A 91,003-nucleotide genomic window follows, 5' to 3' on the forward strand; every position below is an offset into this window, starting at 1 on the left:
AGGCCCGCGGAGCGGGGCACCACGAACGGCATGGTCACCGCGGCCTGCACCAGCAGGCGACGCCGATGTCGGCGGCCCACGCCTCACGGGACAGCCGGCGGGCCCCCTGTTCCCGGAGCGGAGGCCACCGCATCAGGGCTTCCGGCCGACCGCGCCGAACTGGGCGACCTCCGGGTTCTGACGGACGGGCGCCGCCCGCCAGCGGGAGCAGGACACGATGCCCGGCTCCAGGATCTCCAGGCCGTCGAGGAACGCGGCGAACTCGGAGCGGCTGCGGGCCGTGATCGGCGGGGTGGCGTTCTCGTTCCAGAAGCGCATCGCGGCCTCGTTGCCCTCGCCGCCCAGCTCCAGCGTGGGATGGGTGAGCACCAGATGGCTGCCCGAAGGCAGGGCGTCCATCAGCGTCGACACGATTCCCCGCGCCTCGTCCGTGTCCAGGACGAAGTTGAGGATGCCCAGCATCATCACCGCGACCGGGCGCCGCAGGTCGAGGGTCCGGCCGGCCGACCGCAGGATCCGCTCAGGATCCCGGGCGTCCGCGTCGACGTACTCGGTGGCGCCCTCGGGCGAGCTGGTCAGCAGGGAACGCGCGTGCGCCAGGACGATCGGGTCGTTGTCGACATAGACGACCCGTGCGTCGGGCGCGGTGTGCTGGGCGACCTCGTGGGTGTTGTCCGCGGTCGGCAGCCCGGTGCCGATGTCCAGGAACTGGCCGATTCCCACGTCACCGGCCAGATGACGCACCGTCCGGCCCAGGAACGCCCGGTCGGCACGGGCCACCTCGCCGATGCTCGGGTACATGCCGGTGACGCGGTCGCCCACCATGCGGTCGACGGGATAGTTGTCGCCGCCGCCCAGCCAGTAGTTCCACACCCGCGCGTTGTGGGCGATGTCGGCACGGACACGGGAGGGTGCGGTACGGGGACCGGACTCGGTCACGTCGGCTCCTGGGGTCACGGACGGTACGGACCGCCCATGATGCCGGACCGATCAAGAGGCGTCGTACGGAGCCCAGTTGGCCAACTGGGCGCGGAGCGCGTCGATCCGGTTGGTGGTGATCGAGTCGACGCCGTACGCGAGGAGCCGTCGCATCGTGCGGCGGGTGTCCACCGTCCAGGCGGAGACCAGCAGCCCGTCGGCGTGGACACGGTCGGCCAGCCCGCGGCTGAGCAGGCCGAAGCGGTAGTTCAGCCAGCGCGGCCGGACGGCTTCGAGCAGTACGGCGCGCGGCGGCGCGAGCGTCGTCCAGGTCAGCGCGATCTCGGCGGACGGATCGGCCGCGCGCACCTTCAGCATCGCGTGCGTGTCCGCGCAGTAGTACACGCGCTCCTGCGCGCCGCACTCCCGCACGACCCCGACGATCTCCCGTACGGACGCGTCGGTGGCGCCGGGCAGGTCGAGCATGATCCGGCGGTCACCGACGGCGGACAGCGCCTCGCGAAGGGTGGGCACCCCGCCGCCGGTGAGCTCATTCAGCCGATGATGGTCCAGCCGGTCGAGGCGGCTGTCGTGGCCCCACAGGCGTTCCAGCGTGGAGTCGTGGAGGAGCACGGGCACCCGGTCGCGGGTGACACGGACATCGATCTCGACCGCGTCCGCCCCCCGGTCCACGGCGGAGTGGACCGAGGGGAGCGTGTTCTCGCGGGCGCGGTAGGGATCGCCGCGGTGGGCCACGGCGGTGACGGTGGTGGTCATGGGGCCATTGTGACCGGAGTGGTCACCGGCCCGGCGCCGCCAGCCAGTTCGCCGTGTACGTGTCGATCTCGGCGGCCAGCGTCCGCTTGCCGGCCGCGTCGAGGTACGAGGCCTCCACCGCGTTCTTGGCGAGACCGGCCAGACCGCGCTCGTCCAGGCCGAGCAGCCGGGCCGCCACCCCGTACTCGTTGTTGAGATCGGTGCCGAACATGGGCGGGTCGTCGCTGTTCACCGTGACGAGGACGCCCGCCGCGACCATCTCCTTGATCGGGTGCCGGTCGAGGTCCGCGACCGCGCGGGTGGCGATGTTCGACGTCGGGCAGACCTCCAGGGCGATGCGGTGCTCGGCGAGATGCGCCAGCAGCCTCGGATCCTGGGTGGAGCTGGTGCCGTGCCCGATGCGCTCCGCGCGCAGCGCGGTGAGCGCGTCCCAGACCGTCTGCGGGCCCGTGGTCTCCCCGGCGTGCGGGACGGAGTGCAGTCCCTCGGCGATCGCACGGTCGAAGTAGGGCTTGAACTGCGGGCGGTCCACCCCGACCTCGGGCCCGCCCAGGCCGAAGGAGACCAGCCCCTCGGGGCGCAGGTCGACGGCGAGCCGGGTCGTCTCCTCGGCGGCTTCGAGGCCGGCCTCTCCCGGAATGTCGAAGCACCAGCGCAGGACCACGCCGAGCTCGGCCTCGGCCGCCTTGCGGGCGTCCTCGATCGCCTCCATGAAGCCCTGCTCCGGGATACCCCGGCGGGTCGAGCTGAACGGTGTGACGGTCAGCTCCGCGTACCGGATGTTCTGCCGCGCCATGTCCCTGGCGATCTCGAAGGTCAGCAGCCTGACGTCCTCCGGGGTGCGGACCAGGTCCACGACCGACAGGTAGACGTCGATGAAGTGCCCGAAGTCGGTGAAGGTGAAGAAGTCCGCGATCGCCTCCGGGTCCGTGGGGACCTTGGAGTCGGGGTGGTGGGCGGCGAGTTCCGCCACGATGCGGGGGGAAGCCGATCCGACGTGGTGGACGTGGAGCTCGGCTTTGGGCAGCCCCGCGATGAAGGGGTGCAGATCGTGCATCGGATACTCCCGGGTCTCGTTTCTCGGCCGGGTGCACCGGCTGCGGTCGTTCATCGTAGGCGGGGCCCTGCGCCCGTGAGCCGGGCCGTAGCATGGCGGGACCACGATGGGGGAGGCCCATGTCAGACAACACACAGCAGCCAGGAGGCGGAGGCGCGGCGCGCGATCCGTGGGCTCCGCCGGACAACAGGGTCGATCTCGGCAAGCAGCCCGCGGACGCGGTCCCGCCGGCCGTGCACGACCAGCCGACGATGACCTCGATGCCGGGTGCCGACGGGGGCAGCGGTCCCATACCCGGACCGGCCGGATCCTTCGGCCCGCAGCAGCCCCCGGTGCCCGCGCCGCCGGTCGGGCCGAACGGACCCGGACAGCCCGGCCAGTACGGCTATCCGGCGGCTCCCGCCGCACCCTCGGCGTCCTACGGCTACCCGGCCGCTCCGGCCGAGCCCTCGGCGTCGTACGGCTACCCGGGGTACCCCGGGTACGGAGGCCAGCAGCCCTGGGGCCCGGCGCCCTCGAACGGGCTGGGGATCGCGGCGATGGTCCTGGGGATCATCGCGGTGGTCGGCTTCTGCATGTGGGGGATCGGCATCATCCTGGGCATCCTCGCCCTGATCTTCGGCATCATCGGCCGGGGCCGGGCCAAGCGGGGCGAGGCCACCAACGGAGGCATGGCGCTCGCCGGGATCATCCTGGGATCGATCTCGATCGTCATCAGCGCGGTCTTCCTCGGGTTCCTGATCTGGGCCGTCGCCAATGACGACTCGGGCAGCGGCTACGACTACGACCCGTACGCGACGTCACTGGTCGTCGGCACCTCGCGCTGACCCGTGGCCCGCTCGAACGACCGTCCGGGCCCGGGGCACGCTCTCCCGGGCCCGGACGCGCGCGGTGTCACTCCCCGCGCAGACGCTCCCGCGCCTCCATGAGCGCGAAGCCCAGCAGATTCAGCCCGCGCCAGGACTCCGGGTCCGCGGTGCGCGGGTCGTCCTTGGTGAGCCCGATGCCCCATATGCGGTCCATCGGGCTGGCCTCGACGAGGACGCGCTCGCCCGTGCCCAGCAAGTACGCCCTCAGCGCGGGGTCCTGACCGAACTTGTGGACGCTGCCGGCGACGACCAGCGCGAACCGCTCCCGCGCCCATATGCCGTCGTCGAAGCCCTTGACCAGCCGGCCCACCTTCTTCGCCGCGGCGGGGCTGCCCGCCGCGACGGCCAGCGCCTCGGCCTCCGAGTCCCCGAAGAGCCTCGCCTTGCCGGCCATCATCCAGTGCTCGGCCGACGCGTAGGTCACCGAGTCGACCGTGAACGGAGCCGGCCACCACTGACTGAGGCAGCTCTCCCCGAGGCTGCCGTCCTGGCGGGGCCTGTGTCCCCAGAACGGCAGGTACTTCACACGCTCGCCGCGTGCCGTACGCGCCAGCAGGCCGTCCATGTGTTCCTGTCCCATGACAGCCGAGTCTGGCATCCGCCACTGACAGCGGGTATGGGGATTTCCTTGTTCACGCGACACAACGTCGACAGATTCCGTCGCGTAACCAAAAGGAAACAACGGAATCACTTGTTGGTGGAGGGTCCCTCTGTCAGGATCGGCACTCAATTCGCTAAGAAGCTACGCCGCCCCTGGTCAGGGGGACGGCGGAGGAGAGCGTCATGGGCAACGGATTCCAGGTGCAGGAACGCTTCGCCGAGGGTGCGCAGTACATCGGCGGACGTCTGCGCCGCGGCACGTCAGGACACGACCAGGAGGTGGTGGACCCTTCGACGGGCACGACGGTGCTCCGCTACGAACTGGCGGGCACCGACGACGTCGACGCCGCCGTGGCCGCCGCGCGGGAGGCGTTCCCCGGCTGGTCGGGACTCACCCCGGGCGAACGCTCCGACGCGCTGCACCGCTTCGCCGCCGTACTCGCGGAGCAGGCGGACGACTTCGCGTACGCCGAGTCCCTGCAGTGCGGCAAGCCCCTCAAGCTCTCCACCGAGTTCGACGTCCCCGGCACGGTCGACAACGCCTCCTTCTTCGCCGGCGCCGCGCGCCACCTGGAGGGGAGGTCGGCCGGAGAGTACAGCGGCGACCACACCTCCTACGTGCGCAGGGAGCCCATCGGGGTCGTCGGGTCGATCGCACCCTGGAACTACCCGCTCCAGATGGCGGCCTGGAAGATTCTCCCGGCCGTCGCGGCGGGCAACACCATCGTGCTCAAGCCCGCCGAGATCACCCCGCTGACCTCGCTGATGTTCGCGCAGGCCGCCACGGAGGCGGGCATCCCCGACGGTGTCATCAACATCGTCTCCGGCGCCGGCAGGGACGCGGGGGAGCACCTCGTGGGCCACCCCGACGTCGTGATGACCTCCTTCACCGGCTCCACCGCCGTCGGCAAGCGGGTCGCCGAGATCGCCACCTCCACCGTCAAGCGCCTGCACCTGGAACTCGGCGGCAAGGCGCCCTTCCTCGTCTTCGACGACGCCGATCTCGACGCGGCGGTGAACGGCGCGGTCGCCGCCTCCCTCATCAACACCGGCCAGGACTGCACGGCCGCCACCCGTGCCTACGTCCAGCGCCCGCTGTACGACGCGTTCGTGGAGGGCGTCGCCGCGCTCATGGAGAGCGTGCGGCTCGGTGCCCCCTTCGACCCGTCCACCGACCTCGGACCGCTGATCACCCACCAGCAGCGCGACCGTGTGGCGGGCTTCGTCGAGCGGGCCCGCGCCTACGCCACCGTCGTCACCGGCGGCGAGGCCCCCGGCGGTGAGCTCGCCGCGGGCGCCTACTACCGGCCGACCCTCATCGCGGACGCGGCCCAGGACAGTGAGGTCGTCACCGCGGAGATCTTCGGCCCGGTCCTCGTGGTGCTGCCCTTCGACACCGACGACGAGGGGATCGCCCTCGCCAACGACACCCCGTACGGCCTCGCGGCCTCCGCCTGGAGCCGCGACCTGTACCGGGCCAACCGCGCCACCCGTGAGATCGCGGCGGGCTGTGTGTGGATCAACGACCACATCCCGATCATCAGTGAGATGCCGCACGGCGGATACAAGGCCAGCGGCTTCGGCAAGGACATGTCGTCGTACTCCTTCGAGGAGTACACACAGGTCAAGCACGTCATGTACGACAACACCGCGGTGGTCCGCAAGGACTGGCACCGCACCGTCTTCGGGGACCGATAGAAAGCGGCCGCCACCCGGCGGCCCCACCCACCCGGAAGGGCAACGCGTATGGAGCAGTACGAGCCCGAGCGCCTCTCCGCGCCCCAGCTTGCCGCCATGAGGCGCAGCCTCACCGACGGCAGGGGCTCCCTCACCCGCCGTTCGCTCCTCAGGGCGTCGGGCATGGGCGCCCTCACGCTCGGCGGCCTCGGCGCCCTGAGCGCGTGCGGCATCCCTCCCGCGAAACGCGAGGGGGACGCGGCGGTCTCCGACGACCACTCCGCGGCGGAGAAGCAGATCAACTTCTCCAACTGGACCGAGTACATGGACGTCAGCGAGGACGAGAAGAGCCGTCCGACGCTGGAGGCGTTCACGAAACGCACCGGGATCAAGGTCAAGTACACCGAGGACATCAACGACAACGTCGAGTTCTTCGGGAAGATAAAGCCGCAGCTCGCGGCGGGCCAGGACACCGGGCGCGACCTCGTCATCGTGACGGACTGGCTGGCCGCCCGCATCATCCGGCTCGGCTGGGCGCAGAAGCTCGACCACGCGAACCTCCCGCACGCGTTCGCGAACCTGTCGCCCCAGTTCCGTACCCCCGACTGGGACCCCGGACGCGCCTACTCCTACCCCTGGACCGGCATCCCGACCGTCATCGCCTACAACGAGAAGGCGACCGGCGGCCGCAAGGTCGACTCCATCACCCAACTGCTGGACGACCCGAAGCTGAAGGGCAAGGTCTCCTTCCTCTCCGAGATGCGCGACTCGGTCGGCATGACGCTCCTGGACATGGGCAAGGACCCGGGCTCGTTCACCGACGCGGACTACGACGCCGCCATCGGCCGTCTCCAGAAGGGCGTCGACAGGAAGCAGATACGCCGCTTCACCGGCAACGACTACACCGCCGACCTCAGCAAGGGCGACATCGCGGCCTGCGTGGCCTGGGCCGGCGACATCATCCAGCTCCAGTCCGACAACCCGGACATCAAGTTCACGATACCGGCGGCCGGTTACATCACATCGAGCGACAACATGCTGGTCCCGGCCAAGGCGCGGCACAAGACCAACGCCGAGAAGCTCATGGACTACTACTACGAGCTCCCGGTCGCCGCCCAGCTCGCCGCCTACATCAACTACGTCTGTCCCGTGGACGGGGTCGCCACGGAACTCGCGAAGATCGACGCGTCCATGGCGTCCAACACGCTGATCCTCCCGGACAGGGCGATGGCCGCGAAGTCACGGGCCTTCCGCTCCCTCAGCTCCGAGGAAGAGACGGCGTACGAAGAGAAGTTCGCCAAGCTCATCGGCGCCTGACCCGCCCGCCTCCCCGTCCGTTCTCCCTCCGACACCACTGGGACCGCGACCCATGACACAGCAGCAGACCGCGGGCGGCGACGTCCGACTCACCGGGATCAGCAAGACCTACGGCTCCTTCACCGCGGTGCACCCGCTCGACCTCACCGTCCCGCAGGGTTCCTTCTTCGCCCTGCTCGGCGCTTCCGGCTGCGGCAAGACCACCACCCTGCGCATGATCGCGGGACTGGAGGAGGCGACCACCGGCACGGTGTCGCTGGGCGGCCGCGACATCACCGGCCTGCCCCCGTACAAGAGGCCGGTCAACACCGTCTTCCAGAGCTACGCGCTCTTCCCGCACCTCGACGTCAGCGAGAACGTCGCCTTCGGGCTGCGGCGGCGCGGCATCAAGTCCGTGAAGAAGCAGGTCGACGACATGCTGGAGCTCGTCCAGCTCGGCGACTTCGCCCGCCGCAAGCCCCACCAGCTCTCCGGCGGCCAGCAGCAGCGCGTCGCCGTGGCACGCGCGCTCATCAACCACCCCCAGGTGCTCCTCCTCGACGAGCCCCTGGGCGCCCTCGACCTCAAGCTGCGCCGCCAGATGCAGCTGGAGCTCAAGCGCATCCAGACCGAGGTCGGCATCACCTTCGTCCACGTCACGCACGACCAGGAGGAGGCCATGACCATGGCCGACACCGTCGCGGTGATGAACGGCGGCCGGGTCGAGCAGCTCGGCGCCCCCGCCGACCTCTACGAGACCCCGCGCACCACGTTCGTCGCCAACTTCCTCGGCACCTCCAACCTCATCGGGGGTGAGATCGTCTCCACCGGCAGCGAGGTCGTCGTCGCGGCCGGCGGCGGGAAACTCACCCTGCCGGTCGAGCGCTGCCAGGCACCCACCACCACCGGCGGGCGCATCCTGCTCGGCATCCGGCCCGAGAAGATATCGCTCGCCCACGCGGACGACGCGGACGCGATAGCCGTCGGCCGCAACCGTGTCACCGGCCGCGTCGTCGACTCCAGCTTCATCGGCGTCTCGACCCAGTACGTGGTGGAGAGCCCGGCCGGAAAGACCCTCCAGGTGTACGAGCAGAACGTCGACAGGCGCGGGGGGCTCCTCCCCGGCTCCGAGGTCGTCCTGCACTGGAACCCCGCCCACACCTTCGGACTCGACGCGGACCAGGACATCGACGCGGGCGCGGCGAGCGTGGAGGACGCGGCGTGAGCCTCACCGAGGCGCCGCCCGCGCCGCCCACCGGACCCGGGGAGCCGAAGCTCCGCAAGCCCTCCACCCGCAAACGGCTCGTCCCCTACTGGCTGCTGCTCCCCGGCATCCTCTGGCTGGTCGTCTTCTTCGCTCTGCCGCTCGTCTACCAGGCCTCCACCTCGGTGCAGACCGGCTCGCTGGAGAAGGGCTTCGAGGTCACCTGGCACTTCCAGACCTACCTGGACGCACTGCGCGACTACTACCCGCAGTTCATCCGGTCCCTGCTGTACGCGGGCACCGCCACGATCCTCTGCCTGCTGCTCGGGTACCCGCTGGCCTATCTGATCGCCTTCAAGGCCGGCCGCTGGCGCAACCTGGTGCTCGTGCTGGTCATCGCGCCCTTCTTCACCAGCTTCCTGATCCGCACGCTCGCATGGAAGACGATCCTCGCCGACGGCGGTGCCGTCGTGGACGTGCTCGGCACCCTGCACGTCCTGGACGTCACCAGCTGGCTCGGCTGGACCGAGAACAACCGCGTCCTCGCCACCCCGATGGCCGTCGTCTGCGGTCTCACGTACAACTTCCTGCCGTTCATGATCCTTCCGCTCTACACCTCCCTGGAGCGCGTCGACGGCCGGCTGCACGAGGCGGCGGGCGACCTCTACGCCACCCCCGCCACCACGTTCCGCAAGGTGACGTTCCCGCTCTCCATGCCCGGCGTCGTCTCCGGCACGCTGCTGACCTTCATCCCGGCCAGCGGCGACTACGTCAACGCGGAGCTCCTCGGCTCCACCGACACCAAGATGGTCGGCAGCGTCATCCAGAGCCAGTTCCTGCGAGTCCTGGACTATCCGACGGCCGCGGCCCTCTCGTTCATCCTCATGGCGATCGTCCTGCTGATGGTCACCGTCTACATCCGCCGCTCCGGTACGGAGGACCTGGTCTGATGCCCGTACTCCGATGGATACGCCGGAACCTGGTCGTGCTCGCGGGTCTGCTGACCCTGGCGTACATGATCCTGCCGAACGCCGTCGTGATGGTGTTCTCCTTCAACAAGCCGAAGGGGCGCTTCAACTACGCCTGGCGGGACTTCTCCCTGGACGCGTGGAAGGACCCCTGCGGGGTCGCCGACATGTGCGGCTCGCTCTCCCTCTCGCTCCAGATCGCCTTCTGGGCGACGCTGGGGGCCACGGCGCTCGGCACCATGATCGCGTTCGCGCTGGTCCGCTACCGGTTCCGGGCGCGCGGCACGATCAACTCGCTGATCTTCCTGCCGATGGCCATGCCCGAGGTCGTCATGGCCGCCTCGCTGCTCACGCTCTTCCTCAACATGGGCGCCCAGCTCGGCTTCTGGACCATCCTGATCGCCCACATCATGTTCTGCCTGAGCTTCGTGGTGACGGCGGTCAAGGCGCGGGTGATGTCGATGGACCCGCGACTGGAGGAGGCCGCCCGTGATCTCTACGCGGGACCCGTGCAGACCTTCGTCCGGGTGACCCTTCCCATCGCCGCGCCCGGAATCGCCGCGGGAGCACTGCTCGCCTTCGCGCTCTCCTTCGACGATTTCATCATCACCAATTTCAACGCGGGATCCACGGTCACCTTTCCCATGTTCGTCTGGGGATCGGCGCAACGCGGCACACCCGTGCAGATCAACGTCATCGGGACCGCGATGTTCATCATTGCGGTACTGGTGGTTCTCGCCGGCCAGCTCGTCGCGAACCGGCGAAAGAACAACGCTCGGACCTGAAAGTCCTGAAGGAGTTGGAAAACATGGCCCCCGTCGCCATGCGTACCGCGGCAGAATCGATCGCCGGCGCCAGGCCGGTCGCCTACTGGCTCGACGACCCGGCGAAGCCCGAGGCACTCGACGCCCTCACGGGGGACGAGCACTGCGACCTCCTGGTTGTCGGAGGCGGGTACAGCGGACTGTGGACCGCGCTGCTCGCCAAGGAGCGGGACCCCGGGCGCGACGTCGTCCTGATCGAGGGCAACGAGGTGGGATGGGCGGCCTCGGGCCGCAACGGCGGATTCTGCGCGGCGTCCCTGACCCACGGTCTGGCCAACGGGCTGGAGCGCTGGCCGGAGGAGATCGGCACGCTGGAGGAGCTCGGCGCGCGCAATCTCGATGCCATCGAGGAGGCGGTCGCCCGCTACCGCATCGACTGCGCGTTCGAGCGAACCGGTGAGATCGACGTCGCGACCCAGCCCCATCAGCTCGAGGAGCTGCGGGAATGGCACGCGGAGATCCAGCGGCTCGGCATCACCGGGGTGGATTTCCTGGACCGCGACGCCGTACGCGCCGAGGTCGACTCGCCCACCTTCCTCGGCGGTCTCTGGGACCGGCGCGGCGTCGCGATGCTGAACCCGGCCAAGCTCGCCTGGGGTCTCAAGCGGGCCTGCCTCGACCTCGGCGTACGGATCCACGAGCACACCCGGGGCCTGGACCTCGTCCGCTCCGGGGGCGGGATGGCCGTCCGTACCCCCTACGGCCGCGTGTTCGCGCGCCGGGTCGCCCTCGGCACCAACGTCTTCCCCTCACTGGTCAGGCGCGTGCGGCCGTACACCGTGCCGGTCTACGACTACGCGCTGATGACCGAGCCGCTCACCCCCGGACAGCTCGACTCCATCGGCTGGAAGCACCGGCAGGGACTGGGCGACAGCGCCAACCAGTTCCATTACTTCCGAATTTCCCCGGACAACCGGATCCTGTGGGGCGGATACGACGCGATCTATCCGTACGGGGGCCGGCTCAGCGCCGATCTGGACCAGCGGCCGGAGACGTTCCTCAAACTCGCCGGGCAGTTCTTCGAGTGTTTCCCGCAGCTCTCCGGACTGAATTTCTCGCACGCGTGGGGCGGTGCGATCGACACCTGTTCGCGTTTCACCTCGTTCTTCGGGACGGCCCATCAAGGACGTGTCGCGTACGCCGCCGGATATACGGGACTCGGTGTCGGCTCCACCCGCTTCGGCGCGGATGTGATGCTCGACCTGCTGGCCGGCGAGGAGACCGAACGGACCCGACTGGAGATGGTCCGCTCCAAGCCGATGCCGTTCCCGCCGGAGCCCCTCGCCTGGGCGGGGATCGAGATCACCAAGCGGTCCCTCGCCCGTGCCGACAGCAACGGCGGGCGCCGCAACCTGTGGCTGAAGGCCATGGACCGGCTGGGGCTGGGTTTCGACAGTTGAGCCCTGGTGACACAGGTCACCGGAGACGGGTGCCCGAACCCGCGTCATGATCCGCTGTCCGCGCCCTCTCTCCCCTGAACGCACCGGCACCAGCCGCCGGTGCCCACGGGAAGGGAAGGTGGCTCATGGCCGGCACGGGGGCGAAAGCCGCGGTCGCGTGGCTCGCATCGGTGGCACCGGATCCGGATGCCTGCCGGAGGGCGTGGGAGCGCGATCCGCACGGGATGGCGTTGCTTCCCGCCGGCAAGCGCTGGGACGTGCTGATCGTCCCGGGGGAGCTCGGCTATCCGACGCTCGACGTGCTCACGCGCCTCGTCAGCCGGCCCGGCCCCGTCCTCGCCGACTTCGGTGACTCCAGGATGGGCTTCTTCGTGCCCCCGGGGACGGCGGCCCGCTGGATCGGGACGGGCATCCGCGGGGTCGGCGCGGGGACCTGGATCGTCGTCCCCCGGCCGGGCGGCACCGTGGGCGGGGTGCGATGGCTGATCCCGCCGGACGGTTCGGGCACGCTCACCGACACCACCCTTCTGGAGCTGGCTCTGCACGAGGCCGCCGCGGCGCGAGGCGCGAGGGGAGGCGGGGGCTGAACAACCGCCAGAGGTCTTGACAACATGATTGGTCTGGACCATGTTGTGCGCGGACGGCTCAATCCCCCCTTGCACGGAGGCTGTTGTGGAACGTAGTGGACCACCCCTGAGACCTTCCGGACTTCTCGCCGTGTGCTCGGCGGTGGTTCTCGCCGCCGGCACCCTTCTCGCCACCGCCCCGGCGGCCGGGGCGGCCGACGCCGATCTCGCCCGCAACGGCGGCTTCGAGGCGGGCCTGGACGGCTGGAGCTGCTCCGGTGGCAGCGGCGCGGCCGTCAGCACGCCCGTCCACGGCGGGAGTTCGGCGCTGAAGGCGACCCCGGCGGGAAGCGACAACGCCCGGTGCTCGCAGACGGTGACCGTGAAGCCGGACTCCTCCTACTCGCTCAGCGCCTGGGTGCAGGGAAGTTACGTCTATCTGGGGGCGTCCGGCACCGGGACCACCGACGTCTCCACCTGGACCCAGTCCGCCGGTGCGTACAAGCAGCTCACCACCACGTTCAGGACCGGCCCCTCGACGACCTCGGTGACCGTCTACACCCACGGCTGGTACGGCACCCCCGCCTACTACGCCGACGACCTCTCCCTGACCGGCCCCGGCGGCGGTCCCGTCGCGGTGCCCGCCGCACCCACCGGGCTCAAGGCCGGCACGGCCACCGCCTCCTCCGTCCCGCTGTCCTGGACGGCGTCCACCGGTGCCACCGGCTACCGCGTCTACCGGTCCGGCACGAAGGTCCTCGACACCACCGGAACCTCCGCGACCGTGACGGGGCTGGCGGCGTCGTCCGCGCACACCTTCCAGGTCTCGGCCGTCAACGCCGCCGGCGAGTCGCCCAGGTCGGCGGCCGTGAGCGCCACCACGGCCGCGGGCGGCGGGGGAGGGGGCGACGCCGGCCTCCCGGCCCACGCACTCGTCGGCTACCTCCACTCCAGCTTCGCCAACGGCTCCGGCTACACCCGGATGGCCGACGTGCCCGACTCGTGGGACGTCATCAACCTGGCCTTCGGCGAGCCCACCTCCGTCACCTCCGGGGACATCCGCTTCTCGCTCTGCCCCGTCGCCGAGTGCCCGGGTGTGGAGAGCGAGGCGGAGTTCAAGGCCGCCATCAAGGCCAAGCAGGCCGCGGGCAAGAAGGTGCTGATCTCGATCGGCGGCCAGAACGGCCAGGTGCAGCTCGCCTCGACCGCGGCCCGCGACACCTTCGTCACCTCCGTCAGCAAGATCATCGACACCTACGGCCTCGACGGCCTGGACATCGACTTCGAGGGCCACTCGCTCTCGCTCGCCACCGGTGACACCGACTTCCGCAGTCCGACGACCCCCGTCATCGTCAACCTGATCTCCGCGGTCAAGTCCCTCAAGGCCAAGTACGGCGACGACTTCGTCCTCACCATGGCCCCCGAGACCTTCTTCGTGCAGCTCGGTTACCAGTACTACGGTTCCGGACCCTGGGGCGGCCAGGACCCGCGCGCCGGCGCCTACCTGCCCGTCATCCACGCCCTGCGCGACGACCTCACCCTGCTCCACGTCCAGGACTACAACTCCGGCTCCATCATGGGCCTGGACAACCAGTACCACTCGATGGGCGGCGCGGACTTCCACATCGCCATGACCGACATGCTGCTCACCGGCTTCCCCGTCGCGGGCGACCAGAGCCGGGTCTTCCCGGCGCTGCGCCCCGAGCAGGTCGCCTTCGGCCTCCCGGCCTCCACCCAGGCGGGCAACGGACACACCTCGCCCGCGGAGGTCACCAAGGCGCTGAACTGCCTGACGAAGAAGACCGACTGCGGCACCTACCGGACGCACGGCACCTGGAGCGGGCTGCGTGGGCTGATGACCTGGTCCATCAACTGGGACCGCTTCAACAACTGGGAGTTCTCGAAGAACTTCGACGCCTACTTCGGAGGCTGACCGCTCCCGGCGCCCATCCGCAAGGCGATCAGCAGCACCCCGCTGAGGCACCAGCCGGCCACCACGTCCAGCGGCCAGTGGTAGCCGCGCAGCACCAGACCGACGCTCGTCGCCGCCGTCAGCAGGACGGCGGCGACGAGCGTCATCCATGTCCGCCGCAGGTACGGGGCCAGCAGCAGGGCCGCGGCCCCGTACGCCACCATCGCCGTGGTCGTGTGGCCCGAAGGGTAGTAGCCGGTCGCCTCCGTCAGCGGTCCCTGACGGTCCGTCCACAGCTTGAGCGGGACGACGAGCACCGGCACGGCGGCCATGGCCAGGACGGCGCACAGGGCGGCACGCCGTGCACGGCGGAGCCACGCCACGACGACCGCGCACGCCAGCACGGGAACGGCGACCTGCATGTTGCCGAGGTCGGCGAAGAGGTCCGCGAGCGGAGCGGGGCCGCGCCCCGCCAGCTCCAGGCCGAGGCGCTCGTCGGGATCGAGCAGAGGGCCGTCGGCCAGCACCTGCCAGGTGATCACGGTGAAGAGCGCCGTCAGCGCCACGACCGCCCCGACGAGAAGAACCGGCCACCGGGGAACAGGGGGGATTGTTCCGAGGTGGCCGGTCGGATCGGTTTGCCGCGCGCCCCGGGGGGTGTGGGGCGAGCGGCCATCCGATCGGTGAGGAGTCCCGGAGCCCGAGGCTCCAGCGGTGTGCGCGATGGCACGGCCGGAACGGCGCTGGGGGAGCCCCGGCCCGGCATCACCCGCAGTCCCCTGCGGGCGGGGTGTTTCTCTCATCTGGGAAAACCGTACGTCAGAGGAAGGAGCGGCCGGAAGGGCCAACGGTAACCCGCCATGGCCCCCGCACACCTTCTTCACACGCCCTCACGCCGACGCCGGCCACCGCTCCCCGGAGCGGTGGCCGGCGTCTGCGTGACTCGCACGGATCAGAGGCGTGCGAACGCCTGCTCGATGACGTCCAGGCCCTCGTTCAGCAGGTCCTCGCCGATGACGAGCGGCGGCAGGAAGCGCAGGACGTTGCCGTACGTGCCACAGGTCAGCACCAGCACGCCCTCCGCGTGGCAGGACTTGGCCAGGGCGCCGGCGGCGGCCGCGTCGGGCTCCTTCGTGCCCGGCTTCACCAGCTCGATCGCGATCATGGCGCCGCGGCCGCGGATGTCGCCGATGACGTCCCCGTTCGGGAGCTTCGACCGCATCTCGGCGAGGCGGCCCTTCATGACCTCCTCGATGCGCTTGGCCTTCCCGTTCAGGTCCAGCTCGCGCATCGTCTCGATGGCGCCGAGCGCACCGGCGCAGGCCACCGGGTTGCCGCCGTAGGTCCCGCCGAGGCCGCCCGCGTGGGCGGCGTCCATGATCTCGGCGCGGCCGGTCACGGCGGAGAGGGGAAGCCCGCCCGCGATGCCCTTGGCCGTGGTGATCAGGTCGGGCACGATGCCCTCGTCCTCACACGCGAACCACTGGCCGGTGCGGCAGAAGCCCGACTGGATCTCGTCGGCGACGAAGACGATGCCGTTGTCCTTCGCGAACCGCGCGATCGCCGGGAGGAAGCCCTTGGCCGGCTCGATGAACCCGCCCTCGCCGAGCACCGGCTCGATGATGATCGCGGCGACGTTGTCCGCGCCGATCTGCTTGGTGATCTCGTCGATGGCCTGCGCGGACGCCTCGGCGCCGGCGTTCTCGGCACCGGTCGGCCAGCGGTAGCCGTACGCCACCGGCACGCGGTAGACCTCGGGGGCGAACGGGCCGAAGCCCTGCTTGTACGGCATGTTCTTCGCCGTCATGCCCATGGTGAGGTTCGTGCGGCCGTGGTAGCCGTGGTCGAAGACGACGACCGCGGTGCGCTTCGTGTACGCACGGGCGATCTTCACCGCGTTCTCGACCGCCTCGGCGCCCGAGTTGAACAGCGCCGACTTCTTGGCGTGGTCGCCCGGCGTGAGCTCGGCGAGCTGCTCGCAGACCTCGACGTACCCCTCGTACGGCGTGACCATGAAGCAGGTGTGGGTGAAGTCGGCGAGCTGCGCCGAGGCGCGGCGCACGACCGCTTCGGCGGACGCGCCGACCGAGGTCACGGCGATACCGGAGCCGAAGTCGATCAGCCGGTTGCCGTCCACGTCCTCGATGATCCCGCCGCCCGCCCGGGCGGTGAAGACCGGCAGGGTGGAACCCACGCCTGCGGCCACGGCCGCGACACGGCGGGCCTGCAGCTCGGCCGACTTCGGGCCGGGGATGGCGGTGAGGACGCGGCGCTCCTGCGGGATGTCGGACATGCGGGGCTCCTGGGGGTGTTTCGGACGCTTCTGTTTCTGCAGGCTAGGGGCGGGTGCGGGCAGCGGTCATGCTCCGATCGGGAGTGGTGGGGGCGTGTCCTTGTCCGCGGCGGACAGATACCCCATCAGGGCCCTCCGGCGGCGTCCCGACATGGCCCTCCGGCGGCGTCCCGGCCGGGCCGTACGGCCGCATGGCTGAACTCCCGGTGCCCGGGCACTAGATTGGCCGGTGCAGAAGGCGGACCTGGCTGGTCAGGGGGCAGCGGTTCATGGACACCGAAGGCACGTACGACGCACGGGGCACGGGCGCGGACCGGGTGCCCCGCCCTGCCGGGCCACCACCCGCTGCGCCACCGCCCCCCACCTACGCCCCGCACCCACGGCGCCCGCCGACGGGGACGGGGGAGGACGCCGTCGGGGAGTGGCTGCGCACCCCGCGCCCCGTGCGTGAGCCGGGGGTGTGGCGCTACGGGCACACTCCGCGCCCGCCCGAGAAGCCCGAGGGCGTGTCCGACCGCTCGCTCCTGGTCGGCGTGCTCATCTCCGTGCTCAGCGGGCTGCTCCTGTGGTCCCTCTGGCGCAACGGCTACATCCCCTACCGGCTCGTCCCGCTGAAGCTGTTCACCCCCGGGGACTGGTGGTACGCCGGTACGTTCGGCGGACCCCGCACCATCGAGGGTGCCGACGCCCTCACGGTCTACGAGGCGGTCCTCTTCGGCCTCCTGGTCTACGGCTGCGGACGCCTGGGCAACTGGACGGAACTCTTCCGGCGTCACGTCGCCGGCCGGGGGCAGCCCTTCCTCGCCCTGGCCACCGCCGCCGGCGGGGCTCTCGCCGAACTCCTCGTGTGGAAGGACGGCGTACCGGTCGTCCGGCCCGTCCTGATCCTCGTGGCCTCGGTCGCGGGCGGCGAGATCTACCAGAGCCAGGCCGTCGTCAACGTGATCTACACGCTGATCGCCCTCGCGGTGCTCTGGCCGTTCGCCCGGCTCGGCCGGTGGCGCCGACTGCTCGCCGACCGGTTCGGCCGGGGCGCGGCCACAGCGCCCCGGGTACCGGACGCGCCCCCCGACGCCCCCACGCCCGACCAGTGGCCGGAGTTGCGCGCGGCGGGCCGGACGGACGCCGCCGAGGCGCTCACCGCCGCTGTGCGCGCCGGCCGTATGAACGACGTCGACGTCGCGCGCGTGCGCCACGCCTGGACCGTGGGCCGGGCGCGTCCGGAGCGCCTCGACGCCCTCGACGAGGCCGTCCTGCGCGCCGGCGGTGCCGCCGCCCTCCACCCCTCCGGTGCCCGGGACCTCCCGTTCCGCACCGCCCGGCACGACCTGCTCACCGGCCAGGTCCGGCTCGGCAGCTGTGCCGAGGACCCGCGCAACCCCTACGCCCGCCGGGGCTCGGGCATCGCCCTGGAACCCGCGCTCCTGGGCACCTCGCTGCTGGCCGTGGGTCCCCCCGGGGCCGGTAAGTCCGCGCGGCTGGTGCGACCGGTCGTCGAGTCGCTCGCCCTGCAGGCGCTCGCCGGACGGGCGGCGGTCCTCGCCGTCCAGGGCGCGGGAGGAGAGCTCGGCCCGGACGACGCGTTCGACGTCGTGGTGCGGATCGGCGACCCGGCCTCGGTGCACGACTTCGACCTGTACGGCGGGACGACCGACCCCGACGAGGCGGCGAGCGTGCTCGCGGAGGGACTCGTCGGTGACGTCACCCACCTGGACAGCCGCCGCGCCGCCACCGTCCTCGCCCAGCTGCTCGGTCCCTACCGCGCCGTCCACGGGCACTTCCCCGGCGTGTCCGCGCTCCGCGAGCTCCTGGACGGGGACCTCACAGCCGTCGGGACCCTGCGGGAGGCGCTCGCGGCGGGCGGCCACCAGGCCATGCTGCGCGAGCTGGAGGCCCGCACGCGGCAGAAGGGCGGGGCCGGGGACCCCGGACCGGTGCTCGCCGACCGGATCGCGCTGCTCGACAGGCCGGCCTTCGCGCCGTTCTTCACGACAGGGGAGGAGGCCCGGCCCTTCTCGCTGCGCTCCCTGGAGCACCTGCCGCTGAGGGTCAGGATCGACCTGCCGGAACGGGCCCACGCCGAGGCGTCGCGACTGCTCACCCGGCTCGTCCTGGCCCAGTTCACGACCGTCGCCGCGGCCCGCGCCGACCGGTCGCTCTTCCTCTGCCTGGTCCTGGACGACGCCACGCACACGGTGACCGCGGAGACGGTACGGGGCGTCCGGCGGCTGCGCTCGGTCAACGCGGGAGCGGTCCTCACCCTGCGCACTGTCGACGACGTCCCCGAGGGGCTGCACACCGCGCTGCTCGGTGCGGTCGGCTGCTGCATGGCGTTCAGCGGCGTCACCACCTGGGACGGCAAGCGCTTCGCCGAGGTGTGGGGCAAGGAGTGGGTGGAGACCCGCGAGGTCGCCCAGCACGCGGTCTTCGCGGACCAGCCGTTCACCCGCGCCCTGCACGGACTGCGCAAGCTCGTCACCGGCAAGGCCGTGACCAGGGACGCCGTGACCGTACGGAGGGTCGAGCGGGAACGCTGGTCCGCGTCGGAGCTCGCCTACCAGCTGCCCGCCGGTCACGCGGTCCTGTCGCTGACGACGGTGGACGGCGAGCACGCGCCACCGCTCCTGGTCGAGCTGGGCGGCTGAGCGGGAGGTTTCGGGGACTCTGCCGCCCTGGCAGAATCGAGTGCGGCCGTCTGTACGGGGCGGCGCATTCGAGCCGTCCAAGCGGGGCGGCCCCATCGAGCCGTCCGCACGGACGGCGCCATCGACTCCCAGAGGTCCGGCGGTCCCATGCCTCCCACTCTCGCCTCGCTCGTCCAGCACTCGGCGCTCAAGCTCACCGTCCGGGCGGGCGCCGACCGGCTCTCCACGCCCGTGCGCTGGGCGCACGCCAGTGAGCTCGCCGACCCTGTGCCGTACATGGACGGTGGTGAGCTGCTCCTCGTCACCGCGACCAACCTCGACGCCCGGGACCCGGGGACGATGCTCCGCTACGTGCAGAGGCTGGCCGGCGCTGGGGTCGCGGGCATCGGCTTCGGTGTGGGCGTCACCTACGAGGAGATTCCGGCGGCGCTCGTGGACGCCGCGGAGGAGGCGGGGCTGCCGCTGCTGGAGGTGCCCAGACGCACCCCGTTCCTCGCCATCAGCAAGGCGGTTTCCGCGGCGATCGCCGCCGACCAGTACAGGTCCGTCACGGCCGGCTTCGAGGCCCAGCGCGAGCTGACCCGGGCCGCGGTCGCGGGGGACGGCCCCGCCGAGCTGCTCACCCGCCTCGCCGCGCACGTCGACGGCTGGGCCGCCCTGTACGACTCCTCGGGCGCGGTCGTCGCCGCCGCGCCCGACTGGGCGGCCCGACGGGCCGCCCGGCTCACCCCCGAGGTGGAGCGGCTGCGGGACCGTCCTGCCCCGGCCAGCGCCGTCGTCGGCGACAGCGAGGGAGACGACCGGGTCGAACTCCAGTCCCTCGGCGCCGGCCGCCGGAGCAGGGGGGCGCTGGCCGTGGGCACGGGGGCGGCGCTCGGCACGGCCGAAAGGTACGCGGTGCACTCCGCGGTCGCCCTGCTGACGCTGACCACGGCCCGTTCCCGCGCCCTCCAGGGCGCCGAGCAGCGCCTCGGCGCCGCCGTCCTGCGGATGCTGCTCGCGGGAGAGTCCGACCACGCCCGGGCCGTCGCCGGAGACCTGTACGGAGGGCTGCTCGACGCCCCCTTCCGCCTCCTGATCGCCGAGGCCCCGGCCGCCTCCGGGACGGAGCTGCTCGCCGAGACGATGGAGGCCGCCGCCTCCCGGTCCGGCGAGACCCTCCTGATGGTGCCCGAGGGGGAACGCCTCGTGGTGCTGGCGGTGGACGGCGGAGCGGCGGTCGCGGCCGGCGCGGCCCACGCTCGGGCCGCGGACGACCGGCCGGTGCGCGAGTCCGGTGCCGACGACGCCGACGTGGTCGTCGGCATGTCCGCGCCCTCCGGGCCGATCGCCGTGTCCGCCGCCTACAAGCAGGCCGAGCAGGCCCTCTCGGTCGCCCGCCGCCGGGGCAGGGCCCTGGTCGAGCACGAGGAGCTCGCCGCGGGCTCGGTCCTGCCACTCCTGGCCGACGACGCCGTACGGGCCTTCGCCGACGGGATGCTGCGCCCGCTGCGGGACCACGACGCGAAGGGCCGCGGCGACCTGGTGGCCTCCCTGCGCGCCTGGCTCTCCCGGCACGGCCAGTGGGACGCCGCCGCCGCCGACCTGGGGGTGCACCGCCACACCCTGCGCTACCGGATGCGCCGGGTCGAGGAGATCCTGGGCCGCTCCCTTGACGACCCGGACGTCCGGATGGAGCTGTGGCTGGCGCTGAAGGCGACGGCCGCCTCGTCGGGGGCGCAGTAGCACCCGCCCGCTACGACAAACCGGAGCACCGGGCCTCCGTTCCACTCCACACAGGACAAACCTCATCCGTGCCGGCTCACCCTACGGTGGGGCCGACGGGTGCCCTCGCGGCGCCCGGCGATCGTGTTCACCACCCCCGAAGGGCCGGAACCGCCATGACTTCCACCCATGCCTTCTGGCTGGCCGGCCGCCAGGCCACCGGCGAGGACAGCTTCGACGTCACCAACCCGTACGACGGCCGCCTCGTCGGCACCGTCGCCGTGCCGACCGACGCCCAGGTCGAGGAGGCCGTCGCCGCCGCGTACGCGGTGCGCGAGGAGTTCGCCGCGACGCCCGCGCACGTGAGGGTCGCCGCGCTCGACCACGTCGTACGCCGTCTCACCGAGCGCACCGAGGAGATCGCCCAGCTGATCTCCGCCGAGAACGGCAAGCCCGTCAAGTGGGCCCGCGGCGAGGTCGGCCGCGCCGTCTCCGTCTTCCGGTTCGCCGCCGAGGAGGCCCGCCGCTTCAACGGCGGCGACGCCCAGCGGCTCGACACCGACGCGGGTGGCACCGGCCGCCTCGGACTGACCCGGCGCTTCCCGCGCGGCCCGGTCCTCGGCATCGCGCCCTTCAACTTCCCGCTGAACCTGAGCGCCCACAAGGTCGCCCCGGCCATCGCCGTCGGTGCGCCGATCATCCTCAAGCCGGCGCCGGCCACTCCGATCTCGTCCCTGGTCCTGGGCGAGCTGCTCGCCGAGACCGACCTCCCGGCCGGCTCCTGGTCCGTGCTGACCGTGCCCAACGACAAGATGCCGGCCCTGGTCCAGGACGAGCGGCTGCCGGTGATCTCCTTCACCGGATCCGGCCCGGTCGGCTACGCGATCATGGAGTCGGTGCCGCGCAAGCACTGCACCCTGGAGCTCGGCGGCAACGGCGCGGCCGTCGTCCTCGGCGACTACGCCTCCGAGAAGGACCTGGACTGGGCCGCGACGCGCATCGCGACCTTCTCCAACTACCAGGGCGGCCAGTCCTGCATCTCCGTGCAGCGCGTGATCGCCGACACCGCCGTATACGACCGGCTCGTCCCGAAGATCGTCGCGGCCGTCGAGGCCCTCGTCACCGGTGATCCCTCCGACGCGGCCACCGACGTCGGCCCGCTGGTCAGCGAGGACGCCGCCCGCCGCGTCGAGTCCTGGGTCGACGAGGCCGTCACCGCCGGTGCCACGCTGCTGACCGGAGGCAGGCGCGACGGCGCCACCTACGCCCCGACGGTCCTCACCGGCGTGCCGGACACCGCGACCCTCGCCGACGAGGAGGTCTTCGGCCCGGTCCTGCACATCCAGAGGACCGACGGTGAGGCCGAGGCCTTCGCCGCCGTCAACGCCTCGAAGTACGGACTGCAGGCGGGCGTCTTCACCCACGACCTGCAGACCGCCTTCCGGGCCCATCGCGCCCTGGAGGTGGGCGGCGTGATCATCGGCGACGTTCCCTCCTACCGCGCCGACCAGATGCCGTACGGCGGCGCCAAGCAGTCCGGAGTGGGCCGCGAGGGCGTGCGTTACGCCATGGACGACTACACCTACGAGCGGGTGCTGGTCCTCACCGGCCTGGCGCTGTAACCGGAACATCCGCGGCGGACCGGCCGGAGCCCACTGTGCGGGGGCTCCGGCCGTTTCTGTCCGCCCCGGCCGGTCCGTGGGAATCCGGCGATGCCGGCCAGGCCCCGGCTCGCCCGCCACCCTCGCACAGGCCCCCGGCACGTCCGGCGCCCAGGCACAGACCGCCGGAGCCCGCCGCCACGGGCAGTCCGTGCGGCCGGCTGCCGCCGCGAATCGTTCCTGCGGTGAACGTCCACGCCCGTGCGGGTGAGAGGCGGCTGCCGCGCACCCGAGGGGACCGGAGCGGCCGGTAGAACGCGGGAGTGATCAAGAACCTGCTGCGCGGCTCCGGCGCGCTTTCCCTCGCCCTCGTCCCGGTCCTCGCCTCCGCTCCGGCACCGGCCGCCCCGGGGCCGGGGGCCGCCGTGGTGACCACGCTCGCCGACGCCGTCGGCCTGGTCAAGGTCGTCGAGGAGAACCGGACCGGCTACGCCCCCTCGCACTTCAGGCACTGGAACGCGGGCGATCTCCCCTCCGACGGCTGCGACACCCGCAACGAGGTGCTCCTCGCCGAGGCGGTGAAGGCCCCGGCCGTCACGGCCGGGTGCAAACTGACCGGCGGAACGTGGCGGTCGTACTACGACGGCCAGGAGGTGACCGGCCCCGACGCCCTGGACCTGGCCCACACCGTGCCCCTGGCGGAGGCGTGGGACTCCGGCGCCTCCGCCTGGAGCGCGGCCAGGCGCGAGGCGTACGCGAACGACCAGGGCGCACAGGCCTCGCTGGCCGTGGTGACGGTACGCGTGAACCAGCGGAGGGCCGACCAGGACCCGGCCGAGTGGATCCCGCCGGTGCCGGAAGCGCACTGCCGGTACGCGGGGGAGTGGGTCTCGACGAAGCTCCGCTGGCAGCTGACCGCCGACAACACGGAGATGGAGGCGCTGAAGGTGTTCGCCGAAGGCCCCTGTGAGGACACCGTCGTCCAGTACGCCCCTGCCCCGTAGCCGCCCGCCCGGGCACCCCGGCTCCCGCACGGATGATCTTGCGTGACCTCGGGCGGATCCAGCGGTTGAAACGATGAACGGGTGGACACATCCGATGAAGAGAAGACGAGGTCACCACGTGAAGGCACACCGGACACGGTCACTGCTCCGAGGATCCATCGGCTGCGGCGCGGCCCTGATGACCGTCGGACTGTCCGCCGGGTCGGCGCACGCCGACGAGACGCACACCCACTCGCACAACGCACCCCACGTGGCTCTCATCCAGACCGGGCAGATCGACGACCCCCTGGAGGACGTGCTGGAGCACGCGGCGATCCTGGGCACCACGTACGTCTTCGACTGAGCGCGGGCCCCGGAGACGGGGCGCGGGCCCCGGAGGCCACCCACGCCCGGCCGCCCACGCCAGGCCGCCAAGCCGCCCGGCTACCCACGCCCGGCCGCCCACGCCCGGCCGCCAAGCCGCCCGGCCCCGGCGGCCTCCGTGGCGTGGAGACGCGCGTCATCGAGGAGCGGCCGTACCCGCACGCCGCCGGTCCGGGGCCCGGCGTGAGGCCGGTCCTCGGACCGTGCCCACCACCGCCCGGACCGGCCGCCGGGCGAGAGGGCCGAGGTCGCCCGACCAGCGGAGCGGTCACGACCGGCTTCGGGCCCTGGCTGTTCGTGGGCCCCCGGGCGGGACGGCGGGCCCCGGGGAGAGCCGAAGGCCCGCCGCGCGGGTGCTCGGGCCGGTTCCGTACGCCCTCGGGAGTCCGCCGTACGGTGGTGGGGCCGGCAGGGATCGGGTAGATACGGACAAGTGACACCGATCGGCACGCGTACGGCCCGACCCATATCCCGACTCGCGGCGAGGTGAGCTCCTCATGTCCGCCCCATCCGACATCCCCCAGGCCCCCAAAGTCACCGAGCGCGAAGCCCGGCAGGTGGCCGAGGCCGCCCGCGAACAGGACTGGCGCAAGCCGAGTTTCGCCAAGGAACTCTTCCTCGGACGCTTCCGGCTGGACCTGATCCACCCCCACCCCCAGCCCGCCCCGGACGACGTACGGCGCGGCGAGGCCTTCCTCGCCCGGCTGCGCGACTTCTGCGAGACGCGGGTCGACGGCGCCCTCATCGAGCGCGAGGCCAGGATCCCCGACGAGGTGATCGACGGCCTCAAGGAACTCGGCGCCCTCGGCATGAAGATCGAGACCAAGTACGGCGGCCTCGGCCTGACCCAGGTGTACTACAACAAGGCGCTCGCGCTGGCCGGTTCGGCGAACCCCTCCATCGGCGCGCTGCTCTCCGCACACCAGTCCATCGGCGTACCGCAGCCGCTGAAGATGTTCGGCACGCAGGAGCAGAAGGACGCCTTCCTGCCCCGGCTCGCGCGGACGGACATCTCCGCCTTCCTCCTCACCGAACCGGACGTCGGGTCCGACCCGGCCCGGCTGGCCACGGCGGCCGTGCCCGACGGCGACGACTACGTCCTGGACGGCGTGAAGCTCTGGACGACGAACGGGGTCGTCGCCGACCTGCTCGTCGTCATGGCCCGGGTCCCCGAGTCCGACGGCCACAAGGGCGGCATCACCGCCTTCGTCGTCGAGGCCGACTCCCCGGGCATCACCGTGGAGCACCGCAACGCCTTCATGGGCCTGCGCGGGATCGAGAACGGCGTGACCCGCTTCCACCAGGTCCGGGTGCCCGCGGCCAACCGCATCGGACCCGAGGGCGCGGGCCTCAAGATCGCCCTCACCACGCTCAACACCGGCCGCCTCTCGCTGCCCGCCATGTGCGTCGGCGTCGGGAAGTGGTCCCTGAAGATCGCCAGGGAGTGGACGGCGGTCCGAGAACAGTGGGGCAGGGCCGTCGCCCGGCACGAGGCGGTCGGCGCGAAGATCTCCTTCATCGCCGCCACCACCTTCGCCCTCGAAGCGGTCGTGGACCTCTCCTCGCAGATGGCCGACGAGAGCCGCAACGACATCCGCATCGAGGCCGCGCTCGCCAAGCTGTACGGCTCCGAGATGGGCTGGCTCATCTCCGACGAACTCGTCCAGATCCGCGGCGGACGCGGCTTCGAGACCGCCGCCTCGCTCGCCGCCCGCGGCGAACGCGCCGTCCCCGCCGAGCAGATGCTCCGCGACATGCGGATCAACCGGATCTTCGAGGGCTCCACGGAGATCATGCACCTGCTGATCGCCCGCGAGGCCGTCGACGCCCACCTCAAGGTCGCCGGCGACATCATCGACCCGGACAAGCCGCTGTCCGACAAGGCGAGGGCGGGCGCCAACGCCGCCGGGTTCTACGCACGCTGGCTCCCGAAGCTGGTCAGCGGCCCCGGCCAGCTGCCCAGCGCCTACGGCGAGTTCCGTGTCCCCGGGCACCCCGACCTCTCCGCGCACCTGCGGTACGTCGAGCGCTCGGCCCGCAAGCTGGCCCGCTCCACCTTCTACGCGATGTCCCGCTGGCAGGGCCGCATGGAGACCAAGCAGGGCTTCCTCGGCCGGATCGTCGACATCGGCGCCGAACTCTTCGCGATGAGCGCGGCGTGCGTCCGGGCCGAGCACCTGCGGGCCGACGACGACCACGGCCGCGAGGCGTACCAGCTCGCCGACGTCTTCTGCCGGCAGGCCCGCATCCGGGTGGAGGAGCTCTTCAACCGGCTCTGGTCCAACACCGACGACATCGACCGGCGCGTCGTCGACGGCGTCCTCTCCGGGACCTACACCTGGCTGGAGGAAGGCGTTCTGGACCCCAGCGGCGACGGCCCCTGGATCGCGGACGCCACACCCGGCCCGGCGACCGGGGACGACGTCCACCGAACCGTCCGCTGAACCCGGCACCCACCCCCGCGGGACGCGTCCACTGCCTGGACGCGTCCCGCGGGCACGCGCGCCGCAGGGCAAAATGGGCGCCCGTGACCGTCATCGACATCCCCGGCTCCAAGTCCGTCACCGCCCGCGCCCTGTTCCTGGCCGCGGCGGCGGACGGCACCACCACCCTCCTGCGCCCCCTGCACTCGGACGACACCGAGGGGTTCACCGAGGGGCTGACCCGTCTCGGTTACGGGGTGCGGCGCGAGCCGGACCGATGGCACATCGACGGGCGCCCCTCGGGGCCCGCCGCCGGGGCCGCCGAGGTCCACTGCCGCGACGGCGCCACCACCGCGCGCTTCCTGCCGACGCTGGCCGCCGCGGCGGCCTCCGGCACGTACCGCTTCGACGCCTCCGCGCAGATGCGACGCCGGCCCCTCGCGCCGCTCACCGAGGCCCTGCGCACCCTCGGCGTCGACCTGCGCCACGAAGGAGCGGAAGGCCACCACCCGCTCACCATCGAGGCGTCCGGCGTCAAGGGCGGCGAACTGACCCTGGACGCGGGGGAGTCGTCGCAGTACCTCACCGCCCTGCTCATGCTCGGCCCGCTGACCGCCGAGGGCCTCCGCATCGAGGTCACGGAGCTGGTGTCGGCGCCGTACATCGAGATCACGCTCGCGATGATGCGCAGCTTCGGTGTCGAGGTCACCCGGGAGGGGAACACCTTCACCGTCCCTCCCGGGGGCTACCGCGCCACCACCTACGCCGTCGAGCCCGACGCCTCCACCGCGAGCTACTTCTTCGCCGCGGCCGCTCTCACCGGCCGTGAGGTCACCGTCCCCGGTCTCGGCACGGACGCGCTCCAGGGCGATCTGCGCTTCACCGACGTGCTGCGCCGCATGGGAGCGGACGTGCGTACGACCACGGACTCCACGACCGTCGGTTCCTCCGGCCGGCTCTCCGGTCTGACCGTCAACATGCGTGACATCTCCGACACGATGCCGACCCTCGCCGCGATCGCGCCGTACGCCACCTCGCCCGTACGGATCGAGGACGTCGCCAACACCCGGGTGAAGGAGTGCGACCGGCTGGAGGCCTGCGCGGAGAACCTGCGGAACATGGGGATCACCGTGCACACCGGACCCGACTGGATCGAGATCCACCCGGGCACCCCGCGCCCCACCGAGATCGCCACCCACGGCGACCACCGCATCGTGATGTCGTTCGCCGTCGCCGGGCTGCGCACACCCGGCGTGAGCTACGACGACCCCGGCTGCGTACGGAAGACCTTCCCGCGCTTCCACGAGGAGTTCGCCGCGTTCGTGGCGGCCGGCGCCGCCGGGAAATGACGGTGCGTTCCGGCGCGGGGCGGACTACGGTCGCCCGCATGATGTCCCGGAACGACGTCCTGTCCGTCCTGGCCCTGCTGCGCGCGGCGGGCACCGACGTGGTGATCGCGGGGGGCTGGGGCATCGACGCCCTGCTCGGCGAGGAGACCCGCGAGCACCGGGACCTCGACCTGCTGCACGTCCGCGAGCAGGAGCCGGCGGTCGTGGCGGCCCTGGAGCCGGCCGGATACGCCGAGACACTGGACTGGCGTCCGGCCCGCTTCGTGCTCAGCCACCCCTCCGGACGTGAGATCGATCTGCACCCGCTGGAGTTCGCCGCCGACGGCTCGGCCCTCCAGGCGTCCCTGGACCCCGCCGAGCCGTTCCGCTACCCCGCGGACTGCTTCGTCACCGGCACCATCGGGACGACCACGGTGCGCTGCCTCTCCGCCGAGCAGCAGGCCCTCTTCCACCAGGGCTACGAACCGGCCGAGCGCGACGTGGCGGACATGCGGCGGCTGAGGGAGAAGTTCGGCACCGATACGCGTTTCTGAGCCCGGATGCCGCACAATCGAGCCTCGGCCGTGACCGGACACCGGTCTCGGCTCGTCAACAGGAGACAGGGGCGGGGATGTTCGGGGTCTACGGGGCGGGCGGCCGACGGGGTGCCGTGGTCGCGGGATGCGCGGTGCTGGCACTCACGGGTCTCACCGCATGCGGTGGCGACGACGACAGCGGCAAGGGCGGAGCCGCGAGGAGTCCCGCCGCCTCGCGGCCGGCGAGCACGGCGCCGTCGGGCGGCGCGCTCACCGAGGCGCAGCTCACCGCCCTCGCCTTCACCGACGGGGAGCGGGCCGGCTCGCTCACCGCGTCCGAGTACACCGTGGACGGGCCGCTCGGAGACGCCTACACCGCCGCCCCGGCCGTCTGCCAGCCGCTCGTCAGCCTCGCCGGGGACGTCAGCGGCCACGAGCCCGTGGCCCAGGTGCAGCGCGAGGCGGACAAGCCCGAGGAGATGCTCGGCGTCACCGTCGACGTGACCCTGCGCTCGTACGACGGCGGCGGGGCCGCGAAGGTCATGGCATCCCTGGACAAGGCGGGCCGGGAGTGTGCGGGCGGCTTCACGGAGGAACGGGCCGTCGCCCGCGCCACCTACGAGAAGGCCGAACCGGCGTCGCTGCCCGCCGTCGCCGACGAGGCCGACGAGGCGAAGGCCTACCGCTTCACCGTCCTCGACGTGAAGGGGAAGCTGAAGCTGTACGAGTACCTCACCGTCCTGAGGTCCGGTTCCACCACACTCGCCTTCCGCGCGGAGATCCTGGGCACCGAGGACGTCGGCGGGGTTCCGGAGGACGTCATCGCCGCCCAGTGGAAGAAATTCCGTGCCGGGCGGGGCTGAGTCACGCGATGACGGGGACGCCCTGTCATCGCGCACAGCGGAAGCGGCAACAATGGGGGTCATGAGCGACGACAGCCCCTCACCCCTCGCCGATCCGCATCGTGTCTTCGACGCGACGGAAGGCCGCCGGGATCTGGTGATCCTCGGCTCCACCGGGTCCATCGGCACCCAGGCCATCGACCTGGTCCTGCGCAACCCCGGCCGTTTCCGTGTCACCGCGCTCTCCGCCGCGGGCGGCAGGGTCCGTCTCCTCGCCGAGCAGGCGCGCCGGCTGCGTGTCCGTACGGTCGCGGTCGCCGACGAGGGCAAGGTCCCGGCGCTCACCGAGGCCCTGCGTGAGGAGTACGGCGCGGGGGAGCCGCTCCCGGAGATCCTGGCCGGCCCCGACGCTGCCACCGATCTCGCCGCGAGCGACTGCCACACCGTGCTCAACGGCATCACCGGCTCGATCGGCCTCGCCCCCACGCTCGCCGCGCTGGAGGCGGGCCGTACCCTCGCCCTGGCCAACAAGGAGTCGCTGATCGTCGGCGGTCCCCTGGTGAAGGCGCTGGCGGCCCCCGGGCAGATCATCCCGGTCGACTCCGAGCACGCCGCCCTCTTCCAGGCCGTCGCCTCGGGGAAGCGCGCCGACGTCCGCAAGCTGGTCGTGACCGCCTCCGGCGGACCGTTCCGCGGCCGGACGCGCGCCGAGCTCGCCGGCGTGACCCGGGAGCAGGCGCTGGCGCATCCGACCTGGGCCATGGGCCCGGTCATCACGGTCAACTCCGCGACCCTGGTCAACAAGGGGCTGGAGGTCATCGAGGCGCATCTCCTCTACGACATCCCGTTCGACCGCATCGAGGTCGTGGTCCACCCCCAGTCCTACGTGCACTCGATGGTGGAGTTCACCGACGGCTCCACCCTCGCCCAGGCGACCCCGCCCGACATGGGCGGGCCCATCGCCATCGGCATCGGCTGGCCCGAGCGGGTCCCGGACGCGGCCCCCGCCTTCGACTGGACGAAGGCATCCAGCTGGGAGTTCTTCCCGCTGGACACCGAGGCCTTCCCGTCCGTCGGCCTCGCCCGGCACGTGGGCACCCTGGGCGGCACGGCCCCCGCGGTCTTCAACGCCGCCAACGAGGAGTGCGTGGACGCGTTCCTGGCGGGACGGCTCCCCTTCAACGGCATCATGGATACGGTCACGGCGGTGGTGGCCGAACACGGCACCCCCGTCCCGGGAACTTCACTGACGGTCGCGGACGTCCTCGAAGCGGAGACCTGGGCCCGGTCCAGGGCCCGCGAACTCTCGGCGGCAGCGACAGCGGAGGCGCACGTATGAGCATGACGACGATCCTGATGACGATCCTCGGGATCGCCATCTTCGCCGTGGGTCTGCTGTTCTCGATCGCCTGGCACGAGCTGGGCCACCTGTCGACGGCCAAGCTCTTCGGCATCCGGGTGCCGCAGTACATGGTCGGTTTCGGGCCGACGGTCTGGTCGCGCAAGAGGGGCGACACCGAGTACGGCATCAAGGCCATCCCCGCGGGCGGCTACATCCGCATGATCGGCATGTTCCCCCCGGGACCCGACGGCCGGATCGAGGCACGCTCCACCTCACCGTGGCGCGGCATGATCGAGGACGCCAGGTCCGCGGCCTTCGAAGAGCTCGAGCCGGGCGACGAGACCCGCCTCTTCTACACGCGCAAGCCGTGGAAGCGCGTGATCGTGATGTTCGCCGGGCCCTTCATGAACCTGGTACTCGCCGTCGCGATCTTCATGGGCGTGGCGATGACCTTCGGCTTCCAGACCCAGACCACCGAGGTCGCGGGCGTCCAGCAGTGCGTGATCGCGCAGAGCGAGAACCGCGACACCTGCAAGGACTCGGACCCGGTCTCGCCGGCCAAGGCCGCGGGACTCGAGGAGGGCGACACGATCGTCGCCTTCAACGGCCGGAAGATCGACGACTGGGCCACCCTGTCGGACAGGATCCGGCAGACCATCGGCCCCGCCACCATCACCGTGCGGCGCGACGGTCAGGAACAGACCCTGAACGCCGTACTGAAGAAGAACGCCGTCGCCAAGAAGGACGCCGACGGCGAGGTCGTCCCCGACCAGTACGTCAGCGCCGGCTATCTCGGCTTCGCCGCCAAGACGGAGATCCTTCCGCTCTCGTTCGGCGACTCGGTCGTCCGCATGGGCGACATGATCGAGAACGGTGTCGACTCGATCATCGCCCTGCCGACCAAGATCCCCGACCTGTGGAACGCGGCGTTCAGCGACGGCGAGCGCGCGGACGACTCCCCGGTGGGCGTGGTCGGTGCGGCCCGTATCGGCGGCGAGGTGATGAACCTCGACGTCCCGGCGCAGAACCAGATCGCGATGATGCTGTTCCTGCTGGCCGGCTTCAACCTCTCGCTGTTCCTGTTCAACATGCTGCCCCTGCTCCCGCTGGACGGCGGTCACATCGCGGGCGCGCTCTGGGAAGCCCTGCGCCGCAACGTGGCCAAGGTCTTCAAGCGGCCCGACCCGGGGCCCTTCGACGTGGCGAAGCTCATGCCCGTCGCCTACGTGGTCGCCGGCATCTTCATCTGCTTCACGCTGCTGGTGCTGGTCGCCGACATCGTGAACCCGGTGAAGATCACCTGACGCCCCACACGTCCCGTGGGTGTCCGTCCGCCACACAGGTGGTGTCCGGCTGCCCACCAACGGGCGGTTTGACCGCACGGGTGCGCCCCGTTCCGCTCCGGTGCCGTAACCTCGGAGCCTGGAGTCCGCCGTACCTCGATCCACACTGATCCACACCTTGGGGATGCTCAGCGCATGACTGCGATTTCTCTCGGAATGCCCACCGTTCCGACCAAGCTCGCCGAACGACGGGTCAGCCGTCAGATCCAGGTCGGCACGGTCGCGGTCGGCGGGGACGCGCCCGTGTCGGTGCAGTCGATGACGACGACGCGTACGTCGGACATCGGTGCGACGCTGCAGCAGATCGCCGAGCTGACGGCGTCCGGCTGTCAGATCGTGCGGGTGGCGTGCCCGACGCAGGACGACGCCGACGCGCTGGCGACGATCGCGCGGAAGTCGCAGATCCCGGTGATCGCGGACATCCACTTCCAGCCGAAGTACGTGTTCGCGGCGATCGACGCCGGGTGCGCGGCGGTCCGGGTGAACCCGGGCAACATCAAGCAGTTCGACGACAAGGTCAAGGAGATCGCCAAGGCGGCGGGCGACGCGGGCACCCCGATCCGTATCGGTGTGAACGCCGGCTCGCTGGACGCGCGGCTCCTGAAGAAGTACGGCAAGGCGACGCCCGAGGCGCTCGTGGAGTCGGCACTCTGGGAGGCGTCGCTCTTCGAGGAGCACGGCTTCCGGGACATCAAGATCTCGGTGAAGCACAACGACCCGGTCGTCATGGTGAACGCCTACCGCCAGCTGGCCGCGCAGTCGGACTATCCCCTCCACCTCGGTGTGACCGAGGCCGGTCCGGCGTTCCAGGGGACGATCAAGTCCGCGGTGGCGTTCGGCGCGCTGCTCTCCGAGGGGATCGGGGACACCATCCGGGTGTCGCTGTCGGCCCCTCCGGCGGAGGAGGTCAAGGTCGGCCTGCAGATCCTGGAGGCGCTGAACCTCAAGCAGCGCCGCCTGGAGATCGTGTCGTGCCCGTCGTGCGGGCGCGCCCAGGTGGACGTCTACAAGCTGGCGGACCAGGTGAGCGCCGGTCTGGAGGGCATGGAGGTCCCGCTGCGGGTCGCGGTGATGGGCTGTGTCGTGAACGGTCCCGGCGAGGCCCGCGAGGCCGACCTCGGTGTGGCCTCGGGCAACGGCAAGGGCCAGATCTTCGTGAAGGGCGAGGTCATCAAGACCGTCCCGGAGTCGAAGATCGTGGAGACCCTCATCGAGGAAGCCATGAAGATCGCGGAGCAGATGGAGAAGGACGGCATCGCCTCGGGCGAGCCGCAGGTCTCCATCGCCGGCTGAACCTCCTCCCGACCTCGCCGTGCCCCGCAGGCCCGCCCTGCGGGGCACAGCTGTGTCATCCCGCCCGCCGGCCGTTCCCCTCCGCGGGGCGGCGCCCCACAGCCTTGTTGGGTACAGTGCGGACATCAGCAGACCGTTTGGTGAGGCCCCAGTGTTGACGCAGACCACTACCCGGGTCCTCGACCCCGGCGAGCTCCCCGCGGCGCTCGCCATCCTCGAGAGCGAACCCGTGGACAACGCGTTCGTCACCTCCCGCGTCCAGGTCGCCGGACTCGATCCGTGGCGCCTCGGCGGGGAGATGTGGGGGTGGTACGCCGACGGCCGGCTGCGATCGCTCTGCTACTCCGGGGCCAACCTCGTGCCCATCTGCGCCACCCCGGAGGCCGTCAGGGCCTTCGCCGACCGCGCACGGCGGGCCGGCCGCCGCTGCTCGTCGATCGTCGGCCCCGCCGGCCCCACGGCCCAGCTGTGGCGGCTGCTCGAGCCGAGCTGGGGCCCCGCCCGCGAGGTCAGGCCCAACCAGCCGCTCATGGTGACCGAGCACCCCTCGGCGGAGGTGCCACCCGACCCGCTCGTGCGCAGGGTCGGCAAGGCGGAGATGGACGTCCTCATGCCGGCCTGCGTGGCCATGTTCACCGAGGAGGTCGGCATCTCCCCGCTGGCCGGGGACGGCGGGCTCCTCTACCAGGCGCGGGTCGCCGAGCTGATCAGCACCGGCCGGTCCTTCGCCCGGATAGAGGACGGCAAGGTCCTCTTCAAGGCGGAGATCGGCGCGGCCACCTCCCGCGCCTGCCAGATCCAGGGGGTCTGGGTCGCACCCGAGGCCCGTGGACGCGGACTCTCCGAAACGGGCATGGCGGCCGTCCTGCAGCACGCGCTCCGCGATGTGGCACCGGTCGTCAGCCTGTACGTGAACGACTACAACACCGCCGCGCGCAGGGCCTACAGCCGTGTCGGCTTCCGCGAGACCGGCACGTTCATGAGCGTGCTGTTCTGACCGGACGGCAAGGCCAGTAGGGTTCCCGCATGGCAGCAGCAACCCCCACGTCCCCCCGGGGCCCCGGGACCCCCGACATCGTGGTCGGACCGCTCGACCTCGCCGGCCGTGTCGACGAGGCCCTCGCCGTGCAGGCCCTCGCCTTCGGTCTCACCCAGGACGAGATCGACGTACGCCGCCATATCGTGCTGCGGCACATCGAACACCCGCACTCCCGCGCGCTCGGAGCCACCACCGCCGACGGGCGGCTCGTCGGATTCGTCTACGGACTGCCCAACGACCGGGCGCACTGGTGGTCCACCGTCGTCGAGCCGTATCTGCGCGCCACCGGATCCGAGGACTGGCTCGACGAGTCGTTCGTGATCACCGAACTCCACGTCCACCCGGACTTCCAGCAGCGCGGCATCGGCCGCAGCCTGATCACCACCGTCACGGACGCCGTCGGCCTGCCCCGTTCCATCCTCTCGGCGATCGACACCGAGAGCCCCGCCCGTGGTCTCTACCGCGCCCTGGGCTACCAGGACCTGGCCCGGCAGGTGCTCTTCCCGAGCGCGCCCAGGCCGTACGCGGTGATGGGCGCGCCCCTCCCGCTGCGCCGCGGCTGAGACCGTCCGCGCCGGACGGACCGGTGAATCGATTTCCGCCCGCGCGGGCCGCCCGGCTAACCTCGGGCCCACCACCCTTCCGAGCAGGAGTTCATCATGGCCCAGGTCCAGCGCATGTCCCGATTGATGATCAAGACACTGCGCGACGACCCGGCGGACGCCGAGACGCTCAACCACAAGCTCCTCGTCCGCGCCGGTTACGTACGCCGCACCGCGGCCGGCATCTGGTCCTGGCTGCCGCTCGGCAAGAAGGTCCTGGAGAACATCACCCGCGTCGTCCGCGAGGAGATGGACGCCATCGGCGGCCAGGAGGTCCTCCTCCCCGCGCTGCTGCCCAAGGAGGCGTACGAGGCGAGCGGGCGGTACGACGAGTACGGCGACCTGCTGTTCCGGCTCAACGACCGCAAGGGTGCCGACTACCTCCTCGGCCCCACCCACGAGGAGATCTTCACCCAGGTCGTCAAGGACATGTGCTCGTCCTACAAGGACCTGCCCGTGATCCTCTACCAGATCCAGACCAAGTACCGCGACGAGGCCCGTCCCCGCGCCGGCGTGCTGCGCGGCCGCGAGTTCCAGATGAAGGACTCGTACTCCTTCGACACCACCGACGAGGGCCTGGCCGAGGCGTACCAGCTGCACCGCGCGGCGTACATCCGGATCTTCGACCGCCTCGGCCTCGACCACCGCATCGTCTCCGCCGTCTCCGGGGCCATGGGCGGTTCCGCCTCCGAGGAGTTCCTCGCCCCCGCACCCGCCGGCGAGGACACCTTCGTCGACTGCCCGAACTGCGACTACGCGGCCAACACCGAGGCCGTGACCTTCAACGCCACCGCGGGCGACGCCTCGGCGACGGGGCCCGTCGAGGAGCTGGACACCCCCGACACCCCGACCATCGAGACCCTCGCCGCGCACCTCGGCGTCCCGGCCTCCGCCACCCTGAAGAACCTCCTGGTCAAGGTCGACGGCGAGATCGTGGCCGTGGGTGTGCCCGGCGACCGCGAGGTCGATCTCGGCAAGCTCGGTGAGCACCTCGCCCCCGCGGTCGTCGAGCTCGTCACCGCCGAGGACTTCGTGGGCCGCCCCGACCTGGTGCGCGGCTACGTCGGACCGCAGGGCCTGGAGAAGGTCCGCTACATCGCCGACCCCCGCGTCGCCGCCGGCACCGCCTGGATCACGGGCGCCAACAAGGAGGGCAAGCACGCGAGGAACGTCGTCGCGGGCCGCGACTTCGAGGTCGACGACCACCTCGACGTCGTCGTCGTCGAGGCGGGCGACCCCTGCCCCAGGTGCGGCACCGGCCTCCAGGTGGACCGCGCCATCGAGATCGGCCACATCTTCCAGCTCGGCCGCAAGTACGCCGACATCTTCTCGCTCGACGTCCTCGGCCAGCAGGGCAAGCCGGTCCGCGTCACGATGGGCTCGTACGGCATCGGGGTCTCCCGCGCGGTGGCGGCGCTCGCCGAGCAGACCGCCGACGACAAGGGCCTGTGCTGGCCCCGCGAGATCGCCCCGGCCGACGTGCACGTCGTCGCCGCGGGCAAGGCGCTCCAGACCGAACTGGCCCTCGACGTCTCCGAGAAGCTGAACGCCGCCGGCCTCCGCGTCCTGGTCGACGACCGCGCGGGCGTCTCGCCGGGCGTGAAGTTCACGGACTCCGAGCTCATCGGCGTCCCGAAGATCCTGGTCGCCGGCCGCCGTTCGGCCGAGGGCGTCCTGGAGCTGAAGGACCGCCGCACGGGCGAGCGCGAGGAGCTCACCGTCGACGAGGCGATCGCCCGCCTCACCGAACAGGGCTGACCTTCCGGACGCCGAGAGGGCCCCGCGCACCGCGCGGGGCCCTCTCTCGCGTGCCGGCTACAGCCAGCCCGCGAACTCCAGTGACAGCTCGCCGTCCTGGGTGCGCCCCGCCGTCAGGGCGCGCGTGCCCGACTCGACGGCCCTGAACAGGGTCCAGCCGCGCAGCCGCGCCTGGTCGACCTCCAGTGACTCGGCGAGCCTTTTCACCCGGCGACGGGCCGTCGCGGCGCCACCGGGCGAGGCGATCAGGTCCTCCACCCGGTCACGCACCAGCCGCGCCAGGTCGTACGCACGCTCGCCGGTCAGCGGCTCCGGGCCGACGGCGAGCCAGGGGGCACGCTCGCCCGAAAGAACCTTGCTCTGCCTGAAGTTGCCGTGGAGCAGGAGGAGTTCGGGGGAGTCCTGGACCAGTTCCTCACGGGCCCCGAGGGCCGCCGAGACGAGGGGGCCGAGCTCGGTGTCCCGCGCGGCGGCGACCCGCATCGGCTCCACCTGCCGTGCCGTGCGCTCCGCGACGGTCTCGAAGGCGTGGCCGGCCGGCGGCTCCACCCACAGCCGCCGGACGATGCCGGAGGCCTCCAGCAGCGCCTTGGCCTCGGGCAGGGAGCGCAGGGACACCTCGTGGTGCAGCCGCTCCAGCAGGAGGGCGTCCCCGGGGGCCGCGGGCCGGTCGGCGCCGAGGAGCTCGACCGCACCCCAGCCGCTCCAGTGGGCGAGCGCCGCCCGCTCGAGCGCGGGCGCGGCGCCGGAGGGCGCGATCTTCAGCACGGCGGGCGTGCCGTCCGCGCCGTGCACCAGGAGGACGAGGCTGCTGCGCCCACCGGGGGCGCACACCCGGTCGGGGGAGACCGAGTGTGCCGACAGCGCGTCGTCGGTGAGTGCGGGGAGCGACCCGAGCCACTCGGCGGCGGCCGTGTCCCCGTACGTCTCGCCGAGCGCTCGCACCAGACGCTGCGGCGGTTCGAAACCCATACGTGCCTTGTTCCCTTTCAGAGCGTGCTCAGTGCGTGTCACCCGTGGCGCCTGCCTCCGCCGTGTTCTCCGGCGGGGCGGCCTTCTCGGCGAGCCCAGGAAAGGCTACGCCGGTGCCGCGCCAGCGCACCGCACGCACCGCGGCCTCCCGGAGGGCGCCCGCGGCGTCCTGCCGCAGCGGCCCCCGGGCGGCCCTCACGAGGTCGGAGTACACGTCCGCGACCCGGTCCTCCAGTACGGCGGCGAGCCGCATCGCGGCCGCCGGATCCCGCACCGCGAAGGGGAGAGCGTACGCCGCGTGCGCCGCCGCCGGCGCACCGCCCAGGTCGCGCACCGTGCGTGTGAGCGCGTCGCGCCTGGACCGGTGCGCGTCGCAGGCGGCCGTCGCGTCGCCCCGGCGGCTGCCCTCCAGCCGGCCGCCGAGCGTCCCGTACCCGTACACAGCGGCGTGCTCGGCGGCGAGTGCGGCCTGGGTGGCCCGCAGCGTCTCCTCCGAGCCGTCCGGATCCGCCTCCTGCGTCATACCGCTCATGCCGGGGACTCCTTGGACAGTTCGGTCAGCAGATAGGCGTGGGCCGCACCGGCCGCGGCGACCGAGGCCAGCAGCCTGGCCAGTTCCGGTCCGGCGTCCAGCAGGGCCGCGGCGCGGGCGTCGGCCACCCGCCGTTCCTCGGCCGCCAGTTCCTTCAGGGCCGCCCGTACGTCGGCGGGGGCGGCCGGCGGCGGGGCGGCGGGGGGCGAGCCGGTCGGAGCCTTCGCAGCCCCGCCCAGGGCCGTCAGATGCTCCCGCACGGTGTCCCGCAGCGGCGCGAGCCCGGGCGCGGCCACCGGGTGGGCGGCCGCGGTGCGTTCGTAGCGCGAGAGGAGCGAGACGCTGTCACGGGCGGCCGCCGCCCGAAGCGCCTTCTCCGCGCGCAGGGCGACGGTCCGCGCGTCGGCCCCACCGGAGGCCCCCGCGCCCTCCGGACCGTCCCCGCAGCCTGTCAGTACCGCACCCAGGGCGAATGCTCCCGTAGCGGTGAGCGCACTTCTGCGCGACGTCCCCGACCGGCGCACTTGTCTCCTTCAGTCTGGTATCTGACAGTTTCTGACCTGAAGTGATCACCGGAGGTGAGCGTACCCGCGGCCGGGCGGGAGGCGGACGGCAACACCCCTGCGGACCGGATACCCTTTCACCTGACACGCGACGATCCCCACAACAGCACACGCGGCCGAGGAGTCACCCGGATGAGCACCCCCCAGAGCGACAGGCTGCGCGAACTGCTGGAGCCGCTCGTCAGCGCCAAGGAGCTGGACCTCGAGGAGATCGAGGTCTCCCGGGCGGGCCGCCGCCGGGTGCTGAGGGTCATCGTGGACTCCGAGGACGGCGTGGAGCTCGACACCTGCGCGGAGCTCAGCCGCGGCATCTCCGAGACGCTGGACGAGACCGACGCCATGGGTGAGGGCGAGTACGTCCTCGAAGTGAGCTCTCCGGGCGCCGACCGCCCGTTGACCGAGCACCGCCACTACGTACGCGCCACGGGCCGGCTGGCCAGACTCACCCTGAGCGAGGGCGGCGAGCTGGTGGCCCGCATCCTCGGGACCGACGACGAGGGCCTCGATCTGGAAGTGCCGGGCGTCAAGGGCCGCAAGCCCACAGCGCGCCGTGTCGCCTTCGACGAGATCGTCAAGGCGCGCGTGGAGATCGAATTCAACCGCAAGGACAAGAAGGAAGAGGAGGCGTAGCCGTGGACATCGATGTGAAGCTTCTGAAGGGCTTGGCGCAGGACAAGGAGATCCCCTTCGACGTGCTCGTCGGGGCGATCGAGTCGGCCCTCCTCATCGCGTACCACCGCACCGAGGGCAGCCACCGCCGTGCGCGCGTCGAGCTGGACGCCGGCGGTCACGTCACGGTGTGGGCGAAGGACGACCCGGCCGAGCTCGAGGAGGGCCAGGAGCCCAAGGAGTTCGACGACACGCCGTCCGGCTTCGGCCGTATCGCCGCGACCACCGCCAAGCAGGTCATCCTGCAGCGGCTGCGCGACGCCGAGGACGACAGGACGTTCGGTGAGTACGCGGGCCACGAGGGCGACGTCGTCACCGGCCTCGTCCAGCAGGGCAAGGACCCGAAGAACGTCCTGGTCGACATCGGCAAGCTGGAAGCGATCCTGCCCGTGCAGGAGCAGGTGCCGGGCGAGGAGTACACCCACGGCCTGCGGCTGCGCACGTACGTGGTCCGGGTGGCCAAGGGGGTGCGCGGTCCGTCCGTGACCCTCTCGCGCACCCACCCGAACCTGGTGAAGAAGCTCTTCGCCCTGGAGGTTCCGGAGATCGCCGACGGCTCGGTCGTCATCGAGGCCATCGCCCGCGAGGCGGGGCACCGCACCAAGATCGCCGTACGCTCCACCCGGGCCGGCCTGAACCCCAAGGGTGCCTGTATCGGCCCGATGGGCAGCCGTGTGCGCAACGTCATGGCCGAGCTGCACGGCGAGAAGATCGACATCGTCGACTGGTCGGACGACCCGGCGGAGATGGTCGCCAACGCGCTGTCACCCGCACGGGTGAGCGAGGTCGAGGTCGTCGATCTCGGTACGCGCTCGGCCCGGGTGACCGTGCCCGACTACCAGCTGTCCCTGGCGATCGGCAAGGAAGGGCAGAACGCCCGGCTGGCCGCCCGCCTCACCGGCTGGCGCATCGACATCCGTCCGGACACCGAGACCGACGCCGAGCGCGACGTCGCCGACCGCGAGCGCGCCGAGCGCGCCCGGGAGCGTTCCGAGCGCGGCTGAACCCGGACAGGTCCGGCCCGTGCGGCGGGTTCGTGACCGGATCCGATGGAATAGATCACAGCGCTCAGGCGCTGAGATCACGACAACATCCGTTCGATTTTTGCCCCAAAGGGGTGAGGTCGGTGCGGGGAGGTAGACTTAGTCGTGTCTGGCCGGACGCACGCCCGCGCTTGCCCCGAGCGAACCTGTGTGGGATGCCGGGAGCGAGCGGCCAAGAGCGAGCTGCTGCGCATCGTGGTGGACGAGGGTGAAGTTGTCCCTGATCCACGCGGTACGCTGCCCGGCCGGGGTGCGTATGTGCACCCCGCCTCAGTCTGTCTCGACCTGGCGGTCCGCCGCCGGGCGTTCCCCCGGGCCTTCAAGGCCAAGGGGCCGTTCGATTCCGCGGCACTGCAGCGGTTCGTCGAGCGGGTGACACCGTAAGAAAGTGAACGGCACGGGTCCCCGTGCGGTCAGGTACCTCGCGAGTTGGAAGTAGGTCGAGATTGCGATGAGCACTCGATGAGTACGCGATGAGTACGCCCATGAAGTAGCGACGGTCCGGCGGTAACCCGGACCTAAAAGGAGCGAAGTGGCTAAGGTCCGGGTATACGAACTCGCCAAGGAGTTCGGCGTCGAGAGCAAGGTCGTCATGGCCAAGCTCCAAGAACTCGGTGAATTCGTCCGTTCGGCGTCCTCGACGATCGAGGCGCCGGTTGTACGCAAATTGACTGACGCACTGCAGGGTCCCGGCGGCAACGCCGGCAAGTCCGCTGCAAAGCCTGGCGCGCCTCGCAAGGCCGCCCCCGCAAAGCCCGCGGCGCCGTCTCCGGCCGCCGCGGCACGTCCCGCTGCCCCGAAGCCCGGCGCCCCGGCTCCCAAGCCGGCCGCGGCCGAGGCCCCGGCGAGCAGCGCTCCCGCGGCGCCGTCCGCGCCGTCCGGTGCGCCCCGTCCGGGTCCCAAGCCCGCGCCGAAGCCCGCCCCGGTCACCCCGGTGCCCGCCGCGGAGTTCTCGGCTCCGGCTCCGGCCCAGCAGCCGGCCGCGCCGCAGCAGCAGCCCCAGGCCCCGCGTCCCGCGGGCGCCACCCCCGGCCCCCGCCCCGCCCGTCCGGCTCCGGCCGGCGGTCAGCGTGACGGTGGTCAGCGCGACGGCGGCCAGCGCGACGGCGGCCGTGGCGGCGAGCGCGGCGGAGACCGTCCCGCACGTCCCGCGGGCCAGGGCGCACCGCGTCCCGGCGGCGCACGTCCGGCCGGGCCCCGTCCGGGCAACAACCCCTTCACCTCCGGCGGTTCCACCGGCATGGCGCGCCCCCAGGCGCCCCGTCCCGGTGGTGCCCCGCGCCCCGGCGGCGGTCAGGAGCGTCCCGGCGCCCCGCGCCCGCAGGGTGGTCCCGGTGGCGCCCCGCGCCCCCAGGGCCAGGGTGGCGCACGCCCCTCTCCGGGCGGCATGCCCCGTCCGCAGGCTCCCCGTCCGGGCGGTGCCCCCTCGGGTAACCGTCCGAACCCGGGCATGATGCCGCAGCGTCCCGCTGCCGGTCCTCGTCCCGGTGGTGGCCCCGGCGGCGGTGGCCGCGGTCCTGGTGGCGGCGGTGGTCGTCCCGGTGGCGGCGGCGGTCGTCCCGGTGGCGGCGGCTTCGCAGGCCGTCCGGCCGGTCCCGGTGGTGGCGGCGGCGGCTTCGCAGGCCGTCCCGGTGGTCCCGGTGGCGGTGGCGGCGCGGGCCGTCCCGGTGGTGGCGGCGGCTTCGGCGGTCGTCCCGGCTTCGGTGGACGTCCCGGCGGCCCCGGTGCCCGTGGTGGCACACAGGGTGCGTTCGGCCGTCCCGGTGGTCCCGCGCGTCGTGGTCGCAAGTCGAAGCGTCAGAGGCGCCAGGAGTACGAGGCCATGCAGGCCCCGTCGGTGGGCGGCGTCATGCTGCCTCGCGGCAACGGACAGGCCGTCCGTCTGTCGCGCGGCGCGTCCCTGACCGACTTCGCGGAGAAGATCAACGCCAACCCGGCGTCGCTCGTCGCCGTGATGATGAACCTCGGCGAGATGGTCACCGCCACGCAGTCCGTCTCCGACGAGACGCTGAGGCTCCTCGCGGACGAGATGAACTACGTCCTCGAGATCGTCAGCCCGGAGGAGGAGGACCGCGAGCTGCTCGAGTCCTTCGACATCGAGTTCGGTGAGGACGAGGGCGGGGAAGAGGCACTGGTCTCCCGTCCGCCGGTCGTGACCGTCATGGGTCACGTCGACCACGGTAAGACCCGGCTGCTCGACGCGATCCGCAAGACGAACGTCGTCGCGGGCGAGGCCGGTGGCATCACGCAGCACATCGGTGCCTACCAGGTCTCCTCCGAGGTCAACGGCGAGGACCGGAAGATCACCTTCATCGACACCCCGGGTCACGAGGCGTTCACCGCCATGCGTGCACGTGGTGCGAAGTCCACCGACATCGCGATCCTCGTGGTGGCGGCGAACGACGGTGTGATGCCCCAGACGATCGAGGCGCTGAACCACGCCAAGGCGGCCGAGGTGCCGATCGTGGTCGCGGTCAACAAGATCGACGTCGAGGGTGCCGACCCGACCAAGGTGCGCGGTCAGCTCACCGAGTTCGGTCTGGTGGCCGAGGAGTACGGCGGCGACACGATGTTCGTCGACATCTCCGCCAAGCAGGGCCTCAACATCGAGTCCCTCCTGGAGGCCGTCGTCCTCACCGCCGACGCCTCGCTCGACCTGCGGGCCAACCCGGAGCAGGACGCGCAGGGTATTGCGATCGAGTCCCACCTCGACCGCGGCCGGGGTGCCGTCTCGACGGTCCTCGTCCAGCGCGGAACGCTGCGCATCGGCGACACGGTGGTCGTCGGCGACGCGTACGGCCGTGTCCGGGCGATGCTCGACGACAGTGGTCAGAACGTCCAGGAAGCGGGTCCCTCGACCCCCGTCCTGGTGCTCGGTCTCACCAACGTCCCGGGTGCCGGCGACAACCTCCTGGTGGTCGACGAGGACCGTACGGCCCGTCAGATCGCCGAGAAGCGTGCCGCCCGTGAGCGCAACGCCAACTTCGCCCGCAAGGGCGTCAGGTTCTCCCTGGAGAACCTGGACGAGGCGCTCAAGGCCGGTCTGGTCCAGGAGCTCAACCTCATCATCAAGGGCGACGCGTCCGGTTCGGTGGAGGCTCTCGAGTCCTCGCTGCTCCAGCTCGACGTCGGTGAAGAGGTCGACATCCGGATCCTGCACCGCGGTGTGGGTGCGGTCACCGAGTCGGACATCAACCTGGCGACCGGTTCCGACGCCATCGTGATCGGCTTCAACGTGCGCGCCGCAGGGCGTGCCGAGCAGATGGCCGAGCGCGAGGGCGTGGACGTCCGGTACTACTCGGTCATCTACCAGGCGATCGAAGAGATCGAAGCGGCCCTCAAGGGTCTGCTCAAGCCGGAGTACGAAGAGGTCGAGCTCGGCACGGCGGAGATCCGCGAGATCTTCCGCTCGTCCAAGCTGGGCAACATCGCCGGTGTGCTGGTCCGCTCCGGCGAGGTCAAGCGCAACACCAAGGCGCGCCTGCTGCGCGATGGCAAGGTCATCGCGGAGAACCTCAACATCTCCGGTCTGCGCCGCTTCAAGGACGACGTCACCGAGATCCGCGAAGGCTTCGAGGGCGGTATCAACCTCGGGAACTTCAACGACATCAAGATCGACGACGTCATCGCGACGTACGAGATGCGCGAGAAGCCGCGAGGCTGATCCGCAGGGATTCCCGGGGGGAGACCCCCGGGCTCTCCCACCACAGTCGGGGCCGGTCGACGGGTCGTATTTCCGTCGATCGGCCCCGGCTGTTCCGTGTACGGTTCGGGTGTCCCCGCCACATGACGGCGGGGCGTGGCTGTGCCACTCCGGGGAGCGACCCCCGGGCCCCCGAACCCGAACCGGCGGGACATCCGGACACACATGTATGTGGGGACTCTGTCCTTCGATCTGCTCCTCGGCGACGTACGGTCGTTGAAGGAGAAGCGCTCCATCGTCCGCCCGATCGTCGCCGAGCTCCACCGCAAGTTCGCGGTGAGTGTCGCGGAGACGGGCGGCCAGGACCTCCACCGCAGGGCCGAGATCGGTCTTGCCATGGTCTCCGGGGACACCGGACACCTCACAGACGTACTCGACCGGTGCGAACGCATGATCGCGGGCCGGCCGGAGGTGGAGCTGCTGTCCGTACGGCGGCGGCTGCACAGCGACGAAGACGATTGAGCAAGGCTCGAGAAGGAGAAGGACCAGTGGCCGACAACGCGCGGGCGAAGAAGCTGGCAGACCTCATCCAGGTGGTGGTCGCCGAGAAACTGCAGCGCGGTATCAAGGACCCGCGTCTGGGCACGCACGTGACCATCACGGACACCCGTGTCACCGGCGACCTGCGGGAGGCCACGGTCTTCTACACGGTCTACGGCGACGACGAGGAGCGGGCCAGCGCGGCCGCCGGCCTGGAGAGCGCCAAGGGCATCCTGCGCTCGGCGGTCGGTGCCGCGGCGGGGACCAAGTTCACCCCCACCCTGGCCTTCGTGGCGGACGCCCTGCCGGACAACGCCAAGGCGATCGAGGACCTGCTCGACCGGGCACGCGCCTCGGACGCCAAGGTCCGCGAGGCGTCCTCGGGTGCCACGTACGCCGGCGGAGCGGACCCGTACCGCAAGCCGGAGGACGAGTCCGCCGAGAACGACGAGGACTCGCCTTCCGCATGACGCAGAACAAGCAGGAAAAGACGCCGGACGGACTTGTCATCGTCGACAAGCCGTCCGGCTTCACTTCGCACGACGTCGTGGCCAAGATGCGTGGCATCGCCCGCACCCGGCGGGTCGGCCACGCCGGCACGCTGGACCCGATGGCGACCGGTGTCCTCGTGCTCGGCGTCGAGCGGGCGACCAAGCTGCTCGGTCACCTCGCCCTGACCGAGAAGGAGTACCTGGGGACGATCAGGCTCGGACAGGACACCGTCACCGATGACGCGGAGGGCGAGATCACCTCGTCCACCGATGCGTCGGGGGTGACCCGGGAAGGCATCGACGCCGGGGTCGCCGCCCTGACCGGCGCGATCATGCAGGTGCCGTCCAAGGTCAGCGCCATCAAGATCGACGGCAAGCGGTCCTACGCCCGGGTGCGGGGCGGCGAGGAGTTCGAGATCCCGGCCCGCCCGGTGACCATCTCGTCCTTCCGCGTCTACGACGTCCGCGAGGCGGTCGCCGAGGACGGCACCCCGGTCGTCGACCTGGTCGTCTCCGTGGTGTGCTCCTCGGGCACGTACATCCGCGCCCTGGCCCGCGACCTCGGGGGCGGCCTCGGTGTCGGCGGACACCTGACGGCGCTGCGGCGCACCCGCGTGGGCCCGTACGGGCTCGACGCGGCGCGCACGCTCGACCAGCACCAGCAGGAGCTGACCGTGATGCCGGTGGCCGAGGCCGCCGCGTCCGCCTTCCCCCGCTGGGACGTGGACGAGAAGCGCGCCGGACTGCTGCTCAACGGCGTGCGGCTGGACATGCCGTCGTATCCGCCGGGACCGGTCGGTGTCTTCGGGCCCGACGGGAGGTTCCTGGTGCTCGTCGAGGAGCAGAAGGGCAAGGCCAAGAGCCTCGCCGTCTTCGCCTGAGCCGGAGACCCCGTGAGGGTCCGGCCCCTCGTGGAGCGGGCAGTCCCCCCGGCTACGCGCCCGCTCCACGACCCCCCTCCCGCGACCATCCCTGTCCACACGGATCCACCGATTCACCCCAATGGACGGGCGCTCGGAGTGACCGAGGGGGGTGAGGGGGGCGCTTTCGCGCCTCGGATTTCTCGCGACGATCACTGGGGACCTACGGTCGGACCATGGGCAGCGGGGACCGGTCGACACTTGTGAGGATCTGCGACGAGGCGGGCCGGCCGCGGGGGACCGGATTCGTCGCGGACGACCGGGGCACCGTCGTCACCAGTCATCAGGCCGTCGCACGCTCCGAGGCCCTGACGCTGCACGCGGCCGGCGGCCGCAGCTGCTCCGTGGGCCCCGACGACATCACCGCGATGCCCTCCCTGGGGCTCGCCCTCCTGCGCACCGGCGACCCCGCGGCCCTGGGGGCGGAGCCGCTCCCCATCGCCGTACGCGAGGAGATCGTGCCCGGTGCCTACGTGCGGATCGCCGCCCACGGCTGGCGCGAGGCACGGGTGCTCGGGACGACCCCTGCGACGTACACCGAGGGCGGGCGCGCACACCCGGTGGAGGACGCCCTGGAGCTCGCCCTCGGCACGGACGGTCGCGACGCGCTGCGTTCCGGCGGCGCCGCCGTCGGCGGGCCCGTCACCGACCCCCGCACCGGGGCCGTCCTCGGCGTGCTCTCGACCGCTCTGAGCGCCGGGCGCGAGACCGCCGGGCTCGCGGTGCCGCTGACACCCGAGGACGCCCCCGGGCCGCTGGCCGAGGTGCTCCGGCGCAACGCGAGCGGCGTCCCGGGATACGGCAGCCACCTCAACCTGGCCGGGGCCCTGCAGCTGACGGCCACCTCGCTCGGCCACGCCGACGCGCGCCCGTGCGGGACGGAGGTGGTCGAACGCCCGCACATCAGCGCCGAGTTCACCGCCTTCGAGAGCGGCACGGGGCCCGTCCTCGGCCTGGTCGGCGTACCTGGGACAGGCCGTACCACGGAGCTCGCCGCGCTCGCCGCCCGCCGGGCCCGCGGGCCCGTGCCCGCCCTCACCCTCTGGCTGCGAGGAGCCGACCTGCTGGCCGACGACACCTCGGTCGGCGACGCGATGGCGCGGGCGCTGCAGCGCTCCGGGAGGATCATCAGCGCCGCCGGGGCCCGGGGTGACATGGAGGCGGCCACACCGGAGCGGGTGGCCGCCCTCGCCACGGCCTCGGGGAATCCGCTGCTCGTCGTCGTCGACGGACCCGAGGAGATGCCGCCCCTGCTGGCCCACCGGCTCGCGGGGTGGGCCCGCGCGAGCGCCGCGTGGCTCGTGTCCCACGAGACGCGCATGGTCGTCGCCTGCCGCCCCGAGCACTGGGAGACCGCGGGAGCGCTGTACCCGCCCGGCGCCCTGCACCGGCCGGAGCGTCCGGCCGGAGGGCTGCCGCCCGCCGTACGGCTCGGCGACCTCACGGCGGAACAGGCCGAGCGGGCGGCCGAGCGTTACGGAATCCCGCCCGGCACGATCGCGCCGGGCCACGACCGGCACCCGCTCACCCTGCGCCTCCTCGCCGAGGTGCGGGCCGCGCTGCCCCCCGACGTACCCGGCAGGCCCGGCACGGAGGAGGTCTTCGCCGCGCACCTGGACCTCGCCTGCCTCCGGATCGCCGTCAGGATCGGTGCCCAGGCCGAACCCAGGCTCCGCGGCACGGCGGTCCGCGGACTGGCGGCCAAGGTGGCGGGCCAGGTCCACGAGGCGGCCAGGCGCTGTCTCGGGCCCGGACAGGGAGAGCTGGACCGGGCGGCGTTCGAGGACCTCTTCCCCTGGCGCACGGGGTGGGCGTCGGCGGTCCTCACCGAGGGGCTGCTGGTCCCGGCGGGCGCGGGTTACCGCTTCGCCCACGAGGAGCTGGGCGACTGGGTACAGGGCGCGCACCTCGACCTGGACGCGGCCCTCCACTCGCTGGTCCACCGCTGGCACGCGGACGACGCGCCCTCGGTACCGGCGCCCGCCCCGCAGGACCTCGGCGAACCCGCCAACCTCCCGGTGCCGCGCCACCGCATCGGCCCGGTGCTCCAGGCGATGCTCCTGCTGGAGCGGCGGCAGGGACACGCGGCGCTGGCCCACCGCATGGCCGACCTGATCGAGGCGATGGACCGGCTGGAGCCCGGACCCGGCACGCGACGGCGGCTCCCCGACGCCGCGTGGTGGGCGGCCCACCTGCTCCGGGAGAGCCTGCTCAGGGTGGCCGACGCCCGGCCCTGTCTCGGGGTGCTGCGGGTGCTCGCCGGCCGGATCACCCGGCGGTCCCTGTCCGGCCCGTCCGCGCTCGGCCCCTACGCCGCGTTCGGGCCGTGGTTCTGGCGCCGGATCCGGCTGCCCGAGGGCGACCGGCTCGACCTCCTGCGCAGGCTCCTGCCCGCCGACACGGCAGCCCGCCAGGGCGGCGGCGAGCGCTATCTGGACGCCGTGGCCCGGCGGCTGGCCGCCCGCCCCAGCACCGTCCAGGCGCTGCTGTGCCAGTGGCTCGGGGACGAGAGCCCTCTGCCCGCCGAGAAGGACGTACCGATGCGGCTCACCGTGGCCTCCGCCGCACAGGCCCTCCTGTACGCCCGCCGGGACCTCGCCGTCGACGACCTGACCGAGGCGCTCGCCGACACCGCCCACGCGAGGGCCGCCGAACTGCTCGCCGCCCTCACCGAGGACGAGCCGGCCGCCCTCTGCCGCGCCGTCGACCGCTGGGCACGCGACGACGAGCGGCCCGCGCGCCGCGCCGCCGCGGCCTTTCACGCCGTGCTGATCGCCGCACCCGCCCTCTCCGGCACCGATCGCGCCCTGCTGCGCGGCGCCGCGCTCACCCTGCTGGCACGCCCGGACGACACCTCCCTGCACGCCCCCGCGCTCACCGTCCTCGTCCGGGACCCGGAGGCAGGGGGCCGCTACCTGCCGCAGGCCCTGCGGATCTTCGCCGCCGGTGACCCCCGGCTGCCGGTGGCCCTGCTGACGGAGGTGTTCCCCGCATATCCGGAGCCGGTCCTCGCCGCCCTGCGGGCCCGCCTGTCGCTGCCCGGCCAGGCCGCGGACGATGTCCTGCGGGAACTGGCCTCCCTGGACACCCCCGCCCTGGCGCTGCACGCACCCGGTCTCGTGCGCCGGTACATCGACAGCCGGTCCGGGGAGGACGCCGCCGCGCAGGCCGCCGCGTACGTGGATCTCAGGCTGGAGCACAGCCCCGCGGCCCGGGCACTGCTGCTGCCCCTGATGACCGGACTGCTGCGCGACCGCCCCGCGCCACCGCCCGTACGCGCGGCGCTGGCCCGGGTGCTCGCCGCGCCCGGCACCAACGCGTCGAGGCCCCTGCGGGCCGAGCTGCTGGAGGTGCTGCTGGAGTTCGAGCAGGGCACGGGGAAGGACTCCGAAGTCCTCGACGCCCTCCTGCGGGCCGCGGCGGCCGGTTCCGGGCTCCGCCCCGAGGCACGGACCAGGGCGCTGGTGCACCGCACCGGGATGCTGCTCGCGCGTACACCCGAGGGAGCGGCCCGCTTCGACCGCGGGCTGGCCGAAATCGCCCGGGACGATCCCGGATTCGGCGCCCTCGTCATCCGGTGGGTGACCGACGCCCCGCAGGAGTGGGCCGCCGTGGTGGGCCCCGGAGCCCGGCGGACGATGGATGCCCTGGACGGGCCGCCCCACGGGATCCCGGTGCCGATGCGGGCCGCAGGACGTGAGCATGGCAGTCTTAGACCTGCGTAATGGACATACACACGTACACAGGTGCGGGCGAGGAGCGGTCACAGTGCACTGCTGGCGTGGCTTGGAGGACATCCCCGAGGGCTGGGGACGCAGCGTCGTCACCATCGGCTCCTACGACGGGGTGCACCGCGGGCACCAGCTGATCATCGGCCGGGCCGTGGAGCGGGCGCGGGAGCTGGGCGTGCCCTCCGTGGTCGTCACCTTCGACCCGCACCCCAGCGAGGTCGTCCGCCCCGGCACACACCCGCCGCTGCTCGCTCCGCACCACCGGCGTGCCGAGCTCATGGCCGGACTGGGTGTGGACGCGGTGCTGATCCTGCCGTTCACCGCCGCGTTCTCGCAGCTGTCGCCCGCCGACTTCATCGTGAAGGTGCTCGTCGACAAGCTGCACGCGAAGCTGGTCATCGAAGGTCCCAACTTCCGCTTCGGCCACCGGGCGGCGGGAAACGTCACCTACCTCGCCGATCTCGGCCCGACGTACGACTACGAGGTCGAGGTCATCGACCTCCACGTGAGGGGTGAGGCCGGAGGCGGCGAGCCGTTCTCCTCCACGCTCACCCGCCGCCTGGTCGCGGAGGGCGACGTCGAGGGCGCCGCGGAGATCCTCGGCCGCCCGCACCGTGTCGAGGGCGTCGTCGTGCGCGGTGCCCAGCGCGGCCGGGAGCTCGGCTTCCCCACGGCGAACGTGGAGACCCTGCCGCACACGGCCGTCCCCGCCGACGGTGTCTACGCCGGCTGGCTGACCGTGGACGGCGAGGCGATGCCCGCCGCGATCTCCGTGGGCACGAACCCGCAGTTCGACGGCACCGAGCGGACCGTCGAGGCGTACGCGATCGACCGCGTCGGCCTCGACCTGTACGGGCTGCACGTGGCCGTGGACTTCCTCTCCTACGTGCGCGGCATGCTGAAGTTCGAGTCGGTCGACGACCTGCTGGTGGCGATGGCCGCGGACGTGAAGCGGTCCAGCGAGCTGGTCGCGGCGTACGAGCGCGCCTGACTCCTTCCTGTGGTGCGCGCGCCGGCTCCGGGGCATCGTCGGGGGCAGGAGCCGTCGATCCGGGAGGACGTGCGCACGTGCGTGAACTGCTGTCGGAGCTGAGTGACTGGCACGCCGCCGGTACGCCCTTCGCCCTGGCCACCGTCGTCGCGGTGCGGGGCAGCGCACCGCGGGCCCCCGGCGCCGTGATGGCGGTGAACGCCACGGGGACGGTGGCGGGCAGCGTCTCCGGCGGGTGCGTGGAGAGCGATGTGTACGAGGCCGCCACCGAGACCCTCGCCACGGGCGAGACGCAGTTGCGGACGTACGGCATCAGCGAGGACGAGGCATTCGGCGCCGGGCTGACCTGCGGCGGCACGATCGACGTCCTGGTGCAGCCCTACGTTGCCGCCGCCGACCGGGACATGCTGCGGGAGCTGGCCGCGACCATCGCCGCCGGGGAGCCCGTCGCCCTCGCCACGGTGGTGTCCGGAGCGGCGCCGCGGGGCGCCCGCCGACTGGTCCTGGCCGGCCGCACCAGCGGTTCCCTCGGCGACGAGGGGCTCGACGCCGCCGTCACCGACGACGCGCGCGGGCTGCTCGCGCAGGGAACCACCGGCAGCGGCCGGTACGGCCCGCACGGTGAGCGCCGCATGCAGGACGTCACCGTCTTCGTCCAGACGTACGCCCCCGCGCCCCGCATGCTCGTCTTCGGGGCCATCGACCACGCGGCGGCCACCGCGCGGATCGGCTCCTTCCTCGGCTACCGGGTCACGGTCTGCGACGCCCGACCGGCCTTCGCCACCCGGGAGCGCTTTCCCACGGCCGACGAGGTCGTCCGCGCCTGGCCGCACACCTATCTCGAGTCGACCCCGGTGGACGCGCGCACGGTCGTCTGCGTGCTGACCCACGACCCGAAGTTCGACGTGCCCCTGCTCGCCGCGGCGCTGCGGACACCCGCCGCGTACATCGGGGTGATGGGCAGCCGGCGCACCCATGCCGACCGGATCGCCCGGCTGCGGGCGGCCGGGGTGGACGAGGCGGGACTGGCCCGCCTCGCCTCGCCCGTGGGCCTCGACCTCGGGGCCCGTACCCCGGAGGAGACGGCCGTCTCCATCGCCGCCGAGATCATCCAGCACCGCTGGGGCGGAACGGGGCGCCCCCTCAAGGAGATGACGGGCACGATCCACCATGGTCCGCAGTTCGGGGACCGGCCGGACGGCGGTCCCGGGGCGGCGTCCTAGAGACAGCCCCGGACCGGCGTGCGGCGAGCGGTGCCCTGGAGACCGGCCCGGAGGCCCCGGAGCCGGTGTCCTGGAGACCGGTCCCGGCCAGAGGCCCCGGAGCGGCGTGCGGCGTCCTAGGAGACCGCCTCCACGCCCGCCGTGGCCCAGTGACAGGCGACCTGTGTCCGGCCGTCCCCCTCCAGCACCGGCAGATCCTTCGTGCGGCACGCCTCGGCGACGCCCGCACGCTCCGCCTCACCCGAGGCGAGGATGTGGCACCGGGCGTGGAAGCGGCACCCGGACGGGACCTTCGAAGGGTCCGGCGGTTCGCCCGTGAGGATCACCGGCTCGCCGTCCGCCTCGGGCAGCACGGACAGCAGCGCCTGGGTGTACGGGTGCCGGGGTGCGGTGAGGATCTGTTCGACGTCACCCGTCTCCACGATCCGGCCGAGGTACATCACGGCCACCCGGTCCGCGATGTTCCACGCGAGCCCCAGATCGTGCGTCACCACCAGCGCGGAGAGGCCCAGTTCGTCGCGCAGCCTCAGCAGCAGCGCCAGGATCTCTCCGCGTACGGACGCGTCCAGCGAGGCCACGGGCTCGTCCGCGACGATGAGTTCGGGCTCCAGTACCAGCGCGCCCGCGATCACGACGCGCTGACGCTGACCACCCGACAGCTCGTGCGGATAGCGCAGGAAGAACCGCTCCGGAGGCCGCAGCCCCGCTCGCGCCAGCGCCCCGGACACCGCCGCGTGCTCGTCGCCCGCGTACCCGTGGATGCGCAGGCCCTCCGCGACCGCGTCGTACACGGTGTGGCGGGGGTTGAGCGAGCCGCTCGGGTCCTGGAGCACCAGCTGCACCCGCTTGCGGTACGCCTTGAGAGCGCGGCCACCGTAGTCGAGCGGCTCGCCGCCGAAGGTGACCCGGCCGGCGGTCGGCTCCACCAGGCCCAGCAGTGACCGGGCCAGCGTCGTCTTGCCGCAGCCCGACTCGCCTACCAGGGCGACGATCTCACCGGGGCGGATGTCGAGGTCGACCCCGTCGACCGCACGCGCGGTCGCCGCCCCGCGACGGCCCGGGAAGGCGACCTTCAGCGCCTGGGCGCTGAGCAGGGGGGCCGGGGGAGTGGTGGTCATGACGTGCTCCTTGCTTCCTCGGCGCCGCCGAGCGGACCGGACGCCGCGGTGGCGCCCGGCTCCACCAGCACACAGGCCGCGCGCCGGGACGGGCCGGCGATCCGCAGCTCCTGGTCCTCGGTGGCGCAGGAGTCCAGTGCCGCCGGGCAGCGGGGATGGAACGTACAGCCCGGGGGCAGCGCCGACGGGTCCGGCGGGTCACCCGGCAGGCCGCGGGGCGCGTGCCGGGACGCGAGGTCGCCGATCCGCGGGAAGGCGGCCGACAGCGCGGCGGCGTACGGATGCCTCGCGTTCTCGTGGACCTGCTTGGCCGGACCCTCCTCGACGACCCGGCCGGCGTACATCACCGACAGCCGGTCGCAGGTGTCGGAGAGCACCGCCAGGTCGTGGCTGATCATGATCAGGCCGAGGTCCTGGTCACTGACGAGCTGTTCGATCAGCCGCAGGATCTGGGCCTGGATCATCACGTCGAGCGCCGTGGTGGGCTCGTCGGCGATGATCAGCCGCGGGTCGCAGGCCAGCGCCATCGCGATCATGACGCGCTGGCGCTGGCCGCCGGACAGCTCGTGCGGGTAGGCGTCCGCCCGAGCGGCCGGGAGCCCCACCTGCTCCAGCAGCTCACCGGCGCGCCTGCGCGCCGCCGCCGGGGTGGACTTGCGGTGCAGCAGGATCGGTTCGGCGATCTGGTCCCCGATGCGGTGCACGGCGTTCAGCGAGTGCATCGCCCCCTGGAAGACGATCGACGCCCCCGCCCAGCGGACGGCCCGCAGCCGCCCCCACTTCATGGCGAGGATGTCCTCCCCGTCGAGCAGGATCTCGCCGCTCAGGGTCGCGGACGCGGGGAGCAGACGCAGCAGGGCGAGCGCCAGCGTCGACTTGCCGCAGCCGGACTCCCCGGCGATGCCGAGCTTCTGGCCCGCCTCGACCCGCAGGTCGACGCCTCGGACGGCGGGGACGGCCGAGGCCCCCGAGCCGTAGGTGACATGGAGGTTCCGGACCTCGAGCAGCGGCTGCCCGGTCTCCGGCTTCGGCGTGTTCTCGGTCTTCACGGCGGTCAACGGGACACCCCCAGCTTGGGGTTGAGCACGGACTCGATGGTGCGGCCGCACAGCGTGAACGCGAGGGCGACGACCGCGATGGCGAGTCCGGGCGGAGCGAGGTACCACCAGTTGCCGGAGCTGACCGCTCCGGCCTCACGGGCGTCCTGGAGCAGTCCGCCCCAGGAGACGATCGTGGGATCGCCCAGCCCGAGGAAGGCGAGGGTCGCCTCGGTGAGGATGGCGGTGGAGATCACCAGTGTGGTCTGCGCGAGCACCAGCGGCATCACGTTCGGCAGCACATGGCGGGACATGATGTGGCCGTGCCCGCCGCCGAGCGCCTTGGAACGCTCGATGTACGGCCGGGACTCCACGGACAGTGTCTGCGCGCGCACGAGTCGCGCGGTCGTCGGCCAGGTCGTCACGCCGATGGCGAGGACCGTGGTCCACAGGGACCGGGAGAGCACGGTGGCCAGCGCGATGGCGAGCACCAGCGTCGGCATCACCAGGAACCAGTCGGTGACCCGCATGATGATGTTGCCGTACCAGCCCTTGAAGTGCCCTGCCGTGATGCCCACCAGGGTCCCGATGGCCACCGAGAGGAAGGCGGCGAGCAGACCGACGGTCAGAGACACCCGGGTGCCCCAGACCAGGAGGGCGAGCAGACTGCGGCCGAACTGATCGGTACCGAGGGGGAACTCCGCGCTCGGGGACTCCAGCGGCCCGCCGGGCGCCTCGGTGACGCTCCGGGAGTCCGCGCCCACCAGCAGCGGGGCGGCCAGCGCGATCAGGGCGATCAGCGCGAGTACGGCGAGGCCGGCCAGGCCGGCCCGGTGGCTGCGGTACTGCTGCCAGAAGCGGGTGGCCGCATGCCGCCGGCGGGCCCAGGTCAGTGCGCGCGGGCTGGTGGCCGTCGTCGCGTCGGTCGTGGTCGTCATCGGCCCACCCGGGGATCGAGGAGCGGATAGATCACATCGGCGAGCGTGTTCATCAGGATCACCGCGGCGGCGAAGACGAAGAACAGCGCCTGCACGAGTGGCAGGTCGGGCACGCTCAGCGCCTGGTAGAACAGCCCGCCCAGTCCGGGCCAGGAGAACACCGTCTCCACCAGGATGGCGCCCGCCACCGTGTTGCCCAGGTTGACGAAGAGCAGTGTCACGGTCGGCAGCATCGCGTTCGGAACGGCGTGGCGCCGGCGTACGAGGTCGTCGCGCAGGCCCTTCGCACGGGCCGTCGTGAGGTAGTCGCTGCCCATCTCGTCGAGCAGCGAGGAGCGCATCACGAGCAGGGTGCGCGCGTACTCGACGGCGACGAGGGTGATGACCGGCAGGACCAGGTGGTGGGCGACGTCGAGGACGTAGCCGAAGCCGCTGGAGTTGCCGGACTCCATCCCGCCGGTCGGGAACATGCCCGGGATGGGCCCGATGCCCACCGACAGCGTGATGATCAGGAGCAGGCCGAGCCAGAAGGACGGCACCGAGTAGAGGGTCAGGGCGAAGGCGGTGTGGAAGCGGTCGCCGGCCGAGCCGTTGCGCCAGGCGGACCTGGCGCCGAGCCAGATGCCGATCGCGGTGTAGATCACGAACGCGGTGCCGGTGAGCAGCAGTGTCGCGGGCAGCGCCTCGGAGATCTTGTCCATCACGGGCGCGCGGAACTGGTACGACGTACCGAAGTCCCCGGTCAGGGCCTTGCCGCAGTATTCGACGAACTGCTGCCACAGGGGCAGGTCCAGGCCGAATTCCTTGCGCATCGCCGCGATCTGCTCGGTCGACACCTGCCGGCCGCCGGTCATCTGCTTGACCGGGTCGCCGGGGATCAGGCGGAACAGGAAGAAGCTGGTGACGAGCACGGCGAACAGCGAGACGGCCGCACCGGCCAGCTTGCCCGCCGCGTAACGGAGGTAGGCGGTCGTGCTGCGGGCGCGTGGGCTGCGGGCCGACGGCCCGGCCGGAGCCGGGCCGTCGGTCTGCACAGCGTCCACGCCCGCCGCGCCCTTCAGGAGCGCGGGAGTGCTTTCTGTGCTCATGGACTATTCACGGTCTTCCGCGGTGGAACGACGACGCATGGCGAACAGCAGCCCGCCACCGGCGAGGACGACTACGGCGACACCGACACCGACGAGGACTCCGGTGGAGCTGGAGCTGTCGCCGGACGAGCCGCCCGACGCCCCGGCGGCCGGGACCGCCGACCACCAGCTCCAGTAACCGTCCTGACCGTAGATGTTGCCCGCGTCCGACGGCATCGTCGTGATGGACTTGATCTGGTCGGTGCGGTAGGCCTCGACGGCATTCGGGTACGCCATGACATTCATGTATCCCGTGTCGTACAGCCGCGACTCCATCTGCTTCACGAGGTCGGCCCGTTTGGCGGGGTCGTATTCCGCCAGCTGCTTGGCGTAGAGCTCGTCGTACTGCTTGTCGCAGATGAAGTTGTCGGTCGCCGCCGACTCCTTCGGCTTGGACGGCAGCGCCGCGCAGGTGTGGATCGACATCACGAAGTCGGGGTCCGGGTTGACGGACCAGCCGTCGAAGGCGAGGTCGTACTCACCGGCGTACCAGGGGTCGGAGACGTTGTCGAGGCAGTCGACCTTCAGGCCGACACCGAGGTCGCCCCACCACTCCTGGAGGTACTTGCCGATCGCCTTGTCGTTGGGGTCCGTGGCGTGGCACAGGATGCGGAAGTCGAGCGGCTTGCCGTCCTTGCCGGTCCGCTTGCCGGCACCGTTCTTCTTGTAGCCCGCCTCGTCGAGGAGGGCGCCCGCCTTCGCGGGGTCGTAGGCGAGCTTCTGCTCGGCCGACGGCTTCCAGAAGTACGAGCCGTAGCGGGGCGGGATGTATCCCTCGCCCTCTATGGCGTGGCCCTGGAAGACCTTGTCGATGATGGTCGTGCGGTCCACCGCCATGAACAGCGCCTGACGGACCTTCTGGTCCAGCAGCGCCGGATGCCCGTCGCCGAACTTCTCGCCGTCCTTGGTCCGCGCGCCGGGGTTGGTGGCGAGTGCGTAGAAGCGGCGGCCGGGGGCGTCGTTCACCTTGATGTTCTCGGCGCTCTTCAGCGAGGCCGACTGGGCGGGGGTCAGGCTCGGGCTTCCGGCGACGAAGGAGACTTCACCCTTTCGGAGGGCGGCGACGGCGGCGTCCTGGTCCTTGTAGTACCGGAACACGATCTCGTCGAACTTGGGCGCACCGCGCCAGAAGTCCTTGTTGGCCTTCAGCTTCACATAGCTGTCGACCTTGTAGTCCGTCAGGATGAAGGGCCCGTTGCCGACGATCGGGAACTTCGTGTCGTTGTTGAACTTGGAGAAGTCGCCGACCTTGTCCCAGACGTGCTCGGGCACGATCGGCACGTCCAGTGCCGTCATCGTGGCCTGAGGCTGCTTCAGCTCTATGACCAGCTTGTCCGGGCTGGGAGCGGTCACCTTCTTGAAGTTGGAGGTGAAGCTGCCGTTGGAGGTGGCGGCACCCTCGTCGGTCATCATCTTGTTGAAGGTCCAGGCCGCGTCCTCGGCGGTGGCCTTCTCCCCGTCCGACCACTTCGAGTCGGACCGGATGGTGTACGTCCACGTCAGCTTGTCCGCCGAGGCCTCCCACTTGGTGGCGAGGCCGGGGATCGTGTGGTTGTCCTTGGCGTCGTAGTTGGTGAGGTAGTCATACATCAGCCGGTGGATGCTCGTGGAAACCAGCCGCTGCGCGAGGAAAGGGCTCAGGGAGTCGACGCTCTGCGCGACCGCGACCGTGAGGGTCGACTTGCCGTCAGCTGCCTGTGCCTCCTGCGGGGCAGGGCCGAACGGGTTTCCGGGGACGACCGATCCGGCGGCCAGCGCCAGGGCGGCGGCTCCGGAAGCGAGAAGGATACGCAGACGGCCGCGTGGACGGGCCGGGCGTGGAGGGAATCTTGTGACCATGGACGTGGACCTCGCGTCATGACTCGCATGGTGAAGGCGGGCAGATCTCTGGTTCGCCAGCTGGTGAAGCGAAGGTTTATCAGCGCCGGTCGAGTCGCGTCAACGGTCGGCCAAACCGCGTGTGGTCTGCGGGAATGCAATGAGGGCCCGCACCGGGTGAACGGTGCGGGCCCTCATTGGTTTAGACCTCTACTGCCTTACTGCTGAGGCGCCGACGGCGGCTGCGGAGGGTGCTGCTGCCAGCCGGCCGGCGGAACGGGACCTTGCAGTTCGGGCTGCCCGGACTGATGTGCCTGGCCATCGTGCTGCGCGGGCGGCGGAGGCGGCCCGGCCGGATTCCCGCCGGGCTGCGCCGGGGCGGGCGGCACCTGCTGCCAGCCGTTGTTCTGCGCCCCCGGGCCGGCGTACGGCGGGTACGGCTGCTGCGGTGCGGCGGCCTGCTGGGCCGGGGGCTGCTGCCCCCCGTACGGCTGCTGCCCGGCGTAGGGCTGCTGGGGCGGATACGGCTGCTGCGGCTGTCCGGGATACGGCTGTCCGGGGTACGGCTGGCCCGGCTGGGGCTGCCCGGGGTACGGCTGGCTCGGCTGGGGCTGTCCGGGGTACGGCCGGCCGTGCTGGGGCTGCGGCGCGTACTGCTGCTGACCGGGCGCCTGCTGACCCGGCGTCTGCTGTCCTGGCATCGGGGGAGCGAACTGCGGTGGCGGGTTGCTGCCGTCCGCGGTCCACAGCCCCTGCTGCTGCTGGGCCCGCTGGAAATCCTCCGCGACGAGCGCGGAGAGGTTGAAGTAGGCCTCCCGGGTCTTCGGGCGCATCATGTCGAGGTCGACCTCGGCGCCCGCCGACAGGTGCTCGTCGAACGGCACGACCACCACGCCGCGGCAGCGCGTCTCGAAGTGCTGCACGATGTCGTCGACCTTGATCATCTTCCCGGTCTCGCGGACCCCGGAGATGACGGTCAGGGACCGCTGCACCAGATCCGCGTAACCGTGCGCCGACAGCCAGTCCAGCGTGGTCGACGCGCTGGAGGCGCCGTCGACGGACGGCGTCGAGATGATGATCAGCTGGTCGGCGAGGTCCAGCACACCGCGCATCGCGCTGTAGAGCAGGCCGGTGCCCGAGTCGGTGAGGATGATCGGGTACTGCTTGCCCAGGACGTCGATGGCCCGCCGGTAGTCCTCGTCGTTGAAGGTCGTGGAGACCGCCGGGTCCACGTCGTTGGCGAGGATCTCCAGGCCGGAGGGCGCCTGCGAGGTGAAGCGGCGGATGTCCATGTACGAGTTGAGGTACGGGATCGCCCCCACCAGGTCGCGGATGGTGGCGCCGGTCTCGCGGCGCACCCGTCGGCCGAGCGTGCCCGCGTCCGGGTTGGCGTCGATGGCGAGGATCTTGTCCTGCCGCTCGGTGGCCAGGGTCGATCCGAGCGCGGTGGTCGTCGTGGTCTTGCCGACGCCGCCCTTGAGGCTGATGACCGCGATCCGGTAGCAGGACAGCACCGGCGTACGGATCAGGTCCAGCTTGCGCCGGCGCTCGATCTCCTCCTTCTTCCCTCCCAGCTTGAAGCGGGAGGCCGCGGACGGCGTACGGCTGCTCTTGGCCTTCTGCTTCCCCCGGACCAGCCGGTCCGACGACAGCTCCACCGCGGCCGTGTAGCCGAGCGGGGCGCCGGGGACGGAACGCTCACGCTGGTCATGGGTGACCGGCGTCGGCCAGGCGGACCCGGTGCGCGGGTCGACGGGCGGTGCCTGGGGTGCGGGCGGCTGCGGCTGGTAGGCCTCGGGCTGCTGCTGCTGCTGCTGGGCGGGCAGGTGCGGGGTGCCCTGGGCCGGCTGCTGCGGGATCTGCGGGGGGAGCGGCGCTCCCTGCGCGGGCGGCTGCGGCTGCTGGTGGGCCTGCGGGGCCGGGAACCCGTAACCCCCCTGAGGCTGCGCGGCCGGGGGCAGCTGGGGTGCGGCCTGGGCGGGGAACTGCTGCTGGGGCGCCTGCGGGAAGCCGTAACCACCCTGCGGAGTGAGCGCGTTGGGCTGCTGCGCTGCCGGGGGCTGCACCGGCTGCTGCGGGGCCTGCTGTGCGGGCGGCGGCGGTGTGGCCCCCTGCGGGAAGCCGTATCCGCCCTGTCCGGCCTGCGGGAAGCCGTATCCGCCCTGCGCATCGGCCGCCGGGACGGCTCCGGGCTGCTGCGCGGGCCACTGCGGCGCGGACTGAGGCGCGCTCGGCTGCTGCGCGGCCGGCTGGAAGGCGGGCGGCAGCGGCGGCAGTGCGCTCTGCGCCGGCGGCGGGGACCACGGCGCCGGAGCGTTCGACGGCGCATCGGCCGGGTGCGTGTCCTCGGCCGGTGCGGCTGCGGAAGTCGTCTCCCGGGGGGCCGCGCCGTGCACGGAGTCCTCTGTTCCGTCGGCCCGCGAGTCGGCACGGGCGTCGACGTGGCCGTCGCCTGTCTCCGGGGTGTCGTCGGAGGGCCCCTCGTCGGTGGCCCCCGCATCGGCCTCCGGGGCGTCGGCCCCTTCGCCGTCCACGGGATCCTGCCCGTCCACCGGAGCGTCAGGGCGCTCGCCGACGCCCTCGGACAGGCCGGCCGGGGACGGGGGCTCGTCGGAGGCACCGGAGCCCGGTGCCGCCGCCTCTGCCCTGGCCGCCTCGCGCTCGGCGATCTCCTGCTTCAGCGCGGCGGGGGAGAACCGCATGGTGGCGCCGCTCTCCACGTCACCGCCGCCGAACGGGCCGCCCACCGCGTCCGGCTCGGCGGAGCCCGTCGGGGCCGCGGCGGGAGCCGGCGCCGGAGGCGCGGGCTCGTAGGAGGGCGAGGGAGGCTCGGACGGGGCGGCCGGGGCGGATTCGGACGGAGCCGCCGGTGCCTGCGGCCGGTGGGGCTCGAATCCGCCGGGGGCCGGCGGCGCCGGTACGGACATCGGCGCCCCCTGCGGCGGAGGCGGTGCCAGATGGGACCCCGCGCCTCCCGACGAGTCGCCCGGCGCGTTCTGCGTGTACCAGGCGGGAGGGGTGTAGTCGATGGTGAACTCACCCGTCATCTCGGCGGGATCCGCGTCGGACGACTCGTCGACGGGCGTGTTCCATCCCCCGCTGATCTCGTCCCGATCGCCGTTCACTTTGCCTCCTGGTGTGGTCGAGCACCCTTGTGCCGTGGTGGGTGGGGGCGACCGTTCCCGTTGTCCGGTCCGCCCGGCTCTCCCCCTTGCGACGCGCAGTGCCTGCCCGCAGGTTCCTCTGCCGCGCCCCCACCCACCCTAATCGCCACGGGGCGCACTACGGCAGGGCGTATCGCTCAGCGGCGACTGTCCCGTAGGTCACGTAGGGCCCTCGGGTGGAGCGACCGCGCCGGAACGTGAGAAAACGGACTGTTTGTCACGCACCGGGCCGCGCCCGGACGCAGCGAGGGGGCGGCCGTCCAGGACGGGCCGCCCCCACTCCTCGCGGTCTCTACGTGAGGTCGAACTCGCCGTCGCGCGCTCCCAGCACGAACGCACGCCACTCCGCCTCCGTGTAGCGCAGTACGGTCCCCGGGTCCAGCGACGAGCGCATGGCGACGGCACCTCCGGGGAGGTGGGCGATCTCGACCCGTTCCTCGACGTTCTCGGTACCGGGCGCGCTCAGCCACACCACATCCGAGATGTCGAGAGCGTAGAGCTCGTCCTTTTCCTGCTGGGTGCCCATGCGCACGTCCCTTCGGTCGAACTGTGTCGTTCCCCGGACATGATCCTCGGAAGAGGGCGGGTCCGGGTGCGAACCGGGGAGGAATCAGTCCATCCTGCGAGCTGTGCCCAGCAGTCCGGTCTCGACGTCCGTCGCCCCGGTCATCACCCAGTGGCGGTCGCGGCCGGCCACCCAGAGCGTGACACCGTCCGCCAGGGTCGGCAGAGCCTCGCTCTCCGTCCGTGCGAGCCCCAGGATCCGGCCGATCTGCTCCGCCTCGGCCGGAGACACCCGCTGGATGCCCACGAGCGTGGCCGACCGCATCAACCGGGGTGCCACCGGGCTCAGATAGGGCAGCAACGTCAGCACCGACTGCCACGGCGAGGACACCACCCGGCCGCGCGGAGGACGCATGCCGCAGTCCCGCACCACCACCACAGGACTGCCGACGGTCGCCCCGGTCGGCGGAACCCTGCCCACGTCATGCAGCGAGATGCACTCCAGACCGGCACCCGCTGCCTGTGCCAGCGTCGTCCACGCCTGGGCGCGCCCCGTCTCGACCGCCACCCGGGCCCCGGTAGCGGCCGCACGAAGCGCCAGCACCTGCGCGGTCCACAGCCCGCCGATCAGCAGGACGTCGTACGGCGCCGGCCGGTGGAAGCCGATCATCTGAGGGCGGCCCTCGGCGTCGTCACCGATGATCACGCCGTCGTCCCCCACGGGCAGCGACAGCGCGCCCAGGTGATCCGCAGCCAGGGTGTGGCCCGCGTGACGAGGGCCGAGAAGCCCTCGCCGCGGGGCGATTCGCCGTGTCACCGTGCGCCTCCCAGCGGGAGCGTGGCCAGGACGCCCGGCAGCTGTTCGCGGTCCAGCCGGACGAGGCCGACCTCCGCGTGCCGTGCGGCTTGCTCCAACGTCCGGCGGACCCCGACCAGTTCGGTGTCGGAACCGCCGGTGATCCGTACGTGGCCCCGCACCGACACATGGCCCTGGTGCGTACCGCGCCGCACCGTCAGGCTGAACGTCGTCGCGTACGCCGGCACCGAGGTCAGCAGCGCGACGAGCCGCGGGAGCGGAGTCGCCCCCCGGCCCAGCTCGGGCCAGCGGTCCACCGCGTAGGTGGTGTGCCAGCGGTCGTCGCAGCGCCAGACCCGGGCCGTCTCGGCCGTCCGACGCTGCGGCGCGGCATCAGGGCGTCCGGCGCGCGCCGACAGGATGGGATTGGCGCACGCGGACGTCGCCACAGCGGAGTTCAGCTCGTCCTGGTCCAGTACCGCGGCCTTGAACCCCGCACCGGTGATCCGGCTCGCCACATGGTCCGCGACCCGGACCAGGCAGCGCTGAGCCCCTCCGATGCCACCGCCGCGCGCCTCCACGGCCTCCCGGCACAGCTCCGGATCCAGCTTCACCGCCACCCACGTCATCCGCAGCGCGGGCGCGCCGGTCCGGTCCTGGAGAGGGGCGTACGAGAGGCGGGCCACCGAACGCTCCGGCAGGTGCGGAGCCGGAGCGGGCCGCACCTGCTGCACGAGCTGCGCGGACTCCAGCACGATGTCGTCCACCGCGAGCGCGTCGCCCAGGAGGGAGAGCGGAAGGGACCGGGCGCCCATGGCCTGGCGGAGCGACTCACCGCTCGCCTCGACCCGTACGACCGCGGTCAGGAACGTGCCGTCCCCGACCATGCCCACCGTGCGGCGGGCGCCGTCCACATAGATGTAGGGAGCGAATCCCGGCACGCTCTCCGCCACCGGAGCCAGCTGCGGCTCCGTCTCCGCGGGCGGAGCATCGGCCGTGCGCCTGCGGCGGCGGAGGGACGACACCGTCGACAGCCAGTCCTGTACGGCCCGGCCCCGTCGGCGTACCACCGCGAGAAGCACCAGCAGACAGGCGATCGCACCGGCGGGGATCATCCAGGCACCACCGAGCGCGGCACCCACCGCGGCGACCGCGAGCGCCGCCTCGACCAGCACCATCTGGCGAAGGGCGGGCCCGACGCGGCCGGTCCTGGAGATCGAACGGAGGGTGGTCGCCGCGGGGGCGTCAGCCGACGGGCGGGGGGCTGTGGAGTCCGGCCCGTTGCTGCGTTGCCGTCGGGAAGGGCCGGGCGTTCGGTGGGCAGACCGCCTCGTGCGCTCCCCCGTCGCTGCACCCATCGCCGCGTTGCCCCCTCGTGTCCGGATTCACCGTTTTTTTATACGGGCGTTGATCGGGCGATCACCCTACCTGAGGGGTGAGAGCCAAGTGCCAACAGGCATAGTAGGGGGGCCCGGTCGGCGGCAGCGGCCCACCGCGGGTGTGGGAACCTGGTCGCCCACTGGGGAGAAGGGGCAGCGCGCACATGGCATCACGGCGGGACGAACTCAATGCCTACACCTTCGCGAAGCGGAGGTTGGTCGCACAGTTCCTGCAGCCCCACCCGTCCGGCTCGGAAGAAGGGGCGCCGCGCCCTCTTCGCGCGGTGGTGCCCGGAGTGATCGTCGGTGCGGTCGTCCTGGCGGTGTTCGGCGCCTGGGGGATGTTCAAGCCCGTGGCGCCCAAGAACTGGGACACCCCGTACGAGAACGTCATCATCGCGAGCAAATCCACCACGCGATACGTGGTGTTGACGACCGACGGCAAGACGCAGCTCCACCCGGTGCTGAACATGTCCAGCGCCAAGCTCCTCCTCGCCCCCGACAAGGGGACGGTCGTCAACGTCGACGAATCGGTCCTCGACAGCGGCAAGATCCCGCGCGGAGCGACGATCGGCATCCCGTACGCCCCGGACCGCCTGCCGGACAGGACCGACGCCGCCTCCGCGAAGCGCTGGGCCGTCTGCGAACGCCCCGGCGAGGGCGGCAGGGCCATCCAGAAGGCGGCGTTCGTCTTCGCGGAGCGCGAGCGGGGCAAGACCGACAGCACGAGCAGACTGCGGGGCGGCGAGGTGATGTACGTCGAGGGCCCGGGCCCCGAGCGGACCCGCTACCTCGTGGACGCGACGGGCAAGGCGTACGCCGTGAAGAACGACGAACTGCTGTTGCGCACCCTGGTCGACGGGGGCCGCGCACAGCGGGTGACCGACGACTGGCTCGCCACGCTGCACATGGGGGACGCCGTCTCCTTCCCCTCCATCGACGCGACTCCCGGTACCGACGCGGGAGTTCCGGGCCTGCTCACGTCCGACGAGAACAAGGTGGGCACTGTTCTCGCCGCGACCGCCGGCACCAGGACCCAGCAGTACGTGGTCCTGCCGGGCAGGGTCGCCCCGGTGTCCGACTTCGTCGCCAAACTCCTGCTCAACAGCCGTGCCCTGGTCAGCATGAACCCGGACGGCAAGGCGAAGCACGTCAATGCGGGATCCTTCGAGCCCGGTGAGGCGTTCGGGCAGGAGTGGGACTGGCCGGAGAGCGAGCCGTCGCCCGTCAACTCCGCGAGCACGACGAGCGGAAGCCGCGACACCGTGTGCAACGTCCTGCGCGGCGTCTCGGACAAGGACGGCGCCAGCACGCTCAGCACCTGGGCGGGCACGAGCTTCCCCGCCACACTCCCCACCGGCTCCAGCAGCGCCTACGTCACCCCGGGATCCGGCCAGCTCTTCCGGCAGTTCAAGGGATCCAGTCCGGCATCCGGTCCCCTCTTCCTGGTGACCGACACCGGTCTGCGCTATGCCATGCAGTCCAACGGCGACGCGGGCCAGGACGACTCCGGCATCGGTGAGTCCGGCACCGAGGAGGAGAGGGAGGAGAGGCGGAAGGAGGCACAGCAGGCGCAGAGCCAGCTCGGGTACAAGGACGTCGAACCCGCGCCCGTTCCCGCCGCCTGGTCCGCCTTCCTGCCGACAGGACCGCGCCTCTCCACCGGCGCCGCGCGCCAGCCGCAGGGTTCGTGAGGAGCGAGCGGATGACCACGCACTCCACCCTTCGCCGGCGTCTGCTCACCGCGACGGCCGCCACCGCTGTCCTCCTCGTCACGCTGCCCGCGCTGCCCGCGGCGGCCGAGGACCCCACCCAGTGCACCTTCCCCTCGGAGAAGTACGCGGGCCGCCCCTGGGCGCTGCAGCGCGTGCTGATGGACGAGCTGTGGGAGCAGTCCACGGGGAAGGGCGTGCGGGTAGCGGTCATCGACACCGGTGTCGACGTCAAGAACCCGCAGCTCACGAAAGCCGTGGACACCGGGAGCGGCCGCAACCTCCTTGACAGGGACCTCAAGGACGAGAACGGCAACAAGCTCGAGCGCGGCAAGGAGAACGGCACCACCGACAGGGTGGGCCACGGCACCAAGGTCGCCGGCATCATCGCCGCGCGCGAGGCGAAGGGCACCGGGTTCACCGGCCTCGCGCCGGACGCGACGATCATCCCGATCCAGCAGAACGACGCCGAGGGCCACGGCACGGCGGAGTCACTCGCCGCCGCCATCCGGTACGCGGCCGACGACGCGGACGCGGACGTCATCAACATCTCCCAGGACACGGCCGACGCGGTCGAGCCCACACCGCTCCTGGAAGAGGCGGTGAACGCCGCCCTGGCCAAGGAGATCGTGGTCGTCGCCTCGGCCGGCAACGACGGCCTGGGCGGAAACGTGAAGAAGACCTACCCGGCCTCCTACGACGGTGTCCTCGCCGTGGCCGCGTCGGACCGCAACAACGAACGGGCGGCCTTCTCCCAGTCAGGGGACTTCGTCGGGATCGCGGCCCCGGGTGTGGACATGGTCTCCACGGTTCCCGGCGGGGGCCACTGCTCCGACAACGGCACCAGTTTCTCGGCCCCTTACGTCGCGGGAGTCGCGGCGCTGATCAAGGCCAAGCACAAGGACTGGACGCAGAAGCAAATCGTCGCCCAGATCGAGCAGACGGCGGAACGCTCGGTCGCGGGACACGACCAGCTGGTCGGCTGGGGAGTCGTCGACCCGGTGCGCGCCCTGACCGAGGACGACAAGCCCATCGAGGAGCCGGTGGCCCACGAAGGCGTGAGCAAGGGCGAGGCCCCCGTCCCGGCCGCGTTCCACCTCGGGGAGACCGCCGAGGAGCGCGACGCCCGGCTCGCCACCTATGTAGTGGTGGGCGGAGCGGTCCTGGTGGCCTCCATCGCAGGCGCTGCCGTAGCCGTACGCGACCGACGGCGGAGACAGGGACGACCGGGCCGCGTGTGACGGGCCCGGGCGGTGGCGTCGGCGCCTTGGAAGTCACGTGATGGACAAGACAGTTGGTGCTGTCAGAGCCATTGGCTAGAGTGACGTGATGGAGCCAGTGATGTTCGCGCGGATGCGATAGCAACGCGAAACGGACTGTGCAAACGGGGAAACGGGGAAGGGCAGCGGCGTGACCGAAGGCAAAGGGGATCTCCGCAAGGGCGTCGGCGCCCTGGAGAAGTTCCAGAAGAGCGTGAACGCGTTGCTGGCTGACCTCGAGAGCTCACCGGCCGGCAGGTCGAAGGTCGCCGCGCAGGCGGTGTCCCGCTCCGCGCTGAGTGGCGGCAACGCGTCGTTCGCGGAGGCGGACGGTCTCTACACCCAGTACAACAGGGTCCATGAGTCGCTCGTCTCGCTCTCGAAGTCCCTGGGCGACCAGATCGAGTACCTGAGCCTCGGCGTCCACGCGGCGGCCGTCGGCTTCGACAACGTGGACGACGACACACGGCGGCGGTTCTACGAGATCCAGGCGGACCTGGACGAGCAGCGGGAGAGGACAGAGGCGGAGCGGACGCCCAAGCCCGAGCGGAACGCCGACAACCAGAGTGACGCGGGGTGGGCAGACGAATGAGTGACCCGAAGAAGCCAGAACAGGGTTCCGAGGCTCCATCGGAGCTGACTCCTGCGGAACAGCAGCAGCAGGACACCGAACGCGTCCAGGGACAGCTGGTCGTCACGGACGTCACTCGACAGATGCAGGCCGCGATGGAGGCATTCGGCTTCGGTGGCTCCGGCCTCTCGGGGCGGACCTCCTTCGAAGGCCACCAGCTGAACGCGATGATCGACCTGATCGAGAACTCCAACCCGGAGCACCTCGAGGAGGCCGGGCAGGCGCTGCTGAAGGCAAGGAGCTCGCTCAACGACGCGGCGAAGGAGCTCGGCGACTTCATCGGGCAGGTCGACTGGGAAGGGGACTCCGGCACGGCCTTCCGCGACTGGGGCAACGGCCTTGTCTCCCATGCCTACAAGCTCGGCGAGTACGCGCAGACGGCCGGCACCCAGATCACGGTCGCGGGCACGGGCCTCGCCTCGGTGCGCAGCTCACTGCCGCCCCGCGACACCCGCCTGATCCGCAAGTCCCCCGACGACATCGAGAGCCCGGCGCGCATCGAGGGCAACCCTGAGTACGCCGCAGCGGTGAAGGTCGAGAAGGACCGGCAGGAGGCCATCAACCAGGCGAACCGGCTGGCGTCGTACTACGCGGTCTCGGAGGAGACGCTGGCGGCGCAGGAACCGCCGCGGTTCGACAAGAAGCTTGATGTGGCGATGCCTCGGCCGACAACTCAGCGTTGGGAACCGGACGAGCCAGGCTCCGCAGGGTCGGGAGACTCCGCGATGTCCGAGAGCGTGGGCTCCGGGGGCGTGGCCAGGCATACGGCTGCAGGTGGCCCGGACTCCACGGCGAACGGCCAAGGTTACGAGGCGCCCGGTGGGGTTGCTTCTGTCCCGGACAGGAGCACATCCACAGAGATCAACAGTGTCGCCACGGCACCACCCCCGGCGGCCTCTCCCGCCACGCCTTCTCCAGGTCCGACGACAGGCCCTGCGGTATCGGGGGGAGGCCCGACTCCTCCCATGGCGACAGGCTTCGTGAACCCCACGACGAGCAGGCCAGGAGGGGCGCAGGGGACGATGGGCGGGCCGAGAGCTGCTGGCCAAGCCGGCAACGTCGGCGCCCGGACAGGGGGCGGCCCTGCGGCGAACGCCCGCTCCGGATCCCCTGTGGGACGGCCCTCACCCATGAGTGGAGGCTCGGCTTCCGGGACCGCCGGGCGTGGTGGTGGGGCGCAGGCCCCTGCTGCCGGTCGGTCTGGCGTCACGGGTGGAAGGCCCACGGCAGCAGGTCACGGAGGTGCGTCCGGAGCCACCGGCCCGCGTGCTGGTCGAGGTAACGGCATCGTAGGAGGAACTCCCCAGCGTGCTGCTCATAGTTCGGGTAACGCAGGGGGATCCCGTGGTGCCCCGCGCGGCACCGTCATCGGAGCAGGGGGAACCACGAGGACGGGCGGCCCGGCCGGGGGCGTCAGCCAGCGGGGTGTTGTCGGGGCCGGTGGCACCAGCAGTGCTCCTCGCGCCGGCGGGCGGGGTACTCCCAGCACGAACGGAGTCGTGGGCACGCCCCGTGGAGGGGCTGCGCGACCCGGCGCAGGACCGAAGGGCTTCACCGCCGGAGGCGCGGGTCTCGTACGTGGTCCTGCAGGCCGGACGGACTCGGGAGACGAGGACCAGGACGACGGCACGCCGCGCCCGGACTACCTGACGGAAGACCGCGAGACGTGGGAGGCCGGCCGGCGTGCCGGTACCCCGCCGGTGATCGAGTAGGTACAGGGAAGGTTCGGAAATCAGGATGACAGCAGGAATGAGCCAGACCCGTATGCGTCGTCTCCCTCCCGGATTGCGAGGGCGCCTGCTCGGCACGATGGCCGTGGCCGCCGCCATGAGTGTGGGGTTCGCCGGGGTTGCTCCCTCTGCGGTCGCCGCGGATACGCAGTCGAAGCAGTGGTACCTCGACCTCATGCATGCCGAGCAGATGTGGAAGACAACCACGGGTGAAGGCATCAAAATCGCTGTCATCGACACCGGCGTCAACGCCACGACTCCGTCCTTGGAGGGGCAGGTCCTCAAGGGGCTTGACGCGACAGGGGCGGAGGGGGACGAGTACGACGACTATGACGGTCACGGCACCACCATGGCGGAGTTGATCGCTGGTACCGGTCAGGGCGGGGGCTTGAAGGGTCTCGCCCCAGGGGCGAAGATCGTGCCGATGCGAATCGCCAACACCGAATTCCAGAATGATCACTCCGTAAACGCCTACGATTCCGCAGATGCGATTCGCGCAGCTGCTGATAGTGATGTGCAGATCATCAGCATGGCGTTCGGCAGTGAATTCAAGATGGATCGAGAAATTGAAGCGGTAAAATACGCTGAGAGCAAAGGGAAGTTGTTCTTCGCGGCCGTTGGAAATGATGCGAAGAAGGGCAACAAGCCCATCTATCCGGCGGCATACCCGGAAGTCGTAGGCGTCGCGGCTACTGATCGGCAGGGCAAGGCATCCGAAAATTCTCAGCACGGCGATTTCGTGGACATCGCCGCACCCGGAGATGATCTGCCGCGCTGGTGCGATGAGAACTTTGAACGTTACTGCTTCGGAAACGGCGGAACCAGCTCGGCAACGGCCATCACCTCGGCCGCCGCCGCCCTGATCTGGTCCGCCCACCCGGAGTGGACAGCGAACCAAGTCCTCAATGTGCTATTTGACACTGCCGGCCGTGACTGGGAGAAGAGCACGCTCAGCAATTACCTCGGCTACGGGCTGATTCGCCCTTCGATGAACATCCTGAAGGGGAAGGGCGACCCCGGCGCCCCGGACATCAGCCCCCTCACCAAGGAGAAGACGTCCGGTTCGGCGGGCTCAGCAGCCCCCTCCGCATCAGCTTCGTCACAGCCTGCGAAGAAGGAAAAGGCTGACGACGCAGCCATGGCAGGCTCCGGCACGGAGAAGAACGAGGACAGCCAACTGGGCCTGATCATCGGCGGAGTGGCAGTGGTCCTGGTGCTCGGCGGCGCTGCTTTCGCGCTCGCCCGCAAGCGCCGGACCGCCTGACTGACCGTAGTTCCTCAAGCCCCCACCCGGCACCATCGCCGGAACGAACAACCGCACCAGGAAGGAAGCCAGCACCATGGCAGATCAGAAGCTTTCAGATGAGATGCTCCTCAAGCTCGAGGACGAGCTCAGTAGGCGCTTCGACTCGGTGAAGGGCCAGCTGAAGACGCTGCAGGCGACGATCGACAGCCTGGAAGGCGCCTGGAAGGGTGTCGGCGCCAACGCCTTCAACGTCAAGCAGGACGACATCAACCGGAGGATGGGCAACATCGCCGTCCGGTTGGTCAACTTCCAGGAAGCCATCAAGGCGGCCCGCACCATCTCGGGCAACACCGAGGACGAGATCAAGCAGGCCCTTCAGGGTGTGGACGTCGTCAGTGGTCACTCGACGGGCCAGGAAGCCAGGACGTCGGCGATCAACTCACTCTGATCCTTGTGGTCTCGTACGACGTACGAGATCTGTCTCACCGTCACCGAACTAGATCGAACTGGAGGACCACATGCCCAGCAACGACGGCACGATGGTTGTCACTTACTCAAGCCTGGAGCAGGCGGCCGGCGACATCGACCGGCAAAGCAGGCGGCTTCAGGAAGACCTCGCGTCGATCAAGCGGATGATCGCCAGCGTGTCCGAGCTCTGGGTGGGCGAGGCCAAGTCGGCGTACGACGTCGCGCAGGTCGGCTGGGACCGCGACGCCACGGGGATCCACACCGCACTTTCGGAGATCTCCCGCAAGGTGCGCGACGCCGGTGTGGCCTACCAGGCCGGCGACAAGCGGGCGCGCGCCAACTTCGAGTAGAACTCGACAGCAGCCGGTCAGGTCAGGGTGGGCACGCACGGGAGGTGCCCACCCTGACTTTTGTCATGGGGCTCGCAGCTCCGGGAGGGGCTTGAGTGGCGACAGGCGGCTCGGAGCCGCACGCGGGTGATCGCCAGGCCGGGCTCCTCGCCTGGGATGACGGGCACTTCATGGGTCCGCGCCTGTCCTGGCTCGAGCTCGTGGCCGCTACGGACAACATGCTGCCGGGGGCCGTGGATGTCGTCGCGCATCTCCCAGCGGATCCGCAGGCGGCGGAGCCGGTACAGGTGAGTGAACGCTCGCTCCACGAAGCAGCTTTGGCTTCCGAGACCGGCCGTGGTTGGAGCCGTTCCGGGCGATGACCGGCTTCACGCCGAGCCCCAGGACAAGCCGACGGTACTTGTCGTGGTCGTAGCCGCGGTCCCCGAGTGCAACCTCCAGTCGGCGACGCTGCCGGCCGCGTTTGCCGGGCATGGGCCGTACGGCCTGCAGAAGTGGGATGAGCTGGGTGACGTCATCGCGGTTCCCGTCGGTCAGCGTGGCCGCACGAGCGCAGGGGCGTTGTCAGTGGGCGAGGGCAGACTGGCTCGTATGGTCATCTCTTCATCCCCTGCGGTCGATGCCTCCGGCCCCTCCTCTGTCTGGGTGGAGTCGATGGGCGGCCCTCTGATCGTCGTCCCCGTCTCCGCCCTGGCCTCCTGGGGCGGAAGTATGGGGAGCGGTCTTACGGCGGGAGGCTCCACCGCCCCGGACGACTACGACCGGGCCTGCGCGGTGGATGACCTGGCCGGTGTGATCCCTGTTGACGGGAACGGTGCTCAAGCACTGGTGCTGGCCGATGAGCCGGCGACCAGTCGCTATCTGCCCCAGCACCGAGTGTTTCTGCGGTGGCTCGCTGCCGACTCCGAGGCCGGACTGAGTGCCGCGGCAGACACTGCCCTCTCGGATCCGGCCACGGTATGGGATGAGTGCGGCACCTGGGTCTCGGACGGCCCGGCGGTACTCATGGACTCCGCGTGGGCGGGTTCGGACTTGGGCATCGAGTACCCCTACGGCGGGATGCCCACCGCGGCGCCGGTCTCACTGTCCAGCGGCCGCTGGAGGGTCCGCGCCACACAGACCAAGGTGGACGAGGAGAACTGGGTCGGCCTGGTCCAGCTCCTGCCCGTCGAATCCTGAACGCCGGGTGCGGTCAGTGGCGGCCCGCAAGGTTGTGGCTGTTCAGCACGGCTCGGACGCTGTGATCACAGGTGACACGGTCGAGATCACCGCAGGGCGAGGTCACTTGCGGGACAGCCCTCAGAGCGGGATCACCCGGACTCTCACCGCCAGCTCGGTGCCGACCTGACGTGCGATCGTATCCACCAACTCCCCGACCACGGGCTTGCCCGATGTGCCGTGAACCGAGATCTGAAGGCCGGGCATTTCCCAGGCGAACTCGATCTCCATGCAGTCGACGGCAATCCGGTAGTCGCCGTCGCCCTCCACCGGCACCGCCCCCCAGCCCGCCGGCTGAAGCACATTCGGGTACCTGCCCGAGCGAACCGGCCCGAGGAAATCGTCGTCATCGGTCGCAAGCAGGTACTCGAGCACCCCGACAGTATGCCGACCGGACCGCGCGAACCCTGCTTGATACGGCATTACTTCTCCAGCAGGGTCCACCACCACGCGATGCTGGCAATGGGAAGGGGCTGGTCCGCTTCCCTTTCGTCGAAGGGAGAGGCGGCGCTGCCTGCGGGAAGGTCGGCAGGGTTCTCGGGATTCACGTAGCGATTGGTGGTGAGGGACCAGTCGTAGTCGGCCCGGATCCAGGAGTCGCAGTCCGTGATCCATCGACGAAGTGCGGAGCCGGCGTCCCGCAGGATCTGGTCGCGGAGCCGGAGATAGAGAGCCATCGCGCGTGTGTGCATCAGGGCGGTCTCGTTCACCGCTTCGCCGAGTGAGCAGCCTCGCTCGTACGCGATCAGGTCGACGATGTTGCCGTATCCGTCCTGACTGCGCTGGCGCTCCTTGTGATACGAGACCAGGTCGTTGGACCAGCCGATGATCGAGGCGAAGACCTCGACGAACGCGCGCACATCGCGGCGCTCGTAGTCGGCGGCAGGGAGGTCGTATCCGTGGATGATCTCGCTGAGCGTCGAGAAGATCTTGACGCCGGAGGAGTCGAGCCGGACCGCCAGGTGGTCGGAGAGGGTCGGAATCCGCCCGTGGGCGCTGTTGGCGGCCATCCAGATCTGCCCCTGGAGGTAGGCGCGGAAGCTGGAGGCCCAGCGGGCCGTCTGAACCGGGGTGGTCAGCTGGTCGAGCCGCAGGCGTAACTCGCTCAGTGCGGCGCTGTAGCTGTCGTCGGAGGGGGCGGCCCAGGGGACCTCGACGATGCGTTGGAGCTTGGTGATGGTGAGCAGGGTGGCGTCCGGGGAGGCCGCGGAGGGCCCCTCGTCACAGAACTCGTCGTCGAACGCGAAGAGCCACATCAGGAAATCCGAGGTCCACTGCAGGGCCGGGAGGCGACCGGTGGGGGCGCCGCGGCTGGTGATCTCACCCACGGCGATGCGCGTCAGCCGTTCGCGCTGGGCTCGGTCGGAGTAGAGGCCGAATCGATCGAGCCAGGCGGCTGAGCCCTCGTCGATCTCACGCCAGCTCGGGTGGATCCCCGAGGGGAGCGGAACCCACAGCTGAGGGATCTTCGGCGCTGGAGCTGGGGAGGTCATGTACTGCCCTTTCACATGTACTTCTCAATGCCGCGGAGACCGGAAGTCAGCAACGTGTACCGGGAGCGGGTACAGCCTTTTTAAGCCCGGCTGCCCCCGCGGGCCAGTATCCTTTTCGCCACGGGATTGTGCCTGTCACCGCGCCTCCGGGGGCGGTGGGGAGGCATGAAAGGGCTGATCGCGTCTCGCTCGGGATTGATCGGCCGTGCTGCCGGGGTGGCCCGAAAGTGACCCTTGTCAGTTCAGGATTCATAGATCTTGGCCTGGATGTTGCCATTCCCCGCTCAGGCCGGACGGCGAGCCGCAACTCCTGCCGGCTCTCCGGCGGCACGGAAGCCTCACCGTGAAGACCGGTGCTCAGCACTCACCCCTGCGGCTCGTCACCGCGAAGTCGTAGTTCGGAACGGTCACGGATCCCGCGCCTCCCGCGATGCCCGGGGGCTCGTAGTCGCCGCCCTTCGACCGAATGCGTTCGACGTGCACACAGAAGGATGCGTCCGCACCCGCGGCCATGACCGTGTAGTCGGCGTCGGAGGGCTTGTTCGCCGGTGCGGAGCCGGCGTCCACACCGTCCTGCGGGGCGCCCCCGCCCCCGTTCTCGACGACCTCCTCCTCGATCATCGTGGCGAACTCCGCGTCGAAGCGGCTGTCGTCACCGAAGAGGTCGCCGAAACGCGAAGTGCCGTTCAGCTCCGCGGTGGCCTGGCTGACCGCGCCGGCCAGTTCGTCGTCGCTCCACTCCGCATCGGCGACGACGGCCATGAACCGGAAGGCTGAGAAGACGCCGATGCCCGCCATCCCGCAGAGGACGACACGAGCGGCGACGAAGGCGGAATCGGGGAGTCCGGGCGCCGAGGGATTGAACGACTCGCGCCATCCGCGGACCCGGTCCGCCTTGACGCAGCTCATGGCCACGAGTCCGGCGGCCAATACGAAGAGAAGTGCGGCCATGTTCTTCGGCGCCCCGTTCATACGGCTGAGGTGCATCCAGGGATGCCGTGGTCCAGCCGTGGTGGATTGTTGTCGGTGAGACCTGCGTCGACGAAACCCCGCCGGTCGGATCCCAACTCCGGAATCGCTTTCTCCGGTGGCCGGACCCCGCGCCCGCCCGCATGCCGAGGCGGGCGGAGCGGCGAGGCCGTCGGTCGCCGCCCCTCCCGCCCGTCATGCCGGGACGCCCTACCGCCCCCCGTCCAGGAGCCCGGACTGCACCAGCGGATTCCCGCGGCGCCGGGTGACGAAGATCCCGCGCCCCGGGGGCATCGGGCGCGGTCGTACGTTGCCGAGGATGTCGCCCTCGACCGGGTCGCCGGAGAGCATGAGGCCCTGAGCCCCGAGTTCGAGGATGCGCTGCAGGAAGGGCTCGTACAGCGCGCGGCCCGCCCCCGCACTGCTGCGGGCGATGATGAAGCGGACGCCGACGTCCCGGGAGAACGGCAGCATCTCCGTGAGCTTCGCCAGCGGGTTCCCGCTGGACGTGGAGACCAGGTCGTAGTCGTCCACGACCACGTACACCGCCGGGCCGCTCCACCAGCTGCGCTCACGCAGTTCCTGGGCCGTGACGTCGGGCGAGGGCGTTCGGCGCTTCATCAGGTCGTACAGCGCGTCCGCGTGGTGGTCCATGTTGTTGGACATGGGGACGTACTCGGCCAGATGCGTCGTCGGGGTGACATCAAGGAGCGCACGCCGGTTGTCGATGACGAAGAACTTCGCCTCGTTCCCCGCGTACCTCTCCGTCAGCTGCTTGATGAGCAGGCGCAGCATGTTGGACTTGCCGGATTCGCTCTCGCCGAACACCAGGAAGAACGGGTCCCGCCCGAAGTCGAGGTAGACCGGCTCCAGGTTGTTCTCGTCGATACCGAACGCGATGCCCCGCTCCGGGTGCGCGTGGCCCGCCGGCAGGTCGTGCACCGGGAGTTCGCGGGGGAGCAGCCGGACCGCCGGGGCGGGAGCCGCTGTCCAGTGCCGGGCGACCTCCTGGTTCATGGCCGCCGTGGCCTCGGAGAGGTCACTGTCGGAGTTGATGCCGTCGATCCGCGGGACCGCGGCCATGAAGTGCAGCTTCTCCGGCGTGAGACCGCGGCCGGGTACGCCGGCGGGGACGTTGACCGCGGCCTTTCGGTCCAGTTCGGAGTCCATGACGTCACCCAGCCGCAGTTCGAGCCGGTTCATCAGGTGGTCCTTCAGGTTCGCCCGGACCTCCATGGAACGCGACGCCGTGACGATCAGGTGGATGCCGTAGCCGAGACCGCGCTGCGCGATGTCGATCGCTGCCGCCTCCAGCGCCTCGTAGTCCGTGCGGAAGTTCCCCCAGCCGTCGATGAGCAGGAAGACGTCGCCCCAGGGCTGGTCCGTCACCGAGATCTCGCCGCGCGCCCGCAGCCGGCGGAAGGTGGCGATGGAGTCGATGCCGGCACTACGGAAGTACTCCTCGCGGCGCGCCATGATCCCGTAGACCTCGGAGACCGTACGGCGCACCCGCTCCGGATCGAGCCGGGAGGCGATCCCGCCCACATGGGGAAGGCCGGAGACCGAGGCCATGCCGCCGCCACCGAAGTCGAGGCCGTAGATCTGGACCTCCTGGGGCGTGTGCGTGAGAGCGAAGCCCGCGATGAGGGTGCGCAGCAGCGTGGACTTGCCCGACTGAGGGCCGCCGGTGATCTGCATGTGGCCGGCCGCGCCGGAGAAGTCCCGGTAGAGCGTGTCCCGGCGCTGCTCGTACGGCTTGTCGACCACGCCGAGCGGTACGACGAGACGGCCCGAGCCCTCGAACCCGGGCTGGGTGAGCCCCCGGCCCTCGACCGCGGTCAGCCCCGGCAGGAGCTCGTCCAGGGACGGCGGATTGTCCAGCGGGGGCAGCCACACCTGGTGGGCCGAGGCGCCCCGCCCCTCCAGCCGGCGCACGATCACATCGAGGACCGTGTCGGCCAGGGCGTCGTCCTCGGCCCTGCGAGCCTCGGGCACCCCGGTCTGCGCCGCCGGCTGCAGGTAGCGCACCGGCACCGGAGCCGCGGTGAAGACCACGGGCCTGCGGTCCACCGGCAGGGGGCCGGAGGAAGCGGCCGGCCGCGAGTCCGACCGGTACACCCCGGAGACGTACGCCGCCTTGAAGCGCACCATCTCGTCCGTGCCGTACTTCAGGTAGCCCGAACCGGGGACGTTGGGCAGGTGGTAGGCGTCGGGTACGCCCAGAGCCGCCCGGGACTCGCCCGCGGAGAACGTCCGCAGACCGATCCGGTACGACAGGTAGGTCTCCAGGCCCCGGAGCCGCCCCTCCTCGAGGCGCTGCGAGGCCAGCAGCAGATGGACGCCCAGCGAACGGCCGATGCGCCCGATCTGCACGAACATCTCGATGAAGTCCGGCTTGGCCGTGAGCAGCTCGCTGAACTCGTCGATGACCAGCACGAGAGAAGGGATGGGCTGCAGCGGTGCACCCGCCGCACGGGCCTTCTCGTAGTCGTGGATGTTGGCGTAGTTGCCCGCGTCGCGCAGCATCTCCTGGCGGCGGTTGAGCTCACCGCTGATGGAGTCGCCCATGCGGTCCACCAGCGTGAGGTCGTCGGCGAGGTTGGTGATCACGGCCGCGACGTGGGGCATCTGCGCCATTCCGGCGAAGGTGGCACCACCCTTGAAGTCCGCGAGGACGAAGTTGAGCGTCTCCGAGGTGTGCGTGACGGCCAGGCCCAGGACGAGCGTACGGAGCAGCTCGGACTTGCCGGAACCGGTGGCGCCGACACACAGGCCGTGCGGCCCCATGCCCTCCTGCGCCGCCTCCTTGAGGTCCAGCATCACCGGGGCGCCGTCCTCGCCGACGCCGATCGGCACCCGGAGCCGTTCCGCCTGGGAGCGGGCCCGCCAGGTACGGCTCACGTCGACCGAGGCCGCGTCGCCGAGATTCAGCAGATCGGTGAACTCCAGATTGGCGAGCAGCGGTTCGTCGTCGTCGCCGCCGGACGCCACGTGCAGTGGAGCCAGCTGGCGGGCCAACGCCTCCGCGGCCTCGTGGCTCAGCAGGTCGGGAACGCCGTCGTACACCAGCCCGTGCCCCGACTCCAGCTGAAGCGAGTGGGGGTCCACCACGATCGAGAGGCCGCCGCGAGCTCCGTTGACCTGACCGGTGACGATCTCGATGACCGTCACGCCCTGGAGGCCCTCGGCCGACGCGAGCGCGGACGTCGCGGGCACGGACTCGCCGTCGAGCACGACCACGACGTGGGGCTGGTCCATGAGCGGCTGACCGCCCGGCTGGAAGCGGGGCCGGCCGTCGAGGCGGCCCGCGAGCATCTCCTCCAGCTCCACGACGCTGGTACTGATCAGGCGGCGGCTGCCCGCCCCGTCGATCGCCCCCTGCGCCTGGACGTGGGGGAGCCACTTCGTCCAGTCCCAGCGGGGAGCGGTGTCCCGGCCGGCCGCGACGGCGATGATCAGGTCCTCGGGGGAGTGCAGCGAGGCGAGCGCCCCGATCATCGCGCGGGCCGTGGCACGCGCGGAATCCGCGTCGCCGCTGATCGTCAGGTGGTAGAAGGCGCGGAGCGACACCGCCATCGGCAGGCCGTCGAGCGTGCTGTGGGTCGTCAGGAACTGCTGCATCGCGCCGGCGGTCAGCGGCTCCAGCTCGTCGACCGGCGCGGTGTCGGGCGCGATGAGCGGGGTGGCGAGCTCCTGGCTGCCCAGGCCGATGCGGACGTGTGCGAAGTCCGCGTCGCCGACACGGCGTTCCCACACCCGGCTGCCCTCGGCGACGAGCGCCCACAGCTGCTCAGGCGACGGGTGGAGGTAGAACTGGGCGTCGCGCTGCGCCCGCGCCGTCCTGAGCACGGCGCGACGGGTCTGCGTCAGATACTTCAGATAGTCGCGCCGCATGTCAGCGAGCTGGCCCTGTGTGCCCCGCCGGAAGCGGATGATCATCGCGACGGCCATGGCGACCGTCGACGCGATCATGATCATGCCCATGATCCGCATGATCGGGTTCGGCGTCATGAAGAAGAAGACGACGGAACCACCCATGCCGAGCATCGGCAGCAGCTGCATCATCACCCCCTCCTGTTGCCCTCGGGGCAACTCCGGCGGAGGTTGCAACTGCACCTGCTCGCCCGGAACTTCGGAGGGGAGGGCCCGCGGTGGGCGCTTGACGACGATCTGGCTCACGGCTCACCAATTCCCTTGCCGGACGGAACTGTTCCTATCGGCGCCCCCGTGGCGACGGGTTCCGTCCGCGGGAGGATCCTACTGGCGTGCCCGGCGACCCGAGGGCGGTAGGGTGTCGCGACGCGTGTACGCATCCGCTAACTACCGCAAAAAAACGGTTCATTCGGGACGGAGCCGGAGCCCGTGATCCAGGGGCGCGTTCCAGGAGGTCGAGGAGAAGCATGAGGGGGAGCAGCACGTGACTATGACGGCCCGAACTGCGGCTACCGGATCCGGGCGGCCGGGTCCCGGACTGCCGGCCGGCAACGGAACCGGATTCTGCCGGGTCACGGTCGTCGCGCCCGACAGCCGTGTCGACGTGGCGCTGCCCGAGGACATCCCCGTCGCCGACCTCTACCCGGAGATCCTCCGGCTGTCGGGGCAGAGCCCCGCCCAGGGCGCCCCGGTCGGCTACCACCTGGTGCGCCGTGACGGCACCGTCCTCGACAGCGGGCGCACGCTGGCCGGTCAGCGCATCCTCGACGGCGAGCTGCTGTCCCTGCGGCCCTTCTCCGAGTCGCTGCCCCCCGCGGTCTTCGACGACGTCTCCGACGCCGTCGCCACCGCCGTGGCGCGGGACCGCACCCTCTGGGGCGACAGCCTCATGCGGTCGGCCGGCCTCTTCGGCGGGTCGGTCCTGCTGGTCCTGCTGGGCTTCGTGCTGTGGGCCTCCGGCATCCGGCACGACATGCACAGCCTGCCGGGCATCCTGGCCGCCGTCGCCGCCGTACTGCTCCTCGCGCTGGCCTGCGTCCGCGCGCGCGTCTACGCGGACCGCGGCTCCTCCATCGCGCTGGGGATCGGCGTGCTCGCCAACGCCGCGGTGGCCGGTGCCGGGCTCCTGCCGCTCGGCGCGGGCCAGGGCGTCGGGAGGCTCCAGTTCCTGCTCGCCTGCGCCGCCGTGCTGGTGGCCTCCGTGATCCTCATGATCGCCGCCCCCGAAGGTGACGGCACGTTCGTCGCCTTCGTGTTCGCCTCCGCCATCGGCGTGCTCGTCACCTTCGTCGCGATCATGACCGGCATGAAGCCGGCCGAGACCGCAGCCGTGTGCGCCCCCCTCTCCGTGGGACTCCTCGCCTTCCTCCCGGGGCTCTCCACCCGCTTCGCCCGCCTTCCGATCGGCTTCGAACCGCCCCGTACCACCGTGGGCGACTACGGCACGGCCGACCCCGCGCCGCAGGGACCGGTCGACGCCGACCGCATCACAGCCCAGGCGCGGCGCGGCCACGAACTGCTCCTCGGCCTGGTCGGCGGCTGCGCCCTGGTGGCCGTCGGCGCCGCCGCGGTGCTCGGCTTCTCCGACAGCGTCTGGGGCCAGCTGCTGGCCCTCGCGACCGGGGTCGCGATGCTGATGCGCGCCCACCTCTTCCGCTACACCGCCCAGGTCGGCTGCGCCCTGGGCGCCGGCCTCGCCGCGCTCGTGCTCCTCGGTCTCGGGCTGTCGCTGAACCCTCCGGCCGACCTCGTCCGCGAGGCTTCCAGGGGGGGTGCAGGACTCGACATCCGTACGATCTGGCTCACCGCGGCGGTCGCGGGCGTCGCCGCGCTGATCACCGCCATAGGGCTGATCGTGCCCCGCAAGGGCGTCACCCCGTTCTGGGGGCGCTTCCTGGAGGTCGCCGAGGCCTGCGTGCTGCTGACGCTGCTGCCGCTGTGCCTCGCCGTTTTCGACGTGTACCACTCGATCCGGGCGCTCACCAGCTGATCCGCCCGGCACGACGGCCGACCGGGTCCACGGCGGCTGGTACGCTGTGTGACGGCCGTTTGTGTACGCGCCTCCGGGATCATCCTGAGGGCTGCGCTCATCGGACCTTCGCCTCCGAGTCATGGAAGCTCTCCTGAGATCAAGACCAGGGGCACTCGTGGGCGCATCGAACATCAAAGAGGAGTACGCGTGCCGCTCGACGCCGCTACGAAGAAGCAGATCATGTCCGAGTTCGCCCAGAAGGAGGGTGACACCGGATCCCCCGAGGTCCAGGTCGCCATGCTCTCCCGCCGGATCTCGGACCTGACGGAGCACCTCAAGACGCACAAGCACGACCACCACTCCCGTCGTGGTCTGCTGATCCTGGTCGGCCAGCGTCGCCGCCTCCTGCAGTACCTGGCCAAGAAGGACATCCAGCGCTTCCGTGCGCTCGTCGACCGCCTCGGCATCCGCCGTGGCGCGGCCGGCGGCGCCAAGTAAGGACGCTGTGAAAGGGAGCGGTTCCCACTTCTAGGGGGCCGCTCCCTTTGCCGTACGTGCGGGACCGGGGTCAAGCTCAGTAACCTGGACGTACGACACCAGACGAGGAGAGGCGCGCCAAGGCCGCCGCCGGTCCTCGGTAGTGGCCCCCGGGACAACGCCCGGGAGCTTCGATCGAAGACCGGCCCCGCACACGGGCGCGCTCCTCCGTACCGTCCTCCGCCACACGGGCGGCAGGACGAAAGACGACGAGTATGGAGAAATCACTAGTGGAGAACGAGACCCACTACGCCGAAGCCGTGATCGACAACGGCACCTTCGGCACCCGCACCATCCGCTTCGAGACGGGCCGCCTGGCCAAGCAGGCCGCAGGCTCCGCCGTCGCGTACCTGGACGACGACACCATGGTGCTGTCGGCCACCACCGCTTCCAAGCGGCCCAAGGACCAGCTCGACTTCTTCCCCCTCACGGTGGACGTCGAGGAGCGGCAGTACGCGGCCGGCAAGATCCCCGGCTCCTTCTTCCGCCGTGAGGGCCGGCCCTCCGAGGACGCGATCCTCACCTGCCGCCTGATCGACCGCCCGCTGCGCCCCTCCTTCAAGAAGGGCCTGCGCAACGAGATCCAGATCGTCGAGACGATCATGGCGCTCAACCCCGACCACCTGTACGACGTGGTCGCGATCAACGCCGCCTCCGCCTCCACGATCCTGGCGGGCCTGCCCTTCTCCGGCCCGATCGGCGCCACCCGCGTCGCCCTGATCAAGGGCCAGTGGGTCGCCTTCCCGACGCACACCGAGCTCGAGGACGCCGTCTTCGACATGGTCGTCGCCGGTCGCGTCCTCGAGGACGGCGACGTCGCGATCATGATGGTCGAGGCCGAGGCCACCGAGAAGACCATCCAGCTCGTGAAGGACGGCGCCGAGGCCCCGACCGAAGAGGTCGTCGCCGCGGGCCTCGAGGCCGCGAAGCCCTTCATCAAGGCGCTCTGCAAGGCCCAGTCCGACCTCGCCTCCAAGGCCGCCAAGCCCACCGGCGAGTTCCCGGTCTTCCTCGACTACCAGGACGACGTCCTGGAGGCGCTCAGCAAGGCCGTCAGCACCGAGCTCGCCAAGGCGCTCACCATCGCCGGCAAGCAGGAGCGCGAGGCCGAGCTGGACCGCATCAAGGAGATCGCGGGCGAGAAGCTCCTCCCGGCCTTCGAGGGCCGCGAGAAGGAGATCTCGGGTGCCTACCGCGCGCTGACCAAGAAGCTGGTCCGCGAGCGCGTCATCAAGGACAAGGTCCGCATCGACGGCCGTGGCGTCACGGACATCCGTACGCTCGCCGCCGAGGTCGAGGCCATCCCGCGCGTGCACGGCTCGGCGCTGTTCGAGCGTGGCGAGACCCAGATCCTGGGCGTCACCACCCTCAACATGCTCCGCATGGAGCAGCAGCTGGACACCCTCTCCCCGGTGACCCGCAAGCGCTACATGCACAACTACAACTTCCCGCCGTACTCCGTCGGTGAGACCGGCCGCGTGGGCTCGCCCAAGCGCCGCGAGATCGGCCACGGCGCGCTCGCCGAGCGCGCCATCGTGCCGGTGCTGCCGTCGCGCGAGGAGTTCCCCTACGCGATCCGCCAGGTCTCCGAGGCGCTGGGCTCCAACGGCTCGACGTCCATGGGCTCGGTCTGCGCCTCCACCATGTCCCTGCTGAACGCCGGTGTGCCCCTCAAGGCCGCCGTCGCCGGCATCGCCATGGGCCTGATCTCGCAGGAGATCGACGGCAAGACCCACTACGTCGCCCTCACCGACATCCTCGGTGCGGAGGACGCCTTCGGCGACATGGACTTCAAGGTCGCCGGTACGAAGCAGTTCGTGACCGCGCTCCAGCTCGACACCAAGCTCGACGGCATCCCCGCCTCGGTCCTGGCCGCCGCGCTGAAGCAGGCCCGTGACGCGCGTCTGCACATCCTGGACGTCATGAACGAGGCCATCGACGTCCCGGACGAGATGTCCCCGAACGCCCCGCGGATCATCACCGTCAAGATCCCGGTGGACAAGATCGGTGAGGTCATCGGCCCCAAGGGCAAGATGATCAACCAGATCCAGGAGGACACCGGCGCCGACATCACGATCGAGGACGACGGCACCATCTACATCGGTGCCCAGCAGGGCTCGCAGGCCGAGGCCGCCCGCGCCACGATCAACGCCATCGCCAACCCGACCATGCCGGAGGTCGGCGAGCGCTACCTGGGTACGGTCGTCAAGACCACCACCTTCGGTGCGTTCGTCTCCCTGATGCCCGGCAAGGACGGTCTGCTGCACATCTCGCAGATCCGCAAGCTCGCCGGTGGCAAGCGTGTGGAGAACGTCGAGGACGTGCTCGGCGTCGGCGCCAAGGTGCAGGTCGAGATCGCGGAGATCGACTCCCGCGGCAAGCTCTCCCTGATCCCCGTCATCGAGGGTGAAGAGGACGAGAAGAAGGACGACACCGACAAGTGACGTCCCGTAGTTCCGTGACGACGGCCCGCCCCTCCTCGGAGGGGCGGGCCGTCGCCCGTACCCAAACGCTTCTCAAGGGCAGCAACGGCATCGGCACGGTCCGCCGTACGGTCCTCCCCGGCGGCCTCCGGGTCGTCACGGAGACCCTGCCCTCCGTCCGCTCCGCCACCTTCGGGATCTGGGCCAACGTCGGCTCGCGTGACGAGACGCCCACCCTGAACGGCGCGACGCACTACCTCGAACACCTCCTCTTCAAGGGCACGGCCAAGCGCAGCGCCCTCGACATCTCGTCCGCGATCGACGCGGTCGGCGGCGAGATGAACGCCTTCACGGCGAAGGAGTACACCTGCTACTACGCGCGGGTCCTGGACACCGACCTCCCGCTGGCCATCGATGTCGTCTGCGACATGCTGACCGGCTCCCTGATCGCCCCCGAGGACGTCGACGCCGAGCGCGGCGTCATCCTCGAGGAGATCGCGATGACGGAGGACGACCCGGGCGACTGCGTGCACGACCTGTTCGCGCACACCATGCTCGGCGACACCCCTCTGGGCCGTCCGGTCCTCGGCACCGTCGACACGATCAACGCACTGAACCGCGGACAGATCGCCCGCTTCTACAAGAAGCACTACGACCCCACCCACCTGGTCGTCGCCGCCGCGGGCAACGTCGACCACGCCACGGTCGTGCGCCAGGTCCGCAAGGCGTTCGAGCGCGCCGGCGCGCTGAGCCGTACCGACGCCGTCCCCACGGCGCCGCGCGCGGGCTCCCGCACCCTGCGCGCCGCCGGCAAGGTCGAGCTCCTGAACCGCAAGACCGAGCAGGCCCACGTCGTCCTCGGCATGCCGGGCCTGGCCAGGACCGACGAGCGCCGCTGGGCGCTCGGCGTCCTGAACACCGCGCTCGGCGGCGGCATGAGCTCCCGCCTCTTCCAGGAGGTCCGGGAGAAGCGCGGGCTCGCCTACAGCGTGTACTCGTACACGTCCGGATTCGCCGACTGCGGGCTCTTCGGCGTGTACGCGGGCTGCCGGCCCAGCCAGGTGCACGACGTCCTCAAGATCTGCCGCGACGAGCTCGACCGTGTCGCGGCGGACGGTCTCGGTGACGAGGAGATCGGACGTGCCGTCGGCCAGCTCGCCGGTTCCACCGTCCTCGGACTGGAGGACACGGGCGCGCTCATGAACCGCATCGGCAAGAGCGAGCTCTGCTGGGGCGAACAGATGTCCGTCGACGACATGCTGGCGAAGATCGCGGCAGTCACCCCCGACGAGGTCCGGGCCGTGGCGGCCGACGTCCTCGGACAGCGGCCCTCGCTCTCGGTCATCGGCCCGCTGAAGGACAAGCAGGCGGACCGCCTCCAGGAAGCCGTCTCCTAATCACCTCGTAAGGAAAGAGCACATGAGCAAGCTGCGCGTGGCCGTCCTCGGCGCCAACGGACGTATCGGGTCCGAGGCGGTACGAGCGGTGGAGGCCGCCGACGACATGGAGCTGGTGGCAGCGCTCGGCCGCGGCGACTCGCTGGAGGCACTCACCGACAGCGGGACCCAGGCCGTCGTCGAACTGACCACGCCCTCGTCGGTGATGGACAACCTCGACTTCTGCGTCCGTCACGGGATCCACGCCGTCGTCGGCACCACGGGATGGACCGACGGACGGCTCGCGCAGCTGAACACCTGGCTCTCCGCCTCCCCGGAGACCGGTGTGCTCATCGCGCCGAACTTCTCCATCGGCGCGGTCCTCACGATGAGGTTCGCCGAGCAGGCCGCCCGCTACTTCGAATCGGTCGAGGTCATCGAGCTCCACCACCCGAACAAGGCGGACGCACCCTCCGGCACGGCCACCCGCACCGCCCAGCTCATCGCGGCGGCCCGCGAGAAGGCCGGGGCGGCGCCTCAGCCCGACGCCACCGCCACCGCCCTGGACGGGGCCCGCGGCGCCGACGTCGACGGCGTCCCGGTCCACTCGGTACGGCTCCGCGGCCTCCTCGCTCACCAGGAGGTCCTGCTCGGCAGCGAGGGCGAGACGCTCACCCTGCGCCACGACTCGCTGCACCACAGCAGCTTCATGCCGGGCATCCTGCTCGGCACGCGCCGCGTGGTGACCACTCCCGGGCTCACCTTCGGCCTGGAACACTTCCTCGACCTGAACTGACTGGGCCCACCCCAATGCGCGCAAAGCTCACCTACGCCGTCACCGCTGCCGTCCTGGTCTTCTACTTCGTCCTGGCCGGCAGCCGGGGCGTGCTGCTCATCCGCCACGGCACGCTGCTCACGGTCACCTTCGGGGTGGCCGTGCTCATCCTGCCGGTGATCGGCGTCTGGTTCCTCTGGAAGAACACCCAGTTCGTCCGCAGGGCCAACGCACTGGCCGCCGAACTGGACGCGGAGGGCGGCCTCCCCGTCGACGAACTGGTGCGTACGCCGTCGGGGCGCATCGACCGCGACTCGGCCGACGCCGTCTTCGAGCGGCGCCGTGAGGAGACCGAGGACAGCCCGGACGACTGGCGCAGCTGGTTCCGGCTCGCGGTCGCCTACCAGGACGCCAGGGACACCCCTCGCGCGCGGAAGGCGATGCAGCGCGCCATCGCCCTGCACATGGACGAGCCGGCAGGCGCCTGAGCGGCGCCTACCGGCTCGTGAGGTGTCTCCGCGGGCTGTCAGCCGGTGCGGTACTCGTCGCCCCAGGCCTCGACGGAGTCCGTGGCGCGCTCGAACGCCTCGGCCCTGGCCAGGAAGTCCGCGTTGTGGTCGGTGACCAGCGGCGCCAACGGCTCGCCCCCCTTGCGCACCACGACCAGAGCCTGTCCCTGGACGGTGCGCGGGAAGCCGAGCCACTTCACCGGCTGCTGCACCGTGCGGACCGCCACGGCGTCCTCCCACCGCACGGTGGTCGTACGGAAGAAGCCCACCCGGCGCACGCCGTGCCGGCTGACCCAGGCGCCGACCCGCAGCAGCCGCAGCGAGCAGACGATCACTGCGCCCGCGAGCGCGAAACACGCGGTCGCGCCGGACAGTGATCCGGCGAACGTGATGATCATCGCGGCGAGCAGAACGAAGGACGCCAGCAGCAGCGACGTGGCTGCCGCCGCGACCCGCCACGGGCCGGGGCGGTAGGGCCGTCGCCAGCTGTCGTGGTCGTCGAACGGCAGCGCGATGTCCTCTGCGTCCGCGTCGAACACGCGGTCGGCCGTCAGGAAGGGCAGGGGCACGACTGATCCTCACTCACAAGCACGCTCGATTGCTGTGCCCGGTGAGGCTACCGAGCAGCCCCCCGGCCGACCACCCCAGGGGGCCCGTACGGGTCAGCGGTGCTGGGAGGCCTCGGACGTCTGGCCGTGCGACGGCGTCCGGTCGGTGTCGAGTGCGGGCAGACCGAAGAGCAGCGATCCGGCGAAGCCGGCGATCAGCGTGAGCCCCACGAGGGAACGAGAGGCCAGCTGGGAACGACTGGCGCGCTGGCGGGGAGGCGGAGTGACGTTACTGCGGAACCGGTCGGCCTCGGCAACGAACGAGAACGGGACGGATTCACGCCGGCGGAACATGAGGAAGCTCTCCTTGAACTCTGGGACGGGTGCTGCTAATGAGTCAGACGTACGGGAGGCCCGATCGGTGCCCCGAATCGCCGAACCCGTCCAAAATTTCCCGCTGACGGATCCCTTCGCCGCGGCCCGTAGAGTGGACGCCGCCCGAGCGACGCAATGGGAAGGACCCCCGCCGGTGAGCGACACCCCCGAGCCCACAAAGGCCCACTTCCGCAGCGATGTCACCGTTGACCTGGTGAAATCTGCGGCCACCGACTCCGACGTGCTGTTCGCAGCCCGTGTGTCCACGGCCGGGGAGCAGTCCCTGGAAGAGGTCACGAAGGACCCCGAGCGCTCGAAGGGGCTCATCAACTACCTGATGCGAGACCGGCACGGCAGCCCGTTCGAGCACAACTCGATGACCTTCTTCATCAGCGCCCCCATCTTCGTGTTCCGCGAGTTCATGCGGCACCGCGTGGGCTGGTCGTACAACGAGGAATCGGGCCGCTACAGGGAGCTCGAGCCGGTCTTCTACGTCCCGGGCGAGTCGCGAAAGCTCATCCAGCAGGGCCGCCCCGGAAAGTACGAATTCGTCGAGGGAACCCCGGAGCAGCACGAGCTCACCAGCCGCGCGATGGAGGAGTCCTACCGGCAGGCGTACGACGCCTACCAGGAGATGCTCGCCGCCGGGGTCGCCCGTGAGGTCGCCCGCGCGGTGCTGCCCGTCGGCCTCTTCTCCACGATGTACGCCACCTGCAACGCCCGGTCGCTCATGCACTTCCTCGGGCTGCGCACGCAGCACGAACTGGCCAAGGTGCCGTCGTTCCCGCAGCGCGAGATCGAGATGGTCGGTGAGCAGATGGAACAGCACTGGCAGAGGCTGATGCCGCTCACTCATGCCGCCTTCAACAAAAACGGACGGGTCGCCCCGTAGGCGGTGTCCGTATTGCGGCGTTTCGAGAAGTTCATCTAGGCTGATCAAACGGACCCGGCACTGCTTGAACCCCCGAGCAGGCAGTGCCGGGCTCCTCTTCCTCGTCCCCCCGAGGGGGGACGAGGCTCCGAGCAACGAGTAGCGTGTTACCCATGGCTCCGATCTCCACTCCGCAGACCCCCTTCGGGAGGGTCCTCACCGCTATGGTCACGCCCTTCACGGCGGACGGCGCACTCGACCTCGACGGCGCCCAGCGGCTCGCCGCCCATCTGGTGGACGCAGGCAATGACGGCCTGATCATCAACGGCACCACGGGCGAGTCACCGACCACCAGCGACGCGGAGAAAGACCAGCTCGTACGGGCTGTGCTGGAGGCTGTGGGAGACCGAGCCCATGTCATCGCGGGCATCGGCACCAACGACACACGGCACAGCATCGAGCTCGCCCGCACCGCCGAGCGCACCGGCGCCCACGGCCTCCTCGCCGTCACGCCGTACTACAACAAGCCACCGCAGGAGGGTCTCCTCCGGCACTTCGGCGCCATCGCGGACTCCACGGAGCTCCCGGTGATGCTGTACGACATTCCCGGCCGCAGCGGTGTGCCGATCGACACAGAGACGCTCGTACGCCTGGCAGAGCACCCCAGGATCGTCGCCAACAAGGACGCCAAGGGCGACCTGGGCCGTTCCAGCTGGGCCATCGCCCAGTCCGGCCTCGCCTGGTACTCCGGCGACGACATGCTCAACCTGCCCCTGCTCTCGGTCGGCGCCGTCGGCTTCGTCTCCGTCGTCGGCCACGTCGTCACCCCCGAGCTGCGCGCGCTCATCGAGGCCCACCTCGGCGGCGACGTGCAGAAGGCCACGGAGATCCACCAGAAGCTGCTCCCGGTCTTCACCGGCATGTTCCGAACCCAGGGTGTGATCACCACCAAGGCCGCGCTCACCCTGCTGGGCCTGCCCGCCGGTCCGCTGCGCCTCCCTCTGGTGGAACTCACGGCACAGGAGACGGCCCAGCTCAAGATCGATCTGGCCGCCGGTGGGGTACAGCTCTAATCACGGACTTCACAACTGAATACGCGAGGACACTCGCGGCGGAAACACCACCTGACAACAGCAAGTGCACGAATGACATGCGCGCCACGTGCCCTCAGCGGTACGTGGCGCGCGTGGTAAGGAGAGTCTTTTGAGTCATCCGCATCCCGAACTCGGTACGCCGCCGAAGCTCCCCAAGGGCGGCCTGCGGGTCACCCCGCTGGGCGGCCTGGGCGAGATCGGCCGCAACATGACGGTCTTCGAGTACGGCGGCCGCCTGCTCATCGTCGACTGCGGCGTGCTCTTCCCGGAGGAGGAGCAGCCCGGCATCGACCTGATCCTTCCGGACTTCACCACCATCCGGGACCGCCTGGACGACGTCGAGGGAATCGTCCTCACGCACGGCCACGAGGACCACATCGGCGCCGTCCCGTATCTGCTCCGGCTGAAGCCGGACATCCCCCTCATCGGCTCCAAGCTGACCCTCGCGCTCATCGAGGCCAAGCTCCAGGAGCACCGGATCCGTCCCTACACCCTCGAGGTGACCGAGGGACAGCGTGAGCGCATCGGCATCTTCGACTGCGAGTTCGTCGCGGTCAACCACTCCATCCCGGACGCCCTCGCGGTCGCCATCCGCACACCCGCGGGCATGGCCGTCGTGACCGGTGACTTCAAGATGGACCAGCTCCCGCTGGACGGCCGTCTCACCGACCTGCACGCCTTCGCGCGGCTGAGCGAGGAGGGCATCGACCTTCTCCTCTCCGACTCGACGAACGCGGAGGTCCCCGGATTCGTCCCGCCGGAGCGGGACATCTCCAACGTCCTGCGCAACGTCTTCGCGAACGCCCAGAAGCGCATCATCGTGGCCAGCTTCGCGAGCCACGTGCACCGGATCCAGCAGATCCTGGACGCCGCCCACGAGTACGGCCGCAGGGTCGCCTTCGTCGGACGTTCCATGGTCCGCAACATGGGGATCGCCCGTGACCTGGGCTATCTGAAGGTGCCCGCCGGCCTGGTCGTGGACGTCAAGAGCCTCGACGACCTGCCCGACGACGAGGTCGTGCTCGTCTGCACGGGCTCCCAGGGCGAGCCGATGGCCGCACTGTCCCGTATGGCCAACCGCGACCACCAGATCCGGATCGTCCCGGGCGACACCGTGATCCTGGCGTCCTCCCTGATCCCGGGCAACGAGAACGCGGTCTACCGCGTGATCAACGGCCTGACCCGCTGGGGCGCGAACGTCGTCCACAAGGGCAACGCCAAGGTCCACGTCTCGGGCCACGCCTCGGCGGGCGAGCTGCTGTACTTCTACAACATCTGCAAGCCGAAGAACCTGATGCCGGTGCACGGTGAATGGCGCCACCTCAGGGCCAACGCCGAACTCGGCGCGCTGACGGGTGTGCCCAAGGACCACATCGTCATCGCCGAGGACGGTGTCGTCGTCGACCTCGTCGACGGCAAGGCGAAGATCGTCGGCAAGGTCCAGGCGGGCTACGTGTACGTCGACGGCCTCTCGGTCGGCGATGTCACGGAGACGTCCCTCAAGGACCGCCGCATCCTCGGCGACGAGGGCATCATCTCGGTCTTCATCGTGGTCGACAGCTCCTCGGGCAAGATCGTGGGCGGGCCGCACATCCAGGCCCGTGGTTCGGGCATCGACGACTCGGCGTTCAGTGCCGTGGTGCCGAAGGTCGAGGAGGCCCTCAACAAGTCGGCCCAGGACGGTGTGATGGAGCCCCACCAGCTCCAGCAGCTGGTCAGGCGTACCGTGGGCAAGTGGGTGTCGGACACCTATCGCCGGCGCCCGATGATCCTTCCGGTCGTCGTCGAGGTCTGACCCCGACGGCCTCCGCCAGGTGGCCAACCAGGAGCGGGGCGCCCCGATTTGCATCGGGGCGCCCCGCTCCAGTACGTTTGCCATTCCGCCTGAACGGGAACCAGCCCGCGCACCCGTGCGCAGGGAGTCTCCGGACGGGGCGGGAAATCCGACTCAGAATCTCTGATAAAGTCGGATCAGCCGAAAGGCAAAGGCCACTCCACAGGCCGCCGGAATCAAATTCGGACCGGAAACGGAACGGAAAAGAGTCTGGTAAAGTTGGAACCGCCGGAAAGGGAAGCGCGAAAGCGAAGAACTGGAAAGCGAAACCCGCTTCGACCGGGAATCGGACACGAA

The 91,003-nt window shown here is 71.0% G+C and carries 76 protein-coding genes; 51 read left to right on the forward strand and 25 right to left on the reverse strand.

Annotated elements, in window-relative coordinates:
- Positions 1-132: 132 nt before the first annotated feature.
- From ACIRJR_RS26615 to ACIRJR_RS26625, 3 genes are read right to left on the reverse strand one after another with little or no spacing between them, the layout of a single operon-like run.
- Positions 133-939 carry an SAM-dependent methyltransferase gene (locus ACIRJR_RS26615; protein WP_403785001.1) on the reverse strand — a complete coding sequence of 269 codons (807 nt, stop codon included), beginning with the start codon at positions 937-939 and terminating at the stop codon, positions 133-135.
- A 51-nt stretch (positions 940-990) separates the two neighbouring features.
- Positions 991-1,695 (reverse strand): glycerophosphodiester phosphodiesterase, encoded by a 705-nt coding sequence (locus tag ACIRJR_RS26620; protein WP_403785003.1) that lies wholly within the window; start codon positions 1,693-1,695, stop codon positions 991-993.
- A gap of 22 nt (positions 1,696-1,717) precedes the next feature.
- Entirely contained in the window at positions 1,718-2,752 is a 1,035-nt protein-coding gene (locus tag ACIRJR_RS26625) for an adenosine deaminase (protein ID WP_403785005.1), read from the reverse strand.
- 119 nt (positions 2,753-2,871) lie between these two features.
- Here ACIRJR_RS26625 and ACIRJR_RS26630 point away from each other — a divergent pair, with 119 nt between their 5' ends.
- A complete protein-coding gene (locus ACIRJR_RS26630) occupies positions 2,872-3,579 on the forward strand; it encodes a DUF4190 domain-containing protein (protein ID WP_403785007.1) in 708 nt (235 codons plus the stop codon).
- A gap of 67 nt (positions 3,580-3,646) precedes the next feature.
- Here ACIRJR_RS26630 and ACIRJR_RS26635 read toward each other — a convergent pair whose 3' ends face one another.
- A complete protein-coding gene (locus ACIRJR_RS26635) occupies positions 3,647-4,186 on the reverse strand; it encodes an NADAR family protein (protein WP_403785163.1) in 540 nt (179 codons plus the stop codon).
- Positions 4,187-4,404: 218 nt separating this feature from the next.
- Between ACIRJR_RS26635 and ACIRJR_RS26640 the strand changes: the two genes are divergently transcribed.
- The 8 genes from ACIRJR_RS26640 to ACIRJR_RS26675 all read left to right on the forward strand — a co-directional run bounded on the left by ACIRJR_RS26640 (position 4,405) and on the right by ACIRJR_RS26675 (position 14,089).
- Complete coding sequence (locus tag ACIRJR_RS26640; RefSeq protein ID WP_403785009.1) at positions 4,405-5,919, forward strand: gamma-aminobutyraldehyde dehydrogenase; 1,515 nt, start codon at positions 4,405-4,407, stop codon at positions 5,917-5,919.
- A gap of 48 nt (positions 5,920-5,967) precedes the next feature.
- The gene (locus ACIRJR_RS26645; protein WP_403785011.1) at positions 5,968-7,215 is read left to right on the forward strand and encodes a PotD/PotF family extracellular solute-binding protein; all 1,248 of its coding nucleotides are present in this window, start codon (positions 5,968-5,970) and stop codon (positions 7,213-7,215) included.
- Positions 7,216-7,267: 52 nt separating this feature from the next.
- Positions 7,268-8,419, forward strand: coding sequence for an ABC transporter ATP-binding protein (locus ACIRJR_RS26650; RefSeq protein WP_403785013.1), 1,152 nt, complete (start codon positions 7,268-7,270; stop codon positions 8,417-8,419).
- Complete coding sequence (locus ACIRJR_RS26655; RefSeq protein ID WP_403785015.1) at positions 8,416-9,348, forward strand: ABC transporter permease; 933 nt, start codon at positions 8,416-8,418, stop codon at positions 9,346-9,348. Before ACIRJR_RS26650 ends, ACIRJR_RS26655 begins: the two co-directional genes overlap by 4 nt.
- Positions 9,348-10,151, forward strand: coding sequence for an ABC transporter permease (locus ACIRJR_RS26660; protein ID WP_403785017.1), 804 nt, complete (start codon positions 9,348-9,350; stop codon positions 10,149-10,151). Before ACIRJR_RS26655 ends, ACIRJR_RS26660 begins: the two co-directional genes overlap by 1 nt.
- Before the next feature lie 23 nt (positions 10,152-10,174).
- Entirely contained in the window at positions 10,175-11,590 is a 1,416-nt protein-coding gene (locus ACIRJR_RS26665) for an NAD(P)/FAD-dependent oxidoreductase (protein WP_403785019.1), read from the forward strand.
- 125 nt (positions 11,591-11,715) lie between these two features.
- Positions 11,716-12,177, forward strand: a complete 462-nt coding sequence (locus ACIRJR_RS26670) for a hypothetical protein (RefSeq protein WP_403785021.1) — start codon at positions 11,716-11,718, stop codon at positions 12,175-12,177.
- An 85-nt stretch (positions 12,178-12,262) separates the two neighbouring features.
- Positions 12,263-14,089 carry a chitinase gene (locus tag ACIRJR_RS26675; RefSeq protein ID WP_403785023.1) on the forward strand — a complete coding sequence of 609 codons (1,827 nt, stop codon included), beginning with the start codon at positions 12,263-12,265 and terminating at the stop codon, positions 14,087-14,089.
- Here ACIRJR_RS26675 and ACIRJR_RS26680 read toward each other — a convergent pair.
- Together ACIRJR_RS26680 and gabT are read right to left on the reverse strand one after the other, a co-directional pair.
- Entirely contained in the window at positions 14,074-14,634 is a 561-nt protein-coding gene (locus tag ACIRJR_RS26680) for a phosphatase PAP2 family protein (RefSeq protein WP_403785025.1), read from the reverse strand. The two genes, ACIRJR_RS26675 and ACIRJR_RS26680, sit on opposite strands and share 16 nt — an antisense overlap.
- A gap of 386 nt (positions 14,635-15,020) precedes the next feature.
- Positions 15,021-16,361: a 4-aminobutyrate--2-oxoglutarate transaminase gene (gene gabT, locus ACIRJR_RS26685; RefSeq protein WP_403785027.1), complete on the reverse strand. Its 1,341-nt coding sequence runs from the start codon at positions 16,359-16,361 to the stop codon at positions 15,021-15,023.
- Between the two features lie 269 nt (positions 16,362-16,630).
- On the opposite strand from gabT, the gene ACIRJR_RS26690 reads away from it, so the two are divergent.
- From ACIRJR_RS26690 to ACIRJR_RS26760, 15 genes are all read left to right on the forward strand, one after another.
- Positions 16,631-19,006: an ATP/GTP-binding protein gene (locus ACIRJR_RS26690; RefSeq protein ID WP_403785029.1), complete on the forward strand. Its 2,376-nt coding sequence runs from the start codon at positions 16,631-16,633 to the stop codon at positions 19,004-19,006.
- A 147-nt stretch (positions 19,007-19,153) separates the two neighbouring features.
- Positions 19,154-20,731 carry a PucR family transcriptional regulator gene (locus ACIRJR_RS26695; RefSeq protein WP_403785031.1) on the forward strand — a complete coding sequence of 526 codons (1,578 nt, stop codon included), beginning with the start codon at positions 19,154-19,156 and terminating at the stop codon, positions 20,729-20,731.
- 155 nt (positions 20,732-20,886) lie between these two features.
- Positions 20,887-22,332, forward strand: a complete 1,446-nt coding sequence (locus ACIRJR_RS26700) for an aldehyde dehydrogenase family protein (protein ID WP_403785033.1) — start codon at positions 20,887-20,889, stop codon at positions 22,330-22,332.
- A 302-nt stretch (positions 22,333-22,634) separates the two neighbouring features.
- Positions 22,635-23,315 (forward strand): HNH endonuclease, encoded by a 681-nt coding sequence (locus ACIRJR_RS26705; protein ID WP_403785035.1) that lies wholly within the window; start codon positions 22,635-22,637, stop codon positions 23,313-23,315.
- A 94-nt stretch (positions 23,316-23,409) separates the two neighbouring features.
- On the forward strand, positions 23,410-23,658 hold the full coding sequence (locus tag ACIRJR_RS26710; protein ID WP_403785037.1) for a hypothetical protein: 249 nt from the start codon (positions 23,410-23,412) through the stop codon (positions 23,656-23,658).
- Between the two features lie 517 nt (positions 23,659-24,175).
- The gene (locus ACIRJR_RS26715) at positions 24,176-26,122 is read left to right on the forward strand and encodes an acyl-CoA dehydrogenase family protein (protein ID WP_403785039.1); all 1,947 of its coding nucleotides are present in this window, start codon (positions 24,176-24,178) and stop codon (positions 26,120-26,122) included.
- A gap of 83 nt (positions 26,123-26,205) precedes the next feature.
- The gene (gene aroA, locus ACIRJR_RS26720; protein ID WP_403785041.1) at positions 26,206-27,450 is read left to right on the forward strand and encodes a 3-phosphoshikimate 1-carboxyvinyltransferase; all 1,245 of its coding nucleotides are present in this window, start codon (positions 26,206-26,208) and stop codon (positions 27,448-27,450) included.
- Between the two features lie 38 nt (positions 27,451-27,488).
- The gene (locus ACIRJR_RS26725; protein ID WP_403785043.1) at positions 27,489-27,983 is read left to right on the forward strand and encodes a nucleotidyltransferase domain-containing protein; all 495 of its coding nucleotides are present in this window, start codon (positions 27,489-27,491) and stop codon (positions 27,981-27,983) included.
- A 77-nt stretch (positions 27,984-28,060) separates the two neighbouring features.
- Positions 28,061-28,828: a hypothetical protein gene (locus ACIRJR_RS26730; protein WP_403785045.1), complete on the forward strand. Its 768-nt coding sequence runs from the start codon at positions 28,061-28,063 to the stop codon at positions 28,826-28,828.
- A gap of 52 nt (positions 28,829-28,880) precedes the next feature.
- Positions 28,881-30,146: a 1-deoxy-D-xylulose-5-phosphate reductoisomerase gene (dxr, locus tag ACIRJR_RS26735; RefSeq protein WP_403785047.1), complete on the forward strand. Its 1,266-nt coding sequence runs from the start codon at positions 28,881-28,883 to the stop codon at positions 30,144-30,146.
- Entirely contained in the window at positions 30,143-31,453 is a 1,311-nt protein-coding gene (locus ACIRJR_RS26740) for a M50 family metallopeptidase (protein ID WP_403785049.1), read from the forward strand. The genes dxr and ACIRJR_RS26740 overlap by 4 nt, the downstream gene beginning before the upstream one ends.
- A gap of 174 nt (positions 31,454-31,627) precedes the next feature.
- A complete protein-coding gene (ispG, locus tag ACIRJR_RS26745) occupies positions 31,628-32,785 on the forward strand; it encodes a flavodoxin-dependent (E)-4-hydroxy-3-methylbut-2-enyl-diphosphate synthase (RefSeq protein ID WP_403785051.1) in 1,158 nt (385 codons plus the stop codon).
- A gap of 151 nt (positions 32,786-32,936) precedes the next feature.
- A complete protein-coding gene (locus ACIRJR_RS26750; RefSeq protein ID WP_403785053.1) occupies positions 32,937-33,782 on the forward strand; it encodes a GNAT family N-acetyltransferase in 846 nt (281 codons plus the stop codon).
- A gap of 29 nt (positions 33,783-33,811) precedes the next feature.
- Positions 33,812-34,387, forward strand: a complete 576-nt coding sequence (locus tag ACIRJR_RS26755) for a GNAT family N-acetyltransferase (protein ID WP_403785055.1) — start codon at positions 33,812-33,814, stop codon at positions 34,385-34,387.
- A gap of 96 nt (positions 34,388-34,483) precedes the next feature.
- Entirely contained in the window at positions 34,484-36,184 is a 1,701-nt protein-coding gene (locus tag ACIRJR_RS26760; protein ID WP_403785057.1) for a proline--tRNA ligase, read from the forward strand.
- Between the two features lie 57 nt (positions 36,185-36,241).
- Here the strand turns inward: ACIRJR_RS26760 and ACIRJR_RS26765 are convergent, their stop codons facing one another.
- Genes ACIRJR_RS26765 through ACIRJR_RS26775 form a run of 3 tightly spaced genes read right to left on the reverse strand, consistent with a single transcriptional unit; the run spans position 36,242 to position 38,212 of the window.
- A complete protein-coding gene (locus tag ACIRJR_RS26765; RefSeq protein WP_403785059.1) occupies positions 36,242-37,156 on the reverse strand; it encodes an aminoglycoside phosphotransferase family protein in 915 nt (304 codons plus the stop codon).
- 28 nt (positions 37,157-37,184) lie between these two features.
- Complete coding sequence (locus ACIRJR_RS26770) at positions 37,185-37,679, reverse strand: ferritin-like domain-containing protein (RefSeq protein WP_403785165.1); 495 nt, start codon at positions 37,677-37,679, stop codon at positions 37,185-37,187.
- 5 nt (positions 37,680-37,684) lie between these two features.
- Positions 37,685-38,212, reverse strand: a complete 528-nt coding sequence (locus ACIRJR_RS26775) for a hypothetical protein (RefSeq protein ID WP_403785061.1) — start codon at positions 38,210-38,212, stop codon at positions 37,685-37,687.
- 171 nt (positions 38,213-38,383) lie between these two features.
- Between ACIRJR_RS26775 and rimP the strand changes: the two genes are divergently transcribed.
- The 10 genes from rimP to ACIRJR_RS26825 all read left to right on the forward strand — a co-directional run bounded on the left by rimP (position 38,384) and on the right by ACIRJR_RS26825 (position 51,502).
- A complete protein-coding gene (gene rimP / locus ACIRJR_RS26780; protein ID WP_403785063.1) occupies positions 38,384-38,881 on the forward strand; it encodes a ribosome maturation factor RimP in 498 nt (165 codons plus the stop codon).
- A gap of 2 nt (positions 38,882-38,883) precedes the next feature.
- Positions 38,884-39,924 (forward strand): transcription termination factor NusA, encoded by a 1,041-nt coding sequence (gene nusA, locus ACIRJR_RS26785; RefSeq protein WP_103513479.1) that lies wholly within the window; start codon positions 38,884-38,886, stop codon positions 39,922-39,924.
- Positions 39,925-40,068: 144 nt separating this feature from the next.
- Complete coding sequence (locus ACIRJR_RS26790; protein ID WP_014153747.1) at positions 40,069-40,347, forward strand: YlxR family protein; 279 nt, start codon at positions 40,069-40,071, stop codon at positions 40,345-40,347.
- A gap of 148 nt (positions 40,348-40,495) precedes the next feature.
- Positions 40,496-43,627 carry a translation initiation factor IF-2 gene (infB, locus tag ACIRJR_RS26795; protein ID WP_403785066.1) on the forward strand — a complete coding sequence of 1,044 codons (3,132 nt, stop codon included), beginning with the start codon at positions 40,496-40,498 and terminating at the stop codon, positions 43,625-43,627.
- Positions 43,628-43,831: 204 nt separating this feature from the next.
- The gene (locus tag ACIRJR_RS26800) at positions 43,832-44,128 is read left to right on the forward strand and encodes a DUF503 domain-containing protein (RefSeq protein WP_103516539.1); all 297 of its coding nucleotides are present in this window, start codon (positions 43,832-43,834) and stop codon (positions 44,126-44,128) included.
- A gap of 26 nt (positions 44,129-44,154) precedes the next feature.
- Positions 44,155-44,616 (forward strand): 30S ribosome-binding factor RbfA, encoded by a 462-nt coding sequence (gene rbfA / locus ACIRJR_RS26805; protein ID WP_033304149.1) that lies wholly within the window; start codon positions 44,155-44,157, stop codon positions 44,614-44,616.
- Positions 44,613-45,518 (forward strand): tRNA pseudouridine(55) synthase TruB, encoded by a 906-nt coding sequence (truB, locus tag ACIRJR_RS26810; protein WP_403785069.1) that lies wholly within the window; start codon positions 44,613-44,615, stop codon positions 45,516-45,518. The genes rbfA and truB overlap by 4 nt, the downstream gene beginning before the upstream one ends.
- Positions 45,519-45,733: 215 nt before the next feature.
- The gene (locus ACIRJR_RS26815) at positions 45,734-49,282 is read left to right on the forward strand and encodes a trypsin-like peptidase domain-containing protein (RefSeq protein ID WP_403785071.1); all 3,549 of its coding nucleotides are present in this window, start codon (positions 45,734-45,736) and stop codon (positions 49,280-49,282) included.
- 43 nt (positions 49,283-49,325) lie between these two features.
- Positions 49,326-50,279 carry a bifunctional riboflavin kinase/FAD synthetase gene (locus ACIRJR_RS26820; protein ID WP_403785073.1) on the forward strand — a complete coding sequence of 318 codons (954 nt, stop codon included), beginning with the start codon at positions 49,326-49,328 and terminating at the stop codon, positions 50,277-50,279.
- A 77-nt stretch (positions 50,280-50,356) separates the two neighbouring features.
- Positions 50,357-51,502 (forward strand): XdhC family protein, encoded by a 1,146-nt coding sequence (locus tag ACIRJR_RS26825; RefSeq protein ID WP_403785075.1) that lies wholly within the window; start codon positions 50,357-50,359, stop codon positions 51,500-51,502.
- Positions 51,503-51,618: 116 nt separating this feature from the next.
- On the opposite strand, the gene ACIRJR_RS26830 is transcribed toward ACIRJR_RS26825, so the two are convergent.
- From ACIRJR_RS26830 to eccE, 9 genes are all read right to left on the reverse strand, one after another.
- A complete protein-coding gene (locus ACIRJR_RS26830; RefSeq protein WP_403785077.1) occupies positions 51,619-52,620 on the reverse strand; it encodes an oligopeptide/dipeptide ABC transporter ATP-binding protein in 1,002 nt (333 codons plus the stop codon).
- The gene (locus ACIRJR_RS26835; RefSeq protein ID WP_403785079.1) at positions 52,617-53,678 is read right to left on the reverse strand and encodes an ABC transporter ATP-binding protein; all 1,062 of its coding nucleotides are present in this window, start codon (positions 53,676-53,678) and stop codon (positions 52,617-52,619) included. The genes ACIRJR_RS26830 and ACIRJR_RS26835 overlap by 4 nt, the downstream gene beginning before the upstream one ends.
- Positions 53,675-54,595 (reverse strand): ABC transporter permease, encoded by a 921-nt coding sequence (locus ACIRJR_RS26840; RefSeq protein WP_403785081.1) that lies wholly within the window; start codon positions 54,593-54,595, stop codon positions 53,675-53,677. The genes ACIRJR_RS26835 and ACIRJR_RS26840 overlap by 4 nt, the downstream gene beginning before the upstream one ends.
- Complete coding sequence (locus tag ACIRJR_RS26845) at positions 54,592-55,683, reverse strand: ABC transporter permease (protein WP_365886359.1); 1,092 nt, start codon at positions 55,681-55,683, stop codon at positions 54,592-54,594. The genes ACIRJR_RS26840 and ACIRJR_RS26845 overlap by 4 nt, the downstream gene beginning before the upstream one ends.
- Positions 55,684-55,686: 3 nt before the next feature.
- A complete protein-coding gene (locus ACIRJR_RS26850; RefSeq protein WP_403785083.1) occupies positions 55,687-57,561 on the reverse strand; it encodes an ABC transporter substrate-binding protein in 1,875 nt (624 codons plus the stop codon).
- A 197-nt stretch (positions 57,562-57,758) separates the two neighbouring features.
- On the reverse strand, positions 57,759-60,665 hold the full coding sequence (locus ACIRJR_RS26855; protein ID WP_403785085.1) for an SCO5717 family growth-regulating ATPase: 2,907 nt from the start codon (positions 60,663-60,665) through the stop codon (positions 57,759-57,761).
- Between the two features lie 331 nt (positions 60,666-60,996).
- Positions 60,997-61,230, reverse strand: coding sequence for a DUF397 domain-containing protein (locus tag ACIRJR_RS26860; protein ID WP_403785087.1), 234 nt, complete (start codon positions 61,228-61,230; stop codon positions 60,997-60,999).
- A gap of 84 nt (positions 61,231-61,314) precedes the next feature.
- Positions 61,315-62,025 carry a hypothetical protein gene (locus ACIRJR_RS26865; protein WP_403785089.1) on the reverse strand — a complete coding sequence of 237 codons (711 nt, stop codon included), beginning with the start codon at positions 62,023-62,025 and terminating at the stop codon, positions 61,315-61,317.
- Entirely contained in the window at positions 62,022-63,362 is a 1,341-nt protein-coding gene (eccE, locus tag ACIRJR_RS26870; protein ID WP_403785091.1) for a type VII secretion protein EccE, read from the reverse strand. The genes ACIRJR_RS26865 and eccE overlap by 4 nt, the downstream gene beginning before the upstream one ends.
- A 185-nt stretch (positions 63,363-63,547) precedes the next feature.
- On the opposite strand from eccE, the gene eccB reads away from it, so the two are divergent.
- From eccB to ACIRJR_RS26905, 7 genes are all read left to right on the forward strand, one after another.
- The gene (gene eccB / locus ACIRJR_RS26875; protein WP_403785093.1) at positions 63,548-65,077 is read left to right on the forward strand and encodes a type VII secretion protein EccB; all 1,530 of its coding nucleotides are present in this window, start codon (positions 63,548-63,550) and stop codon (positions 65,075-65,077) included.
- An 11-nt stretch (positions 65,078-65,088) separates the two neighbouring features.
- Positions 65,089-66,336 (forward strand): type VII secretion-associated serine protease mycosin, encoded by a 1,248-nt coding sequence (gene mycP / locus ACIRJR_RS26880; protein ID WP_403785095.1) that lies wholly within the window; start codon positions 65,089-65,091, stop codon positions 66,334-66,336.
- A gap of 169 nt (positions 66,337-66,505) precedes the next feature.
- Positions 66,506-66,946 carry a hypothetical protein gene (locus ACIRJR_RS26885; RefSeq protein ID WP_403785097.1) on the forward strand — a complete coding sequence of 147 codons (441 nt, stop codon included), beginning with the start codon at positions 66,506-66,508 and terminating at the stop codon, positions 66,944-66,946.
- Positions 66,943-68,697 (forward strand): hypothetical protein, encoded by a 1,755-nt coding sequence (locus tag ACIRJR_RS26890; RefSeq protein ID WP_403785099.1) that lies wholly within the window; start codon positions 66,943-66,945, stop codon positions 68,695-68,697. Before ACIRJR_RS26885 ends, ACIRJR_RS26890 begins: the two co-directional genes overlap by 4 nt.
- Positions 68,698-68,722: 25 nt before the next feature.
- Entirely contained in the window at positions 68,723-69,979 is a 1,257-nt protein-coding gene (locus ACIRJR_RS26895; protein ID WP_403785101.1) for a S8 family serine peptidase, read from the forward strand.
- Positions 69,980-70,055: 76 nt separating this feature from the next.
- Positions 70,056-70,409 carry a WXG100 family type VII secretion target gene (locus ACIRJR_RS26900; RefSeq protein ID WP_403785103.1) on the forward strand — a complete coding sequence of 118 codons (354 nt, stop codon included), beginning with the start codon at positions 70,056-70,058 and terminating at the stop codon, positions 70,407-70,409.
- 70 nt (positions 70,410-70,479) lie between these two features.
- On the forward strand, positions 70,480-70,779 hold the full coding sequence (locus tag ACIRJR_RS26905) for a WXG100 family type VII secretion target (RefSeq protein ID WP_403785105.1): 300 nt from the start codon (positions 70,480-70,482) through the stop codon (positions 70,777-70,779).
- A gap of 207 nt (positions 70,780-70,986) precedes the next feature.
- On the opposite strand, the gene ACIRJR_RS26910 is transcribed toward ACIRJR_RS26905, so the two are convergent.
- Positions 70,987-71,316 (reverse strand): transposase, encoded by a 330-nt coding sequence (locus ACIRJR_RS26910; protein WP_403785167.1) that lies wholly within the window; start codon positions 71,314-71,316, stop codon positions 70,987-70,989.
- Positions 71,317-71,370: 54 nt separating this feature from the next.
- Between ACIRJR_RS26910 and ACIRJR_RS26915 the strand changes: the two genes are divergently transcribed.
- Positions 71,371-71,958 carry an Imm21 family immunity protein gene (locus tag ACIRJR_RS26915; RefSeq protein ID WP_403785107.1) on the forward strand — a complete coding sequence of 196 codons (588 nt, stop codon included), beginning with the start codon at positions 71,371-71,373 and terminating at the stop codon, positions 71,956-71,958.
- A gap of 120 nt (positions 71,959-72,078) precedes the next feature.
- Here ACIRJR_RS26915 and ACIRJR_RS26920 read toward each other — a convergent pair whose 3' ends face one another.
- From ACIRJR_RS26920 to eccCa, 4 genes are all read right to left on the reverse strand, one after another.
- Positions 72,079-72,372 carry a hypothetical protein gene (locus tag ACIRJR_RS26920; RefSeq protein ID WP_403785109.1) on the reverse strand — a complete coding sequence of 98 codons (294 nt, stop codon included), beginning with the start codon at positions 72,370-72,372 and terminating at the stop codon, positions 72,079-72,081.
- Positions 72,373-72,419: 47 nt separating this feature from the next.
- Positions 72,420-73,490: a (+)-(1(10)E,4E,6S,7R)-germacradien-6-ol synthase gene (locus tag ACIRJR_RS26925; RefSeq protein ID WP_403785111.1), complete on the reverse strand. Its 1,071-nt coding sequence runs from the start codon at positions 73,488-73,490 to the stop codon at positions 72,420-72,422.
- 357 nt (positions 73,491-73,847) lie between these two features.
- Positions 73,848-74,441 (reverse strand): hypothetical protein, encoded by a 594-nt coding sequence (locus ACIRJR_RS26930; protein ID WP_403785113.1) that lies wholly within the window; start codon positions 74,439-74,441, stop codon positions 73,848-73,850.
- A 228-nt stretch (positions 74,442-74,669) separates the two neighbouring features.
- Positions 74,670-78,638 carry a type VII secretion protein EccCa gene (eccCa, locus tag ACIRJR_RS26935; protein ID WP_403785115.1) on the reverse strand — a complete coding sequence of 1,323 codons (3,969 nt, stop codon included), beginning with the start codon at positions 78,636-78,638 and terminating at the stop codon, positions 74,670-74,672.
- Between the two features lie 244 nt (positions 78,639-78,882).
- On the opposite strand from eccCa, the gene eccD reads away from it, so the two are divergent.
- The 6 genes from eccD (at position 78,883) to ACIRJR_RS26965 (ending at position 85,963) form a co-directional block, all read left to right on the forward strand.
- Positions 78,883-80,382, forward strand: coding sequence for a type VII secretion integral membrane protein EccD (eccD, locus tag ACIRJR_RS26940; RefSeq protein WP_403785117.1), 1,500 nt, complete (start codon positions 78,883-78,885; stop codon positions 80,380-80,382).
- 189 nt (positions 80,383-80,571) lie between these two features.
- Positions 80,572-80,862 (forward strand): 30S ribosomal protein S15, encoded by a 291-nt coding sequence (gene rpsO / locus ACIRJR_RS26945; protein ID WP_003965855.1) that lies wholly within the window; start codon positions 80,572-80,574, stop codon positions 80,860-80,862.
- Between the two features lie 269 nt (positions 80,863-81,131).
- On the forward strand, positions 81,132-83,345 hold the full coding sequence (locus ACIRJR_RS26950; RefSeq protein WP_329239071.1) for a polyribonucleotide nucleotidyltransferase: 2,214 nt from the start codon (positions 81,132-81,134) through the stop codon (positions 83,343-83,345).
- Positions 83,342-84,721 (forward strand): M16 family metallopeptidase, encoded by a 1,380-nt coding sequence (locus ACIRJR_RS26955; RefSeq protein WP_403785119.1) that lies wholly within the window; start codon positions 83,342-83,344, stop codon positions 84,719-84,721. Before ACIRJR_RS26950 ends, ACIRJR_RS26955 begins: the two co-directional genes overlap by 4 nt.
- Positions 84,722-84,743: 22 nt before the next feature.
- The gene (dapB, locus tag ACIRJR_RS26960) at positions 84,744-85,496 is read left to right on the forward strand and encodes a 4-hydroxy-tetrahydrodipicolinate reductase (protein ID WP_403785122.1); all 753 of its coding nucleotides are present in this window, start codon (positions 84,744-84,746) and stop codon (positions 85,494-85,496) included.
- Positions 85,497-85,510: 14 nt separating this feature from the next.
- Complete coding sequence (locus ACIRJR_RS26965; protein ID WP_403785125.1) at positions 85,511-85,963, forward strand: hypothetical protein; 453 nt, start codon at positions 85,511-85,513, stop codon at positions 85,961-85,963.
- 38 nt (positions 85,964-86,001) lie between these two features.
- On the opposite strand, the gene ACIRJR_RS26970 is transcribed toward ACIRJR_RS26965, so the two are convergent.
- Both ACIRJR_RS26970 and ACIRJR_RS26975 read right to left on the reverse strand, forming a co-directional pair.
- Positions 86,002-86,553 (reverse strand): hypothetical protein, encoded by a 552-nt coding sequence (locus ACIRJR_RS26970; protein ID WP_403785127.1) that lies wholly within the window; start codon positions 86,551-86,553, stop codon positions 86,002-86,004.
- A gap of 93 nt (positions 86,554-86,646) precedes the next feature.
- The gene (locus ACIRJR_RS26975) at positions 86,647-86,886 is read right to left on the reverse strand and encodes a hypothetical protein (protein WP_383576858.1); all 240 of its coding nucleotides are present in this window, start codon (positions 86,884-86,886) and stop codon (positions 86,647-86,649) included.
- A gap of 175 nt (positions 86,887-87,061) precedes the next feature.
- Here ACIRJR_RS26975 and thyX point away from each other — a divergent pair, with 175 nt between their 5' ends.
- The 3 genes from thyX to ACIRJR_RS26990 all read left to right on the forward strand — a co-directional run bounded on the left by thyX (position 87,062) and on the right by ACIRJR_RS26990 (position 90,667).
- Complete coding sequence (thyX, locus tag ACIRJR_RS26980; protein ID WP_403785129.1) at positions 87,062-87,799, forward strand: FAD-dependent thymidylate synthase; 738 nt, start codon at positions 87,062-87,064, stop codon at positions 87,797-87,799.
- Between the two features lie 152 nt (positions 87,800-87,951).
- Entirely contained in the window at positions 87,952-88,851 is a 900-nt protein-coding gene (gene dapA, locus ACIRJR_RS26985) for a 4-hydroxy-tetrahydrodipicolinate synthase (RefSeq protein WP_403785132.1), read from the forward strand.
- A 130-nt stretch (positions 88,852-88,981) separates the two neighbouring features.
- On the forward strand, positions 88,982-90,667 hold the full coding sequence (locus ACIRJR_RS26990) for a ribonuclease J (RefSeq protein WP_403785135.1): 1,686 nt from the start codon (positions 88,982-88,984) through the stop codon (positions 90,665-90,667).
- Positions 90,668-91,003: the final 336 nt, after the last annotated feature.

The organism is Streptomyces sp. NPDC102402 (assembly GCF_044765765.1).
GTDB lineage: Bacteria > Actinomycetota > Actinomycetes > Streptomycetales > Streptomycetaceae > Streptomyces.

Bases quoted from the DNA above. Each gene is read 5' to 3' on its own strand.
- ACIRJR_RS26630 (WP_403785007.1), top strand. From the start codon at position 2,872: ATGTCAGACAACACACAGCAGCCAGGAGGCGGAGGCGCGGCGCGCGAT.
- ACIRJR_RS26905 (WP_403785105.1), top strand. From the start codon at position 70,480: ATGCCCAGCAACGACGGCACGATGGTTGTCACTTACTCAAGCCTGGAG.
- rimP (WP_403785063.1), top strand. From the start codon at position 38,384: ATGAGCACCCCCCAGAGCGACAGGCTGCGCGAACTGCTGGAGCCGCTC.
- ACIRJR_RS26660 (WP_403785017.1), top strand. From the start codon at position 9,348: ATGCCCGTACTCCGATGGATACGCCGGAACCTGGTCGTGCTCGCGGGT.
- ACIRJR_RS26815 (WP_403785071.1), top strand. From the start codon at position 45,734: ATGGGCAGCGGGGACCGGTCGACACTTGTGAGGATCTGCGACGAGGCG.
- ACIRJR_RS26965 (WP_403785125.1), top strand. From the start codon at position 85,511: ATGCGCGCAAAGCTCACCTACGCCGTCACCGCTGCCGTCCTGGTCTTC.
- ACIRJR_RS26670 (WP_403785021.1), top strand. From the start codon at position 11,716: ATGGCCGGCACGGGGGCGAAAGCCGCGGTCGCGTGGCTCGCATCGGTG.
- eccB (WP_403785093.1), top strand. From the start codon at position 63,548: ATGGCATCACGGCGGGACGAACTCAATGCCTACACCTTCGCGAAGCGG.
- ACIRJR_RS26845 (WP_365886359.1), bottom strand. From the start codon at position 55,683: ATGAGCACAGAAAGCACTCCCGCGCTCCTGAAGGGCGCGGCGGGCGTG.
- ACIRJR_RS26760 (WP_403785057.1), top strand. From the start codon at position 34,484: ATGGCCCAGGTCCAGCGCATGTCCCGATTGATGATCAAGACACTGCGC.
- ACIRJR_RS26925 (WP_403785111.1), bottom strand. From the start codon at position 73,490: ATGACCTCCCCAGCTCCAGCGCCGAAGATCCCTCAGCTGTGGGTTCCG.
- ACIRJR_RS26665 (WP_403785019.1), top strand. From the start codon at position 10,175: ATGGCCCCCGTCGCCATGCGTACCGCGGCAGAATCGATCGCCGGCGCC.
- ACIRJR_RS26710 (WP_403785037.1), top strand. From the start codon at position 23,410: ATGAAGAGAAGACGAGGTCACCACGTGAAGGCACACCGGACACGGTCA.
- ACIRJR_RS26740 (WP_403785049.1), top strand. From the start codon at position 30,143: ATGAGCATGACGACGATCCTGATGACGATCCTCGGGATCGCCATCTTC.
- ACIRJR_RS26915 (WP_403785107.1), top strand. From the start codon at position 71,371: ATGGTCATCTCTTCATCCCCTGCGGTCGATGCCTCCGGCCCCTCCTCT.
- ACIRJR_RS26645 (WP_403785011.1), top strand. From the start codon at position 5,968: ATGGAGCAGTACGAGCCCGAGCGCCTCTCCGCGCCCCAGCTTGCCGCC.
- dxr (WP_403785047.1), top strand. From the start codon at position 28,881: ATGGGGGTCATGAGCGACGACAGCCCCTCACCCCTCGCCGATCCGCAT.
- ACIRJR_RS26850 (WP_403785083.1), bottom strand. From the start codon at position 57,561: ATGGTCACAAGATTCCCTCCACGCCCGGCCCGTCCACGCGGCCGTCTG.
- ACIRJR_RS26690 (WP_403785029.1), top strand. From the start codon at position 16,631: ATGGACACCGAAGGCACGTACGACGCACGGGGCACGGGCGCGGACCGG.
- ACIRJR_RS26625 (WP_403785005.1), bottom strand. From the start codon at position 2,752: ATGCACGATCTGCACCCCTTCATCGCGGGGCTGCCCAAAGCCGAGCTC.
- gabT (WP_403785027.1), bottom strand. From the start codon at position 16,361: ATGTCCGACATCCCGCAGGAGCGCCGCGTCCTCACCGCCATCCCCGGC.
- truB (WP_403785069.1), top strand. From the start codon at position 44,613: ATGACGCAGAACAAGCAGGAAAAGACGCCGGACGGACTTGTCATCGTC.
- ACIRJR_RS26830 (WP_403785077.1), bottom strand. From the start codon at position 52,620: ATGACCACCACTCCCCCGGCCCCCCTGCTCAGCGCCCAGGCGCTGAAG.
- ACIRJR_RS26730 (WP_403785045.1), top strand. From the start codon at position 28,061: ATGTTCGGGGTCTACGGGGCGGGCGGCCGACGGGGTGCCGTGGTCGCG.
- ACIRJR_RS26840 (WP_403785081.1), bottom strand. From the start codon at position 54,595: ATGACGACCACGACCGACGCGACGACGGCCACCAGCCCGCGCGCACTG.
- ACIRJR_RS26860 (WP_403785087.1), bottom strand. From the start codon at position 61,230: ATGGGCACCCAGCAGGAAAAGGACGAGCTCTACGCTCTCGACATCTCG.
- ACIRJR_RS26800 (WP_103516539.1), top strand. From the start codon at position 43,832: ATGTATGTGGGGACTCTGTCCTTCGATCTGCTCCTCGGCGACGTACGG.
- ispG (WP_403785051.1), top strand. From the start codon at position 31,628: ATGACTGCGATTTCTCTCGGAATGCCCACCGTTCCGACCAAGCTCGCC.
- eccD (WP_403785117.1), top strand. From the start codon at position 78,883: ATGACGGCCCGAACTGCGGCTACCGGATCCGGGCGGCCGGGTCCCGGA.
- ACIRJR_RS26650 (WP_403785013.1), top strand. From the start codon at position 7,268: ATGACACAGCAGCAGACCGCGGGCGGCGACGTCCGACTCACCGGGATC.
- ACIRJR_RS26715 (WP_403785039.1), top strand. From the start codon at position 24,176: ATGTCCGCCCCATCCGACATCCCCCAGGCCCCCAAAGTCACCGAGCGC.
- ACIRJR_RS26620 (WP_403785003.1), bottom strand. From the start codon at position 1,695: ATGACCACCACCGTCACCGCCGTGGCCCACCGCGGCGATCCCTACCGC.
- ACIRJR_RS26725 (WP_403785043.1), top strand. From the start codon at position 27,489: ATGATGTCCCGGAACGACGTCCTGTCCGTCCTGGCCCTGCTGCGCGCG.
- ACIRJR_RS26695 (WP_403785031.1), top strand. From the start codon at position 19,154: ATGCCTCCCACTCTCGCCTCGCTCGTCCAGCACTCGGCGCTCAAGCTC.
- ACIRJR_RS26640 (WP_403785009.1), top strand. From the start codon at position 4,405: ATGGGCAACGGATTCCAGGTGCAGGAACGCTTCGCCGAGGGTGCGCAG.
- eccE (WP_403785091.1), bottom strand. From the start codon at position 63,362: ATGGGTGCAGCGACGGGGGAGCGCACGAGGCGGTCTGCCCACCGAACG.
- ACIRJR_RS26890 (WP_403785099.1), top strand. From the start codon at position 66,943: ATGAGTGACCCGAAGAAGCCAGAACAGGGTTCCGAGGCTCCATCGGAG.
- ACIRJR_RS26765 (WP_403785059.1), bottom strand. From the start codon at position 37,156: ATGGGTTTCGAACCGCCGCAGCGTCTGGTGCGAGCGCTCGGCGAGACG.
- ACIRJR_RS26770 (WP_403785165.1), bottom strand. From the start codon at position 37,679: ATGACGCAGGAGGCGGATCCGGACGGCTCGGAGGAGACGCTGCGGGCC.
- ACIRJR_RS26930 (WP_403785113.1), bottom strand. From the start codon at position 74,441: ATGGCCGCACTTCTCTTCGTATTGGCCGCCGGACTCGTGGCCATGAGC.
- ACIRJR_RS26700 (WP_403785033.1), top strand. From the start codon at position 20,887: ATGACTTCCACCCATGCCTTCTGGCTGGCCGGCCGCCAGGCCACCGGC.
- dapB (WP_403785122.1), top strand. From the start codon at position 84,744: ATGAGCAAGCTGCGCGTGGCCGTCCTCGGCGCCAACGGACGTATCGGG.
- mycP (WP_403785095.1), top strand. From the start codon at position 65,089: ATGACCACGCACTCCACCCTTCGCCGGCGTCTGCTCACCGCGACGGCC.
- ACIRJR_RS26895 (WP_403785101.1), top strand. From the start codon at position 68,723: ATGACAGCAGGAATGAGCCAGACCCGTATGCGTCGTCTCCCTCCCGGA.
- ACIRJR_RS26755 (WP_403785055.1), top strand. From the start codon at position 33,812: ATGGCAGCAGCAACCCCCACGTCCCCCCGGGGCCCCGGGACCCCCGAC.
- ACIRJR_RS26900 (WP_403785103.1), top strand. From the start codon at position 70,056: ATGGCAGATCAGAAGCTTTCAGATGAGATGCTCCTCAAGCTCGAGGAC.
- dapA (WP_403785132.1), top strand. From the start codon at position 87,952: ATGGCTCCGATCTCCACTCCGCAGACCCCCTTCGGGAGGGTCCTCACC.
- ACIRJR_RS26975 (WP_383576858.1), bottom strand. From the start codon at position 86,886: ATGTTCCGCCGGCGTGAATCCGTCCCGTTCTCGTTCGTTGCCGAGGCC.
- ACIRJR_RS26635 (WP_403785163.1), bottom strand. From the start codon at position 4,186: ATGGACGGCCTGCTGGCGCGTACGGCACGCGGCGAGCGTGTGAAGTAC.